Annotated in this window: 112 protein-coding genes and 5 tRNA genes (2 of these 117 only partly in view); 26 read left to right on the forward strand and 91 right to left on the reverse strand. The window is 67.2% G+C overall.

Features of this window, described 5'->3' with window-relative positions; all coding sequences use genetic code 11:
* The 4 genes from Q0653_RS02775 to Q0653_RS02790 form a co-directional block, all read right to left on the reverse strand.
* Window positions 1-39: the beginning of an RNA polymerase-binding protein RbpA gene (locus Q0653_RS02775; protein ID WP_298742439.1), read on the reverse strand. 333 nt of this gene lie to the left of the window's left edge; only the first 39 of its 372 coding nucleotides appear in the window; its start codon is at window positions 37-39; its stop codon lies beyond the left edge, outside the window.
* Window positions 40-163: 124 nt separating this feature from the next.
* Window positions 164-937, reverse strand: coding sequence for a glycerophosphodiester phosphodiesterase family protein (locus tag Q0653_RS02780; RefSeq protein WP_298942404.1), 774 nt, complete (start codon window positions 935-937; stop codon window positions 164-166).
* Complete coding sequence (locus Q0653_RS02785) at window positions 934-1986, reverse strand: SPFH domain-containing protein (protein ID WP_298742437.1); 1053 nt, start codon at window positions 1984-1986, stop codon at window positions 934-936. The genes Q0653_RS02780 and Q0653_RS02785 overlap by 4 nt, the downstream gene beginning before the upstream one ends.
* A complete protein-coding gene (locus Q0653_RS02790; RefSeq protein ID WP_298742436.1) occupies window positions 1983-2468 on the reverse strand; it encodes an NfeD family protein in 486 nt (161 codons plus the stop codon). The genes Q0653_RS02785 and Q0653_RS02790 overlap by 4 nt, the downstream gene beginning before the upstream one ends.
* Before the next feature lie 156 nt (window positions 2469-2624).
* Here Q0653_RS02790 and Q0653_RS02795 point away from each other — a divergent pair, with 156 nt between their 5' ends.
* Window positions 2625-3389 carry an SDR family oxidoreductase gene (locus tag Q0653_RS02795; RefSeq protein WP_298942407.1) on the forward strand — a complete coding sequence of 255 codons (765 nt, stop codon included), beginning with the start codon at window positions 2625-2627 and terminating at the stop codon, window positions 3387-3389.
* 54 nt (window positions 3390-3443) lie between these two features.
* Here the strand turns inward: Q0653_RS02795 and Q0653_RS02800 are convergent, their stop codons facing one another.
* Window positions 3444-3998 carry a DUF308 domain-containing protein gene (locus Q0653_RS02800; RefSeq protein WP_298942408.1) on the reverse strand — a complete coding sequence of 185 codons (555 nt, stop codon included), beginning with the start codon at window positions 3996-3998 and terminating at the stop codon, window positions 3444-3446.
* A gap of 101 nt (window positions 3999-4099) precedes the next feature.
* A complete protein-coding gene (locus Q0653_RS02805) occupies window positions 4100-5020 on the reverse strand; it encodes an AEC family transporter (protein ID WP_298942409.1) in 921 nt (306 codons plus the stop codon).
* A 93-nt stretch (window positions 5021-5113) separates the two neighbouring features.
* On the opposite strand from Q0653_RS02805, the gene chrA reads away from it, so the two are divergent.
* The 3 genes from chrA to Q0653_RS02820 all read left to right on the forward strand — a co-directional run bounded on the left by chrA (window position 5114) and on the right by Q0653_RS02820 (window position 7674).
* Window positions 5114-6319, forward strand: a complete 1206-nt coding sequence (chrA, locus tag Q0653_RS02810) for a chromate efflux transporter (RefSeq protein WP_298942410.1) — start codon at window positions 5114-5116, stop codon at window positions 6317-6319.
* A 159-nt stretch (window positions 6320-6478) separates the two neighbouring features.
* Window positions 6479-7078: a hypothetical protein gene (locus Q0653_RS02815; RefSeq protein WP_298942411.1), complete on the forward strand. Its 600-nt coding sequence runs from the start codon at window positions 6479-6481 to the stop codon at window positions 7076-7078.
* 89 nt (window positions 7079-7167) lie between these two features.
* Complete coding sequence (locus tag Q0653_RS02820; RefSeq protein ID WP_298942412.1) at window positions 7168-7674, forward strand: hypothetical protein; 507 nt, start codon at window positions 7168-7170, stop codon at window positions 7672-7674.
* A 25-nt stretch (window positions 7675-7699) separates the two neighbouring features.
* On the opposite strand, the gene Q0653_RS02825 is transcribed toward Q0653_RS02820, so the two are convergent.
* The gene (locus Q0653_RS02825) at window positions 7700-9028 is read right to left on the reverse strand and encodes a WGR domain-containing protein (RefSeq protein ID WP_298942413.1); all 1329 of its coding nucleotides are present in this window, start codon (window positions 9026-9028) and stop codon (window positions 7700-7702) included.
* 160 nt (window positions 9029-9188) lie between these two features.
* Between Q0653_RS02825 and Q0653_RS02830 the strand changes: the two genes are divergently transcribed.
* From Q0653_RS02830 to Q0653_RS02855, 7 genes are all read left to right on the forward strand, one after another.
* Window positions 9189-9467 (forward strand): hypothetical protein, encoded by a 279-nt coding sequence (locus Q0653_RS02830; protein WP_298942414.1) that lies wholly within the window; start codon window positions 9189-9191, stop codon window positions 9465-9467.
* 72 nt (window positions 9468-9539) lie between these two features.
* Complete coding sequence (locus Q0653_RS02835) at window positions 9540-10070, forward strand: hypothetical protein (RefSeq protein WP_298942415.1); 531 nt, start codon at window positions 9540-9542, stop codon at window positions 10068-10070.
* 599 nt (window positions 10071-10669) lie between these two features.
* Window positions 10670-12823, forward strand: coding sequence for a VWA domain-containing protein (locus Q0653_RS02840; RefSeq protein WP_298942416.1), 2154 nt, complete (start codon window positions 10670-10672; stop codon window positions 12821-12823).
* Between the two features lie 556 nt (window positions 12824-13379).
* Window positions 13380-13652, forward strand: a complete 273-nt coding sequence (locus tag Q0653_RS14035) for a CPBP family intramembrane glutamic endopeptidase (protein ID WP_366521951.1) — start codon at window positions 13380-13382, stop codon at window positions 13650-13652.
* Window positions 13653-13656: 4 nt separating this feature from the next.
* Window positions 13657-14040, forward strand: coding sequence for a hypothetical protein (locus Q0653_RS02845; RefSeq protein WP_298942418.1), 384 nt, complete (start codon window positions 13657-13659; stop codon window positions 14038-14040).
* Between the two features lie 245 nt (window positions 14041-14285).
* A complete protein-coding gene (locus Q0653_RS02850) occupies window positions 14286-15131 on the forward strand; it encodes a hypothetical protein (protein WP_298942419.1) in 846 nt (281 codons plus the stop codon).
* A complete protein-coding gene (locus tag Q0653_RS02855) occupies window positions 15128-15619 on the forward strand; it encodes a hypothetical protein (protein WP_298942420.1) in 492 nt (163 codons plus the stop codon). The genes Q0653_RS02850 and Q0653_RS02855 overlap by 4 nt, the downstream gene beginning before the upstream one ends.
* 116 nt (window positions 15620-15735) lie before the next feature.
* Here Q0653_RS02855 and Q0653_RS02860 read toward each other — a convergent pair whose 3' ends face one another.
* Window positions 15736-16188 (reverse strand): hypothetical protein, encoded by a 453-nt coding sequence (locus tag Q0653_RS02860; RefSeq protein ID WP_298942422.1) that lies wholly within the window; start codon window positions 16186-16188, stop codon window positions 15736-15738.
* A 227-nt stretch (window positions 16189-16415) separates the two neighbouring features.
* Here Q0653_RS02860 and Q0653_RS02865 point away from each other — a divergent pair, with 227 nt between their 5' ends.
* Window positions 16416-16619, forward strand: coding sequence for a hypothetical protein (locus Q0653_RS02865; protein WP_298942423.1), 204 nt, complete (start codon window positions 16416-16418; stop codon window positions 16617-16619).
* On the opposite strand, the gene Q0653_RS02870 is transcribed toward Q0653_RS02865, so the two are convergent.
* A complete protein-coding gene (locus Q0653_RS02870; protein WP_298942425.1) occupies window positions 16590-17060 on the reverse strand; it encodes an SRPBCC domain-containing protein in 471 nt (156 codons plus the stop codon). The two genes, Q0653_RS02865 and Q0653_RS02870, sit on opposite strands and share 30 nt — an antisense overlap.
* A gap of 31 nt (window positions 17061-17091) precedes the next feature.
* Entirely contained in the window at window positions 17092-17835 is a 744-nt protein-coding gene (locus tag Q0653_RS02875) for an SUMF1/EgtB/PvdO family nonheme iron enzyme (RefSeq protein WP_298942427.1), read from the reverse strand.
* Between the two features lie 134 nt (window positions 17836-17969).
* On the opposite strand from Q0653_RS02875, the gene Q0653_RS02880 reads away from it, so the two are divergent.
* Window positions 17970-19226, forward strand: a complete 1257-nt coding sequence (locus Q0653_RS02880; protein WP_298742493.1) for an MFS transporter — start codon at window positions 17970-17972, stop codon at window positions 19224-19226.
* A 30-nt stretch (window positions 19227-19256) separates the two neighbouring features.
* On the opposite strand, the gene Q0653_RS02885 is transcribed toward Q0653_RS02880, so the two are convergent.
* The 6 genes from Q0653_RS02885 to polA all read right to left on the reverse strand — a co-directional run bounded on the left by Q0653_RS02885 (window position 19257) and on the right by polA (window position 27255).
* Window positions 19257-19514 (reverse strand): DUF6458 family protein, encoded by a 258-nt coding sequence (locus Q0653_RS02885; protein ID WP_298942429.1) that lies wholly within the window; start codon window positions 19512-19514, stop codon window positions 19257-19259.
* 102 nt (window positions 19515-19616) lie between these two features.
* Complete coding sequence (locus Q0653_RS02890) at window positions 19617-20378, reverse strand: SGNH/GDSL hydrolase family protein (RefSeq protein ID WP_298942431.1); 762 nt, start codon at window positions 20376-20378, stop codon at window positions 19617-19619.
* A gap of 15 nt (window positions 20379-20393) precedes the next feature.
* Window positions 20394-21740, reverse strand: coding sequence for an MFS transporter (locus Q0653_RS02895; protein ID WP_298942433.1), 1347 nt, complete (start codon window positions 21738-21740; stop codon window positions 20394-20396).
* A 43-nt stretch (window positions 21741-21783) separates the two neighbouring features.
* Window positions 21784-22821: an LLM class flavin-dependent oxidoreductase gene (locus tag Q0653_RS02900; protein ID WP_298942436.1), complete on the reverse strand. Its 1038-nt coding sequence runs from the start codon at window positions 22819-22821 to the stop codon at window positions 21784-21786.
* A gap of 60 nt (window positions 22822-22881) precedes the next feature.
* Complete coding sequence (locus Q0653_RS02905) at window positions 22882-24558, reverse strand: DUF885 domain-containing protein (protein ID WP_298942438.1); 1677 nt, start codon at window positions 24556-24558, stop codon at window positions 22882-22884.
* 57 nt (window positions 24559-24615) lie between these two features.
* Window positions 24616-27255, reverse strand: a complete 2640-nt coding sequence (gene polA / locus Q0653_RS02910) for a DNA polymerase I (protein ID WP_298942440.1) — start codon at window positions 27253-27255, stop codon at window positions 24616-24618.
* 65 nt (window positions 27256-27320) lie between these two features.
* On the opposite strand from polA, the gene Q0653_RS02915 reads away from it, so the two are divergent.
* Window positions 27321-27755: a hotdog fold thioesterase gene (locus Q0653_RS02915; RefSeq protein ID WP_298942442.1), complete on the forward strand. Its 435-nt coding sequence runs from the start codon at window positions 27321-27323 to the stop codon at window positions 27753-27755.
* Between the two features lie 44 nt (window positions 27756-27799).
* Here the strand turns inward: Q0653_RS02915 and Q0653_RS02920 are convergent, their stop codons facing one another.
* Window positions 27800-28420: a response regulator gene (locus Q0653_RS02920; protein WP_298742422.1), complete on the reverse strand. Its 621-nt coding sequence runs from the start codon at window positions 28418-28420 to the stop codon at window positions 27800-27802.
* 34 nt (window positions 28421-28454) lie between these two features.
* Here Q0653_RS02920 and Q0653_RS02925 point away from each other — a divergent pair.
* A tRNA-Leu gene (locus Q0653_RS02925) sits at window positions 28455-28537 on the forward strand.
* Window positions 28538-28599: 62 nt separating this feature from the next.
* On the opposite strand, the gene pyk is transcribed toward Q0653_RS02925, so the two are convergent.
* The 13 genes from pyk to Q0653_RS02990 form a co-directional block, all read right to left on the reverse strand.
* Window positions 28600-30048 (reverse strand): pyruvate kinase, encoded by a 1449-nt coding sequence (pyk, locus tag Q0653_RS02930; protein WP_298742421.1) that lies wholly within the window; start codon window positions 30046-30048, stop codon window positions 28600-28602.
* A 50-nt stretch (window positions 30049-30098) separates the two neighbouring features.
* Window positions 30099-31565, reverse strand: coding sequence for a glutamate synthase subunit beta (locus Q0653_RS02935; RefSeq protein ID WP_298942445.1), 1467 nt, complete (start codon window positions 31563-31565; stop codon window positions 30099-30101).
* Window positions 31558-36141 carry a glutamate synthase large subunit gene (gltB, locus tag Q0653_RS02940; protein ID WP_298942446.1) on the reverse strand — a complete coding sequence of 1528 codons (4584 nt, stop codon included), beginning with the start codon at window positions 36139-36141 and terminating at the stop codon, window positions 31558-31560. The genes Q0653_RS02935 and gltB overlap by 8 nt, the downstream gene beginning before the upstream one ends.
* A 52-nt stretch (window positions 36142-36193) precedes the next feature.
* On the reverse strand, window positions 36194-37162 hold the full coding sequence (gene lgt, locus Q0653_RS02945; protein ID WP_298742419.1) for a prolipoprotein diacylglyceryl transferase: 969 nt from the start codon (window positions 37160-37162) through the stop codon (window positions 36194-36196).
* Between the two features lie 241 nt (window positions 37163-37403).
* Window positions 37404-38189 (reverse strand): tryptophan synthase subunit alpha, encoded by a 786-nt coding sequence (gene trpA, locus Q0653_RS02950; protein ID WP_298942449.1) that lies wholly within the window; start codon window positions 38187-38189, stop codon window positions 37404-37406.
* Window positions 38186-39445, reverse strand: a complete 1260-nt coding sequence (gene trpB, locus Q0653_RS02955; RefSeq protein WP_298942451.1) for a tryptophan synthase subunit beta — start codon at window positions 39443-39445, stop codon at window positions 38186-38188. The genes trpA and trpB overlap by 4 nt, the downstream gene beginning before the upstream one ends.
* Window positions 39442-40218 carry an indole-3-glycerol phosphate synthase TrpC gene (gene trpC, locus Q0653_RS02960; protein ID WP_298942453.1) on the reverse strand — a complete coding sequence of 259 codons (777 nt, stop codon included), beginning with the start codon at window positions 40216-40218 and terminating at the stop codon, window positions 39442-39444. Before trpC ends, trpB begins: the two co-directional genes overlap by 4 nt.
* 1 nt (window position 40219) lies before the next feature.
* The gene (locus tag Q0653_RS02965) at window positions 40220-40450 is read right to left on the reverse strand and encodes a DUF6704 family protein (RefSeq protein ID WP_298942455.1); all 231 of its coding nucleotides are present in this window, start codon (window positions 40448-40450) and stop codon (window positions 40220-40222) included.
* A gap of 37 nt (window positions 40451-40487) precedes the next feature.
* A complete protein-coding gene (locus tag Q0653_RS02970; RefSeq protein WP_298942457.1) occupies window positions 40488-41075 on the reverse strand; it encodes a Trp biosynthesis-associated membrane protein in 588 nt (195 codons plus the stop codon).
* The gene (gene hisI / locus Q0653_RS02975; RefSeq protein ID WP_298943108.1) at window positions 41072-41410 is read right to left on the reverse strand and encodes a phosphoribosyl-AMP cyclohydrolase; all 339 of its coding nucleotides are present in this window, start codon (window positions 41408-41410) and stop codon (window positions 41072-41074) included. The genes Q0653_RS02970 and hisI overlap by 4 nt, the downstream gene beginning before the upstream one ends.
* 5 nt (window positions 41411-41415) lie before the next feature.
* Window positions 41416-42180 (reverse strand): imidazole glycerol phosphate synthase subunit HisF, encoded by a 765-nt coding sequence (gene hisF / locus Q0653_RS02980; RefSeq protein WP_298742413.1) that lies wholly within the window; start codon window positions 42178-42180, stop codon window positions 41416-41418.
* Window positions 42180-43022 (reverse strand): ATP phosphoribosyltransferase, encoded by an 843-nt coding sequence (hisG, locus tag Q0653_RS02985; RefSeq protein WP_298742412.1) that lies wholly within the window; start codon window positions 43020-43022, stop codon window positions 42180-42182. Before hisG ends, hisF begins: the two co-directional genes overlap by 1 nt.
* Before the next feature lie 43 nt (window positions 43023-43065).
* On the reverse strand, window positions 43066-43329 hold the full coding sequence (locus Q0653_RS02990; protein WP_298942459.1) for a phosphoribosyl-ATP diphosphatase: 264 nt from the start codon (window positions 43327-43329) through the stop codon (window positions 43066-43068).
* A 191-nt stretch (window positions 43330-43520) separates the two neighbouring features.
* On the opposite strand from Q0653_RS02990, the gene Q0653_RS02995 reads away from it, so the two are divergent.
* Window positions 43521-43610: a hypothetical protein gene (locus Q0653_RS02995; RefSeq protein WP_298943111.1), complete on the forward strand. Its 90-nt coding sequence runs from the start codon at window positions 43521-43523 to the stop codon at window positions 43608-43610.
* Window positions 43611-43706: 96 nt separating this feature from the next.
* On the opposite strand, the gene rpe is transcribed toward Q0653_RS02995, so the two are convergent.
* From rpe to Q0653_RS03090, 19 genes are all read right to left on the reverse strand, one after another.
* On the reverse strand, window positions 43707-44378 hold the full coding sequence (rpe, locus tag Q0653_RS03000) for a ribulose-phosphate 3-epimerase (protein ID WP_298942461.1): 672 nt from the start codon (window positions 44376-44378) through the stop codon (window positions 43707-43709).
* Window positions 44379-44564: 186 nt separating this feature from the next.
* Window positions 44565-45926: a transcription antitermination factor NusB gene (locus tag Q0653_RS03005; protein WP_298942463.1), complete on the reverse strand. Its 1362-nt coding sequence runs from the start codon at window positions 45924-45926 to the stop codon at window positions 44565-44567.
* The gene (locus Q0653_RS03010) at window positions 45923-46858 is read right to left on the reverse strand and encodes a methionyl-tRNA formyltransferase (protein WP_298942465.1); all 936 of its coding nucleotides are present in this window, start codon (window positions 46856-46858) and stop codon (window positions 45923-45925) included. The genes Q0653_RS03005 and Q0653_RS03010 overlap by 4 nt, the downstream gene beginning before the upstream one ends.
* Before the next feature lie 9 nt (window positions 46859-46867).
* Window positions 46868-48826: a primosomal protein N' gene (locus tag Q0653_RS03015; RefSeq protein WP_298942467.1), complete on the reverse strand. Its 1959-nt coding sequence runs from the start codon at window positions 48824-48826 to the stop codon at window positions 46868-46870.
* Window positions 48827-48832: 6 nt separating this feature from the next.
* Window positions 48833-50026 carry a methionine adenosyltransferase gene (gene metK / locus Q0653_RS03020; RefSeq protein WP_298742405.1) on the reverse strand — a complete coding sequence of 398 codons (1194 nt, stop codon included), beginning with the start codon at window positions 50024-50026 and terminating at the stop codon, window positions 48833-48835.
* 95 nt (window positions 50027-50121) lie between these two features.
* Window positions 50122-50376 carry a DNA-directed RNA polymerase subunit omega gene (rpoZ, locus tag Q0653_RS03025; protein WP_203190174.1) on the reverse strand — a complete coding sequence of 85 codons (255 nt, stop codon included), beginning with the start codon at window positions 50374-50376 and terminating at the stop codon, window positions 50122-50124.
* Window positions 50377-50494: 118 nt separating this feature from the next.
* Window positions 50495-51391: a guanylate kinase gene (gmk, locus tag Q0653_RS03030; protein ID WP_298942470.1), complete on the reverse strand. Its 897-nt coding sequence runs from the start codon at window positions 51389-51391 to the stop codon at window positions 50495-50497.
* Window positions 51384-52223, reverse strand: a complete 840-nt coding sequence (pyrF, locus tag Q0653_RS03035; RefSeq protein ID WP_298942472.1) for an orotidine-5'-phosphate decarboxylase — start codon at window positions 52221-52223, stop codon at window positions 51384-51386. Before pyrF ends, gmk begins: the two co-directional genes overlap by 8 nt.
* On the reverse strand, window positions 52220-55507 hold the full coding sequence (gene carB, locus Q0653_RS03040; protein ID WP_298942474.1) for a carbamoyl-phosphate synthase large subunit: 3288 nt from the start codon (window positions 55505-55507) through the stop codon (window positions 52220-52222). Before carB ends, pyrF begins: the two co-directional genes overlap by 4 nt.
* Window positions 55507-56667: a glutamine-hydrolyzing carbamoyl-phosphate synthase small subunit gene (gene carA / locus Q0653_RS03045; protein WP_298942476.1), complete on the reverse strand. Its 1161-nt coding sequence runs from the start codon at window positions 56665-56667 to the stop codon at window positions 55507-55509. Before carA ends, carB begins: the two co-directional genes overlap by 1 nt.
* Window positions 56664-57194 carry a hypothetical protein gene (locus Q0653_RS03050; RefSeq protein ID WP_298942478.1) on the reverse strand — a complete coding sequence of 177 codons (531 nt, stop codon included), beginning with the start codon at window positions 57192-57194 and terminating at the stop codon, window positions 56664-56666. Before Q0653_RS03050 ends, carA begins: the two co-directional genes overlap by 4 nt.
* A complete protein-coding gene (locus Q0653_RS03055; protein ID WP_298942480.1) occupies window positions 57191-58489 on the reverse strand; it encodes a dihydroorotase in 1299 nt (432 codons plus the stop codon). Before Q0653_RS03055 ends, Q0653_RS03050 begins: the two co-directional genes overlap by 4 nt.
* Entirely contained in the window at window positions 58486-59457 is a 972-nt protein-coding gene (locus Q0653_RS03060; RefSeq protein ID WP_298942482.1) for an aspartate carbamoyltransferase catalytic subunit, read from the reverse strand. Before Q0653_RS03060 ends, Q0653_RS03055 begins: the two co-directional genes overlap by 4 nt.
* On the reverse strand, window positions 59454-59996 hold the full coding sequence (gene pyrR, locus Q0653_RS03065) for a bifunctional pyr operon transcriptional regulator/uracil phosphoribosyltransferase PyrR (RefSeq protein ID WP_298942484.1): 543 nt from the start codon (window positions 59994-59996) through the stop codon (window positions 59454-59456). The genes Q0653_RS03060 and pyrR overlap by 4 nt, the downstream gene beginning before the upstream one ends.
* Window positions 59997-60109: 113 nt before the next feature.
* The gene (locus Q0653_RS03070; protein WP_298942486.1) at window positions 60110-63229 is read right to left on the reverse strand and encodes a type I restriction endonuclease; all 3120 of its coding nucleotides are present in this window, start codon (window positions 63227-63229) and stop codon (window positions 60110-60112) included.
* A gap of 95 nt (window positions 63230-63324) precedes the next feature.
* Window positions 63325-63681, reverse strand: coding sequence for a HepT-like ribonuclease domain-containing protein (locus Q0653_RS03075; RefSeq protein WP_298942488.1), 357 nt, complete (start codon window positions 63679-63681; stop codon window positions 63325-63327).
* Window positions 63671-63976 (reverse strand): nucleotidyltransferase domain-containing protein, encoded by a 306-nt coding sequence (locus Q0653_RS03080; protein WP_298742393.1) that lies wholly within the window; start codon window positions 63974-63976, stop codon window positions 63671-63673. Before Q0653_RS03080 ends, Q0653_RS03075 begins: the two co-directional genes overlap by 11 nt.
* Before the next feature lie 38 nt (window positions 63977-64014).
* A complete protein-coding gene (locus tag Q0653_RS03085) occupies window positions 64015-65418 on the reverse strand; it encodes a restriction endonuclease subunit S (RefSeq protein WP_298942490.1) in 1404 nt (467 codons plus the stop codon).
* Window positions 65415-67376 carry a class I SAM-dependent DNA methyltransferase gene (locus tag Q0653_RS03090; protein WP_298942491.1) on the reverse strand — a complete coding sequence of 654 codons (1962 nt, stop codon included), beginning with the start codon at window positions 67374-67376 and terminating at the stop codon, window positions 65415-65417. The genes Q0653_RS03085 and Q0653_RS03090 overlap by 4 nt, the downstream gene beginning before the upstream one ends.
* A gap of 157 nt (window positions 67377-67533) precedes the next feature.
* On the opposite strand from Q0653_RS03090, the gene Q0653_RS03095 reads away from it, so the two are divergent.
* Window positions 67534-68946, forward strand: coding sequence for an HNH endonuclease signature motif containing protein (locus tag Q0653_RS03095; RefSeq protein WP_298942493.1), 1413 nt, complete (start codon window positions 67534-67536; stop codon window positions 68944-68946).
* 259 nt (window positions 68947-69205) lie between these two features.
* Here Q0653_RS03095 and Q0653_RS03100 read toward each other — a convergent pair whose 3' ends face one another.
* From Q0653_RS03100 to Q0653_RS03190, 19 genes are all read right to left on the reverse strand, one after another.
* Window positions 69206-70768 carry a Rieske 2Fe-2S domain-containing protein gene (locus Q0653_RS03100; protein WP_298942495.1) on the reverse strand — a complete coding sequence of 521 codons (1563 nt, stop codon included), beginning with the start codon at window positions 70766-70768 and terminating at the stop codon, window positions 69206-69208.
* A gap of 85 nt (window positions 70769-70853) precedes the next feature.
* Entirely contained in the window at window positions 70854-74159 is a 3306-nt protein-coding gene (locus Q0653_RS03105) for a DEAD/DEAH box helicase (protein ID WP_298942497.1), read from the reverse strand.
* 37 nt (window positions 74160-74196) lie between these two features.
* Window positions 74197-74607: a transcription antitermination factor NusB gene (gene nusB / locus Q0653_RS03110; RefSeq protein ID WP_261605392.1), complete on the reverse strand. Its 411-nt coding sequence runs from the start codon at window positions 74605-74607 to the stop codon at window positions 74197-74199.
* A gap of 1 nt (window position 74608) precedes the next feature.
* Window positions 74609-75169 (reverse strand): elongation factor P, encoded by a 561-nt coding sequence (gene efp, locus Q0653_RS03115; protein WP_298742386.1) that lies wholly within the window; start codon window positions 75167-75169, stop codon window positions 74609-74611.
* A gap of 213 nt (window positions 75170-75382) precedes the next feature.
* Window positions 75383-75841, reverse strand: a complete 459-nt coding sequence (locus Q0653_RS03120) for a type II 3-dehydroquinate dehydratase (RefSeq protein ID WP_298942499.1) — start codon at window positions 75839-75841, stop codon at window positions 75383-75385.
* A gap of 1 nt (window position 75842) precedes the next feature.
* On the reverse strand, window positions 75843-76382 hold the full coding sequence (locus Q0653_RS03125; protein WP_298942501.1) for a GNAT family N-acetyltransferase: 540 nt from the start codon (window positions 76380-76382) through the stop codon (window positions 75843-75845).
* Complete coding sequence (aroB, locus tag Q0653_RS03130; protein ID WP_298742383.1) at window positions 76379-77461, reverse strand: 3-dehydroquinate synthase; 1083 nt, start codon at window positions 77459-77461, stop codon at window positions 76379-76381. The genes Q0653_RS03125 and aroB overlap by 4 nt, the downstream gene beginning before the upstream one ends.
* Complete coding sequence (locus Q0653_RS03135; protein ID WP_298742382.1) at window positions 77458-77991, reverse strand: shikimate kinase; 534 nt, start codon at window positions 77989-77991, stop codon at window positions 77458-77460. The genes aroB and Q0653_RS03135 overlap by 4 nt, the downstream gene beginning before the upstream one ends.
* Entirely contained in the window at window positions 77988-79199 is a 1212-nt protein-coding gene (gene aroC, locus Q0653_RS03140) for a chorismate synthase (protein ID WP_298942504.1), read from the reverse strand. Before aroC ends, Q0653_RS03135 begins: the two co-directional genes overlap by 4 nt.
* A 4-nt stretch (window positions 79200-79203) precedes the next feature.
* Complete coding sequence (locus tag Q0653_RS03145; protein WP_298942506.1) at window positions 79204-80031, reverse strand: shikimate dehydrogenase; 828 nt, start codon at window positions 80029-80031, stop codon at window positions 79204-79206.
* 4 nt (window positions 80032-80035) lie between these two features.
* Complete coding sequence (gene mltG / locus Q0653_RS03150) at window positions 80036-81391, reverse strand: endolytic transglycosylase MltG (RefSeq protein WP_298942508.1); 1356 nt, start codon at window positions 81389-81391, stop codon at window positions 80036-80038.
* Window positions 81391-81864: a Holliday junction resolvase RuvX gene (gene ruvX, locus Q0653_RS03155; protein WP_298942510.1), complete on the reverse strand. Its 474-nt coding sequence runs from the start codon at window positions 81862-81864 to the stop codon at window positions 81391-81393. The genes mltG and ruvX overlap by 1 nt, the downstream gene beginning before the upstream one ends.
* Complete coding sequence (gene alaS / locus Q0653_RS03160; protein ID WP_298942512.1) at window positions 81861-84527, reverse strand: alanine--tRNA ligase; 2667 nt, start codon at window positions 84525-84527, stop codon at window positions 81861-81863. Before alaS ends, ruvX begins: the two co-directional genes overlap by 4 nt.
* A 60-nt stretch (window positions 84528-84587) precedes the next feature.
* The gene (locus Q0653_RS03165; protein WP_298742377.1) at window positions 84588-84905 is read right to left on the reverse strand and encodes an ATPase; all 318 of its coding nucleotides are present in this window, start codon (window positions 84903-84905) and stop codon (window positions 84588-84590) included.
* A 155-nt stretch (window positions 84906-85060) separates the two neighbouring features.
* Entirely contained in the window at window positions 85061-85690 is a 630-nt protein-coding gene (gene rpsD, locus Q0653_RS03170; RefSeq protein WP_298742376.1) for a 30S ribosomal protein S4, read from the reverse strand.
* 181 nt (window positions 85691-85871) lie between these two features.
* Entirely contained in the window at window positions 85872-86240 is a 369-nt protein-coding gene (locus Q0653_RS03175) for a hypothetical protein (RefSeq protein ID WP_298942515.1), read from the reverse strand.
* The gene (locus tag Q0653_RS03180; RefSeq protein ID WP_298742374.1) at window positions 86231-86530 is read right to left on the reverse strand and encodes a hypothetical protein; all 300 of its coding nucleotides are present in this window, start codon (window positions 86528-86530) and stop codon (window positions 86231-86233) included. The genes Q0653_RS03175 and Q0653_RS03180 overlap by 10 nt, the downstream gene beginning before the upstream one ends.
* Window positions 86527-87066: a PadR family transcriptional regulator gene (locus Q0653_RS03185; protein ID WP_298942517.1), complete on the reverse strand. Its 540-nt coding sequence runs from the start codon at window positions 87064-87066 to the stop codon at window positions 86527-86529. Before Q0653_RS03185 ends, Q0653_RS03180 begins: the two co-directional genes overlap by 4 nt.
* A 44-nt stretch (window positions 87067-87110) precedes the next feature.
* Window positions 87111-88454, reverse strand: coding sequence for a replication-associated recombination protein A (locus Q0653_RS03190; RefSeq protein WP_298942520.1), 1344 nt, complete (start codon window positions 88452-88454; stop codon window positions 87111-87113).
* A gap of 117 nt (window positions 88455-88571) precedes the next feature.
* On the opposite strand from Q0653_RS03190, the gene Q0653_RS03195 reads away from it, so the two are divergent.
* The 3 genes from Q0653_RS03195 (at window position 88572) to Q0653_RS03205 (ending at window position 91184) form a co-directional block, all read left to right on the forward strand.
* The gene (locus Q0653_RS03195; protein ID WP_298942522.1) at window positions 88572-88847 is read left to right on the forward strand and encodes a dioxygenase; all 276 of its coding nucleotides are present in this window, start codon (window positions 88572-88574) and stop codon (window positions 88845-88847) included.
* A gap of 71 nt (window positions 88848-88918) precedes the next feature.
* Window positions 88919-90520 carry a DUF349 domain-containing protein gene (locus Q0653_RS03200; RefSeq protein ID WP_298942524.1) on the forward strand — a complete coding sequence of 534 codons (1602 nt, stop codon included), beginning with the start codon at window positions 88919-88921 and terminating at the stop codon, window positions 90518-90520.
* 91 nt (window positions 90521-90611) lie between these two features.
* A complete protein-coding gene (locus Q0653_RS03205) occupies window positions 90612-91184 on the forward strand; it encodes an SAM-dependent methyltransferase (RefSeq protein ID WP_298942526.1) in 573 nt (190 codons plus the stop codon).
* On the opposite strand, the gene Q0653_RS03210 is transcribed toward Q0653_RS03205, so the two are convergent.
* The 10 genes from Q0653_RS03210 to pdxS all read right to left on the reverse strand — a co-directional run bounded on the left by Q0653_RS03210 (window position 91163) and on the right by pdxS (window position 101495).
* Window positions 91163-93430 carry a bifunctional (p)ppGpp synthetase/guanosine-3',5'-bis(diphosphate) 3'-pyrophosphohydrolase gene (locus Q0653_RS03210; protein WP_298942528.1) on the reverse strand — a complete coding sequence of 756 codons (2268 nt, stop codon included), beginning with the start codon at window positions 93428-93430 and terminating at the stop codon, window positions 91163-91165. The genes Q0653_RS03205 and Q0653_RS03210 overlap by 22 nt on opposite strands.
* A gap of 59 nt (window positions 93431-93489) precedes the next feature.
* A complete protein-coding gene (secF, locus tag Q0653_RS03215) occupies window positions 93490-94479 on the reverse strand; it encodes a protein translocase subunit SecF (RefSeq protein ID WP_298942530.1) in 990 nt (329 codons plus the stop codon).
* Window positions 94479-96194 (reverse strand): protein translocase subunit SecD, encoded by a 1716-nt coding sequence (gene secD / locus Q0653_RS03220; protein ID WP_298942532.1) that lies wholly within the window; start codon window positions 96192-96194, stop codon window positions 94479-94481. Before secD ends, secF begins: the two co-directional genes overlap by 1 nt.
* Before the next feature lie 49 nt (window positions 96195-96243).
* Window positions 96244-96651 (reverse strand): preprotein translocase subunit YajC, encoded by a 408-nt coding sequence (locus tag Q0653_RS03225; protein WP_298942534.1) that lies wholly within the window; start codon window positions 96649-96651, stop codon window positions 96244-96246.
* 75 nt (window positions 96652-96726) lie between these two features.
* The gene (gene ruvB, locus Q0653_RS03230; RefSeq protein WP_298942535.1) at window positions 96727-97782 is read right to left on the reverse strand and encodes a Holliday junction branch migration DNA helicase RuvB; all 1056 of its coding nucleotides are present in this window, start codon (window positions 97780-97782) and stop codon (window positions 96727-96729) included.
* Entirely contained in the window at window positions 97775-98392 is a 618-nt protein-coding gene (gene ruvA, locus Q0653_RS03235) for a Holliday junction branch migration protein RuvA (RefSeq protein WP_298942536.1), read from the reverse strand. The genes ruvB and ruvA overlap by 8 nt, the downstream gene beginning before the upstream one ends.
* A 60-nt stretch (window positions 98393-98452) precedes the next feature.
* Window positions 98453-99019, reverse strand: a complete 567-nt coding sequence (gene ruvC / locus Q0653_RS03240) for a crossover junction endodeoxyribonuclease RuvC (protein ID WP_298942537.1) — start codon at window positions 99017-99019, stop codon at window positions 98453-98455.
* A gap of 48 nt (window positions 99020-99067) precedes the next feature.
* Window positions 99068-99826 carry a YebC/PmpR family DNA-binding transcriptional regulator gene (locus Q0653_RS03245; RefSeq protein WP_298742361.1) on the reverse strand — a complete coding sequence of 253 codons (759 nt, stop codon included), beginning with the start codon at window positions 99824-99826 and terminating at the stop codon, window positions 99068-99070.
* Between the two features lie 45 nt (window positions 99827-99871).
* Complete coding sequence (pdxT, locus tag Q0653_RS03250) at window positions 99872-100510, reverse strand: pyridoxal 5'-phosphate synthase glutaminase subunit PdxT (protein ID WP_298942538.1); 639 nt, start codon at window positions 100508-100510, stop codon at window positions 99872-99874.
* Window positions 100511-100604: 94 nt separating this feature from the next.
* Window positions 100605-101495, reverse strand: a complete 891-nt coding sequence (gene pdxS / locus Q0653_RS03255; RefSeq protein WP_298942539.1) for a pyridoxal 5'-phosphate synthase lyase subunit PdxS — start codon at window positions 101493-101495, stop codon at window positions 100605-100607.
* A gap of 89 nt (window positions 101496-101584) precedes the next feature.
* Here pdxS and Q0653_RS03260 point away from each other — a divergent pair, with 89 nt between their 5' ends.
* Window positions 101585-102946 carry an aminotransferase class I/II-fold pyridoxal phosphate-dependent enzyme gene (locus tag Q0653_RS03260; protein WP_298942540.1) on the forward strand — a complete coding sequence of 454 codons (1362 nt, stop codon included), beginning with the start codon at window positions 101585-101587 and terminating at the stop codon, window positions 102944-102946.
* Window positions 102943-103794 carry a pyridoxal kinase PdxY gene (pdxY, locus tag Q0653_RS03265; protein ID WP_298742357.1) on the forward strand — a complete coding sequence of 284 codons (852 nt, stop codon included), beginning with the start codon at window positions 102943-102945 and terminating at the stop codon, window positions 103792-103794. Before Q0653_RS03260 ends, pdxY begins: the two co-directional genes overlap by 4 nt.
* On the opposite strand, the gene Q0653_RS03270 is transcribed toward pdxY, so the two are convergent.
* From Q0653_RS03270 to thrS, 3 genes are all read right to left on the reverse strand, one after another.
* The gene (locus Q0653_RS03270; protein ID WP_298942541.1) at window positions 103791-104348 is read right to left on the reverse strand and encodes a hypothetical protein; all 558 of its coding nucleotides are present in this window, start codon (window positions 104346-104348) and stop codon (window positions 103791-103793) included. The two genes, pdxY and Q0653_RS03270, sit on opposite strands and share 4 nt — an antisense overlap.
* An 83-nt stretch (window positions 104349-104431) precedes the next feature.
* Complete coding sequence (locus Q0653_RS03275; protein WP_298942542.1) at window positions 104432-104995, reverse strand: HIT domain-containing protein; 564 nt, start codon at window positions 104993-104995, stop codon at window positions 104432-104434.
* Between the two features lie 13 nt (window positions 104996-105008).
* The gene (gene thrS, locus Q0653_RS03280) at window positions 105009-107027 is read right to left on the reverse strand and encodes a threonine--tRNA ligase (protein ID WP_298942543.1); all 2019 of its coding nucleotides are present in this window, start codon (window positions 107025-107027) and stop codon (window positions 105009-105011) included.
* A 272-nt stretch (window positions 107028-107299) separates the two neighbouring features.
* Here thrS and Q0653_RS03285 point away from each other — a divergent pair, with 272 nt between their 5' ends.
* Window positions 107300-107422 carry a hypothetical protein gene (locus Q0653_RS03285; RefSeq protein WP_298942544.1) on the forward strand — a complete coding sequence of 41 codons (123 nt, stop codon included), beginning with the start codon at window positions 107300-107302 and terminating at the stop codon, window positions 107420-107422.
* A 6-nt stretch (window positions 107423-107428) separates the two neighbouring features.
* Here the strand turns inward: Q0653_RS03285 and Q0653_RS03290 are convergent, their stop codons facing one another.
* The 5 genes from Q0653_RS03290 to Q0653_RS03310 form a co-directional block, all read right to left on the reverse strand.
* Window positions 107429-108097, reverse strand: coding sequence for a DNA alkylation repair protein (locus Q0653_RS03290; protein WP_298942545.1), 669 nt, complete (start codon window positions 108095-108097; stop codon window positions 107429-107431).
* Window positions 108098-108111: 14 nt separating this feature from the next.
* Window positions 108112-108621 carry an ACT domain-containing protein gene (locus tag Q0653_RS03295; protein ID WP_298942546.1) on the reverse strand — a complete coding sequence of 170 codons (510 nt, stop codon included), beginning with the start codon at window positions 108619-108621 and terminating at the stop codon, window positions 108112-108114.
* A gap of 76 nt (window positions 108622-108697) precedes the next feature.
* Window positions 108698-108769, reverse strand: a tRNA-Val gene (locus tag Q0653_RS03300).
* Between the two features lie 22 nt (window positions 108770-108791).
* Window positions 108792-108865: transfer RNA gene (locus Q0653_RS03305), tRNA-Cys, on the reverse strand.
* Between the two features lie 55 nt (window positions 108866-108920).
* Window positions 108921-108992 (reverse strand) — tRNA-Gly (locus tag Q0653_RS03310).
* A 149-nt stretch (window positions 108993-109141) separates the two neighbouring features.
* Here Q0653_RS03310 and Q0653_RS03315 point away from each other — a divergent pair.
* Both Q0653_RS03315 and Q0653_RS03320 read left to right on the forward strand, forming a co-directional pair.
* A tRNA-Val gene (locus Q0653_RS03315) sits at window positions 109142-109217 on the forward strand.
* An 85-nt stretch (window positions 109218-109302) separates the two neighbouring features.
* Window positions 109303-109653: a YnfA family protein gene (locus Q0653_RS03320; protein WP_298742351.1), complete on the forward strand. Its 351-nt coding sequence runs from the start codon at window positions 109303-109305 to the stop codon at window positions 109651-109653.
* A gap of 9 nt (window positions 109654-109662) precedes the next feature.
* On the opposite strand, the gene Q0653_RS03325 is transcribed toward Q0653_RS03320, so the two are convergent.
* The 5 genes from Q0653_RS03325 to Q0653_RS03345 form a co-directional block, all read right to left on the reverse strand.
* Complete coding sequence (locus Q0653_RS03325; protein WP_298742350.1) at window positions 109663-110376, reverse strand: type II toxin-antitoxin system PemK/MazF family toxin; 714 nt, start codon at window positions 110374-110376, stop codon at window positions 109663-109665.
* Complete coding sequence (locus Q0653_RS03330; RefSeq protein WP_298942547.1) at window positions 110369-110920, reverse strand: type II toxin-antitoxin system PemK/MazF family toxin; 552 nt, start codon at window positions 110918-110920, stop codon at window positions 110369-110371. The genes Q0653_RS03325 and Q0653_RS03330 overlap by 8 nt, the downstream gene beginning before the upstream one ends.
* Window positions 110921-110994: 74 nt before the next feature.
* Window positions 110995-112233, reverse strand: a complete 1239-nt coding sequence (locus Q0653_RS03335; RefSeq protein ID WP_298742348.1) for an ammonium transporter — start codon at window positions 112231-112233, stop codon at window positions 110995-110997.
* Window positions 112234-112428: 195 nt separating this feature from the next.
* Complete coding sequence (gene zapE, locus Q0653_RS03340) at window positions 112429-113454, reverse strand: cell division protein ZapE (protein WP_298942548.1); 1026 nt, start codon at window positions 113452-113454, stop codon at window positions 112429-112431.
* The gene (locus tag Q0653_RS03345) at window positions 113454-114683 is read right to left on the reverse strand and encodes an alpha/beta fold hydrolase (RefSeq protein ID WP_298942549.1); all 1230 of its coding nucleotides are present in this window, start codon (window positions 114681-114683) and stop codon (window positions 113454-113456) included. The genes zapE and Q0653_RS03345 overlap by 1 nt, the downstream gene beginning before the upstream one ends.
* Before the next feature lie 91 nt (window positions 114684-114774).
* On the opposite strand from Q0653_RS03345, the gene Q0653_RS03350 reads away from it, so the two are divergent.
* A protein-coding gene (locus tag Q0653_RS03350; RefSeq protein ID WP_298742490.1) for a DUF3000 domain-containing protein crosses the window boundary here: on the forward strand, window positions 114775-115010 show its start. It continues 307 nt past the right edge of the window; the window shows 236 of its 543 coding nt (coding positions 1-236); the start codon lies at window positions 114775-114777; its stop codon lies off the right edge, out of view.

Genomic DNA, 115010 nt, shown 5'->3' on the forward strand with positions numbered 1-115010 from the left:
AGCGCCGAGTCGGATGCCGCGCAGGCTGCGATCTGCCATTGTGTGGTCCTCTCGTCGTTGTCAGGTATAACGAACTCACCTGTGCGCATCATCCGAACGAACCATCCTGAGCCTGCTTTCACAGGGGATCCCCAGCCCCGAAGACGGTGCGCGTGAATGCGTCTCAGGCGCGTCCTGCGACCGTTCGAACCGCCACCTCGGCGCGGTCGGTGACCAGCCCGTCGACACCCAGATCGAGCAATCTCGTCATGTCCGCCGGATCGTTGACCGTCCAGACGTGGACCTCGACCCCGGCTGCGTGAGCGGCATCCAGCAGGCGCCGTGTGACGATCCGCATCCGGCCGTGACGTTCCGGGACCTGCAGGGCGTCGATTCCCACCAGCGCACGTCGGACAAGAGCCGACGAACCGGTCGTGACCGCCGCGAGTGTGCGCGCGATGCTCGTTCTGCCCGCCGACGTTGCGGGCTCGCCGCCGCGCGTGCGAGCGGCGGCGAGGGCCCGCCGCCGTCGGTCGTCGGAGAAGCTCGTCAGGAGGACCCGATCGGCGTGCGGCGCGACGATCCGTCCGACGCGCTCCGCGGCGGCTGCCACTTTCACATCGAGGTTGAACCGCAGGGTGGGAAAGGCCGCCATCGCGTCGGCCACCGTCAGCAGCCCTCCGCGACGGGCCATGAGCCGGTGCAACTCATCGTGGGTCACCGCAGCGACCGGTCGTGGGTCGTTGGCAACACGACGCAGGTCATCGTCGTGGAAGAGGACGACCACCCCATCGGACGTCACCTGGCAATCCGACTCGACGTAGCGCGCGCCAGTCCCGTGCGCGGCGGCGACCGCGGCGATCGAGTTCTCCACGATGCCCTCGGCATCCGGCGGCACGAAGCCGCGATGAGCCAGCACCCGCGGGGCTGCCGATGCGGCGAACCACGGATGTGTCACGACGAGGGAAGAGGCCCGCCGGGCAGCGTCTGGGCGGCAGAGGTGATCTTCTCCGCCTCGGATGCTGCTGCCTCCGCCGCTGCCGATGCTTCCGCTGCAGCGTCGCTCACACCCTCGGTGTCGTCACGGCGCGGGCGGGGAGACGGATCGGTGGCACGACCGCCGAAGGCGTTGCCGATTCCCTGCAATGCTTCGGTCAGCTCACTGGGGATGATCCACAACTTGCTCGAGGAGCTCTCCGCGATCTTCGGCAGAGTCTGGAGGTACTGGTACGCCAGGAGTTTCTCATCGGGCTGCCCGCGATGGATCGCATCGAAGACCATCTTGATCGCCTCCGATTCGCCCTGTGCGCGCAGGACGGCGGCTTGCTTCTCGCCCTCTGCGCGGAGAATGTCTGCCTGCCGGCGGCCCTCCGCCTCGAGGATCTGGGACTGCTTGGATCCTTCGGCGGTGAGGATCACCGCGCGGCGGTCTCGCTCGGCTCGCATCTGCTTCTCCATCGAGTCCTGGATGGAGTGTGGCGGGTCGATCGCCTTCAGCTCGACACGCGAGACTCGGATGCCCCATTTTCCGGTCGCCTCATCCAGCACGACCCGAAGCTGTCCGTTGATCTCGTCGCGACTCGTGAGCGCTTCCTCGAGGTTGAGACCACCGACGACATTGCGCAGTGTGGTGGTGGTCAACTGCTCGACAGCGCCGAGATAGTTCGCGATCTCGTAGGTCGCGGCGCGCGCATCCGTCACCTGGAAGTAGACGACGGTATCGATGGAGACGACCAGGTTGTCTTCCGTGATCACCGGCTGCGGAGGGAAGGAGACGACCGTCTCGCGCATATCCACGAGGGGGCGGAGTCGATCGATGAACGGCACCAGCAAGTTGAGACCGGGGGAGAGGGTCCGTTGGTAGCGGCCCAGCCGTTCGACCACTCCGGTATAAGCCTGCGGGATGATTCGCACCGACCGGAAGATCACGACGATCACGAAGATCGCGATGACGACGAGCAGGACGATGATGAAGATCTGTCCGGCGAAAGCTCCGATGTCGATCATTCGTCGACACTCCTTTCGGTGCGAGCGGCTTCCGGTGCGACCTCGACGGTCGCACCGCGGACCGCGGTGACCGTCGTGCGCGTGCCCACGGGCAGCTCGGTTTCACTGTCGGCAACGTGAGCGGTCCACTGCTCGCCATTGTCGAGACGAACCGATCCTTGGCCATTGACGAACGGGGCGACCACGCGGGCGCCCATGCCGTAGAGGGCATCGACGTTCGTGGGGTGGAGCACGCTCGATCGGTGGAGTACCCGCAGCAGCAACGGTCGGATGGTGAACAACAGCAGCGCGGAGACGATCGCGGCAGCCAGCACCTGCAACCACCAGGGCCCGCCCAGCAGGTTCACACCGAGGCCCCCGATCGCGGTCCCTGCCGCAAGCATGAGAAACGTGAACTCGAGGGTCAACAGCTCGATGATCACGAAAAGCAGGGCCAGGACGAGCCAGGCGATCCAGAGGTACTGCGAGAGGTCGGGCAGCATCCGTGCGCTCCCATCTTCGGTCTTGTTCGAACCCTAACACTCGGACGGTCGGATGCCGTGGGCCCCGCCCGGCGCGGCTAGGGGGGCGATTGGTAGTGTCGAAGAGATCTGGCGAGACCGCCGGTATCCCTTCACCGTCATCGCAGGAGCGTCCCTATGTCCCAGCCCATCCCCGCCGGAACCCTCAGCGGTCGGACGGCCCTCGTCACCGGGTCGTCGCGTGGAATTGGAGCGGATACCGCTCGCTACCTCGCTGAAGCCGGGGCGAACGTCGTCATCAACTACCGCAACAAGGCACCGCGCGCGCAGAAGTTGGCCACCGAATTGGGCGAGCTGGGCGTCGAGACGCTCGTCGTCGGAGCCGACCTCACCGACGAAGGATCGGTCGCGGCGATGATGGCCGCGATCGGAGAGACATTCGGCACCCTCGACATCCTCGTGCTGAATGCGTCCGGCGGCATGGAATCGGGAATGGGGGAGGACTACGCGCTGGTGCTCAACCGCGACGCTCAGCTCGGCGTCCTCTCGGCCGCTCTCCCGTGGATGCACGACGGTTCCCGTGTTGTGTTCGTCACGAGCCACCAGGCGCACTTCATCCGCACCACTCCCACGATGCCCGAGTACGAGGCTGTCGCTCTGTCTAAGCGCGCGGGTGAGGATGCTCTTCGCGCACGCATCCCTGAGCTCGCCGAGCGCGGCATCGAGTTCGTCGTCGTCTCCGGAGACATGATCGAAGGGACGATCACCGCGACCCTCCTCGAGCGGGCCAACCCTGGCGCGCTCGCGTCGCGGCGCGAGTCGGCCGGCAAGCTCTACAACGTCTCCGAGTTCGCCGCTGAGATCGCGTTGGCCGTCGTCGAGCCGATTGCGGCCGACAACACGCGGCTCGTCGGCGACGTGGGCTCCTTCGGCGGCGAGTGATCGCATGCACAACGCCCCGGGGATTAATCCCCGGGGCGTTGTGCGTGGTGCGGCTTACTTCTTGCCGAACGAGAACGCCCGGAAGATCTGGATGATGCCCAGCACGATCGCCGAGATGCCCAGCAGCCACCACAGCACGACCGCGCCCCACAGGGGCGAGAAGAGCAGGGTGATACCGGCGATCAGCGAGACGATCGCGAAGAAGATCGTCCAGCCCTTCGAGGGTGCGTTGCCGAGGGTCGAGAGCGAGACGACGCCCTCGATGATCCACATGATGCCGACCAGGATGCCCAGGAAGGCCGCGAGCCAGACCGTCGTCGCACCAAGGTTCATGAACGCGATGATGCCGGCGATGATGAACAGCACGCCGAGCGCGATGTGACCGATGCGTGACCAGCCGCCCTTGCCGGCGGAGAAGAAGCCGAGCCCGGCGTAGACCAGGCCGGCGACGATGGCATAGATCGCGATGATCGCGGCGACGACCATGGCGGTCTTCCCGGGCCAGACGAGGATCAAGATGCCGAGGATGACCGACAGCACGCCACCGAGGCCGAGCGCCGTGCGGATTCCGTTTGTTGCCGACTTTTCGAGTGAGGTTTGAGTAGTCATCGGTGTCCCTTTCTGGGAGAGTCCTGTGAAGGATGACACCTCACCATAGCGCCGGACGGGGATTGCGCACCGCATCGACGCGTGACCGATGGGGGAGTGAGTCACCCCAGCAGCACGGTGATGAGGAGCAGGATCGGAACGCATCCGACCGTGGTGAGAAAGACGGTGTCACGGGCAATCGTCTCGCCCACGTCGAACCGTTGCGCGTAGTTGAACACGTTCTGCGCGGTCGGGAGTGCCGCGAGAACCGTGACGATGAGGACGTCCTGCGCGCTGAGGTGGAAGACGAAGACGGCAACGGCCCATGCGATCACCGGCATGACGATGAGCTTGAGCGCGGACGCGAGGAGGATGTCGCGTCGGCGTCCGGAGGCACCCAGCACTCGTTGGCCGTGCAGCGAGATGCCGTAACTGATGAGCAGGATCGGCACGCACGCGTCGGCGATGAGCTGCGCGGGATCGAGCACCATCGGCGGCAGCCGGGCACCGGAGACCGACACCAGCACCCCGAGCACGGAGCCGATGACGATCGGGTTCGTGAACGTCCGACGGATGATCGGGAACGCACGCCGCTGTCCGTTCGACGTCGCCTCGAAGATCGCCATCGTGATCGGAGTGAAGACGAGCAGCTGCAGCAGGATCACCGGTGCCGGAAAGGCCGCGCTGCCGAGCAGGTACAGAGAGAGCGGAATTCCGATGTTGTTGGAGTTGACTTGACCGGCCGACAGCGTGCCGACGAGGGTTTCGCCGACGTTTCGACGCCAGACGAAGCGGGCGATCACCGCGTGGATGACGAAGATGACCACCGCGGCGATCGCCGACACCGGCAGGAGCGCGGAGAACAGAGTGCGCACGTCCGCCTGGGCCAGCACAACAAAGAGCAGGAACGGTGACAGGACGAAAAAGGTGAGCCGACTGAGGACATGGCGGGCATGAGGGCCCAGGAGGTCGATGCGCCCGAGGACCCAGCCGAGGGTGATCGCCATGCCCACGACGACGAAGCCGGTGAGCGTGTCGAACATTCTTCGAGACTATGCGCTCACGCGTCGTCGCTGGGATGCTGGTTACCCCGTGGCAGTAGGGTGACCGGCATCCCCCTTGACACAGGACGACGCATGCATCGAGAAACCGCGCCCCCCGCCTCCCGCGTGGCGGAGGTTTTCCGCGTGTTCCTGGGGCTCGGACTCACCTCGTTCGGGGGCCCGATCGCGCACCTGGGCTACTTCCGTACCGCGTTCGTCGAACGCCGCGGGTGGATGACCGACCGCGAATACGCGGACCTGGTCGCTCTGTCGCAATTCCTGCCCGGACCGGCCTCGAGTCAAGTGGGATTCGGCGTCGGGTTACTCCGCGCCGGCGGTTGGGGCGCGATCGCGGCCTTCGTGGCCTTCACGCTGCCCTCGGCCGTGCTGATGGTCGCGGTCGCTTTCGGCGCAACCTTGCTGGCGGGGCCGATCGGCGCCGGACTCGTGGCGGGCCTGAAAGTCGTCGCGGTCGCCGTCGTTGCGCAGGCCGTGTGGGGGATGGCTCGCACCCTGACACCCGACGCGCGCAGAGCGGGTATCGCTGCGGCAGCGCTCGTGTGTGCGGCGCTCGTCTCAGGATCGCTCGGGCAGATCCTGGCCATCGTCGTGGGGGTCATCGGCGGGCTCATTCTGTGCCGGGGCGCGACGCCGCAATCCGGCGACCTCCTGCGCGTTGCGGTGTCGCACCGCGTCGGGGTCGCAAGCCTGATCCTTTTGGCTCTGATTCTGATCGGCGGACCGATCCTCGTGCTGGCGACCGGCAACGGGGGAGTTGCGCTCTTCGACATCTTCGTGCGGGCGGGGGCGCTCGTCTTCGGTGGCGGCCATGTGGTCTTGCCACTCCTGCAGGCGGGACTCGTCGAACCCGGGTGGATGACGGATGCCGACTTCTTGGCGGGATATGCCGCTGCGCAGGCCCTGCCCGGACCGCTGTTCAGTGTCGCCGGCTATCTCGGGGCGATCGCCGACATCGGGCCCGGCGGCGTAGCGGGCGGGACGATCGCACTCATCGGCATCTTCTTGCCCGGTTTTCTCCTGCTCCTCGGCGTCCTGCCGTTCTGGAACTCGTTCCGCCGGCACGCATGGGCTCACGCCGCGATGCGCGGCGCGAATGCCGCCGTCGTGGGAATCCTGGCGGCCGCGCTGTACTCGCCGGTCTTCACCTCGGCGATCACCGGCGTCGCAGAGTTCTGCCTCGCCGCTGTGTGCTTCGTGCTCCTCGTGGCGTTCCGATTCCCACCCTGGGTCGTCGTCATTGCCGGCGCCACCGGTGGCGTCCTGGTCGCGCTCCTCTGAGATCGGCACAATCCGGGTTCGCCGATAATAGATCTTATGTCAACTCGGGCGGATTTCGCCGGTTTTTTGCCGCGACTTTGCACTCCCCGTCAGGGGCCGCTGAGTCAGGCTCCTTTGATTCCGGGGCAGCGCCTCCGCTCGCCCGCGTACATCAGTGACATGGACCTCAACAACGCCGAACGCGAGCGTAACCGCCGCAACAATGGTGAGTTCGGCGCGCGTGACCACACCGCACCCGAGGCTGAGCTCGTCACCGCACCGCCACGTGTTTCTGCCGCTGAAAGACGTCGCGCTGCACGCCGTGAGCGCGCCGGCGATGGGCCGTTCGCCGAAGCCATCTACGACATCGACGGTGCCCCTGTCACCATACCCACCCGTGCGGCCGGCCGCACGATCGTCGGCGCCTCTGCGATCCAGGGGGTGATGGACGGTCCGATGGACGGTTACCGGGTTGTCGTGTACGCCGATGGCACCACCGGTCAGGTCCCCGAATCAGAGCTTGAGCGCGACCTGCCCCCGCTCCCCGGACCGCGTGACGAGAACGTTGCGGTGGTCCAGACGAAAGCGACCCAGCTGCAGCCGGGCGACATCGTCGTCGGCATCAGCGATGATGGGCCCACGTACCGGCAGGTTCTCACCAGCTGCGACCACATCGCGATCAACGACGGTTTCCGCAGGCGGGTCGACGTCGTCTTCGCCGACTCCCCCGACGCGTTCGCCACGTACCAGAACGTTGACGTGGAGATTGTCGAGCGCTGACTCAGGCTCCGCGCGAAGCTCACGCAGTGGGACGGTTAGGCCGGTCGATATGCTCGGCTCACACCCCTGAACCAGCAAAGAGGCGCTTCATGACCCGCACAATCGCAACAGCCGTTTTGCCCGTGGCTCTCATCACGATGCTCGCCCTCAGCGGGTGCGCGGGAGGAAGCGACCCAGCGCCGACAACTCCCCCTCCTGCCGCAGAGGTATCGACACCCGCCGAGTCGAGTACCCCCACCGAGGCTGAGACCCCCACCGCACCGGTGTCGGACATTGAGGCATCTGTGGCGGCCTTCACCGCGGCACTCGACGAGCTCGGCATCGAGCACAGTGAACCGGTCCGAGCAGAAGTCGGCTTGTCAGGAGCGAAAGCGCGCTTCGATATCACCGTCAACGGATACGACGCTGGAATCAACGTCTTCCCCGACGAGGAGACGCTTAGCACCTGGGGTGAGGCCAGCGACTCGTTCGGAGGAATCTACGTGTCGTACGGGAACGCGGTCCTGACACTGAACTCAAGTGAAGGCATCGCCAACTCTGCAGAGATCGCACCGCAGATCGCAGCCGCGGTCGGCGGAGAAGCGCACGGCGTTTAGACGCAGGCGATGACGCTGCGGCGGGTTAGAACTCCACGAGCCAGGACAGTGACACCTGCATCGGGTCTTCGACGATCGCTTCGTGGTTGCGGAGACCGGAGACGAGTTCCGGGAGCGCGTTCGTCGAGTTGAACGCCTTGCCGTTCTCATCGGCGAGAGGCCGACGGTACCCGTAGCCGATGTTGCCCTTCGGGCGGTACTCGTACCCCATCGCTGTCTCGGTCAGGAACATGAACGTCGACGCCGACCGTCCGCCTCCCCACAGGCCCGCACTGTACCGGAGGGACTTCGAGGCGCTCCTGCTGAGGTAGACGCCGTCGCCGAACATCCTGCCAGCGATATGGATGGACGTCCCACGGGTAGGAGGGACATACAGTCCCTTCTGCAGAATGGACAGGACGTTCGCCGCTCCCGTGCCGTGCCACAGCTTCTGAACGTTGCGGACCCGCGCGCGAGCCGCGTCAACCTCCGCGCCGTGGCGGCGGTCCTCGAGGCGGTAGACGTACTTCGGTGCGTAGGTGCTGACATCCCGGTGAACGCTTTGCTTCGTGGTGTGGAAGCGGCCGACGACCATCTCGTACTCGTCCGTCCCCTCTTCGAGGCGGTGAACCCGGTAGCGGAAGAAGTCCTCGTCAACGGAGGTATCCCCCGTCTCCGCGGCAACTGCTGCCCGGCGAGCGGCATCCGCGTACGATGCAGAGGATTCGAGAGCGTCAAGAAGCTCCTGTTGCTGCTCGAGGGAGGTGCTACGGGTCAGCCACCCCGCAGCCCATCCCCTCCCCTCGGAGACGGGGATGGCGTGCGGGACAAGCCGCAGGTACTGCTCGGTCAGCGGCGCGCGCCCGGGCCCTTCCGGCTCCCTTGCGATACGGGCAAGGAGCACCCGTGCGTCGGCGACCGCGGTCGGTGTGATGACGCCCAGCGCGGTGCGGGCCTGGCCGGACGTGTCGACGGAGATCATTCCACCGGTGGATGCCATCAGATTGTGCTTGTTCGCCGCGACAAGACGGTCTACGAGGGTAGTGACGACCTTGTCGGTGCTGCCGCCGGCGAGAGATGCGGCAGCGGTGTCGCGGAGCTGTGTCTGGGTGGCGGCTGCGGAGTTGGTGCCCGTAGTGTCGGCAACCTGGACGCGGGTGTAGCCCTTCTTCGTCTTGTCGGCGAAGATCTTGTCGAACCGGCTCCTGCCGCCCTGCTCAACCTGGGTCTGACCGGTGAGCCCAGCGCCGTCTCGAACGCGGCCCCACAGCTTGTGCACGGAACCGTCCGCGTGAAGCCGGAGACGGTAGAACTTGTTGCTGTTCGCGCCCGATTCCACGTAGACGAGGAGGGCTTCATCCACGACATTCGACATAACTCTTCTATGCGCAGCCGGCCTGTGTTTGTGCGACAGAAATGGGGTGTCAGCGGCAGTAACCGCACGGTGTTTCCCGCACGGGCTAAATCGAGATTCGGCTCCACGCCGCGCATGGAGGAGATGCGCGATCCCATTCGGCAGCGCAGAAGGAGCACCCATGTCCCTCGCCTATGTCCACGAGCGCCTCGACGAGATGTGCGCACGCGTGCAGCGTGAGGCCAATTCGCACGCGGACCGCATCATCTTGTCGATGGATGAGTATGCCGAAATATCTCTGAGCGAGCAGGGCGCCTTCTACCGTCGTCACGGGGAGTGGGGCCCGGCCCAGCACCCCTACTCCCGGTGGGAGATGAGCCGGATCGTCTTCCCCCGCATGATGGCGGACCTCGACGCCCTCGGCACGTCGCGTAATCATGCCGACCCCTGCGGTGGCTAGGATTCACATACGCGACCGCGCATACAGATGAGAGGCCGGTTGGCCGAACCCCTACCTGTTTGGAGCTCGACCTTGAAAAAACTGACCCTCGCGACTGTCGCGGTCGCCGCTGTCCTGGCCCTCGCCGGCTGCTCGTCAGGCGCGCCGGACGCCGCCCCGACCGAGACCAAGGCCGCGGCCGAAGCCACGGAGGCATCCACCCCGACCGCTGAGCCGACCGTCGATGCTGCACCGGTCGTGGACCCGCCCGCATGCTGGACCTACCCGCTCCCCGATGTTCCCATCAACGCTGTCACCGACCAGTCCGGCAGTGAGGTGCCCACCTGCACTGTCATCACTCACAACAGTCAGCCGGTCGCTGAGGGTGACGCGTGGATCGACGCCCTCGTCGCTCAGGGATGGACCGCCGGTGAGCAGTTCGTGAACGGGACAGACATCAAGCGCATCGCCGTCGACCCGAACGCCACGATCGACGCGACCACAGGTGGTGTTACCGCATCTGGCGACTTCCAGATGGCTACCTACACCATCATCAAGGGCACGGGCGATCAGATGTCGTGGGCCCTGTTCGACGTGTCCAAGACTTCCCTCGGCAACGGGTAACTGGCGTTGCAGAAGAGGAGTGCTGGTAGACATTTTTGTGCTCGTCTCAGTGAGGAGCGCCGGGGTTGGGCTCGCCGAACACCCTGCGGCCAGTCTCATGTCACAGAAGAGGATGCGGGCCACTCATGAGGGCACGCCGTTCTTTGCTGGAAGGTCGGCCATTATGAACACCGGCCTCACAAGATTTACGATCGGGAAACCCACAGTCGCTATGCTCTGGAAAGTCGCATTTCGAACTGAGGCCTTTGGCCGCCACTGGGGAGTTGGATTCAATGCGTTTGTTTGCTGGGGTTCGCGTAGGCGTGACGATGTTCGCCGCTGCATTGCTTGTCGGGGGCGTCTCTCTCATGTCGCCTACGCCGGCAGCCGCTGCCGAGACGGGGGAGTGCGTACCAGTTGCGGTACTAACTTTCCGTGGGTCGGGAGAGAAGAACGTCAAGGAGGATGCGACGACACACGCCGGCTCCAGGCAGACATACGGGTCCGGTGCTCTCGTCACAAATGGTTGGGAGGGGAACACCCTCAGGAAGTTGTTGCACGCGTTCTCAGTGACAACGAACTCCTCCTGGCCGGCGGGTTTCTCACCCGAGAAGGTCCCCGTGATTGGTATTGGGTACGACGGGTCGACCGGCTACCCCGCGATCAATATTGATGACAACCTCGGTACGGACATCTTCAAGAAGCTCATCGCTTCGTCCCTTGCAGGCGCTGAATATGCCGAGACCGCTATCGACAAGTTCGAGAAGTCGCAGCCCAAGGGCTGCGACACCAAGTACATCGCGGCTGGGTACTCTCAGGGCGCAATGGCAGCACGCAGCATCGCCGACATGAACAATGACGTTATCGGCGTCATCGACTTCGGCGACCCCTATCAGATGCCTGGTGCACCGGCCATTGAAGGCGATACCGAAGGTGAAGGGATCGTTCGCAGTTTTCTCACGGGCGACGGTAAGGACATTGTCGACGCCTTCTACTCCTCCGTCGACCATCAGACAACAATCTGCCACGACCAGGATCCGATCTGCTCGTACAGCTGGCTGTGGGGCATCGGTGGTTTGATCGCCAACATCGACCCGCACCTGACCTACATGAGTGTCGGCGACGAAGCTACCCGCAAAGGGAAAGAGCTCGCGGATCTAGCAGCCGAGCAGTGGGCGCGCGGAACAACACCCACGCCCGCACCACGCAAGGCGATGGATGTCGTCTTCGCCATCGACACCACCGGGTCCATGGGTAGCTATATCGATCAGGCGAGGATGACGGCACGAACCGCCGCGAGCAAAGTGTTCGGCTCAGCGCGAGATGGACGAGTAGGCCTGGTCGAGTACCGCGACTACGGCGACGATTTCATCGCACAGACGGTCGTGCCTTTGACAAGTGACACGGAGCAGTTCTACGCGGGCCTGGATGGGCTATATCCCGCCGGGGGAGGGGACTGGGAAGAAGCGGTTGTCTCCGGCGTCTTCGAGGCAGTGCGCGCAGACTGGAACGAGTCTGCGTCACGGAGCATCATCGTTATTGGCGATGCGCCCGGACACGATCCAGAAGTCGGCACCGAGTACACCTTCTCTCAGATGGCCGACGTTCTGTCCGGCGCTGCACCCGTCCCTGGACCGTGGTCACCGATGCTGCGACGTAGCTCTCCGGATATGGGAGAAAGCCGCGATCAGGCACCTGGATATCGTCCAGAGGGCACCGGCTCCCTGGGTAGCGAGATGAGCATGCTCAGCGCACGGCAACTCCCTGCTGTGGCAGCTGCCGCGGCAGGGAGCAGCATCTCCATCTATGGGCTCTCCTCGGTGCCGGAGCTCTCCGCGCAGCTTGAACCCATTGTCACCGCTACGGGGGGTCAGCTTCTCCCGATTGAATCCTCTGACGCGGTGGGCGATCTGATCCTTGCTGCCATCGACGACGCCTCCGCGGCGCCGGAGGCGTCTCTCGACTTCGCGGGAGTGCCGATCACCGGGTTCCCCGTTGTGTTCAGCGCACGCGGGAGCAATGTAGCTGAACTACCTACGACCTATGAGTTCGACTTTGACGGCGACGCGATTTTCGAGGTGATCAGCGCTGAGGCCGTTGTTGAGCATGTGTATCCGCTCGCGGGTACCTATGAACCGTCCGTCCGCGTCACCGACGGCCGTGGCCGAACCTCGACCGCAGCCGTGACCATCAACGTCCTTCCGGAGGGGACCGCGACCGTTCAGGTGCCAGATCCGTCTAACACGGCGACGGCACTCGAGTACGCCACCTTGTCGTCACCTTCGATGACAGTCGGGGCGCCCGCTCTCTTGACTGTTGCCGACCCTCTTTCAGAAGGCGAGCGAGTCGGCGCAAGGCTGGTGCTGGCAGGAGAACAGGACCCGTGGATGGAACCTGCCGTCACCGCATTTGAGGTGCCCACCACTGGAACCTCGGCCGCCGCTACGATCCCGCCCGGAGTCTCCCCGGGGTCATACGACTTGCTCGTGTTCACTGACCGTGGACGACACGCCGTTCTACCGCTTGTCGTAGAGGAGGCCGCACCGGCTGGTGGCGGGTCATCTCCTTCGCCGACCCAGCCAGCCCCGTTGCCGCAGGCCGGAGGAGTCCCTGAACCTGCTGCCGTCTCCGTCCAGCCGGCGTCTGCCCGCACCCTGTCAGCCACAGGAGGTTCGGCCGACTGGTTGCCTCACCTGGTCGCCGGCGGCGGGCTGCTCGTTCTCTTCGGTGCCGTTCTGATTGCCCGTGTTCGTCGTCACCCGAGTAAGGGGTAAAGCACGAACACCAGCAGCATCGCGACGAGATACCCTGCGAACCCAATCGCGAGTACCGCCACGACGCGAAGGATGTGGCTGGCGACCGAGGCCTTTACCCGAGGGCTTCCGGGCGCGCGCCACAGGAAGTATGCACAGGTCGCCATAAGCGCGAGCGGCACGGACCACAGGAAGACAAAGACTCCGATGTCGCCCAATGAGCCAAACGTGAGCGAACCAATTCTGAGAGGCGCTGAAAGATGACCGCCTGTAGCTGTCGAAAGAGCGGACAAAAGCGGCCACCCCAGTAGTGCCAGGCACCATACAAGGATAAGTAGGACAAAAACGCTACGTGACGCTCTCGCAGTTTGTCTAGACACCGATGCTCCCCGGGTTTTCTCAGTCCTACCTGTTACGCATCTATGCGCTTACAGTGCGCTGAGACAGCTTTTCGTGGCTAGCGTAACGGTTTAGGCCCGTCAGATTTTTCTGCGACCGGGGAGGAATACTGAGTGTTCACGTTAGGTGAAACTCGGGCTAGTAAAACGCCGATAATGCACATTATGTCAGAACCGCTGTGTGGGAAGAAGCGCTCTGGCGAGGCGCCCTTCTGGCTCGATTGCGTGGAGCGTATGGCGCGACCGGCGCCGTGCTCATCTCGTCAGTGGGTTTCGCGGCTGTGCACTTCTATGCGATTCCGGATGGGTGGGCCGGCGTGGCCCTGACAGGGCTCTTTGCTGTCGGCGCGGCCACCTTGTCGTTGTACCTGCGAGGGCGAATCTGGGCTGGTGTCGGGGCGCACATCGTCGCAGACTTCGTTCTACTCGGGTATCTACTGAGACTATGGTGACCACATGAATCAACAGTTCGACGAGATCGTGCAATACCTTCGCGTGCAGCTAGCGGGTAGAGGAGACGTGATCGTGGGAGATAAACAAGTTGCTCTCGTCCCCCGTGGGGAGGGTCTGGTTATCGCCCTCAGCGCGTGTGACGAAGACAGCTTGTTAATTCAGACTGGCTCTGGTCTTCGAATCGGCGTCGGCATCGACCACCCTACGAGCGCTGATGCTTTGGCCGCACCCATCATCGCGATTGTAGATGGACGGCTCGTCGAGCACCTGCCGCCGACCTTCACTCTAGACATCGGTGGGGGCGCTTCGCTCAGCACACGTCAGCCAGACGACGCCACTGCCGTTCCTCAACCCGCGTGGGGCCGATCATCATCGCTTCGGGCGTGAGCTCAATGCCGCGCTGTCTGTCAGGACACTGACGCGTGTCCGACGAAGGGTGCGTCGGTGCGGTGAACTCAACGGTAGTATCGCCGTCTCACTTATCGGGTCGACTGATAGGTGAAGGCTGGTCGCTGCTGTTGCCTTCCGTGGGTGTCGCGGGATCGGCGGCGTGTTCAACGGTCGGTCCCGTCAACGGCCCCTCGTTCCCGTTGGGTGTGACTCCCGTCGACATTCGGCTCGGTAGGCTCCCCGTGGTTTGGCCCGCCGCCGTAGCCCACGCGCTCGGAAGCGACGGCCATATCTATACCTGGGGCAGTAATTCGGGCGGGGCACTCGGTCGCTCGAACGGCGAGGAGCACCCGGAGCCGACCGCCGTGGACTCCAGGGTCTACGTGGACTTCGACATTTACGACGGATCGACTCTTGCCGTCGATGACTCAGGTGACGTCTGGGCCTGGGGGAACTGGTCCTCGACCGGTGCTCCCACTTCTGGACTCGACACCCCCACGCTCGCACTCGACGGCGCCGATTCCGTAGCGGTCGAAGGCCGCCTCGTGCTCGACGAAGAGGGGGCACTGACCGAGCTACGCACCTGGTACGACGAAGACACGTACGAGGAGGTGGTCGACTGGGTGGACGTCACCCCTGTCGGCGTGAGTTTCTCCAAGATCCTGTACGCCGACTGGAGTTATTACGCTCTCGACACAGCAGGCGATGTCTGGGCATGGGGATACGGCTATAGCCCGATCACCGAAGGGTACGATCCTGAAACAGGCACGTCTCCAACCTACCCAGCCAAGATCGTGAGCACCCACACGTACGACGACATCACTGCGGGCCCGAACGGCGTCATCTATACGACAACCGCAGGAGAATCGATCTCGGACGTGCCCGGCGGGTCATTCCTCGACGATGGCGTGGTGTTGCCCGCCCCGCCGAACCCACTCAACGCCGACGGGTTCGACCTCTGGGGCGAGAAGTGGATGCTCGACTGGGACGTAGCTGAGGAGGAGTACTCCTTGCAGCGCCTATCCCCCCCACCATCAAGGTTGCTCAGTGCCGCCGACTCTCCACTGCGATGCTGGTTCGACGTATGACCGCGAACGGGGGGCGACGCGGGCACGGCACTGTGGCGCTCGCGCTTGTCGTCATGGTTGGGGCGGCCAGTCTGACCGGATGCCGGCCTCAAGGAGTCGACATCCCGAAAGGATGGGAGAATCTCCAGCCGTGCCCCCAGCGGGAGATCCGCGTGGAGGACCTCCCACAGATCGGTAAGCCGGGCTGTGACCTCGCGTTCTCCACAGTGGTCTTCGAGGGGGATTACGCCGATTACGCCTTCGCGTGGGAGGCCGGAGGGGGCTGGCCTGTCGTCGAGATAATCTCGGTCGGTTACGTCACCGCGCCGACGAAGGTGGTCGATGGCAAAACGAGGGAAGTGCTTGTCGTCAACTGGGGTGTCCCCGGCGTCGGGGTGGCGTCCATCGAGGACGGGAAGCTGAGGGCCATCTGGGCGACCAGCCCCGAGGCCGAAGACCTCCAGTATCGGCAGCTCGAAGTCGGAGGCATCGTCGTCGACGTCGACTGACCACAACCGACGCGACGAAGCCCGACCGGATCCTTGACCGTAAAGGGCGCGTCTGACGATCGCAAGGGTGCCGACGGTAAGGCACCGGAGGCGTCGCGATCCCCGTGAGTCCGACGTCAGGTCTCGTCGACGGCCCCTGACCACACCCAGCATCGATGCTCTCGATCTCCGACGGTGAACGTGATACCGACGGCATCGGGCGTCCACCTGGCGGCGATCGCATCGAGCCGAACGGGAATGTTCCCGAACCGGAACCACCCACGAACCTTCCGCCGCGGCCGCGGGTCGATCGTCAGCGGCACCTCGTCCAGCCGCAGCTCCATCGGCGCGTCGGTGATCTCGAGCTCGAAGAACTCGCTGTCATTCTCCTCGGCTGCCAGGTCGCGCGCGAGCCGGGCACGCACGGAGCGGACCGGGAGCGGTGTCCGGTCGTGGTCGTCGAGGATCGCGACGAGCGGCAGGTCGCTCCCGAAGGCGTTGTCAGGAGCGTAGGAGTTCACGCCCCATTCATCGATGAGCGCGAGCGTCCGGATCGCATGGGCGGAGAGCGGGCGCTGCCTGCTACTCATGCGCGCCGCCGCTGAGGACCGGGAGATCGTCGCTACGACCGGGCGTTCCATCCACGGGATATCAATTCCGTAGCCGCACCCGCGGCATCGATAGCCGCCATCGACGGTGTACATCACGGTCCCACACGCTCCGCATCGCGGCTCGGCGCCGATGTCGAGTTCGCCATCCATGGGTAAAGGCCTTTCGACACACTTCTTGTTGCTCCGCCTGAAGGGCGGAGGCTCCCATGACAACCCCGCAGAACACGCCACCGCAGACTGCCGTGTGGTTCTTCGTCTTCGACGACGCGCCGCCGTGGGTGCGCTGGGTGACGCTGACCGTCGGGCTCCTCGTCGTCGTCGCCGGCGGCGTTCAACTCGGCCGCGAAGTCACCCAACGCCGGTCGGTGCGAGAACAGCGTTCATCCGAAGAGCCGCCCGACGCCCTCTGACCGAGCGACCTCGACAGCGCCGCGGAGCTGATCCAGGATGGTTGTCCATTCCACCCGGTATCGCTCCCCCGGCTCCGCATCGCTCCAGGGGCCGGTGTGGTCCAGAGAGACGCGGCATCCGCTCGCGAGTGCCGTCACCACGAGGGTGCACGACTCCCCGACCGACACCCCGTTGCTGTCAGACCACACCCACTGGAACGCCAGCCGGCCCGACACGCGATCCACCTCCGTGTACGTGCCCGCGACAACGATGCCTTCCGACGCGGCTTCGATCCGGTACGTGCCGCCGGCGCGGGCATCGACCGCGACACGCACGTCCTCCCACTCCGCCCACCACCATGCGCGAAGGCCGTAGGTCGTAGTCAGTGCCGTCCAAACCCGGCTCACCGGCGCGGCAAGATCGACCTCGAGGTGCAGCGCGTGCGCCATGTCATCCGTCACCCGTCGAGTCAACCACGGGTCGACCGACATCTCAGCGCAGCGGCGTCCACCCGAGCGGCAACGGGCCGTCGCCCTCGGCCCGCTCCCGATCGACGTCAGCCGACCAGCCCTGCGCCGCGCCATCACCATCGAACCCACCCCGGGCGAAGCGCACACCGACGTCATCGTGGTGCATGCGGGGCGCTCCCCCACGCCGCGTCGATGCGCGGACGCTCCACGCGTCGTCGGCGAATCCGCCACCGCGGAACACGCGATAGTCCCGATAGCGGGCGGGGTCCAGCAGATCCCAGCACCACTCCCAGGTGTTGCCGAGCGTGTCGAAGAGCCCGTGGAGATTCGGCACCTTGCCGCCGACGTTCTGCGGATGGTTGAGCCCGTCCCCCGCGGTCCATGCGACATCGGGCAGCGGACCGTAGTGGGCCCCCGTCGATCCCGCACGACACGCGTACCCCCACTCCGCCTCGGTCGGGAGGCGATACCCGTCGGCGTCAAGATGCCAGGTGACGTCCTCGCCCTCGAAGGTGTAGGCCGCATCCCAGCCCTCCCATTCGGAGGCCGCGTTGCACAGCCGCACGGCCCGCAGCCAGCTCACGTCGACCGCGGGGCGGCGTGGATGCGGCGCGGGTTCACCGAGCAACTCGGCGACCTGCTCTTGTGTCACGGCGTACACACCGATGTCGAACGGCTCGAGATCCACCGTGCGTCGGAGCTTTCGGCGCGCGTCGTGAAGCGTCACGCTTCCCGCATCCATCCGCGCCATCTCGAAATCGACCACGCAGGAACTCTAAGCCGTGCGGGCAGGTCCGTGGGCCGGAGTAGCGTGGACGGGTGCCCTCCCCCCTCCGCGACCGTCTCGCCGGGCCGGATGCGCGAGCCTGGCTGATCTGGAGCGTCGGGGTCGCGGCCTACATGCTCGCCGTCGTGAACCGCAGCTCATTGTCGGCAGTCGGTGTCGATGCCGCCGACCGCTTCCAGGCCGACGCCGCGACGCTGTCGATGTTCGCCGTCGTGCAACTGGCTGTCTACGGTGGCATGCAGATCCCCATCGGACTCTTGCTCGACCGCTACGGTGCGCGCCCGATCATGACGATCGGCATGCTCTTGATGGCCGTTGGACAGCTCACCATGGCCCTCTCCCCCAGTGTGGGCGTGGCGATCTTCGCCCGGGCGCTGTTGGGCGCAGGGGATGCCGCGATCTTCCCGGGCGTGCTCCGCCTCGTCGCGACGTGGTTCCCGGCTCAGCGCGGACCGCTCATGAGCCAGCTCACCGGCCTCGTCGGTCAGGGCGGACAGCTCCTCGCCCTGGCGCCGTTGGCGGCGCTCCTCCACGCGACAACGTGGACGATCACGTTCGGAAGTATCGCCGGACTGTGCGTCGTGTTCGCGATCCTGGTGGCCCTGCTGATCCGCAATCATCCGCCCGATCGTGTCGCGGATGTCTCCGTGAACACCGACACCGGGACGATTCAGGTGGTCCGCTCATCGGTCGATACGGGGGTCGGCATCCGGGCCGCCTGGGCACATCCCGGTACACGGCTCGCCTTCTGGTCGCACTTCACGACCCCGTTCGCCGGCACGGCGTTCATTCTGCTGTGGGGCGTGCCCTTCCTCATGGCGGGCGAGGGCCTCACCCGAGCTCAGGCGACCGGTGTCACGTCCGTCTACGTCGCCGTCGGAATGCTGCTCGGTCCGGTGATGGGCGAGATCTCCCGCCGTATCCCCCATCTGCGTTCGCGCGCGCTGGTTCTTCCGGCAGTCGCGACGCAGATGATCGTCTGGACGATCGTGATCGCCTGGTCGGGACCCGCTCCGCTCTGGCTGCTCTACGTTCTGGCATTCGGCCTCGCGATGGGCGGACCGGCATCCATGATCGCGTTCGACCATGCCCGCACACACAATCCCGCGCATCGGTTGAGCACGGCCACCGGCATCACCAACGTCGGCGGATTCCTCGCGGCCCTCATCGCCATCTTCGCGATCGGTCTGGCCCTCGATCTTCAGGGAGCCGGCACTCCCGAGACCTACCGATTGGATGCCTTCCGGCTCGCGTTCCTCACGCAGTATCCGCTGTGGATCCTCGGCTGGACGTTCATTGTGATCGAGCGGCGACGGACGCGCATTCTCCTCGGCATGGATCCGCCGCGCCCGCCGCGCCCGACACGCTGAGGCGACAGGTGCGCCGCCTCAGCACGGGGGTCAGACGGTCGGGTCGCCGCTTGTACGAGATTCCGTCTGGGTCACTCGCTCACCGCCGACCGGGTCGACCGTCCGCGTGGTCTGCGCCGTTGAACGGCGACGGAACATGAAGAGGAGGCCGAGCAGAAAGATGAGCGCGCCGGCACCCATCAGGATGTAACCGATCATGTCGAGGTTGACATACGTGACGTCGACGTCGACCGCGAAGACGAGAATCGCGCCGATGACGAAGAGGGCAATGCCTGCACCAATACTCATGAGAACTCCTTCGGGTGGGGACAATCCCTCATATTCCCGAGCGTTCGCGCCCCGCGCCAGGCCCTTGACACTGAACAGCCGCCTGTGGCATGCGGGGCCTCATCACGACGGTGCGACGTCGACCCAGCTCCCGCCGAACTTCGGCTCGCGGCCATCTCCGGATGAGGTCCCCGTCAGACGCCGACGAAACCAGGGGCCGAGGTGCTCGCGGAAGTACTCGCCTCGCGCCAAGCGTGCCGCCTCAGGAAGCTCGGGCAGAGACCACCACCCGTTCGGCACGTGCTCCCCCAGGGCCTCCAGGACACGCGCGGCGACGCGGTGGTGGCCCCGGCTGTTCATGTGCAGCCGGTCCTCCGACCAGAACGAGGGATCACTCAGCGCCGCATCCGGCCAGTTGAGTGCCTGGATCACGTCTGAACGACCCTCCATGCGTTGGACGACCGCCGCCGACATCAGGTCGCCGCGTCGTTGGATGAGCGTGCTCATGGGCAGCTGCGCGGACGGGTTCGCGCCAGACAGAAGGATCAGACGCACACCTTCTTCGTCGCAACGACGCAACACATGGGTGAACGCGTCGGCGATCGAGTCGATCGAGGTGCGGGGGCGGAGCATGTCGTTGCCTCCGCCGTTGAACGACAGGTGCGTCGGCTTCAGGGCGAGAGCGGGCTCGAGCTGCTCTTCGACAATCGGCCACACGAGCTTCCCGCGGATCGCGAGATTGGCGTAGTCGATCGCGTGACCACGGGATGCCGCCCATCCCTGAGCGACGAGATCGGCCCACCCGCGCACAGTCCCGTCCGCGCGCTCATCACCGACGCCCTCGGTGAAGGAGTCGCCGATCGCGACGAAACGGACAGCATCCATCACCTCAGCCTATGCTCAGCGATCGTCGAGAGCCTCGCCCCGCACATCGACGAGACCCCACGCTGCTCCGGCGGCAACGATGAAGAAGGCCGCGAACACGACGAAGAGGAGCGGAGCGCCGCCCAGCCCCAGGAGCATGGGCACGGTCAGAGGCGCCACGATCGACGCGATACGTCCGACACCGGCCGCCCACCCTGAGCCCGTCGCGCGAAGAGAGGTCGGATACATTTCCGGTGTCACGGCGTAGAGGGCGCCCCACGCTCCGAGGTTGAAGAACGACAGAGCCATGCCGGCCGCGATGATGGCGACTTCCGTGCCCGCCGTACCGAAGAACACCGCGGCGACGGCCGAACCTGCAAGGAACACCGACAGGGTCACGCGCCTCCCCCACACCTCGATCAACCACGCGGCGACGGCGTAGCCGGGGAGCTGGGCCAACGTGATGATCAGCGTGAATCCGAAAGACTTGACGAGGTCGTATCCCTGCGAGAACAGGATGGTCGGAATCCAGATGAACGCGCCGTAGTACGCGAAGTTGACACAGAACCAGACGATCCAGAGGGACCCGGTGCGCACCCGGAACTCCGCCGACCACAGCGCCCGCAACCGCGATCCGCCCGTCATGACCGTCACGGGCGACGCGGGACGGGCCGTGCGGCGCCGTGTGTCCGAACCGAGCGCGGCGGACTGTTCGAATCGTGTGACGACGGCATCCGCGTCGGCGTACCGGCCCTGTCGCTCGAGCCAGCGGGCCGATTCGGGGAGCCCCCACCGGACCACGAGCGCGTAGACGGCGGGAATCGCGCCGAGCGCGAACGCCCATCGCCAGCCTTGGTCGACGTTGGGGATGACGAAGAATCCGATGAGTGCGGCAGCTGTCCAGCCGACTGCCCAGAACGCCTCCAGGATCACGATCAGACGTCCGCGCATACGTGCGGGCGCGAACTCGCTGACGTACGTGCTGGCGACGGGAAGCTCGGCGCCGAGCCCCAGACCGACGACAACGCGGAGGATCAGGAGCGCCACGATTCCCCCGGCCAAGGCGCTCGCCCCCGTCGCGACCCCGTACACCAAGAGAGTGATCGCGAACACCGAGCGCCGGCCGAAGCGGTCGGCGAGGAGCCCGCCGAGGCTCGCGCCCACCGCCATCCCGAGGAACCCCGCGGAGGCGATCCACGAGGCCTGCTCACCGGTCAGCGACCATTCGGCGACGAGAGCGGCCAAGATGAAGGACACGAGGCCGACGTCCATCGCATCCAGCGCCCATCCCAGGCCCGAACCGGTGAGCACCTTGAGGTGCGCGCGCGTGAAGGGCAGGGCGTCCAGACGCCCGGCAACCGAGGCCTCAGCGGTATCCGTCATGAGTGAATGCTACGGATATGGCGCCTGCGCCGTCGCCATCGACCTACCGTGCGGTGAGCATGTCGACGACGAGCGGCGCGACACGCGTGCCGTACAGCTCGATCGATCGCATCATCTTCGCGTGCGACAGCGTGCCGTTCGAGTACTTGAGGTCGAACCGGTCGGCGTCCAGCACCGACACCGTCGCCGCGATCTTCCGGGCAACGGTCTCCGGAGACCCGGCGTAGATCGCGCCGTCCGGACCCACATCGTGCTGGAACTGCATCCGACTGTAGGGGGGCCATCCTCGTTCCGCGCCGATCGCGTTGCGATTCGCCTCCATCGCGGGGTACAGCTCTTCCCACGCCTGCTCGTCGGTGTCCGCGATGTGGCCTGGAGAGTGCACCCCCACCGGCAAGCCGTGACGGCCGAACTGCTCGAGCGACCGGTGGAAGAGATCGACGTACGGCCGGAACCGCGCGGGGGATCCCCCGATGATCGCCAGGAGCAGACCGTATCCGTACCGCGCGGTGCGGACGACGGATTCCGGCGATCCGCCGACGCCGACCCAGGCGGTGAGGCCGTTCTCCGTCTTGGGGAAGACGTCGGCTTCGTGCAGGCCGGCGCGCGTCGTGCCCTGCCAGGTGACCGGCTTCTCCTGCATCATGCGCGAGAAAAGGTCGAGCTTCTCTTCGAACAGCACCTCGTAGTCGGCGAGGTCGTAGCCGAAGAGCGGGAAAGACTCGGTGAACGAGCCGCGGCCGAGAATCACCTCTGCGCGGCCGTGGGAGACAGCATCCAACGTCGCGAACCGCTCGTACAGGCGGACCGGATCATCGCTGGAGAGCACGGTGACGGCCGTGCCGAGGCGGATGCTGTCCGTCCGCGCAGCGGCAGCCGCCAGGACGATTTCGGGACTAGAGATCGCAAACTCGTGGCGGTGGTGCTCCCCCACTCCGAAGAAGTGCAACCCGACCTGATCCGCGAGCACGGCCTGATCGACCGTGTCGCGGATCGCCCGCGCGTCACTGACGCGCTGACCGTTCTCGTCGATCGTGATGTCACCGAAAGTGTCGAGTCCCAGCTGCAGCGAAAAAGTCACCGGCCGCCCTTTCTATCCAAATGAATGTAACGGACGGCCGGTGAGAGTATTCCCGAGCGATCAGGAGCCCGAGAGTGCCATCCGCAAGGTGTCGAGGCCGACCCCGCCGACGGCCAGTGCCTTCCGGTGGAACGTCTTGATGTCGAAGGCGATACCGGCCCGCTCGGCGGCATCGTCACGGATCTGTTCCCAGATACGCTGTCCGACTTTGTAGGACGGCGCCTGCCCGGGCCAGCCGAGGTAGCGGTTCACCTCGAACTGGATGAACTCGTCCGACATGTTCACGTTCCGGCGCATGAAGGCGAGTGCGTACTCGGCGTCCCAGATTCCGTTGCCGTCGAGGCGGGGCTTCTCGAGGTGCACGCCGATGTCGAGCACGACACGGGCCGCGCGCATCCGCTGACCGTCGAGCATGCCGAGCCGGTCGGCTGGGTCGTCCAGGTAGCCCAGTTGTTCCATCAGGCGCTCGGCGTACAGCGCCCATCCTTCGGCGTGGCCGCTGGAGCCCGCGAGGAGTCGGCGCCAGGAGTTCAGCTCGGCGCGGTTGTAGACCGCCTGCGCGATCTGCAAGTGGTGTCCGGGGACGCCTTCGTGATAGACGGTGGTGAGTTCACGCCACGTGTCGAACGAGTTCACACCCTCCGGTACCGACCACCACATGCGACCGGGGCGCGAGAAGTCGTCCGTAGGACCGGTGTAGTAGATGCCGCCCTCGTGGGTCGGCGCGATCATGCATTCGAGCGTCCGGATCGGTTCTGGAATATCGAAGTGGGTTTTGCCGAGCTCGGCCACCGCGCGATCACTCGTGGCCTGCATCCACTCCTGCAGCGCCTGTGTGCCGCGCAGTTTCCGTGATTCATCGGCCTCGAGGAAGGCCACCGCCTCCTCGACACTCGATCCGGGCAGGATCTCGCCCGCGACCGACTCCTGTTCGGCGACCATGCGCGCGAGCTCTTCGATGCCCCATTCATAGGTCTCATCGAGGTCGATGGTCGCGCCGAGGAAGCGCCGCGAGTGGAGGGCGTACAGCTCGCGCCCGACCGCATCCTTCTCGGTCGCCGCCGGCGCCAATTCGGCACCGAAGAACGCCGCGAGCTGGTCATAGGCCACGCGTGCCGCATTGGCATTGTCGGCGAGGTCGCGGGCGAGGGAGGCCGGCAGCTGGCCCTCGGCGGGTGCCGCTTCGCCGGCGAACTCGGCAAAGAAGCCGGTGTCCGCGGTGTATCGCGCGATTTGAGTTGCCACTTCGCTCACCTGCCGGCGTGCCGGCACGACACCGGATGCGATCCCTTGCCGCAGCGTCTCGACATAGCCATGCAGCGACTCAGGGACGGCCTTCAATCGCGCCGAGATGACCGACCAGTCCTCCACCGTGTCGGTGGGCATGAGGTCGAAGACGCTCCGGAGATCCTGCGCGGGCGAGGCGATCACGTTCACATCGCGCAGGTGGGCGCCCACGTCGTGCAGGGCGATATCCAGTTCAAGATCGGACTCGAGGTCGGCCTTCGTGACCCGATCGACGTCGTCGAGCGGCTCGGCCGCCTGCAGTGCGTTCAAGGTCGCGCGCGTTGCGGCGAGACGCGCCTCTGTCCCGGCCGGTGATAGGTCGTCGAGGCGATCGTTGAACTCGAAGCGGCCGATGTAGGTCGCAAGTCCTGGGGAGAGCTCGGCAACGGTGTCGACCCAGGCGTCGGCGATCGCATCGATCGGCGTAGAGGTACGCGGTGCATCAGTCATGCGTACGAGCCTACGACGACCGGCACGAGCCCGCGGGGTGGTCAGTGCGGTCCCCGGTCAGTGTCCTGCGATGTCCCAATTCGCGCCGCGGCCGATCTGCACGTCGAGCGGCACCGTCAGTTCGGCGGCATCGCCCATGCGGTCATGGACGATGCGTTCGACCTCATCCCACTCCCCCGGTGCGATCTCGACCACGAGCTCATCGTGAATCTGCAACAGCACTCGCGAGGCGAGGTCGTTCGCGCGCAACTCGTCGTGGATACGGAAGAGAGCGATCTTCATGATGTCGGCGGCGCTCCCCTGAATCGGAGCGTTCAGCGCCGCGCGCTCGGCATTCTCGCGCAGCACCCGATTCGGGCTGGCAAGATCGGGGAACGGGCGCCGGCGGCCGAAAATCGTCTCGGTGTAGCCGTCGATCCGCGCCTGCTCGACCGAGGATCGCAAGTAGTCGCGGACGGCGCCGAATCGCGCGAAGTACTCCGTCATGAGCCGCTTCGCCTCAGCCTGTTCGATGCGTAGCTGCTTGGAGAGCCCGAACGCACTAAGCCCGTACACGAGGCCATACGACATCGCCTTCACCTTGGTGCGCATGGCGGGCGTGACATCGGCCGGCTCCACGCCGAAGACGCGGGCGCCCACGAATCGGTGGAGGTCTTCCCCCGAGTTGAACGCCTCCACGAGCCCCACGTCGCCGGACAGATGCGCCATGATGCGCATCTCGATCTGCGAGTAGTCCGCCGTCAGCAGGGTCTCGAAGCCGTCCCCGACCTCGAACGCGGCGCGGATGCGGCGGGACTCTTCGTTGCGGATCGGGATGTTCTGGAGGTTCGGGTCGGTACTCGACAGCCGGCCCGTCTGGCTGCCGGTCTGCACATAGGTCGTGTGCACCCGGGCATCGGGTCCGATCGCGGCATCGAGCGATTCGATGATCTGGCGGAGCTTGGTCGCCTCACGGTGCTGCAGAAGAAGATCCAGGAACGGATGCGGGTTCGTTTCCTGCAGGTCGGCGAGGACGGCAGCATCCGTCGAGTAGCCGGTTTTCGTCTTGCGAGTCTTGGGGAGCTCGAGTTGCTCGAACAGCACCTCCTGCAGCTGTTTGGGCGAGCCGAGATTGACCTCGCGTCCGATCTCGGCGTATGCCAACTGGGCGACTGCCTCAGATCGCGCCCCGAGCTCTGCGGAGAATGAGGACAGCTTCTCGTGGGACACCGCGACCCCGGCGAGCTCCATATCTGCCAGCGCCTCGAGAGTGGGCAACTCGATGTCGCTGAGCACGGTCGCCACCGAGTCCGGGAGCTCGTCACGCACGGCCTCCGCGACGCGCAGGCAGTACCAGGAGAGCTGTCCGGCGGTCGCGCCCTCGGTCTCGGGAACCAACTGCGTGGGATCGGCTTCGGGCAGCTTCTCGTCGAGGTAGCGATCGACGAGATCAGCCAGCCCCTTGTCGGGGAAGCTCGGGCGCAACAGCCACCCGGCCAGCACCGGATCGAACGCGAGCCCGCCCAGTCTCACCCCTGCCCGGCGGAGCGCCTTGACCTGCGACTTGGCGTCCGCGATGACCTTGGGCGCGGTCCCGGTGAGCCATTCCGTCAGAGCTGCGGCCACGGCATCCGACCACGTCGCCTCGGCGACCGCGTCGGCGGTGGCGAGACCGATACGGGCGGGCAACCCGCCGACGGTCGTGAGCGTCAGAGCGATCTCGCCCGCGCTACCCGCAACCCATGCTGCGAGGGCGGGGGCGTCGAGCTCGGTCGGTGTCGGGGCGACGACTGCCGGTGGCGCGGAGGCGGCGACCGCCTCAGCATCTGCACCGATCGCGTCGAACACGCGCGGGAGAAGAGTCTTGAACTCGAGCCGGGCGAAGATGTCGCGGACGGCTTGCGCATCGACCGGCTGCACGGCGAGGTCGCCAGGGGTCACCGGCAGCTCGACATCGCGCAGGAGCGCGTTCAGCGAGCGGTTGCGCCGCACATCGTCGAGATGCTCGCGCAGGTTGCCGCCGACCACACCGGTGATCTTCTCGGCGTTTTCGATCAGTGCGTCGAGCGTGCCCCACTGGGTCAGCCATTTGACAGCAGTCTTCTCGCCCACCTTCGGCACCCCGGGCAGGTTGTCGCTCGTCTCCCCCACGAGCGCCGCGATGTCCGGATAATTCGCGGGTGGCAGCCCGTACTTTTCGACCACGGCATCCGGCGTGTAGCGCTTGAGCTGCGAGACGCCCTGCACACTCGGGTAGAGGAGCGTGACGTCGTCTGTGACCAGCTGAATCGTGTCGCGGTCGCCCGAGCAGACGAGCACGTCGAAGCCCTGCTCGGCGCCCTGCGTCGCGAGCGTCGCGAGGATGTCGTCTGCCTCGATCCCCTCCTTCGTGAGGACGGTGACGTTCATCGCCTGAAGGCACTCCTGCAGGAGAGGGATTTGACCCTTGAACTCGGACGGAGATTCAGAGCGGGTGGCCTTGTACTCGGGGTAGACGTCGGTGCGGAACGAGTGTCGGGACGTGTCGAACGCCACCGCGAGATGAGTGGGCTTCTCTGCTGTGACGAGGTTCACGAACATCGACAGGAACCCGTAGATCCCGTTGGTGTGCTGGCCGTCCTTCGTCGTGAAATTGTCGACCGGGAGGGCGAAGAACGCACGATATGCCAGCGAGTGGCCGTCGACAACGAGGAGGGTAGGCTTTCCGGAGTCCGTCACCTAAGCAACTCTAGACGCGGGTGCCGACACCGGAAATCCCGCACAGACGCGCCCGAAGGTGAACGATGAGCTCCGAACACTCCCCCACAGACACCGACGGCATCGCCTGGGCCACCCGGCGCGGAATGGGTGCCCTCGCCGAGAAGATGGGCATCCAGTTCACCGAATTCTCTGTCGAGCGCGCGGTGGCGACCATGCCCGTCGAGGGCAATACGCAACCCGTCGGCCTCCTGCACGGTGGGGCATACGTCGTGCTCGGCGAATCGCTCGGATCGATGGCGGCGAACCTGCACGCCGGCCCCGCGCGACTGGCCGTCGGTGTCGACATCAACGCGACCCATACGCGGTCGGCGACGAGTGGCATCGTGACCGGTGTCTGCACACCGATCCACCTCGGCCGCACCATGACCGTGCACGAGATCGTCGTCTCCGACGATCAGGGCCGGCGCTGCTCGACGATCCGCATCACGAACATGATCAAGGATCTCCCCCGCGCGTAGCTCCCGCGGCATCCCTCATCACCGCTGGTGGGCGAGGAGCGGACTCAGCCCTTCTTCGGGGAGAGCTGCTCGATGATCGCTTTCGCGACGTCCTGCATCGTGAGGCGGCGGTCCATCGAGGCCTTCTGAATCCAGCGGAACGCCTCCGGCTCGCTGAGGCCCATCTTCTCGTTCAGGAGGCCCTTGGCCCGATCGACGAGCTTGCGGGTCTCGAAGCGCTCGACCATGTCGGCGACCTCGGCCTCGAGCGTGATGATCTGCTCGTAGCGCGCCAGGGCGATCTCGATCGCCGGCAGCAGGTCGTTCGGGGTGAAGGGCTTGACGACGTACGCCAGGGCTCCCGCTTCACTCGCCCGCTCGACGAGCTCCTTCTGGCTGAACGCGGTGAGCAACACGACCGGAGCGACGTGGTTCTTCGAGAGCTTCTCGGCGGCGCTGATGCCGTCGAGGATCGGCATCTTCACATCCATGATCACGAGGTCCGGACGAAGCTCGGTTGCCAGCTGTACAGCGGTCTCTCCGTCACCCGCCTCACCGACGACATCGAAGCCGTTGTCGCGGAGGATTTCGACGATATCCAGGCGGATCAGCGATTCGTCCTCGGCGACGACGACGCGGCGCGGGGCGGTTGCCGAGGGCGGCGGGGTCAGTTCCTGCTCAGTCACCTTTGAATCCTACGGTATCGTCGATCAGGCACAGGCCGGTGTGGCGGAATGGCAGACGCGACCGACTCAAACTCGGTTGACCGAAAGGTCGTGTGGGTTCGACTCCCACCACCGGCACGAAGAGAAGGGCGGATGCCCGGGTCTCCCCCGGCATCCGCCCTTCTCATGTGTATCGCGCGTCAGGCCTCGGCCTTGTAGATCGGCGCCTTGCCGTGCACGGCATCACCGATCCGGTGGATACGGATGTCGTTGGTCGTTCCTTCGATTCCTGGAGGGGATCCGGAGATCACGACGACCTTGTCGCCCTCGGCCGCAAGGCCGTTGCCGAGGAAGAAGTCGTCCACCTGCAGGAACATCAGGTCGGTGTGGGCGACGTGCTCGACGAGGGTGGACTGCACACCCCACGTGAGCGTCATACGACGACGGATCGCCGGGTCGGCGGCGAAGGCCATCATCGGGATGCCGGGGCGCAGGCGCGACATGCGACGCGCCGTGTCGCCCGACTCGGTGAAGATGCAGATGTACTTCGCCTCGACGAACTCGGCCACTTCATTCGCGGCGAGCGTGATGATGCCACCCTGGGTGCGCGGACGCGCGGTGACCTTCGCGATGCGGTCGAGACCGTGCTCCTCTGTGGAGGCGACGATCCGCGCCATGGTCTCGACGACGCCGACGGGGTACTTTCCGACGCTGGTCTCGCCGGACAGCATGACCGCGTCCGCGCCGTCGAGGACGGCGTTGGCGACGTCGCTCGTCTCGGCGCGGGTGGGGACCGGGTTCTCGATCATCGTCTCGAGCATCTGCGTCGCGACGATGACGGGCTTCGCCATACGACGGCAGAGCTCGACGGCGCGCTTCTGGACGATCGGCACGGCCTCCAGGGGAAGCTCGACACCGAGGTCGCCACGGGCGACCATGATGCCGTCGAAGGCGTCGATGATCTCCTCGAGGTTGTCGACAGCCTGCGGCTTTTCGATCTTGGCGATGACCGGAACCTTGCGGCCCTCTTCCGCCATGATCTCGTGCACGCGGGTGACGTCGGCGGCGTTGCGCACGAACGACAGTGCGACCAGGTCGCATCCGTGTTGCAGACCCCACCGGAGGTCCGACTCGTCCTTGTCCGACAGCGCGGGAACGCTCACGGCAACTCCGGGCAGGTTGATTCCCTTGTTGTTCGAGACGGCACCGGCCACGAGGACCTTCGTCGTCACGACGGGGCCGTCCACAGCCGTGACCTCGACGCGGACCTTGCCGTCATCGATGAGCAGCTGGTCACCGGGAGTCACGTCGCCGGGCAGCCCCTTGAAGGTCGTCGAGACGATTTCCTTCGTGCCGATGATGTCTTCTGTCGTGATCTTGAAGACATCGCCGACGGCCAGATCGTGCGGGCCGGCCGCGAACTTTCCGAGGCGGATCTTGGGGCCCTGCAGGTCGACGAGGATGGCGACAGCGCGCCCCGCATCGTCTGCGGCCTTGCGCACGTTGGCCCAGCGGGCATCGTGCTCGGCGTAGTCGCCGTGGCTGAGGTTGAATCGTGTCACGTCGACACCCGCGTCGATGATGGCGCGAACCATCTCGTACGAGGATGTGGCGGGACCGAGGGTGGCGACGATCTTCGCGCGTCTCACTTCACTGACTCCGGTCGGTCGTTCTTCGGTTTATCGGGGATGGTTTCAGCCTACGCGGGGAGGAGGCCGATGGCCACGTCGCGCGGAGCGACGGGCGACGGCAGGGTCGTGCGCCCCATGAGGTATTCGTCCACGGCAGCGGCGGCCGCACGGCCCTCCGCGATCGCCCAGACGATCAAGGATTGGCCACGGCCGGCGTCGCCGGCCACGAACACGCCGGGGGCGGTCGACTGGTAGTCGTCGCCGCGATCAACGTTGCCGCGGCCCGTGAACACGATACCGAGTTGATCGTCCAGGGTGCCGCGCTCCGGGCCGGTGAAACCCATCGCGATCAGAACCAGGTCGGCGGGTATTTCGTGCTCGGTGCCGCTCTTGGGGACGCGACGGCCGTCGACGAACTCGGTCTCGGCCACGCGCACGGCCCGAACTTCGCCGGCGTCGTTGGAGAGGAACTCGACGGTGGAGGCGAGATACGTTCGCTTACCGCCCTCCTCGTGCGCGGAGGACACCTCGAACACGTGCGGGTCCATCGGCCACGGCTGGTGCCCCGGACGCTCGGCCGGCGGTTGCTGTCCGATCGCGAGGTTCGTCACGCTCAACGCGCCCTGACGGTGCGCGGTACCGATGCAGTCGGCACCGGTGTCGCCGCCGCCGATCACGACGACATGCTTGCCTTCTGCGTGGATCTGGTGCGGCACCTGGTCGCCCGCGACGGCCTTGTTGGACTCGACGAGATATTCCATCGCGAAGTGCACGCCGGCAAGATCGCGCCCGGGGATCGCGAGCTCCCGCGGCAGTGTGGATCCGGTGGCGATCACCACGGCGTCGTAACGGGCCCGCAGGTCGTCCCACGTGATGTCGACGCCGATCTCGACACCCGCGCGGAAGCGGGTGCCCTCATCCTGCATCTGACGCAGGCGCGTCTCGATGTGACGCTTCTCCATCTTGAAATCGGGGATCCCGTAACGCAGCAGTCCGCCGATGCGGTCGTCGCGCTCGTACACCGCGACCGTGTGGCCGGCGCGTGTGAGTTGCTGCGCGGCGGCCAACCCGGCGGGGCCCGAACCGACCACCGCGATCGTCTTGCCGGTGAGGCGCCCCGGAGGCTCCGCCTCGACCCAGCCGTTCGCGAACGCCTCGTCGATCGTGGAGACCTCGATCTGCTTGATCGTGACCGCGGGCTGGTTGATCCCCAACACACACGAGCTCTCGCACGGCGCCGGGCACAGGCGTCCGGTGAACTCGGGGAAGTTGTTCGTCGAATGCAGACGCTCAATGGCCGCGCGGCCCTCGCCGCGCCACATGAGGTCGTTCCACTCGGGGATCAGGTTCCCGAGGGGGCAGCCCTTGTGGCAGAACGGGATACCGCAGTCCATACAGCGCCCTGCCTGGCGGCGCAGAACCGCAGTGTCGCCCGGTTCGTACACCTCTTTCCAGTCCATGATGCGGACAGGAACAGGCCGACGCGCGGGAAGTTCGCGCTCGGTGACTTTCAGGAAGCCTTTGGGATCAGCCACCGGTCACCTCCATGATGCGGGTCCAGACGACGTCGCCGTCGGGGTCGAGCCCCTCCGCGACCGCGTCTTGACGGGTCTGCAGGACCGCGGCGTAATCGCGCGGCAGGACACGGACGAAGTTCGCGGCCTCGGCCTCGAAATCATCCAGGATGCCGGCGGCCAGCGCCGACTCGGTCTCGGCGACGTGCTGTTCGAGCAGGTCGCGGAGAATCTCGACGTCACCGGAGCCGAGCTCGAGAAGCTCGAGCTCGCCCGTCGTGAGTGCTTCGCGGTTGACGAGCGTGCGGTCGAGCTTGTGGATGTACGCCGTCCCTCCCGACATCCCGGCGCCGAGGTTGCGACCCGTCGCGCCGAGGATGATCGCGAGGCCACCGGTCATGTACTCGAGCGCGTGGTCGCCCACGCCCTCGACGACCGCCGTGGCTCCCGAGTTTCGGACCAGGAACCGCTCACCCACGACACCGCGGAGGAACATGCTCCCCTGCGTCGCGCCGTAGCCGATGACGTTTCCGGCGATGACGTTCTGCGCGGCGTTGAAGGATGCTTGCCGCGGCGGACGGACGACGATGCGCCCCCCGGAGAGACCCTTGCCGACATAGTCGTTCGAGTCACCCTCCAGGCGCAGGGTGATTCCCGGCGGCAGGAAAGCCCCGAAGGACTGGCCGGCTGAACCCGTGAGGTTCACTTCGATCGAGCCGGTGGGCAGGCCGTTGACGCCGTGTGCCAACGTGACACGATTGCCCAGCATGGTACCGACGGCGCGCTCGGTGTTGCGGATCGGCAGCGAGACCTCGAAGTGACCGCCGTGGGCGATGACGTCCTGGGCCTGCTCGATCAGCGGCACATCGAAGTGCTGCTCGAGTTCGTGATCCTGATGACGCGTGTTCCGCCGTGGCACGTCCGAGGCGAAAGCCGGTCCTTCCAGGATCGGGGTGAGGTCCATGCCACTGGCCTTCCAGTGCTCGATCGCACCGTTCACGTCGAGCAGTTCGTTGCGCCCAACCGCCTCGTCGAGGCTGCGGAAGCCGAGTTCAGCGAGGTATTCGCGGACCTCTTGCGCAATGAACTCCATGAAGTTCACGACGAACTCGGGCTTGCCCGAGAACCGGGATCGCAGCACCGGGTTCTGCGTCGCGACACCCACGGGGCAGGTGTCGAGATGGCAGACGCGCATCATGATGCATCCCTCGACGACGAGCGCGGTCGTGGCGAACCCGAACTCTTCCGCGCCCAGGAGCGCGGCGATGATGACGTCCCGGCCGGTCTTGAGCTGGCCATCGGCCTGCACGACGACGCGGTCCCGCATGTCGTTGAGCATGAGGGTCTGCTGGGTCTCGGCGAGGCCGAGCTCCCACGGCGTGCCCGCGTGCTTGAGCGAGTTGAGCGGGCTCGCGCCGGTGCCTCCGTCATGCCCGGACACGAGGATCACGTCGGCGAGGGCCTTCGCCGTGCCCGCCGCAACCGCGCCGATCCCGGACTGGCTCACGAGCTTCACGTGGACACGCGCGGCGGGGTTCGCCCGCTTGAGGTCGAAGATCAGCTGCTTGAGGTCTTCGATCGAATAGATGTCGTGGTGCGGCGGGGGCGAGATGAGTCCGACACCCGGTGTCCCGCCACGGGTGCGCGCGATCCACGGGTACACCTTCGCCGGCGGCAGCTGCCCGCCTTCGCCAGGCTTGGCACCCTGCGCGAGTTTGATCTGGATGTCGTCGGCGTGGGTGAGGTACATGCTGGTGACGCCGAAGCGTCCGGATGCCACCTGCTTGATCGCGCTGCGACGCTCGGGGTCGAGGAGCCGGTCGACGTCTTCGCCACCCTCACCGGTGTTCGACTTGCCGCCGATGCGGTTCATCGCGATCGCGAGCGTCTCGTGCGCCTCTTTCGAGATCGAGCCGTAACTCATCGCGCCCGTCGAGAAGCGCTTGACGATCGAGGACACCGGCTCGACTTCATCGATCGGCACGGGCTGGCGCCCCGCGGTCTTGAGCCCGAACATGCCGCGGAGCGTCTTCAGCTCGGCGGCTTGGTCATCGACCAGCTTCGTGTACTCCCGGAAGACGTCGTAGCGGCGCTCCCGCGTCGAATGCTGCAGGCGGAACACCGTGTCGGGTGTGAACAGGTGCGGAGCGCCGTCACGGCGCCACTGGTATTCGCCGCCGGTCCAGAGGCGCTCGTGTGCGCGCGCCGCGCCATCCTCGGGATACGCGTACGCGTGACGCGCTTCGTTCTCGATCGCGATCTCGGCGATACCGACGCCGCCGAGCTTGGTCTCGGTGCCGGTGAAGTACTGGGCGATGAATTCCTTCGACAGCCCCACGGCTTCGAACGCCTGGGCACCGGCATACGACGAGACGGTGGAGATCCCCATCTTCGACATGATCTTCAAGACGCCCTTGCCCAGGGCGTAGATGAGGTTCTTGACAGCCTTCGCCGGCGAGATCCCCGTGATGAATCCGGCGCGGACGAGGTACTCCACGGTCTCCATCGCGAGGTACGGGTTGACAGCCGAGGCGCCGTACCCGATCAGAGTCGCGACATGGTGAACCTCGCGGACGTCGCCCGCCTCGACCACCAGTCCGACCTTCATCCGGTTCTCCCGCCGGATCAGGTGGTGGTGCACTGCCGACACCATCAGCAAAGACGGGATCGGGACGAACTCCTGGTTCGAGTCACGGTCACTCAGGACGATGAACTCGACGCCGTCCTCGATGGCGGCATCCACCTCGGCGCACATCTCTTCCAGACGGCTCTGGAGGGACTGCGGGTCCTGATCAGCGCGGTACAGACCGCGGATCGTCACCGAGCGACGCTCGGGCAGAGCCTTGTCGATGTTCTGGAGTTTCGCGAGCTCATCGTTGTCGATCACCGGGAAATCGAGCGTGATCGTACGCGTGTGCTCGGGTCCCCACGACAGGAGGTTGCGCTCCGGGCCGAGGCCGAGAGCGAGCGAAGTGACGACCTCTTCGCGAATCGAGTCCAGTGGCGGGTTGGTCACCTGGGCGAACTGCTGCGTGAAGTAATCGAACAACAGGCGCGGACGCTCGCTCAACACCGCGATCGGGGCATCCGATCCCATGGCGCCCAGCGGCTCGGCGCCGTTCTGGCCCATCGGGGTGAGGAGGATGCGCACTTCCTCCTCGGTGTAGCCGAACGTGCGCTGGCGGCGGGTGATCGAGGCGATGGGGTGGACGATGTGCTCGCGTTCCGGAAGGTCCTTCAGGCGAACGCGTCCGGCATCCAGCCACTCCTGCCACGGTTCCTGCGCGGCAAGCTGCGCCTTGATCTCGTGGTCTTCGATGATGCGCTGGGCGGCGGTGTCGACGAGGAACATGCGGCCGGGGCGGAGGCGGCCGCGCCGCTTGATTCGCGACGGTTCGAAATCGAGCACGCCGGTTTCGCTGCCGATGACGACGAGTCCATCGGTGGTTTCGGTCCAGCGCCCGGGACGGAGTCCGTTGCGGTCCAGCGTCGCACCGACGAGCGTGCCGTCGGTGAAGATGAGCGCGGCGGGCCCATCCCACGGTTCCATCTGCATGGAGTGGTACTCGTAGAAGGCGCGCAATTCGGGCGTGATGTCGGCCTGCTTCTCGTAGGCCTCCGGCACCATCATCATGATGGCGTGCGGAAGACTGCGACCGGTCAGCGTGAGCAGTTCGAGTACCTCGTCGAACGAGGCCGAGTCGCTCGCGCCGACCGTGCAGATCGGCAGGAGCGGGCGGACGTCACCGATCAGCTCGGACTCGAGCTGCGACTGGCGGGCACGCATCCAGTTGCGGTTGCCGCCGACGGTGTTGATCTCACCGTTGTGCGCCAGCATCCGTAGCGGCTGCGCGAGCGGCCAGGACGGGAACGTGTTCGTGGAGTAGCGGGAGTGGACGACGGCCAGTTCGCTCTGGAAGCGTTCGTCCTGCAGATCCGGGTAGAACGGCTCGAGCTGCAGTGTCGTGACCATGCCTTTGTAGCCCAGCGTCCGAGCCGACAGCGAGACGAAGTAGGCGTCGTGCTCGTGGCGTGCGCGCTTGCGAAGGCGGTACACCCGACGGTCGAGCTCGATCCCGCTGAGGGCGGGCGCGTCACCCACCGGCGGGCGCGAGACGAAGAGCTGCTCGAAAGCGGGACGAGCGGCGTGCGCGAGCTTTCCGAGGTGTTCCTGCTCGGTCGGCACCTCGCGCCACCCCAACACCGTCAAGCCTTCGGAAAGGGCGATCTCCTCGACGCCGGCCTTGATCTCAGAGCGCGCGTCATCGTCGAGCGGCAGGAAGGCCATCCCGGCGGCATACTCGCCGACCGGAGGCAGGTCGAAGTCGACGACCTCGCGAAGGAACGCGTCGGGCATCTGCGTGAGGATGCCCGCGCCGTCGCCGGTACCGGCATCCGACCCGATTGCACCGCGGTGCTCGAGGTTGCGAAGGGCTTCCAGCGCGAGCTGAACGATGTCGTGACCCGCGTGACCGCGGAGCGTGGCGACCATGGCCAGCCCGCAGGCGTCCTTTTCAAACGCCGGGTTGTACATGCCCTGCGCCTCGGGGAATGATCCACCGGAGGTACCGACACTGTGGCGGGGGCTCGCTTGCATGGCAACCGTCCTCACTTTTGATTCAAGGTGGGACGACGTCGGCCCTGATGCGTTACTTGGCGGCGGTGGCGCTTGTGGCGGTGCCTGCGGTGACTTCGGACGAGGGGGGTGCGCTCACGTCCACGAAGTCATCGATGTTCTGTGAGTGTACAGCCCCGTCGGCGGACCATTCGCGTCCACGCTGGTACGGCGACGGCTCGAGGCCCGGGTGGCGCCGCTTCTGGACGAAGAAGATGACGAGCCCGACGACGACACCGAAGATCGCTGCCCAGACGTTCGTGCGCAGTCCGAAGAAGATCTCGCTGGGATCAATGCGGATCGACTCCCACACGATACGTCCCGCGCTGTACCAGACCAGGTAGAGGGCGAACAGACGGCCCCACTGCAGGCGGAACTGCCTGCCCACCCAGAGCAGCACGAGCACACCGAGCGCGTTCCAGATCACTTCGTAGAGAAAGGTCGGGTGAAACAGCGTCCCCTCCGGCAGACCCGCGGGCCACGCCGGGTTCGGATAGTCGATCTGCAAGCCCCACGGCAGGTCGGTCGGAAGACCGAACAGCTCCTGGTTGAACCAGTTTCCGAACCGGCCCATCGCCTGCGCGAGGAGAAGCCCCGGGGCGAGAGCATCCGCGAAACTCCAGAACCGGATGCCGGTCCACCGGCATCCGAGCCAGGCTCCGATCGCGCCACCGATGAGCGCACCGAATATCGCGATCCCGCCTTCCCAGATGAAGAAGATCGCCCAGATGTTCTTCCCCTCGCCGAAGTAGAAGTCCGGGTGGGTCAGGACGTGGAAGATCCGTGCGCCGATGATGGCCAGCGGTACGGCCAGCAGGCAGATGTCGATGACGACCCACGGCTCTGCGCCGCGCTTGGTCAAACGACGGTTGGTCATGATCGCGGCGACGACAATGCCCGCAAGAATGCACAGGGCATAGAAGTAGATGGTGAACGGTCCGAGCGCGAAGGAGCTGATGCTCGGGCTCGGGAGGGAAGTCACGACGGCGGCGGAGGAAAGCACGAAGGAAGTCTACTTCGCTCCGCGAATGCGCCCCGCCGCGCGACGTGTCCGCGGCATCCCGCTCGCCTTCAGTGGGACCGAGAGCCGTCGACGCCGCGCTCACACCGCACGATGTCCGCAGAATGTTGCGATGTCCGCACCGGATGCCGGAAATCGGTGCGGAGTTGGTGACATTCTGCGGAGTTCGTCGCCGGCAGAGCCGAAGAGCGACGGGGAGCGCCCGCCGGGCGGGATCCTCGGGTCAGGAGCGGGCGGTACCGGTGGCGAGGGCGCGCGCTTCGGCCGCCAGGCCCTCGATGCCACCGTCGCGGAGTGCACGCACGAGCGCCGTGCCCACGATCGCGCCATCGGCATAGCCGACGACCCCGGCGACCTGCTCCGGGGTGGAGATTCCGATGCCCACGCACGCGTGCTCGACGCCGTGGGAGCGGAGCCGCCCGACGAGCGCGCGGGCCGCGGCATCCAACTCGGCGCGCTCTCCCGTGATGCCCATCGTGGACACCGTGTAGACGAAGCCGGTGGACGCCCTCGCGATCATGTCGAGGCGCTCATCGGTCGAGGTCGGCGCTGCCAGGAAGACGCGGTCGAGACCGGTGCGTTCCGACGCGGCGACCCACTCGGCGGCTGAATCGGGTGTGATGTCGGGTGTGATGAGGCCCGCGCCTCCGGCAGCGAGCAGCTCGTCCGCGTACCGATCGACGCCGTACTGCATGACGGGGTTCCAGTACGTCATCACGAGCACGGGCACGTCCACGCGCGCCGTGATCTCCCGGACGGCCGTGAACGTATCCCGCATGCGGAATCCGCCCGCGAGGGCTGCCACGGTTGCCTCTTGGATGACGGTGCCGTCCATCACCGGATCAGAATACGGCGGGCCCAGCTCGAGGATGTCAGCGCCGCTCTCCGCAAGTGTGACAGCGGCATCGATGCTGGTCTGCAGATCGGGGTACCCGAGCGGGAGGTAGCCGATGAAGGCGCCCCGGCCCTCGGCGCGGGCGGCGTCGATCGCCGCAGCGACGCGGCTCATAGCTCGATCCCTTCACCGGTCGCGGCGTCGGCGGACGGGCCCGCCTCGACCGGGCCTGTCTCATCGTCGTACAGGCCGAACCACCTCGCGGCCGTATCCATGTCCTTGTCGCCGCGGCCGGAGAGGTTCACGGCGATGACCGCGTCGGGGCCGAGCTCCCGGCCGAGGCGCAGCGCTCCGGCAAGGGCGTGTGCCGACTCGATCGCCGGAATGATGCCTTCGGTACAGCTGAGAAGTCGCAATGCGTCCATCGCCTCGGTATCCGTCGCCGGAATGTAGGTCGCACGTCCGATGTCGGACAACCACGCATGCTGCGGTCCGACGCCGGGGTAATCCAGTCCGGCGGAGATCGAGTGTGACTCGACCGTCTGACCGTCCTCGTCCTGGAGGACATAGGTCTTCGCGCCGTGCAGCACACCCGGTCGCCCGCGTTCGATGGATGCCGCGTGCTGCGGAGTGTCGACGCCGTCACCGGCAGCCTCGACACCGTAGAGGCGCACATTCTCATCGTCGAGGAACGCGTCGAACATGCCGATCGCGTTGGATCCTCCGCCCACGCAGGCCACAACGGCATCGGGCAGACGGCCTGTCTCGGCCAGGAGCTGCTCGCGGGCTTCTTCACTGATGATCTTCTGGAAGTCGCGGACCATTGCGGGGAACGGGTGCGGACCGGCGGCGGTGCCGAAGATGTAGTTGGTCGTCTCGACAGAGGCAACCCAGTCGCGATACGCCTCGTTGATCGCGTCTTTCAGCGTGCGCGATCCGGTCGTGACCGGAATCACCTCGGCGCCGAGCAGCCGCATCCGTGCGACGTTCAACGCCTGCCGTTCGGTGTCGACCTCACCCATGTACACGGTGCAGTCGAAGCCGAACAGCGCCGCCGCTGTCGCGGTCGCCACACCGTGTTGACCGGCTCCCGTCTCGGCGATCACGCGGGTCTTGCCCAGCCGCTTCGTCAACAGAGCTTGACCGAGAACGTTGTTGATCTTGTGCGATCCGGTGTGATTGAGGTCCTCGCGCTTGAGGAAGATGCGGGCTCCCCCGGCGTGCTGGGCGAATCGCGGCACCTCGGTGAGCGCCGAGGGACGCCCCGCGTAGGAGTGCAGCAGCGACGTCAACTCGGCTGCGAACTCCGGGTCGCCCTTGGTCGCCTCATAGACCGCGGTCAGTTCGTCGATCGCCGCGATGAGGGATTCCGGCATGTAGCGTCCGCCGAACTCACCGAAAAACGGTCCGTGCTGGTCACGCAGGCTCATGCGCCGGCCTCCAAAAATGCCGTCAGGGTCGTGACGGGGTCGTTCGTGACAAGGGCTTCGCCGACCAGGACGACATCGGCGCCCGCAGCGCGGTAGTGCTGGACGTCCGCGGGCGTGAGGACTGCCGACTCGGCAATCTTGACGGCATCCGCTGGGAAATGTTCGGCCAGCGAGCCGAACAGATCGCGGTCCATCTCGAAGGTCGACAGGTTCCGTGCATTCACGCCGATGAGCTTTGCGCCCAGATCGCTCGCGCGGCTCACCTCGTCGCGGGAGTGCGTCTCCACCAGCGGGGTCATGCCGAGCTCGAGGACGAGAGTGTGCAGCTCCGCGAGGAGCGGCTGTTCGAGCGCCGCGACGATCAGGAGCACCAGGTCGGCGCCGGATGCCCGCGCTTCGAGCACCTGATAGGGCGTGGCGATGAAGTCTTTGCGCAGGACCGGGAGCGACACCCGTGCCTTGACGGCCTCGAGATCGGCAAGCGAGCCCTTGAACTTCCGGCCTTCGGTGAGCACGGAGATCGCCGACGCGCCGCCCTGCTCGTACAAGGATGCCTGCCACGCCGGATCGGGAATCTCAGCAAGGTCGCCGCGAGACGGGCTCGCACGCTTCACCTCGGCGATGATCTTCACACGCTCGGCCGGGCTGAGCGCCGTCAGTGCGTCGCGAGCGGGGGGCTGGGCCAGGGCGGTCTTCTCCACGACCTGGAGAGGTCGCGTCGCTGCACGAGCCTCCGCGTCCGCGACCGCGCCGGCCGTCAGGCCGTCGAGCACGTCAGTGCTGCTTCGGCGTGTACTTGTCGCCGTGGGCGCCATAGCCCGCGCGGGCCATGGCCCAGCCGACGATGGCGCCGATCGCGAGGAGTCCGGCGGAGGCCCACACGAGCGCGGGAATGTCGAGGAAGAAGAACAGCGTGCCGAGCGTGACCGCGATGAGCATGATCACGACGGCGGTCCAGGCAGCCGGCGAATGTCCGTGGCCGGGGTCTTCGATCGAGTCGCCCATGGTTCTCCTTCGGTGGCGCGTATGTCTGCGTAGAAGTCTAGCGGGAGGTCGGATCGTCGCCGCGCGAGAGGTCATCCCACGAGTCGATCGCGTCGTGCGGGCGGGATGCCGGTGCGGACCCGCCCGTCGCCTGGTAGCGGCGTCCGCCGGAGGCCCAACGGTGCCCCGTAGCCAGGGTCAGGAAGCCGCCGAGAGCGATCACGATGCCGGCGATCCCGGTGAGGTAGGGCCAGATCGTCGCCGTGATGGATATGACGAGCCCGGCGACCGCGTCGTTGCCGGTGAGGCCGGTGGTGGTGGTGACCGTGGCCGCGATCGCGTCGATGGGCAGGGCGAAACCGACGCGGAGCGCCTGTACACACAGGGCGACACCGATGAACACCGCGGTTCCGCCGAACGCGTACCGCAGCGCCCGTCCGACGACCGTCATCGCCAGTCCGAGGGCGAGAGCGGCGAGGCTGAGTGGTGCGAGCAACGTCACCGCCGCGGCTCCCGGGACGGGGATGGGTTCGGTCGCGCCCGCGCGGAGCGTGACGTCCATCCACGTCTGGGTCGACGAAATGATCGCAATCGCACCGCCGGCGACGATCGCGAGCACCGCCCACACGCGTTCGCGCCGAGTCACCGCGCGCCGATCACGGGGTGGAGGGCATCGGCGTCGAAACACGTCCGATCGCCGGTGTGACACGCCGCGCCCACCTGATCGACCTCGATGAGAAGCGTGTCACCGTCGCAGTCGAGGCGGGCATCCTTGACGAACTGCGCGTGGCCGGACGTGTCACCCTTGCGCCAGTACTCCTGGCGCGAGCGGGACCAGAAGGTCACGCGACCTTCGGTCAGGGTGCGGCGGAGGGCCTCGGCATCCATCCACCCGAGCATGAGGACCTCGCGCGTGTCGTGCTGCTGGATGACCGCCGGAACCAGCCCGTCCGCGGTGAAGCGGACCCGATCGATTCGCACGTCACTCACCGGCGTACCTCGATTCCGTCGTCGGCGAGCTGGTTCTTCACATCGCCGATCGACAGCAGACCGGAGTGGAAGACGGATGCCGCGAGCACCGCATCGGCCCCGGCGCGGACGGCGGGGGCGAAGTCGGCGACGTTGCCGGCGCCGCCCGAGGCAATCACCGGAACGCTCGACACCTCGCGCATGAGGGCCACGAGCTCGAGGTCGAAGCCGTCGCGCGTCCCGTCGGCATCGATCGAGTTGACCAGGAGTTCACCGGCTCCGCGTTCAATCGCCTCGCGCGCCCACTCGAGCGCGTCCAGGGTCGTGGCGGTGCGGCCGCCGTGCGTGGTCACGACGAAACCCGAGCGGGTCGCATCCGACCGCTTGACATCAAGGCTGAGGACGAGCACCTGTGCGCCGAAGCGGTCGGCGATCTCGCCAATGAGGGCGGGGCGGGCGATGGCGGCGGAGTTGACCCCCACCTTGTCGGCCCCGACGCCGAGGAGGCGGGCGACATCCTCCGCGGAGCGCACTCCCCCGCCGACGGTCAACGGGATGAAGACTTCTTCGGCGGTGCGTCTCACGACGTCGTACGTCGTCGAGCGGTCATCGACCGTCGCCGTCACATCGAGGAAGGTCAGCTCATCGGCGCCCTGGGCGTAATACAGGGCCGCGAGTTCGACGGGGTCGCCCATATCGCGCAGGTTCTCGAAATTCACACCCTTGACGACACGGCCGGCCGCGACATCGAGGCAGGGAATGACCCGGCACGCGAGGGTCATCAGAGTCTCGCGTTGTGGATGGCCGTGACCAGGATCGCCCGCGCCCCGATCGCGTAGAGCGCGTCCATGACCTGATTGACGCTCGATCGCGGGCTCATCACCCGAACCGCCACCCAGGCCGGATCGCGCAACGGCGAGATCGTGGGCGATTCGACACCGGGCGCCAGCGCGACGGCGGCGTCGACGAGGTCGGCCGGCAAGTCGTAGTCGATGAGGACGAACCGGCGCGCGACGAGCACCCCGCGCAGGCGACGCAGCAGCGTCTCGGTCCCCGGAGCTTCCTCGGGTGCGCCGATCAGAACCGCCTCGGACTGCAGGACCACGGGCCCGAAGATCTCCAGCCCCGCCTGCTTGAGGCTGGTCCCGGTGGAGACCACGTCGGCGACCGCATCCGCGACGCCGAGTTGCACCGCCGACTCGACCGCGCCATCCAGGGGCACGAGATCCACCGCAACACCCTGTTCGTCCAGGAACCCGTCGACGAGCCCGGGATAGGCCGTGGCAACCCGCAGCCCCTCGAGGTCGCTGATTTCGGAGAACGACCCGGGAGGGCCCGCGAAACGGAAGGTCGAGGCGCCGAAGCCCAGAGCTTCGATCTCGCGGGCGCCCGGCATCCGCGCATCGAGCAACAGATCACGGCCGGTGATTCCGACATCCAGCGCGCCGGACCCGACATAAGTCGCGATGTCTTTGGGGCGCAGGTAGAAGAACTCGACCTCGTTGACCGGGTCGATCACGTGCAGGTCTTTCGGGTCGCGACGGCCGGTGTATCCGGCCTCCGCGAGCATTTCGGCGGCGGTCTCGGCGAGCGAGCCCTTGTTCGGCACGGCAATTCGCAGCATGTTGCGGGGCTTTCGGGTCGTGAGCGGCAGGTGAGGGGCGCGCTCAGAGATGTCGGCCGACGTCCTCGAGGGTGAGGCCCTTCGAGATCATCAGCACCTGCAGGTGGTAGAGGAGCTGCGAGATCTCCTCGGCCGTCTCGTCATCCGACTGGTACTCGGCCGCCATCCAGACTTCGGCAGCCTCTTCGACGATCTTCTTGCCGATCGCGTGGACACCACGATCGAGTTGGGCCACCGTGCCGGAACCTTTGGGACGCTGCGCGGCGATCGCGGTGAGCTCCGCGAAGAGGGCATCGAAAGTCTTCACCCTGACAGGTTACCGGCAATGATGACCTGTCCGCCGCCGATAGGGTCGCCCCGTGGACCCGATCCACGCCATGCTCGCCGGTGTCCTCGACGACGTCCGTGAGCAGGATGCCGGCGACCTCGCCGCATATATCCCCGAGTGGACGGTTGACGGCCGTCGGCGACGCGGACAGCAGCTTCACGATTCAGTTGATGTCGAAGCCGTTCGTCTTCGCCCTCGCCCTCGAAGCGCTCGGCCGGAACGAGGTGTTGCGCTTCGTCGGTCGTTCGTGGTCGACCTGAGCGCGCTGACACGGCTGCACCCGGCGGCACGCGCGGTGCTCCGCGAGGAGCTGGACACGGTCGGCGGACGCATCCACGTCGATGGGTGAGCCGTTCTCAGTGCCGGTGGTGACGTACGGCCTCACTGCGAAGGGCTGCGATCGCACGGTCTGGGTCGTCGGCGCCGAACACGGCTGAACCGGCCACGAACGTGTCGGCTCCCGCCTCGGCGGCCTGCGCGATCGTCGATTCCGCGATCCCCCCGTCGACCTGGAGCCAGACCTGCGACCCGCGCCGACGCGCTTCGGCACGTAAGTGGGCGAGCTTGGGCATTTGGTCGGCCATGAAGCTCTGGCCCCCGAATCCGGGCTCGACGGTCATCACGAGGATCTGATCGAACTCGTCGAGGACGTCGAGCAGCCCATCGATCGGCGTCGCGGGCTTCACCGCGACTCCCGCACGGGCACCGATCTCGCGCAAGCGACGTGCGAGCGGGATCGGATCGGTCGCCGCTTCCAGATGGAACGTCACCGAGGCCGCGCCGAGTTCGGCATATTGCGGAGCCCACCGTTCGGGGTCGCTGATCATGAGATGCACGTCGAGCGGCACCGGGCTCGTCGCCTGGATGCGCTCGACCATCTGGGGCCCGAACGTGAGGTTCGGCACGAAATGGTTGTCCATGACGTCGACGTGCACGAAGTCAGCGCCGGAGATGCGGGCGAGCTCGGCCTGCATGTTCACGAAGTCGGCGGCCAGGATGCTGGGATTGATGCGAACGCTGTCGGACACGGCATCCACCCTACTTGCGGGCTTGCGCCGGCGCGGGTTCAGGGGCAGGTGTGGTCGCTTCCCCGGGCGGATGCGGCAACACCTGCCCCGCGAACGCCCCGCGACGCGGCCACGCGCGGGTTCAGGGGGCAGGTGTGGTCGCTTCCGCGGACGGATGCGGCAGCACCTGCCCCGCGAAGGATCCCCTCAGCGGCGCCGCAGGAGCGAGATGGACATCGCGTCCGTGCCGTGGCGGTGGGGCCAGAGCTGTGCGCGCCCGGAGCCGTCGAGCTGCGCGGGCAGGTCGATGTCGGTGTCCGACACGGATGCCAGGACGGCGCGCGCATCGAGTTCTTCGATCGCATCGCCGAACCGCCGCCGCGCCTCGGCGACCACACCCGACGTCTCGGCCAAATGCGGCGAACAGGTGACGTACGCCACGATCCCGCCCGGGACCACAGCCTCGATCGCGGCTGTGAGCAGGCCGCCCTGAAGCTCGGTGAGGTCGGGGACATCGACGGGGCTCTTCCGCCAACGGGCCTCGGGGCGGCGGCGCAGCGCGCCGAGCCCGGTGCACGGCGCATCGACGAGGATGCGGTCGTACCGGCCGCGCGCCGCGCGCGTGCGGCCGTCTTCCTCCGACACCGGCACCTCGAGGGGAACCCCGGCGACGGAGTCGCGCACGAGCTTGGCTCGGATCGAGGAGAGTTCGTTCGCTTCGACGGAGGCGCCTGAGGCGAGAGCTTCGGCGGCGAGGACCGCGGTCTTCCCCCCGGGCGCCGCGCAGAGATCGAGCCAGCGCTCCCCGGACCGCACCGGGGTGGCCCGCGTCAGCGCGAGCGCGGCGAGCTGGGAGCCTTCGTCCTGCACGCGAATGCAGCCGTCGGCGGCCGCGATCACGGGCCCGGGATCTCCCCCGCCCAGGCGGAAGCCGATCGGGGAATACGGGGTTGAGGAGGCCTCCGCTGGCCTCGCGGCGAGCCCCGGCAGAGCGGCCATCGTCACCGCCGGTGCGTCGTTGTCGGCGGCGAGCAGCGCGTCGAGTTCGTCGGCGCGCCCTTCGGCGGCGAGAGCACGGCGGAACGCCCGGATCACCCAGACCGGATGTGCGTAGCGAAGGCCGAGACGTTCGTCGTCGGAGCGCGCGCCGCGCTCGAGGCGGGCAGCCCACTCCTCCGCGGTGCGCTCGGACACGCGGCGGAGGACGGCATTCGCAAACCCCGATGCGGATGCCCCGGCCGTGTGACGGACTTGGCGAACGGTCTCGTTCACCGCGGCATGGGTGGGCGTGCGCATCGCCAGAAGCTGATGCACGCCGAGGCGGAGGGCGTCGAGCACCGGCGGATCGATCTCGGCGGGCGGGCGACCCGCGGCATCCGCGATGATCGCGTCGTAGGTGCCTTGATGACGGAGGGTGCCGTAGGTCAATTCGGTCGCCCAGGCGGCGTCCGGGCCCGACATCCCGGCCCGGCGGAGTTCGCGCGGGAGCAGCAGGTTCGCGTAGGCGTCGGATTCGGTGACCGCGCGGAGCGTGTCGTAGGCGACCCAGCGCGGGGACGGAGCGCTCATGCGCGCACCTCCGGTGCGGTGTCGACGCGGGGATCATCGAGCCGCAGTCCGCGCCACCAGTCGTCGGCGGCCATCGGACCCTTACCCGCGGGCTGAACCGTCTGCAGGAGCACAGTACCGGCGGCGGTGCCCACGACCACGTCGCGCTCGATGAGCGAGAGTGCGCCCGGAGCGAGATCCGTGTCGGGACCCCGGTGCGCCGCGAGGATCTTCAGCCGCTGCCCGCCGACCGAGGTGTGCGCGCCGGGCTCGGGGGTCGTCCCGCGGAAGCGGTGGATCACCGTGTCGGCGGGGACACGGAAATCCAGCGCGCCGTCGGCGAGGGTGAGCTTGGGAGCGAGTGTGTATTCCCCCGACTGGGGACGTGCCACCGCGGTCCCCGCCGCGATCGCATCGACCACGTCGACGAGGAGTGCAGCGCCGACGTCCGCCAGTGCATCGAGGACGTCACCCGCCGTCGCGCCGCGGGGAACGCTGTAGCGGACCTCGCCGAAAACATCCCCGGCATCCAGTTCGGCGACCAGGCGGAAGACGCTCGCCCCGGTGACCGTGTCACCGGCGATCAGCGCGTGCTGCACGGGTGCGGCGCCGCGCCAGCGCGGAAGAAGCGAGAAGTGCAGGTTGATCCACCCGTGACGCGGAGTCGCGAGCAGCGGCTCACGCACAAGCCCGCCGTAGGCGACGATGACGCCGAGATCCGGAGCGAGGTCGGTCACCGCGTGCGTCGCGTGAGCATCGAGCCGGTCGGTCTTGATCGTCGTCACCCCGAGTTCGGCGGCGAGAGCGGCAACCGGCGACGGCGTCAGAATGCGTTTGCGGCCGAGCGGCGCGTCCGTGCGCGTGACGACGCCGACGAGGTCGTGGCGGGATGCCGCAATCGCGCGGAGCGAGGGGACAGCGGGCAGGGGTGTCCCCGCGAAGACAATGCGCATGGGGGTTCCTCACAGATCAAGCTCGGGCACGTCGAGCCGCACCTTGAGTGTAGTTCGCGGGCCACGGTCCTTCGCGGCGCGACGAGCGCGTAGCGCGTCGGCGACGACTGCCGCGCGCAGATACTCGGCGACCGCCGCGCCCTGGGCGTAGTCGAAGCGGACGAGCGCGCGCACTCCCCCACTCTCCAGCGGCACGGGGCCGAGAAGCGCGGTCGGACCGAGGCCGTATACCGCCTGACGGAGCCCGTCGAGCGTCGCCGACACGGTGCTCGAGGCACCTTCGACGGCAGCCACACGCACCGTGGGTGGCATCGAGAGCGGGCCGCGGTCGGCCAGCTCCGCGCGCGCATAGGCAGGTTGCGTCCAGGTGGCGAGCGCCCGGGCGACGGGCCCCGACACCCCCACCAGGTGGACGGGCGCGCCCGGCGCCGCCAGCGCCGCAGCGTCCGACCACCAGCGCAGACACGATTCTCCGATCCGCAGTTGTTCGGCCATCAACATCCGGTCGCCGTCCAGCAGGATGATCGCGCGGAAGCCCCCGGCCGCGTGCGGCTCGGCGCCGCGCGTGGCGATCACGAGGGCAGGCCGATCATCCACCTGGGTGATCGGGTGCGCACCGTCGGCGACGATGATCCGGATGCCGGGGAACGCCCGGCCGAGCTCGTCCGCCGTGCGCTCGCTTCCGGACGAAGCCATACGGAGCTTCGTGGACTGGCAGTTCGCGCACGACCATGTGGGCGCCGAGCGGCCGCACCATCCGCAGTCCGGCGTTGCGCCGGCGCGCGTCGCGCGCAGCGGCCCCGCGCAGTGTGCGCACCGGGCCGGAGTGCGGCAATCGGCGCAGACGAGCACGGGCGAGTAACCGGGCCGGGCGACCTGGACGAGGACCGGCCCGTGCTGAAGAGCCTCCCGGGCTGCCGCGAAGGCGGCGGACGGAACGCGCGCACCGCGAGACTCGCCCTCGCGCGTCGCCGACAGGATGACGGTCGGGCTCTCCCGGCGCTCGGCGGGAAGATCGCGGACCCAGCCGAGCTGAACGAGACGTTCGACATCCGTCGTGCGGGTATGCCCCGCGAAGACGAGCGCGCTCCCCTCGAGCTCCTGACGCACAAGCGCGGCGTCGCGGGCATGCACGCCGGGGCTCAGCGGTTCGGCGAGGAGAGGATCGCCGTCATCCCAGATGACGACACAGCCGACGTCATGGGCCGGGGCGTACACGGTCGAACGGTTGCCGACGACGATCACCGGCACCGGTGCGAGGATCCGAAGATAGCTCGCGTAACGTTCTGGACCGGACCTTCGGGCATCGTCCCGGAGCACCGATTCTTCGGGAGCACGCTCCGCCAGCGCGGCGAGGACCTGGTCTTGATCGCGCTGGTCCGGGACGACGAGCAGCGCACTGCGCCCGGCCGCAAGCGTGTGCACGGCGAGCGCCGCGAGGAGATCCGCCCATGCGCCTCCGACGCGATCGCGGCTCGGTCGCGGCGGCGCGTCGAGCGCGAGCCGCGCACCGGAGGCGACGGCATCCGTCACCCCCGCAAAGGGCGCCAGGATGCCGGAAGCCCAGTCGGTCGCATCTGCGCTGACCAGGGGCATGTCGGGCGGTGCTGAGCCGAGCCAGGTCTTCTCGGCCCGCACCATACGCTTCGGGACAACGAGCCGCAGGACGTCGCCGGCGCCACCCGCGGCGCGATCGGCGACGCGTCGGGCCAGCGCGTACAACGCGGGCGGCAAGACGCAAACGGAGGAGATCACGCTGTCGAGCTCCGACAGCGGGCGTACCGAAGGTTCGGCCTCACCGATCTCGACGAGATACCCCTCGACGACCCGCCCCGCGGTACGCAACGGCACTTTCACGCGGACTCCGGGCACCGCATCCGCGGCGAGCTCCGCCGGGATGGCGTAGTCGAACAGGCGGTCGAGCTGCGGCAGCGGGGAGTCGATCAGCACCCGCGCGACGGTGGTCACGGCCGGTCAGAGGCCGGCGGCCGCGCGCAGTTCCTCGACGCGAGTCGTCTGCTCCCACGTGAACTCGGGCACCTCTCGGCCGAAGTGACCGTAAGCCGCGGTCTGGGCGTAAATCGGACGCAGCAGGTCGAGCTCGTCGATGATCGCCTGCGGGCGCAGGTCGAAGACGTCGCGGATCGCGCGAGTGATGACCTCGTCGGCGACATGGCCCGAACCGAATGTCTCGACGTAAAGCCCGACGGGAGCCGCGCGGCCGATGGCATAGGCGACCTGAACTTCCAGTCGGTCGGCGAGGCCCGCCGCGACGGCGTTCTTGGCGACCCATCGCATGGCGTACGCGGCGGAGCGGTCGACCTTGGACGGGTCCTTTCCGCTGAACGCACCGCCGCCGTGGCGGGCGGCGCCACCGTACGTGTCGATGATGATCTTGCGTCCCGTGAGTCCGGCGTCGCCCTTCGGGCCACCCGTCACGAACGGGCCGGCCGGGTTGATGACGTACTGCACGTCGGAGAGATCCAGGCCCGTCTGCGCGAGGACGGGATCGATCACTTCGGCCTGTACCGCCGCGCGGAGCGCCGGAATCGAGATGTCGAGGTTGTGTTGCGTCGACAGCACCACGGTCTCGACCGAGCGTGGAACGGCGCCGTCGTAGCCGAGCGTGACCTGCGTCTTGCCGTCCGGGCGCAGGAACCCCAGCGCCCCCGAGCGCCGCGCCTCGGTCAGCCGCTCGGCCAGCCGGTGTGCCGTCCAGATCGCCATCGGCATGAGCTGGGGGGTCTCATTCGTCGCGTACCCGAACATGATCCCCTGATCGCCCGCGCCGAGCGCGTCGATCGGATCGCTCGATCCGCCTTCGCGGTGCTCGATGGCATTGTCCACGCCCGCGGCGATGTCGCTGGACTGCTCGCCGATCGATACCGTCACGCCACACGAGTCGCCGTCGAAGCCGGTCTCACTCGAGGTGTATCCGATGTGATTGACGACACGGCGGACGATCCCCGGAATGTCGACGTAGCCTTCACTGCGCACTTCTCCGGCGACGTGCACGAGACCCGTGGTCACCAGGGTTTCCACCGCCACACGGCTGCCCGGGTCGACCTCGATCAGTGCATCGAGGATCGAGTCCGAGATCTGATCGCAGATCTTGTCCGGGTGACCTTCGGTCACGGACTCGGATGTGAACAGACGCAGGGCGCTCATCGATGCTCCAGGTTCTCGGGGGTACACACCATCATGCCCGCGGTCTCCGACAAACGGAGAACGCGGGCATGGAGACGCCCTACGGCGTCATGACCTCACTCGGCGGCGCGAAGGCGCAGCTTGTCCTCGTGGATCTCGTGCATCGCGATCGTCAGCGGCTTGTCCTCGACGTGCGAATCGACGAGCGGGCCGACGTTGTCGAAGAGGTTTCCCTCGTGCAGGTCGGAGTAGTAGTCGTTGATCTGACGGGCACGCTTGGATGCGTAGATCACGAGCTGGTACTTCGAGTCGACCTTCTCGAGGAGCGAGTCGATGGGCGGGTCGATGATGCCCTGGTCACGTGCAGCCACGGGGAACCTCCTGGGATCTGGCGGCGGGGAAGACTGTCGCGCGGCGACGAAGCCGCGGCATCCGACCATTCTACCTCGTATCGTGTGCCCGGCACGCAGACTTCCGGCCGGCGGCGCGTCAGCGGGTGAGCGAGACCACTTCAGCGGCGGCGCGCGCGACGTCGTCGTTGACGACGTGGAAGTCGAACTCGCCCTGCGAGGCCAACTCCACTTTGGCGGTCTTGAGACGCCGTTCGCGCTCTTCGGCGTCTTCCGTGCCGCGTCCGATGAGCCGGTGCACCAACTCGTCCCAGCTCGGCGGAAGGAGGAACACCAGCGTCGCGTCCGGAGCCGCTGCACGGACTTGCCGCGCACCCTGCAGGTCGATCTCCAACAACACGGTGCGCCCGTCCGCGAGCGCGCGGTCGATCGGGGCCTTGGGTGTGCCGTAGCGGAAGCGGTTGTGCACGGTCGCGTGCTCGAGCAACTCCCCCGTAGCGATCAGGCGGTCGAACTCGGCGTCATCGACGAAGAAGTAGTGCTCGCCGTCGACTTCACCAGGACGCGGGCTGCGGGTCGTCGCCGATACCGACAGCAACAGTTCGGGATGGTGCTCTTTGACGTGCGCGGCGACAGTACCCTTGCCGACCGCGGTGGGACCAGCCAAGACGATGAGGCGACTGCGCCCAGCCCGCGGCTGCGGCTCCGGCCACCGCTCGTCGAGGAACGCGGCGAGCACCACGCGCTGGCGCGCGCCGAGGCCACCGAGCCGCTTGACCGGAGAGATGCCGAGCGACGCGAGGATGCGGTCACGCTTTCCCGCGCCGATCGCCGGAATCGCGGTGAGGAACTCGGTGACCCGCATCGCACCCGCGGGCGACTCGGGGTCGGACTGCGCGCGCCGGAGGAGCTCCTGCGGTGTGATGACGCGAGTGGTCACATCGCGTTTGAGCGCGGCGCGCTCACGGCGGGCGGCGACAGCGCGCCGCGATGCGGCCGCGCGATCGACCTCGGGAGGAGTGCGGGAATCAGCCATGGGATTCTCCACGGTACAGGGCGGCACGCGCATCGATGCGGCCCGCGAGGTCATCAGGTCCCGCCGACAGGATGCTCCGGCTCTCGCTCGCGATCACGGCGGGCGCGAGGGGTCCGAAGATGCGCGACAGGTCGGCTGGCTCGGCGCCCTGAGCACCGAAACCGGGCGCGAGGAGCGGGAGCGCGCGGTCGAACGGCACGTCGAGCCCGCGCGCCGCGAGATCGACCGTCGCGCCGACCACGAGCCCGAGGGAGGACCACTCGCCCGCGTCGGCGTCACTGTCGTAGGCCGCGACGTCCGCGGCGATCGAGCGCGCAACCGAGCCGTGCGCGGTCCGCGCCGACTGGATGCCGCTCCCCTCGGGATTGCTCGTGGCAGCCAGGACGAACACGCCCTTGCCCTGGGCGAGCGCCAGGTCGAACGTCCCGGACAGGGCGCCGACGCCGAGGTACGGGTTCACCGTGAGAGCGTCCGCCTCCAGCGGCGAGCCCGCCGTGAGCCACGCGGCTGCGTATGCATCCATCGTGGTGCCGATATCGCCGCGCTTGGCGTCGGCGATCACCAGGAGCTCTGCGGCACGCGCGGCCGCCAAGACCTCCTCCAGCGCGGCGAATCCAGCCGCACCGAAGCGTTCGAAGAACGACACCTGGGGCTTCACGACCGCGACCCGACCGGCGGCCGCATCGACGACCCGGAGCCCGAACTCACGGACTCCGGACGCATCGACCGGCAGCCCCCATGCCCGCAGCAGCGCTTCGTGTGGATCGATGCCCACGCACAAGGCCCCTCGCGCGGCCAGTCCGGCGCGCAGTCGTGCCCCGAACGTCGTCACCGACGCGCCTCCCGGTCGATCGCGTACTCCTGCAGGCTCTTCACGGAGAAGCCTTCCCGCAGCACCGGAAGCGCACTGACGGCGGCGCCGAGGACGGCCATCGTGGTGAAGAGGGCCTTGTCGGCGGCGACGGCAGCCGCGCGGATCTCATAGCCGTCGGCGCGGGCGATGCCACCGGAGGGAGTGTTCACGACGATGTCGATCTCACCCGCGTTGATGAGGTCGACGATGTTGACCTCACCGGTGTCGTGCGTCTCGGAGTACTTGTTCACGATCTCGACGCGGATGCCGTTGCGCGCGAGGATCTCGGCGGTACCCTCCGTCGCGGTCAGACGGAACCCGAGCTCCTGCAGGCGGTGAGCCGGCAGGATGACGGCGCGCTTGTCGTCGTCGGCGACCGAGAGGAACACGGTACCGGAGGTCGGCATGCCGCCGTAGGCGGCGGCCTGGCTCTTCGCGAACGCGGTCGGGAAATCCCGGTCGATGCCCATGACCTCGCCGGTGGAGCGCATCTCGGGGCCGAGGACGGAGTCGACCGTGTGACCGTCTGCGGTGCGGAACCGCTTGAACGGGAGCACCGCTTCCTTCACGGCGACCGGCGAGTCGAGCGGCACGCGCGAGCCATCCTGCTCCGGCAGCAGTCCTTCGGTCTTGAGATCGGCGATCGTGGCGCCCGCCATGATGCGCGCGGCGGCCTTCGCCAGCGGAATACCGAGTGCCTTCGAGACGAACGGCACGGTGCGCGACGCGCGCGGGTTGGCCTCGATGACATAGAGCACGCCCGCCGAGACGGCGAACTGCACGTTGAGCAGCCCGCGCACTCCCACGCCCTCGGCGATCGCCAGGGTCGCGGTGCGCACCCGGTCGATTTCGGTACGGCCGAGCGAGACAGGCGGCAGCGTGCAGGACGAGTCACCCGAATGGATGCCGGCTTCTTCGAGGTGTTCCATGACACCGCCGATGTAGAGCTCGTTCCCGTCGTAGAGCGCATCGACGTCGAGCTCGATCGCGTCATCCAGGAAGCGGTCTACCAGGAGCGGCTTGCCCTCTTCGATGACGACCTCGCCGGCGGTACGCACGAAGTAGTCGCGCAGGCTCTCGGTGTCGTAGACGATCTCCATGCCGCGTCCGCCGAGCACGAAGCTCGGACGCACGAGCACCGGGTAGCCGATCTCCTCGGCGATCGCGACGGCTTCCGCCTCGTTCACCGCGGTGCCGTGACGCGGCGCGATCAGACCCGCTCGGTCCAGGAGCTGTGAGAAGAGCTCGCGTTCCTCGGCGATGTCGATCGCGGCGGGCGAGGTGCCGAGGATCGTGTATCCAGCATCCTCGATGCCCTTGGCGAGGCCGAGCGGCGTCTGGCCACCCAGCTGACAGACGACGCCCAGGATCGTGCCGGACTGTTCTTCGGCGTGCAGAACCTCGAGCACGTCCTCAAGCGTCAGTGGCTCGAAGTAGAGGCGATCGCTCGTGTCGTAGTCGGTCGAGACGGTCTCGGGGTTGCAGTTGACCATGATGGTCTCGAATCCGGCATCCGACAGCGCGAACGACGCGTGCACGCACGAGTAGTCGAATTCGACGCCCTGACCGATGCGGTTGGGACCCGAGCCGATGATGACGACCTTGGTGCGCTCCGACGGTGTCACCTCGGTCTCGCGGTCGTAGCTGGAGTAGTGGTACGGCGTGAGCGCCGGGAATTCTCCCGCGCACGTGTCGACCGTCTTGTAGACCGGGCGGACGCCGAGCGTCCACCGGAGACCGCGGATCTCGGCCTCGGAGACACCGCGGAGCTGCGCGAGCTGCACGTCACTGAAGCCGTGCTCCTTCGCGATACGCAGCGTCGCGGCGTCGAGCTCGGGGGCCGCCTGCAGGAACTCGGCGACCTCGTTGATGAGGGCGATCTGGTCGAGGAACCAGGGATCGATCTTCGTCGCCTCGAACGCCTGCTCGGTTGTCGCGCCCCGGCGCATCGCCTGCTGGAGCACCACGATGCGGCCGTCGGTGGGCTTGGTCGCGATCTCGAGCAACTCCTCGGCGGAACGCTCTTCGTCGCCCCAGTGGAAGCTCGACCCGCGCTTCTCCAGCGACCGCAGCGCCTTCTGCAGCGCCGTCGTGTAGTTGCGGCCGATCGCCATCGCCTCGCCGACTGACTTCATGGTGGTCGTCAAGGTCGTGTCGGCGTTCGGGAACTTCTCGAAGTTGAAGCGCGGCACTTTCACGACGACGTAATCAAGCGTCGGCTCGAAGCTCGCCGGCGTCGCCCCGGTGATGTCGTTGGGCACTTCGTCGAGCCGGTACCCGATCGCGAGCTTCGCGGCGAGCTTCGCGATCGGGAATCCGGTGGCCTTGGAGGCGAGGGCCGAGGAGCGCGAAACGCGCGGGTTCATCTCGATCACGATGATGCGGCCGGTGGCCGGGTCGATGGCGAACTGGATGTTGCAGCCGCCCGTATCGACGCCGACGGCGCGGATGATGTCGATGCCGATGTCGCGGAGCTTCTGGTATTCGCGATCGGTGAGGGTGAGAGCGGGCGCGACGGTGATCGAGTCGCCCGTATGCACGCCGACGGGGTCGACGTTCTCGATCGAGCAGACGACGACCGTGTTGTCGGCGGTGTCACGCATGAGTTCGAGCTCGTACTCCTTCCAGCCGAGGATCGACTCCTCCAGGAGCACCTCGGTGGTGGGCGAGTCGCGGAGGCCGGCACCGGCGATCCTCCGGAGATCGTCTACGTTGTAGGCGAATCCGGAGCCGAGGCCCCCCATCGTGAACGAGGGGCGGACGACCAGCGGGTAGCCGAGTTCCGCCGCGCCGGCGAGCACCTCGTCCATCGTGTGGCAGATGCGGCTGTCCGCGACATCCGCGCCCGAATCGAGGACCAGCTGCTTGAAGATCTGCCGGTCCTCGCCCTTGTTGATGGCTTCGAAGTTCGCGCCGATGAGCTCGACGTCGTACTTCTCGAGGATGCCGTGGTTGTGCAGGTCGATCGCGGCGTTCAGCGCGGTCTGCCCACCGAGGGTCGGCAGGATCGCGTCGGGCTTCTCCTTGGCGATGATCGTCTCGATCACCTGCCAGGTGATGGGCTCGATGTAGGTCGCGTCGGCGAAGTCGGGATCGGTCATGATGGTCGCCGGGTTGGAGTTGACGAGGATGACGCGGACGCCCTCTTCGCGAAGCACTCGGCACGCCTGGGTACCGGAGTAGTCGAACTCACACGCTTGCCCGATCACGATCGGGCCGGAGCCGATGACGAGGACGGAGTTGATGTCGGTGCGCTTGGGCATTAGTTCTTGTTCTCCAGGGTGGTGCGCACGAGGTCGGCGAAGCGGTCGAAAAGATAGTTGGCGTCGTGCGGACCGGCGGCGGCCTCGGGGTGGTACTGCACACTGAACGCGGGGATGTCGAGGGCGCGGAGGCCCTCGACGACGTTGTCGTTCAGACCGATGTGGCTCACTTCGACGCGGCCGTAACCGTTCGGGCTCAGGGTCTCGCCTTCGAGCGGCGCGTCGACGGCGAAGCCGTGGTTGTGCGCCGTGATCTCCACCCGCCCGGTCTGCTTGTCGAGCACGGGCTGGTTGATGCCTCGGTGACCGAACGGCAGTTTGTACGTGTCGAAGCCGAGCGCGCGGCCGAGCAGCTGATTGCCGAAACAGATCCCGAAGAACGGCAGCGTGTCGTCGAGCACCTCGCGCAGGAGCGCGACGTGATCACCGGATGCTGCGGGGTCCCCGGGACCGTTGGAGTAGAAGACTCCGACCGGGTCGATCGCACGGATCTCGTCGATCGTGACATTCTGCGGCAGCACATGCACGTCGAAGCCGCGCGCGGCGAGGTTGTCGATCGTGGCTTTTTTGACACCGAGATCGAGCACGGCCAGGTTGCCGATGCGTTCGCCGGTCGCGGGGGTCACCTCGGCCGCCGCCACCGACACCTGGGCCGAAAGGTTCTGGCCGGCCATCTGGGGGGCCTCCCGGACGATGCGCAGCTGCTCGTCGGGGGCGAGCTCGGCCGCGTCACCGGAGAACACTCCCCCGCGCATCGACCCGGCCGAGCGCAGCACGCGCGTGATCGCGCGCGTGTCGACACCGGAGATCCCGACGATGCCGTCGCGCACGAGCGCGTCGTCGAGCGACTCGTCGGCGCGCCAGTTCGACACGACGCGCGAGGGGTCTCGCACGATGTAGCCGGCGACCCAGATCTGGCGGGACTCGGGGTCTTGCGCGTTCATGCCGGTGTTGCCGATGTGCGGAGCGGTCTGCAGAACGATCTGCCCGGCGTACGACGGGTCGGTGAGGGTCTCCTGGTACCCGGTCATGCCGGTAGAGAAGACGACCTCGCCGAGGGTCGTGCCGCGCGCGCCATAGGCACGTCCGGGGTGGCGGCTGCCGTCTTCGAGCACGAGGACGGCGGGGTCGAGGGTCAAGGAGAAAGCGGAGGGGGTCATGCGTCGGTTCCCGTCGGGATCGTCGGAGTGGCAGGGTCGAGGGGGCGAGGAAGGATGCCGGTGATCGCGTCAGTGAGCGCGCGTGAGCCGGCATCCTGCGCTCGCAGGAAGGTGTCGACAGTCACGTCGCCGATGCGCCAGGAGAGTCGGACGAGCCCGCCTGGCTCGACGACGCGGTCGATCGCGACGGTTGCCCGGTCGACACCCTCGATGTCGGCGAGGGGCACGAACATCCGGGGCTGGCCGGTGAGGTCGAGCGCGACACCGGCATCCATCACGGTGATTGCGGCACGTGAACGGAAGCCCAGGCCACGGATCGCGAGGCGCTCGAGCGGAGCGTCGTGCGCGGTCGTGGCGACGTAGAACCCGTCGAAGCGGCCCGTGACCACCGCATCCGCGGGGGCTTCGCCGATCGGCGCGGCCAGGGCGCTGTCGCGTTGTGTGCGACGCTTCCAGGCCCACACGCCGAGCGCCACGAGGACGACGGCAAGGGCGATCATGATCGCGATGACCATCTCCCGCGTCATGCGCCGACCTCGGGCCGGAGGACGCCGTCGGCGACCGTGGGGAGGCCCCGGAAGAAGGTCCAGCGCACCTCGCCGGGAAGCTCTCGGCCGAGGTAGGGCGAGTTGCTGCTGCGTCCGCGGAGGTCCTCGCGGGAGAAGGTCCGTACGGGGGCGGGATCGTAGAGCGTGAACGAGGCGGCCGATCCGGCGGCCAACGTGCCGGCGTCGACCCGACCGATCCGTGCGGGGGCGCTCGACATGACGCGGGCAACGTCCCCCCACGACAGCAGGCCGGTGTCGACCATCGCCTGCTGCACGACGCGGAGCGCCGACTCGAGCCCGACCATGCCGTTCGCGGCGGCCTGCCACTCGCACGACTTGCTCTCGGCGGGGTGCGGCGCATGATCGGTCGCGACGATGTCGATCGTGCCGTCGGCCAGGCCCTCGCGGACCGCACGCACGTCCTCATCGCGCCGCAGCGGCGGGTTGACCTTGAACCGCGCGTCGTAGCCGCGGACGAGTTCTTCCGTCAGCAGCAGGTGGTGCGGGGTGACCTCGGCCGTCACGTTCACACCGCGCTTCTTGGCCCAGCGGATGATGTCGACCGATCCGGCGGTGGAGAGGTGGCAGACGTGCAGGCGCGAGCCCACGTGCTCGGCCAGCAGCACGTCGCGGGCGATGATCGACTCCTCCGCGACGGCGGGCCAGCCGGCGAGACCCAGCTCGGCCGACACGGTGCCCTCGTTCATCTGGGCACCTTCGGTCAGGCGGGGGTCCTGCGCGTGCTGCGCGATCACGCCGTCGAACGCCTTCACGTACTCGAGAGCGCGACGCATGATCAGGGGATCGAAGACGCAGAACCCGTCGTCGCTGAAGACCCGCACCTGCGCGCGGGACGACGCCATGGCGCCGAGTTCGGCGAGCCGCTCCCCCTTCTGGCCGACGGTGACCGCGCCGATCGGCTGCACGTGGACGTAGCCGGCGGCTTCGCCGAGAGCGAGTTCCTGCTCGACGACACCGGCCGTGTCGGCCACAGGCGAGGTGTTCGGCATCGCGAACACTGTCGTGTAGCCGCCGGAGGCCGCCGCGCGGGAGCCGCTGAGGATCGTCTCGGACGCTTCGTAGCCGGGCTCCCGCAGATGGGTGTGCAGGTCGACGAGGCCGGGCAGGGCGATCAGGCCCGCCGCGTCGACGACGTCGGCGCCGGCTCGGCTGAGACCCGACCCGATCTCGGCGATGCGGCCGTCCTCGACGATCAGGTCGACGCTCTCACCCGAGTGCAGTTCTGCCCCGCGGATCACAGTGGTGGTGGTCATCGGGCATCCTCTTCTGCGTGCGTCGTCTCGCGCTCCCCCGCCAGCAGCAGGTATAGCGCCGCCATGCGCACCGACACCCCGTTGGCGACCTGTTCCAGCACAGTCGAACGCGGTGAATCGGCGGCGTCGGCGGAAATCTCCAGGCCCCGGTTCATCGGCCCCGGGTGCATGACAATGCTACCTTCCGGCAGTCGCTGAAGGCGTGCGGCATCCAACCCCCACCGACGCGAATACTCCCGTTCAGTGGGGAAATATGCGGCGTTCATGCGTTCGAGTTGGATGCGGAGCATCATGATCGCGTCGGGGGCGCCGTCGATCGCCTCGTCGAGGTCGTAGACGATGCGCACCGGCCACGCCGAGACGTCCTGCGGCACGAGCGTCGGCGGGGCGACGAGCGTCACCTCGGCGCCGAGCGTCGAGAGCAACCACACGTTCGAGCGGGCGACGCGCGAGTGCAGCACGTCACCGACGATCGTGACTTTCAGGCCCGCAAGGTCGCGCCCGCGACTGTCGTCGCCGAAGAAGCGCTTCCGGATCGTGAAGGCGTCCAGCAGCGCCTGCGTCGGATGCTCGTGTGTGCCGTCGCCGGCGTTGACGACCCCGGCCGAGATCCACCCGCTCGTGGCCAGCGTCTGCGGCGCGCCGGAGGCACCGTGGCGGATGACGACGGCATCCGCCCCCATGGCCTGCAGCGTCTGCGCGGTGTCCTGCAGCGACTCGCCCTTGGAGACCGACGAGCCCTTCGCGGAGAAGTTGATGACGTCGGCCGAGAGGCGCTTCGCGGCGGCTTCGAACGAAATGCGGGTGCGGGTCGAGTCTTCGAAGAAGAGGTTCACGACCGTCTTGCCGCGCAGGGTCGGGAGCTTGCGGATCTCCCGCGATTGCGTGTCGCGCATGTCCTCGGCGACATCGAGCACCCGCAGGGCATCTGCGCGCGCGAGGGTGCGGGTGTCCAGAAGATGTCTCATGAGGAGATCGTCACCTCATCGACCCCGTCGACTTCGACGAGGCGCACCTGGACGCGCTCCTGGCGGGCGCTCGGGAGATTCTTCCCCACGAAGTCGGGGCGGATGGGAAGTTCACGGTGTCCGCGGTCGACGAGAATTGCCAGTCGGACGGCAGCCGGGCGTCCGATGTCGCTCAGTGCGTCGAGGGCGGCGCGGATCGAGCGACCCGAGAAGAGCACGTCGTCGGTGAGGATCACGGTCTTGCCGTCGATCCCGCCCGCGGGAATTTGCGTCGGATGCGGCGTACGCGTGGGATTGCGGTGCAGATCGTCGCGGTACATCGTGACGTCGAGGGCACCCACCGGAACAGCGTGCCCGGAGATGTCGGCCAGCTGCGCGCCGATCCGTTCCGCGAGCGTGACGCCACGGGTCGGGATGCCGAGGACGATGAGATCGTCGGGGCCCTTGTTGGACTCCAGGATCTCGTGGGAGATCCGAGTCAAAGCCCGCGTGATATCGGCTTGCTGAAGCACGGTGCGCGTGTTGTCGCTGATGCTCATCCGCCGCTCCCTTCTCCGCCTCTCTGGACGGTGTTAAAGGTTGCTGTGGTTCCGCGCTCCAGCCTAGCGGACGCCAGGCGTCGCGGCCCAGGTGACCCGCTGAAAGCCGGTCGTCATCCGGCGGCCCGGTCGCGTAGGCGTTCGTACAGCCCGAAGTCCATCGCCAGCTGCACGAGCTGACGCCCATCGAGCGTGCGGATCGCCGCGAGCACCTCGGCGCTGGCGGTCTCGTGCGTCCAGACGGCGTCTTCGAGCACGACCTGCAGTGCGGGTGAGTTGACGAAGTCGACTTTCGTGTTGTTGCGGGCCTGCTCGGCGAGTCCCGCATCGCGCACCGCTTCGACCAGCAGCCCTTCGATCGCGCCGACCTTGTGCTCATCGGCCGCATCGAGGTTGCCGAGGTAGACGTTCACCTTCTCGATGAGCTCCGTGGTCGACGCCCGCTCTTTCTCGCGCAGTGCCGCCATGCCGGCTTCGGTGATGCCGCGCAGGCCCGCCGCATCGCCGGACGCGAGGCCGAGGTCTTCGTCTTTGAGCTTCTCGAGCTTGTAGTGGGTCAGCACGACATCGGAGACGTCGACGATCTCGCCGCCTCCCCCACTGTCGAGCGCGCGCAGGCGGCGAGCGAGCAGGTCGGCGAAAACCGAGAGCTTCTCGTAGCGCGGGTCGCCGAAGTGCAGCACTTGCGAGAAGAAGGCGTACAGCGTCGCGTACTGAGCGAGGGTCGCGCGGAAGTCGAGGAGCCGCTCGCGCTCCTCGTCGTCTTCGGCCGCGAGCCACCGTGCCGAATATCGGTCGACCGCCGGGTCGAGGTGCGCAGACAGCGCGTTGTGGGCCGCGCCGGGCGCACCCGCGAGCGAGGTCCAGTCGGTCCACACCTGGTCGACCTCCGCCCAGGTGAAGATGCCGACGGCGTCGAGTTTGTTGACGATGTTCAGCACCAGGTCGGGGTCGGATGCCGTCTCGATGCGGGCCTCTTCGTAGTACTCCTGGAACGCGGCCTGGATGATCGCGGGCTCGTTGACGAAGTCGAGCACGTATGTCTCGGTCTTTCCCGGAGTCGTGCGGTTCAGGCGCGAGAGCGTCTGCACGGCGGCGATGCCCGACAGCTGCTTGTCGACGTACATCGCCACGAGAAGCGGCTGGTCGAAACCGGTCTGGTACTTGTTCGCGACGATCAGCACGTGGTGGTCGGGCTGGGCGAAGACATCGGCGAGGTCGCGTCCCTTGAGGGTCGGGTTCATGGATGCTTCGGTGACGACGGGCTGGGTGACCCCCGGCAGCGCGGCAACCTCTGGGTCGGGCACCTCCCCCGAGAACGCCACGAGGGCACGCACCGGGATGTCGCGTTCGGCCGCGAGCTTTTCGAAGGCGCGCGCGTAGGTCACCGCCGCGGCGCGCGACGACGTCACGATCATCGCCTTCGCCCGCCCGCCGAGCTGCGGCTGGACGACCTCGCGGAAGTGCGTGAGGATCTCCGAGACCTTCGAGGCGATGTTGGTCGGATGCAGCTCGACGAGGCCGATGAGGGCGCGGGTGCCCTTCCGTACGTCGATCTCCTCGGTCCCTGAACCTGCCGAAGGGTCGATCTCGTCTGACCCCACGGCCGCGCGCTTCGCGATGCGCGCCGCCATGTCGTACGTCGTGTAGTTGCGCAGCACGTCGAGGATGAAGCCCTCGTCGATGGCCTGCTTCATCGAGTACAGGTCGAAGGGGCGCGGAACGCCGTCGGAGCCGTGCGTCCCGAAGAGCTCGAGCGTCTTTGCCTTGGGTGTCGCCGTGAACGCGAAATAGCTGAGGCGCGCGTCGGTGTCGGCGTGCGCTGCCATCGCGACGAGGGCGTCTTGATCGGCGCCCGGTTCTTCGTCGTCGAAGGCGACCGGCTCACCGAGGTAGAGCACCTCGCGCACCGCAGCCGCGGCAGAGCCCGATTGCGACGAGTGCGCTTCGTCGGCGATGACGGCGAACTTCTTGCTGGCGAGCGGGCTACCCGCCTCCTTCATCTGCTTCAGCACGTGCGGGAAGGTCTGCAGCGTGACGCCGATGATCGGCGCGCCACCGGCCAGCGCCTCGACGAGCTGCTTCGTCTTCGACCCCTCCGATCCGCGCGTGATGGCCTGGAAGGTGCCCGTGACGGTCACGAGTTGGTCGACGGCATCCTGCAGCTGCCGGTCGAGCACTTGACGGTCGGCGATCACGATGACCGAGTCGAAGACCTTGTCGCCCGCGGGTGTGTGGAGCGAGGCGAGCCGGTGGGCGGTCCAGGCGATCGAGTCGGTCTTGCCTGAACCGGCGGAGTGTTGGATGAGGTACTTCTCGCCCGGGCCGTCGGCGCGCGCGGCGGCTGTGAGGGCCGTCACGGCCCGCCACTGGTGGAATCGGGGGAAGCGAATCTGCGAGCGTGTCGTCACTTTTCCGGTGAGCGGGTCGGTCTGCTTCTCGTGGTTCGTGTAGACGAACTTCGTGACGATCTGCAGCCACGCGTCGCGATCGAGCACGTCTTCCCAGAAGTACGCCGTGCGCGGCTTGTCTGCGTTCGGGGCGTTGCCCGCACCGCCGTCGTGACCGCGGTTGAACGGCAGGAACCGGGTCGCCTCTCCTTGCAGCTTCGTGGTCATCGCGATCTCGTCCTGGGTGAGCGCGAAGTGCACGAGCGCCCCGCGACCGGGCGTGAGCAGCGGTTCGCCCTGTGGGTGCCGATCGTGCTTGTACTGCGCGATCGCCGCGCCGAGGCTCTGCGCGAAGTTCGTCTTCATCTCGACCGTCGCCACCGGGATGCCGTTGACGAAGAACGCGAGGTCGAGACGGTCGTCCTTCTTCATTGAGTAGCGCAGCTCGGGCACGACCCGGAGGATGTTGCGCTCGTACAGAGCTGTCATCGCGGGGTTGCGATCGTCGGCAGGGGGCTGCTGGATCATGCGGAAGCGCTTGGCGCCGACGACGTCGAACCCCTTGCGGAGCACAGTGAGCGTGCCTCCGCCGTGCTGCTCGTCGGTGGCGAGCGACGCCGCCAACCGGTCGAGCACGCGGGTGCGTCCCTTCGCATCGGCATCCGACGCGACGATCTTGCGGAGGTTCTTCTCGTCGTCGAGCGCGAGCCACGCGAGCACATCGTCGGGGTAGAGGGCGCGCTCACGGTCGTAGTTCGCGCTGGCGCCGATCTCCCAACCGTTACTCGCGAGGTGCGCGACGATGAGCTTCTGAAACTCGGTCTCGGCGTACTGCGTGCTCACGGCTCCCCTTGCGTGCTTGCCCGAGCCCCGTCGACGGCGCTCGTCTTTCGATCACGCTATCGGAATCGGTCGGCCACGCCGCGCGCTGCCGTCTCTCAGATTGTGGGCGGCCCGAACTCAGCGAGGAGGGATTCCAGCACCGGAATGAGGGTCGGAATGTCCTGGTTGAGCATCGCCCACACGCGAACGTGGTCGACATCGTCGTAGCGGTGGACGATCACGTTCCTGGTGGCGATGATCGCGTGGATATCGGGAATGCGCGCGGCCGTCGCGGGATCGTCACGTCGAATGCGTCCGAGTGCCTCGCCGACGATCTCCAACTGGCGCTCGACCGCGGACTGCCGGATCCAGTCGGCAAGATAATCGTCGAGATTCAGACCGTCGATGACTGCGCGGGTCTTCTTCGCGGCTTCGCGGGCGTCCCAGAGGTGTGCGGGCGTTTCAGGCCGCATAGACATCTTTGGCAGTGGCGAAGATGTCGCCGGCGATGTACGGGTTGCGCACCGTGCGCACATCGAGAAGGTCGACCGGCCTGCCGACGATCTGCGTCAGTTCGTCGCGGAGAGCAAAGAGCGCGGGGAAGGTGCGTTCAGCCTCGGGCTTGTAGTCCACGAGAAAGTCGACATCGCTGTGCGCAGGATCGAAGCGCTCGGTCAACGCCGAGCCGAACACTCGCAGTCGTGCGACTCCGTACTTCTCGCAGGCGCGCGCAATCGCCGTGCGGTCGAGAAGGGTCGCGGCGATCATGGCCTCATTCTCGCATCTGCGCCCCCACGCAGTCGAGGTCAGCGGGATTCGTCGATAGCGGTCTGGATGCTGTCGCTTCCCGGTGGTTGAGTAGCGCGCACAGCGCTGACGCCCGCTGGTTGAATAGCGCGCGCAGCGCTGACGCCCGCTGGCTGAGTAGCGCGCGCACCGCTGATCCCCGGTGGTTGAGTAGCGCGCGTAGCGCTGACGCCCGCTGGTTGAGTAGCGCGCGTAGCGCGCGTACCGAAACCACTCACGTCGATCTGTCCGGTGACGGCGGCGGTGATGAGCGCAGCGCGGCGCTCCTTCGCGAGGGCGATCGCGGCGTCGATGTCCGCGATCTGCCGGTCTCGAGACTCCTGCGCGCTGTCGACTTCGGCGGCGACGCGCTTCTGGACTTCAATCGATGGAAGTGGCACACGCAGTTCACGTACGTCAGCCAGGCTGAGCTGGATCTTGGTTCCGCCATAAGACTTCTCAGCGATCTGAGCTTTTGTCGACGGCGTGAGCAGAGCGTGAGCCAGGAACCTCGGCTCACAGAGAGCACGACTTGGCCGGATCAGCGCCACATGCTGACTCGTGTAGCCGCCCGCGACGTCGGTCCCGGCCACACCAACCGACCCGAGATCGGCGGTGATGGACATGAGGACATCGCCAATCTCGATGCGAGCCCGCGCACCTTCCGTTCGCTCGACTCCGTTCACTCGCTTCAGATCGCTCGTCTGAATGGCCAGAGAGTCCCGTGCGATGTTCGTGATGCGAATAAACGGATCGCCTTCCTCGCCGAGGAGGTCGCTCCAGCCGCGAGACCCGCTGGTAACGTACTCGACGAATCTCCGCAACTGAGGTGTCGCTCCATCTATCTCCGACATCACTGCGGCCCGCATCGCCGTGAACCGTTCTGTCGTGATCGCCCGCCCGATCGTGAGGTCGGCGATGAAGGCGTCGATCTCGGCGGTCTCGTGGTCGAGGTAGTCCGCGATCTGCCGCTGCTCGGTCGGTGTCGGCAGCGGCATATGAATGCGGGCGACATCGCTGGCGTTGATCGCTGGGTAGCTGACACCGACCGATTGAGCGACCACTGCTTCTACGAAGTCAGCGCTGAGCAGGGCGTATCCCAGATAGCGGGACTCAACTGCTTTCGGGCGCAACACGGCAAAGCCGGTTGATGCGACAGCGTTGTCGGGCGAGTCCTCCACTCTCGCGACAGCGCGAAGATAGGTCCGGACGGTAGAAACGACGATGTCGCCGTCGCGTGCGAGACGGCGCGCTCGACTCGGCAATTGCTCGAACGGGCGCGGTTCCTGCCATTGAATGGGGAGTCCGTAAGCAACGTCCGATATCTCGGCGTAGGAGTACTCCGCATCTGCCGGCGTGTCCTCGCCAAGCGTTTCCGGATTCAGGTCCGCGACAGCCTTGATTGGCGCAGTCGAGAAGCTCACGCCTTGACCGCTTCCAACCGCGCGCGGATCCGCCCGAGCACCTCGTCGAGGTCGCGGTCGATTTCCTCCAGCGGGCGCGGTGGGACGTATTCGTAGAAGTGGCGCGTGAAGGGGATCTCGGCGCCCTCCTTCGTCTTCGACTCGTCGATCCAGGCGTCCGGGACGAAGGGCTTCACCTCGCGCTCGAGGTACTCGTGGATGTCTTCGTCCCATGGCACGTTCTCGGTGTCGCGGCGGGACGCATCCGATACCGGCTTGCCCGCGACCGTCACGAGTTCACCCTCGTCGTCGGGCTCGCCGAGTTCGGAGATGAGGGTCTTGAGCTGAGCGGGGGTGAGGGTGATGTCGGCTTCCGTCAGGAGCTCGGTGAGGGCGCTCGTGAAGGCGGCTCGCGTGGTCTCGGTACGCTCGCTGCGCGAGCTACTCGACCACCGGTGAAGGGAGTCGCGAAGGGACGTGTCCCACTTTTGGATCGCGCGCGAAGCGAGCGCTTTCTCGAGGCGCTCGGGGGTCAGGGCGTAGTTCAGGCGCAGGGGGCGCTCGACCGTGATCGTGCGGTAGAAGAAGTCGGTCGTGCGGAAGGTCTTCGAGTGCTTCGACTCTTCGAAGGTGGTGAACAGGCGCGTGATCTCAGTGATGTGGTCGGGTGACAGCATCCGTCGTTTCGAACCGATCGACTTGCGCATCTTGTCGTACATGCCGGTCGCATCGATGAGCTGCACCAGACCACGCCGATGCGCGGGCTTGTCTTTGTTGAGCACCCACACGTAGGTCGCGATGCCGGTGTTGTAGAACATGTCGGTCGGCAGCCCCACGATGGCCTCGAGGTAGTCCGACTCGAGAATCCACTTGCGGATGTTCGACTCGCCCGACCCGGCGCCGCCGGTGAACAGCGGCGAGCCGTTCAGCACGATGGCCCCGCGCCCTGCAACCGCGTTCACGTCGCCCGGCTTCGGCTCGCGCAGCTTCGAGACGAGGTGCATGAGGAAGAGCAGCGACCCATCGCTCACGCGCGGAAGCCCGGGACCGAACCGGCCCGCAAACCCCGCGACGGTGTGCTCGGTGTCGATCTGTGTGCGGAACTGCTTCCAGTCCACCCCGAACGGCGGGTTCGACAGGCCGTAGTGGAACGTGCGCCCCTCGAACGCCGGATCGGTGAGGGTGTTGCCGAGCACGATGTTCTCGATCGGCTGACCCTTCACGACCATGTCGGCCTTGCAGATCGCGTACGAAGCCGGGTTGATCTCCTGACCCAGCAGATTCACCTGCGCCTTGGCATTGTGCGCGTGGATGCGGTCGGCGGCGACCGACAGCATCCCACCCGTCCCGGCCGTCGGGTCATACACCTCGCGCACGATGCCCGGCGTCATGAGGCTCTCGTCGCTGTCGACGAGGAGCGACACCATGAGCTCGATCACTTCGCGCGGGGTGAAGTGCTCACCCGCGGTCTCATTGCTCGCCTCGGCGAACTTGCGGATGAGCTCCTCGAAGATGTGACCCATCTGCTCGTTGCTCACGGCATCGGGATGCAGGTTCGCCTTCGCGAAGTGCTGCAGCACCTGCAGGAGCAGATCGTTCGCACCCAGATCGATGATCGCGTCGTCGAACTTGTACCGCTCGAAGATGTCGCGCACGTTCGGCGAGAACGCGCGCACATAGTCGCGCAGATTCTGCTCGAGGTTGTCGGGGTCGCCCTGCAACGACTTCAGATCGTGCTGCGAACGGTTCCAGAACGAATACGGATGCCCCGCTTTCGCACGCAGCATCGCCTGCGGCGGCTCATCGTCGGGCCCGTACCCCTCGGATGCCGCGAGCACCGCCTTCTTCGTCGGCGCGAGCACGGCATCGAGGCGAGCAAGCACGGTGAACGGCAGAATCACGTCTCCGTACTGGTGCTGCTTGTACGTACCGCGGAGGATGTCGGCGGCGTTCCAGATGAACGTGGCGTGATTGAGCACAGAGGGCCTTCGGAGAGAGCGCGGCAGAGACTGATCTCACTCTATGTGAGAGGGTCCGACACAGATGAGAAGACTCTCATTCTTGGGTGGCTTTTTCCAGGCTTGATCTGTGCTTTTCCGGCTCTCAATGTCGGACCCCCCGAGGATGATGATCGGTATGGACCTCCTCACTCCGCCCCTCGAAAGCCTGCAGTCGCAGGTCGCGGCGTTGGTGGCGGAGTGCTCGTCGGCGCGGCCCTTCCAGCGGGCCACAGAGCACGAGCTCGCGTCGCAGCTCGGGGCGATCGCGACGGTCCACCGGCTCGTCGAGGCGATGCTGATCGACGCGACGGGCGAGGTCATGCGCAGGTCTGAGACCGGTGACCGCGACGAGCGGATGACATCGCACCTGGGCTGCCGCGACGTCACCGACCTGGTCGAGCAGATCACCCGCGTGAGCGCGCAGACCGCGGCTCGCCTGCAGCGGGCGGCGCGGGCGACGCGCCCGGCGATCTCCGACATCTCCGGCGAACTCCTCGAGGCGCCGTTCCCGTCGGTGCGCGACGCGATGGTAGACGGGGTTATCGGTGTCGACGGCATTCTGTCGATCACCGATCCCCTGCAGCAGACCGCACCGCGGGTCACGCACGATGCGCGCCGGCAGGCGGCCGACGTCGTGGTCGCCGAAGCGCGCGGCGAAGGTCCCGATGGGGCTCCGCCCGCCTGCGCCGCATTGCTCAAGATCCACGCGCAGACTTGGTCGATCGCGCTCGATCAAGATGGCGCAGAGCCGCGCGAGCGGGCAGCGATCCGGAAGCGGGCTCTGGTGCTCGGCGTCGCGACGCCGACGGGCGTCCCGATCCGAGGGATGCTGCTCCCCGAAGTCGCCGCGCAGTTGCAGACAATCTTCGACGCACAGCTGTCGCCGAAAGTGAGCTTCGACGACCCGGCCGCGGCAGACGCGAACGGTGAACTACTCCCCCTCGCCGGGGCCGACGATCGCACGCGCGCCCAGAAGCAGCACGACGCATTCGCCGCCGCGCTCGGGGTCGCGGCATCCAGCGGGCTGTTGCCGACCCTCGGCGGGTACGCGCCGACGCTCGTGGTGTCGGTGACAGCCGAAGACCTCGCCGCAGACACCGGGTACGCGCACGCGCAAGGATGCGCTGAGGCGATCTCGACCACCGTCGCCCGGCACATCGCGTGCGCCGGACGGATTCAGCGGATCACAACACGGAAAGACGGGAAGATCGTCGAGATCGGGACGGAAGAACGCGTCTTCAACCGCCACCAGCGCCGCGCGATCGCCCTCCGCGACGGCGGATGCGTGATTCCCGGATGCGGGACGCCCGCGGCGTGGTGCGAGATCCACCACGTCACCGAATATGCGCAGGGCGGCAAAACCCACACCGACAACGGGGTTCTCTTGTGCTGGTTCCACCATCGGTTCCTCGACCGGATCGGGTGGCAGATCCGGATGAACGCGGGGGTCCCCGAAGTGAAAGCGCCACCCTGGCTCGGAACCGATCACCGCTGGCGCGCGGTCACGACGTCTCCTGTGCGGCTGAAGCGACGCCTGCAACGCACGTGAGTCGGCGCGGGGTGATCTCGGTACACCGCGGCTGCGCCGCGGCACTCGATCACCGGGGATAGCGCTGCGCCGTGGCACTCGATCACCGGGGACAGCGCTGCGCCGCGGTGTATCGAGATCACCGGGGATAGCGCTGCGCCGCGGCACTCGATCACCGGGGACAGCGCTGCGCCGCGGTACTCGATCACCGGGGACAGCGCTGCGCCGCGGCACTCGATCACCGGAGATAGCGCTGCGCCGCGGTGTGCCGAGCGGGAGATCAGGTGGTCGGGGCCGACGCCGTCTCGATGATGCGCGATGCGCGGATCGGGTGTCCCTGCGTCGACAGGCACTTGCCGGTCTCCAGGTCCCACTTCCAGTCGTGCAGCGAGCAGGTGAGCACGCCGTCTTCGATCTTCGCCGTTTTGGTGAGATCGGCGCGCAGGTGCGGGCACCGGCGCTGCACGGTCCATTCGCCGATCTCGGCATCCTCGGTCTGGTCCGACTGCTCCGCATACCAGTTCTCGACGTACTCGATGCGGTCACGGGAGAGGCACTTGAGGAACGTCGTCAAGAACTCGTTGAACTTGCCGGAGCGACCGACCTCGAACTGCATCGACAGGAAGATCGAGTTCGACCAGTCGATCTCGTGATCGGCGATGTTGGTCGAGACGAGGTCGGCGGGAATCGTGTACCAGTAGATGCACTCCTCCCCCGCGTACTCCCGCACCTTCGCCTTCGGGAAGTCGACGACCATGTCGAGGTCGCCGATGCGGAAGCGCACGTTGCCGCCGACACCGTTGCGGATCGTGCGCGCCCGGCGCAGGAGCGGCTCCCACCATTCCTTGAGCGCCGCCAACATCTCGTCGGGCGGCAGGATCGGCGCGCGCGATGCGATCTCGGCCGCGACCTCGGCCTGTCGCGTGTCGCGCTGCTGAGCGAGGTAGTTCCACTTGTCGTGGAACACGCGCTCGATCTCGGCATCCGTATACAGCGTCTGGCTGATCTCGGCCGCGCTGCCGGCGAGGTCGACCTGCGTCCCCGGCACGAACAGGTGGCCCTGCTGGTCGGGCCGCAACTCGGCCATGTGGGCAAGGAACTGCGCCTGGTCGGTGAAGATCGAGTCATCCTCGCTCCCCCACCCGTTGTAGCGGAAGAGGTCTTCGCGCAGGAACATGGGCGGACCCGCCATCGGGAAGACGTGCGGGGCATCGACCTTCTCGATGTAGTACATCGCGCGCTTGTTCTGGGCCTCACGCTTCAGATGCGCGAAGTTCTGCTTCGCATCCTGCGGCAAGTCGTAGACCATCGGCCACCAGATCGCACCCGACGTCTGGGTGAAGTACGCATCCGGTGTGCCGAAGCTCAGTAGCTTGTCGAGATCGAGCGGGTGCGAATCGTTCTGGTTCAGGATGCTGGCGGTGCCGTCGTCGACCGACAGCGATGAGTCGCCGATCGGGCCATCGCTCGGTGCGCGCAGCGGCGTGATCATGATCTTCAGGTCGCCGTACTGCAGCGGTACACCCGCCTGCGTGTAGACGATGTTGTCGAAGCCGAGGGCGCGGAGGTCGCTCTCGAGGTCGTCCGTCGGATAATCCGGCAACAGCACCGGAATGTCGCGGCGTACGTAGCGCTGCAGCAGCGCCGGGTCGAAATGATCGCGGTGCCGGTGCGAGATGTAGAGGAAGTCCGCGGCGGCGAAGCGTTCCCAGTCGAGCCCTCGATTGTCGGGGAACGGAAACCACGAGCCGAAGAAGCTCGGGCCGACGACGGGGTCGCAGAGGATGCTGCCACCGGTCGTCTCGATGAACATTCCGGCGTGGCCGAGTCCTGTGATGCGCATGGGGAAAACCTCCTGGTCGAGCGACGTCGAGTCTACGCGGGCGTGCCCGCGGCATCGGCTCGACGGGCCGTGGAAAGACCGGCCATCACGCGTCGAAGAGACCCCGGATGTCCTCTGCTGTCAGCGATCGCGCCAGCAGATCATCGTCACCCATGACCGATTGGAACAGGCGTGCTTTGCGCTGCTGCAGCGCGAGCACCTTCTCTTCGATCGTGCCGCTCGCAATGAGTCGGTAGACGTTCACGGGCCGCGTCTGCCCGATTCGGTGGGTGCGGTCGACCGCTTGCGCTTCGGCGGCAGGGTTCCACCACGGGTCGAGGAGGAACACGTAATCGGCTTCCGTGAGAGTGAGCCCGAATCCGCCGGCCTTGAGGCTGATGAGGAACACCGGCGCATCACCCGTGCGGAACGCCTCGACGACCTCCGTCCGGCGTCGCGTCGACCCGTCGAGGTACTCGTAGCGGATGCCGTGCGCATCCAGATCCTGGCGGACGAGATCGAGGTACGACGTGAACTGGCTGAACACGAGTGCCCGGTGCCCCTCGGCCACGAGCTCGTCGAGAAGCTCCCGGAGCGAGTCGAGTTTGCTCGAGCGGACCCCGGCATCCCCCGCATCGACGAGCGCCGGCGCGAGCGCGAGTCGGCGCAGCAAGGTCAAAGAGCGGAAGACGGTGAACCTGTTGCGGTCGAGATCGGCCAGCAGACCCAGCACTTTCCGCCGTTCACGCTGCAAGGCGAGGTCGTAGATCGCGCGGTGAGCGGGGCTCAGTTCGACGTGCAGCTCCTGCTCCTGCCGCGCCGGGAGTTCGGGCGCGACAAGATCTTTGGTGCGTCGCAGCAGGAACGGGCGGATGCGGGCACGCAGCCGCCGCAGGCGATCTTCGCGGGCGGGCGCCCCCTCCCGGTTCTCGGGCACCTTGCCTTGTTCGATCGGGCGCACGTACTCCTCGCGGAACCGGCGCGCGGAGGGGAACAGGCCGGGGCACGCGAGCGCCAGCAGTGCCCAAAGTTCGACGAGCGAGTTCTCCAGTGGGGTGCCCGTCACCGCCAGCACCATGTCGGACTGCAGGCGCTCGACGGCGCGATAGAGCCGGGTGCGCGGATTCTTCACGAACTGCGCCTCGTCGAGGATCACACCCGCCCAGCGCGCGTCCGCGTAGGTGTCTTCGTCGAGCCGAAGCAGCGTGTAGGAGGTGACGACGACGTCCGCGTCCGCGGCATCCGGCGCCACCCCACTCTTGGCCACGGTCGACTCGGCGACGTGGACGCGCAGCCCCGGGGCGAAGCGCGCAGCTTCCGCGCGCCAGGTACCGAGCACCGACGTCGGGGCCACGACGAGGAACGGCCGGCGCTCCCCCGTCTCGCGCGCGTGGAGCATGAGCGCGAGCACCTGCAAGGTTTTGCCGAGCCCCATGTCATCGGCGAGCACGCCGCCGAGACGGTGACGCCACCAGAGCGCCAACCGCTGGAAACCCTCCTGCTGGTACGGCCGCAACTGCGCGTCGAGCCCCGCGGGCGCGGGAACGGGATGCGCGTCGGCGTTGCGGAATGCGTCGACGGCCGCGCGCCAGCCGACCGCGGGGACTGCTTCATCGGCGAGATCCTCGAAGTCGTCCCAGAGCGGCAGCTGATACCGGCTGATCTTCGGGCCCGACTCCCACTCCGGAAGCTCGGCCGCCTCGGCGATCAGATCCCGCAGGCGGTCGAGCGCGGGGTGCGCCACCGAGAAGTAGTGGCCGTCGGAGAGGAGCAGCTTCTTCCGGCCCGTCGCGAGCGCGGAAAAAAGCGGGCGGAACGGAATGCGGTGCCCGTCGATCTCCACGAGCACGCCGAGATCGAACCAATCCGCGTCGTCGCTCTCGACGGTCTTCACCGTGATCCGCGGGTCTCCCGTGAGCTCCCGGAACACACGCCTGCGTCCGCGCACCTCCACGCGCACGCCGTCGATGGCCTCCAACACGGGCAGGACGTGCTCGGTGAACTCGGCGGCATCCACATCGGCGAGGGTCGCGCCGGCGACGAAGGCGAGTCCACGATCGGTCCACGTGCGGGCGATCGCGACGCGGAGCTCCGATTCGCCCGCCGACCCGTCGGTCGTGTCGAAGGCCGCGCGGCCGAACCCCGGACGGTGCCACTCCAGCGCGTAGCGCACGGTCGCGGAGGGACCGAAGGTCACCGTCATGACCGCGCTCGTCTGTTCGGGAGCGGGAAGGCTGACGCCCGCGCCGGCGATCACGTCGGATTCTCGCGCGATGCGCGGGTACGCCTCGCGGAGGAACTCCGCCGCGTCGGCGGCCGGCACCTCCACCCGGTCGCGCGCCATCAGGAGAGCGTGCTGCGCGTCACCGAGAAGCACCGGCGCGAGCCTCAGGCGGACGCCCGGTTCGCCGGCTTCGAGCGAATAGACGCCGATGTGTCCGACCGGGCGCACCATCCCCGGATCGGGGGTGGCGTCACCGATCGTCACCACCGACGACAGCGTCAACCCGCCGGCAGGCCCTCGGTCGAGGGCCACGGTGACCTCGCCCGCCTCCGCGATCACCACGGTCTGGCTCTTCGCGGCCGGGACGATCGGGATGCCGAGAGCCTCCGCACCGCGCAGATGCGGCCAGAAGAGCGCTGATTCGACGCTATCGAGAGTCAGCCAGGCCGAGTCGTCTCGGGCGGCCCCGCCGAGCAGGCGCGCATCGTGCACGATCCCGTGGAGCTCCGCGAACCACCGCGCCTGAGCGCGAGGATACGGGTGGCTCGATGCCTGATGCGCGCTGCGGCGCACGATATCCCACGAGACGCCCGCCCGCACCCACGCGCCGGTCCCGGTGCTGCGGGCCAGCGGGCGAAGACTCACCGAGATGTCCTCGGCGCGGCCGCGCGCGAGCGCCTCCTGGAGCGCGCGCGGCGTCGCGGTCTGCACGCGACGCGTTCCCCAGTGCGCCGATTCCCGCGATTCGCGCAGGCGCACCTCGACGCCGAGCGCCAGAGGCCGGACGATGCCCGTGGGCTCTTCTCGCGCGAGCAGAGACCGCCAGTCGGGCGTGCGCGGAGCGGGTGCGGGCATCGCAGCGAGGGCACCGGCATCCGTGTGCACACCGGCCCCCGCGCCCGCATTGCTGCGCAGCAGAGTCGCCACGGCGTGCTTGCACCGTTCACCCACCGGGCACGAGCACCGCGCGCTCATCACCCGCGGTGCCGCACCGGTCACATCAAGCTGGATCGCGCAGCGGTAGAGCGCAGACCCGCTGCCCGCGATCACCCCGCGAAGCGTTGCGTCCGCGTCATCCCAGGTGATCCGGCGGACGGCTCCGCGCCGCGCGTAATCGAGCCCGCGCTCGTACGGGCCGGGGCCCGCCACACGACGGATCTCGGCGTCGGAAACGAGCGGCGCGGGCACGGTGCGTCCCCTCCTCGCGATGTCGGCGAAGGAACGGTCAGTTGGCCCGCGTGATGCGAGCGAGCACACCGTGGATGAACGAGCCGGAGTCGTCGGTCGAGAACTCCTTCGCGAGCTCCACTGCTTCGTCGATCGCGACCGCGGCGGGAACCTCGTCGTTGTGGAGCAGTTCCCACACCGCGATGCGGAGGATCGCGCGGTCGACGGCCGGCATCCGCTCGATCTTCCAGTCGCGTGCGTGCGTGATGATCTGTTCGTCGATGTCGTCGTGGTTGTCGAGCACCCCGTCGACGATCTCGCGGGCATAGAGCCACGACGCTTCACGCGCCGGCTCACTGGCCGCGCGTTTCGCCTCGACCGCGAGGGTCAGGGCGAGATCGTCGCCGCGGACATCGGACTGATAGAGGATGTCGAGGGCGCGCTTGCGCGCCTTGCTGCGGGCGCTCAACTCAGTTGACGCGGCCGAGGTAGTCACCCGTACGGGTGTCGACCTTGACCTTGGTGCCCTGCTCGACGAAGAGCGGCACCTGGATCTCGTACCCGGTCTCGACCGTGGCAGGCTTCGTGCCCGCCGACGAGCGGTCGCCCTGCAGGCCCGGCTCGGTGTAAGTGATCTCCAGGACGACGGATGGCGGAAGCTCGACGTAGAGCGGGTTGTCGTTGTTCAGCGCGATCTGGACCTGCTGGTTCTCCAGCATGAAGTTCTTCGCGTCGCCGACGGTCGCGGCGCCCACGGTGAGCTGATCGTAGTTGTCGACGTCCATGAACACGAAGCTGTCGCCGTCGTTGTAGAGGTAGGTGAAGTCGCGGCGGTCGACGTTCTCGATGTCGATCTTCGCGCCGGCGTTGTACGTACGGTCGACGACCTTGCCGCTCATGACGTTCTTGAGCTTGGTGCGCACGAACGCACCGCCCTTGCCGGGCTTGACGTGCTGGAACTCGATCACGTTCCACAGCTGTCCGTCGATCGAGAGGACGACGCCGTTCTTGATGTCTGCGGTGGATGCCATGAGCGTTCTTCCGTTCTGAAGGGTGCGGGGGCGCTGCGCCTGCGGGAGTCGCGGGCGGGCCGACAGTCGATTCTACGGGATTGGCGGCGCCTGCACCGGAATCGGGCAATGTCATCAGAATCGGATGCCGCGGTCCCCTGCATCCGAATCCGGTGACAATGCCCGAATCTGCGGCATCCGATGGCGAGGTCCGCCGTGCTGTCCCGGCGGGAATCAGCCGTCGGCGCGGCCGGTGATCGTCTCGATCAGGAGCCGGGTGGCGCGGGCGTAGCCGGCAACCCCCTCTCCCACGACGTGCACGGCGGCGACATCGTGGATGTAGGAAAAGTGGCGGAACTCCTCGCGCGCGAAGATATCGGAAATGTGGATCTCCGCCACGGGTAGCGCGACGCCCGAGAGCGCATCGCGGAGGGCGACCGAGGTGTGCGTGAGGCCACCGGGATTGATCAGGATGCCGGCACAGTCCTCGCGCGCGGCGTGGATCGCGTCGATCAGCACGCCCTCGTGATTGGACTGGATGGCCCGCACCTCGAAGCCGAAGCCAGAAGCGGCGTCGTGAGTCAGCCGTTCGACGTCGGCGAGGGTTTCGGTCCCGTACACCTCCGGCTCTCGCGTGCCGAGGAGATTGAGGTTCGGCCCGTTGACGAGCAGGAGGCGGCGCGGAGTGGACACGTCAGAACCCTATCGGGCGGCGCATCTCGATCTCCGCTCCGATCACACTGGTGAACGTGACGCCGGTGGGGAGAAAACCGTTCTTCCGATAGGCGGCTTGTGCGCGGGAGTTGTCCGCGTGGACGTCGAGGAACAGGTCGTTCGCCCCGTGCGCTGTCGCCCATCCGACTGCCGCATCGAACAGTTTCGCCAGGATGCCCGTGCCCCGATGATGGGGAGCGACGAACACGCCGACGACGTCGATACGTCGGTCGGCGACGATCCGGTCGAGGTGATCGCGGGCGCCGGCGTCGCGCAGGAGCACGGTTGCAGACGCGACCCACTCCTCGTCCACCTCCGCAACGAACTGCGCAGCCTCATCGCTGAGCGCAGCCCCGGCGGTGCGCTCACGCCAGAATGCCTCGTCGCGGGCGAGTTCCTCCGCGCGCGACGTGAGAAAGGCGATCGCCGCGTCCGGATCGCTCACCGCCTCGATCCGGAGGTCTCGCACCTCGCGCCACTCGTGGAGCCGGACGCGCCGCACACGGACGGCAGCCGTCACCCCGCGACTTCTTGGTATGCCGCGAACAGTAGCGACTCGTCGGGTGCCTGCAGAACGGTCGGCTTGCCGATGTCGTCCAGCACGATGAAGCGCAGCATCGCGCCGCGTGTCTTCTTGTCGCGCTGCATCGTCGCGAGCAACTGCGGGAACGCGCCGGCACGGTAGGAGGTCGGAAGGCCCAAGAGCTCGAGGATGTCACGGTGCCGCTGGGCGGCGGCATCCGACAACCTGCCCGCCAGTCGCGAGAGCTCGGCGGCGAACAGCATGCCGACCGAGACGGCGGCCCCGTGCCGCCATCGGTACCGCTCGGCGTGTTCGATCGCGTGGCCGAGTGTGTGCCCGTAGTTGAGGACTTCACGCAGTCCCGCTTCGCGCAGGTCCTCACCGACGACGCGCGCCTTCATCTCGATCGCCAACTCGATGCACCGGCGGAAAGCGTCGCTGCGCGGGTCGACGGCGGCAGTCGGATCGGCCTCGATGAGGTCGAGGATCTCGGGGTACCAGATGAACCCCGCCTTGACGACCTCGGCGAAACCGGCAACGCGCTCGTTGTCGCTCAGAGTGTCGAGGAGATCGAGGTCGCAGATCACCGCGCGCGGAGTCCAGAATGCGCCCACGAGGTTCTTACCTTCGGCCGTGTTGATGCCGGTCTTGCCCCCGACGGCCGCGTCGACCATCCCGAGCACGGTCGTCGGAACCTGCACGAGCTGCACGCCGCGCAACCAGGTCGCCGCGACGAACCCGGCGAGATCGGTGACCGCTCCCCCGCCGAACCCGACGACCGCGTCGGTGCGGGTAAAGTCAGCCTGCCCCAGAACCTGCCAGCAGAAGGCCGCGACCTCGACCCGCTTGCCCTGCTCCGCGTCGGGGATCTCCGCGAGCAGCACCTGGCGCTCGCCCGAGGCCTGCAGGAGCTCACGCAGGCGACCGGCAGCTTCGGTCAAGGTCGGCGGGTGGACGATCAGCACCTTGCGCACGTCCGGCGCGAGCGCATCCGCGACGTCGGCCAGGATGCCGCGCCCGATCCGGATGTCGTATTCGCTGTCGCCGCCCACGTGGATGGTCGTGGTCTCGGTCATGCGTCCTCCTCGATGCGGGCGTGCCGGTCGTGCTCGTGTACCCAGTCGACGATCCCCGTCACGATGTCGGCCAGCGGACCGCTCGACGTGTCGAACGTGACGTCGGCGATGGCCTCGTAGGTCGATCGACGCGCGTCGTAGATGCGTGTCCACTGTGCGACAGGGTCCTCGCCGGCAAGCAGCGGGCGCGCGTCGCCGCCGATCCGGCCCGCCACCACGTGCGGCTGGACGGTCAGCAGCACGACGCGGTGCGCGGCCAGCGCCGCGCGCGTGGCGGCATCCATCACCGCACCTCCGCCGAGCGCCACGACCCCTCCGTCCGAGAGCGCCTGGGCGACTGCCGCACGTTCCAGAGCGCGAAAGTGTGCTTCACCGTGGGTCGCGAACAGCTCCGGGATCGGACCGTGGTCGCGGACGACGATCTTGTCGGTGTCGGCGAAGGGAACCTCCAGCGCCCGAGCGACACGTCGACCGATGCTCGTCTTCCCGGCGCCCATCGGGCCGACGAGGACGACGGCGGGGCCGGTCATCCGAGCGTGTCGTCGCTGTCGGTGGCGCTCTGCAATCCCTCCGGGATCGCGGCGAGGTAGGACTGCAGGTTCCGACGGGTCTCGGACACCGAGTCGCCGCCGAACTTCTCCAGCACCACTTCTGCCAGCACGATCGCGACCATCGCCTCGGCGACGACGCCGGCTGCCGGTACAGCGCAGACATCGGAGCGCTGATGGTGGGCGGTCGCGGCCTCGCCGGTGGTGACATCGACGGTACGAAGGGCATGCGGCACGGTGGCAATCGGCTTCATGCCGGCGCGAACCCGCAGGACGGTTCCGGTCGACATGCCGCCCTCGGTTCCTCCCGCCTTGTCGGACGATCGAGTGATCCCCGATCCCGTGCCGAACAGCTCGTCGTGCGCGGCCGAGCCGCGGCGACGCGTCGTCTCGAAGCCGTCGCCGACCTCGACTCCCTTGATCGCCTGGATGCTCATGATCGCCTGCGCGAGTTTGCTGTCGAGTCGTCGGTCCCACTGGACGTGCGATCCGAGTCCCGGCGGCAGACCGTACGCGAGCACCTCGACGATGCCGCCGAGCGTGTCGCCGTCGCGGCGCGCGGCGTCGACCTCCTCGACCATGGCAGCCGACGTCGCAGCATCGAAGCAACGCAGCGGGTCGGCGTCCAGAGCCTCGACATCCTCCGGCATGGGCAGAGCGCTGCCGGACGGCACCTGAACCGGGCCGATCGACAGCGTGTGACTGACGAGTCGGATGCCGAGTTCGCCGAGGAAGGCGCGCGCGACGGCACCCAGGGCGACCCGCGCCGCCGTCTCCCGCGCGCTCGCGCGCTCGAGGATGGGACGTGCCTCGTCGAAGCCGTACTTCTGCATGCCGACAAGATCGGCGTGCCCGGGGCGCGGGCGGGTGAGCGCGGCACTGCGACCGCGCGAGCGATCGGTCAGTTCGACCGGCTCGGCGCTCATGACCTCGCTCCACTTGGGCCATTCGGTATTGCCGATGCGCAGCGCGATGGGACTTCCCATGCTCAGGCCGTGGCGGATGCCGGAGGAGATCGTGAGTTCGTCTTCCTCGAACTTCATCCGCGACCCCCGGCCGTAGCCGAGTTTGCGGCGGGCGAGGTCGGCTTGGATCGCCGCACGGGAAATCGGGACGCCGGCCGGCAGTCCCTCCATGAGGGCGACGAGTTCTGGGCCGTGCGATTCGCCGGCCGTGAGCACGCGGAGCATCCGTCTAGTCTCCCATGAGCGCGCGGCGCATGACGGCCACAACCGACGGTTCGTCCGGGAGGGGCTCGTCCGGGTTGCCGGTCGCGAAGATGCGAATCTGCAGCACCGCCTGGTGGAGCAACATGCCGAGACCGTTGATCGCGGTGTGCCCCACCCGTTCCCACGCCGCCGCGAGGGCGGTCGGCCAGTGACCGTAGACCACGTCGTAGAGGATGCCACCTCCCGCCGCGAGCACATCCGAGAGCGTATCGGGCAGGGTCGCGCCGCCGGGAAGCGTGGAGATCGTGAGCGGGTGGGCGGGGTAGGCACCCGCATCCATCGACACGGGGGTGACCGTGAGTCCCAGCCGGGTTCCGAGCGCGCGCAGGGGCTCGGCGGCGTCCGGACGCCGCGCGACGACGTCGATGTGCGTTGTCCCGAGCTCGGCGAGGGCCACCACCGCCGACGTCGCGGTCGCCCCGGCACCGATGAGTCGTGCGGTCTCCGGACTCGTCACACCGTGGGCGCGGAGGTCTGCCACGATGCCGCCGACATCCGTGTTGAACCCGGCCGGACCATCGCCGCCGGGACGCAGAAGCAGGGTGTTGACGGCCCCGGTGAGCTCCGAGCGCCGATCACGGACCGCCGCAGCCGTCCACGCCGCGCTCTTGAGCGGGAAGGTGACCGAGACCCCATGAAGCTCGGCACCCCTCAGCGCCGGGGTGAAGTCTGCCGTGCCCACCTGGCGCCGGTCGTATTCCCAGTCCCAGCCGAGCTGCGCATACGCCGCACGATGGAGGGCCGGCGACAGGCTGTGATCGATCGGGTCGCCCCAGACCTCACAGCGGGTCACGCCGTCAACACCCACGGTTGTCGTTGTCGGCGCACCACTGATCCCACTGAGCGATGCCCTGTTCGTGCTCGGCATAGGTGGCGGAGAAAATCGTCTCGCCGGTGTCCATGTTCCAGGTGACGAAGTACAGCCAGTCGCCCTCCGCCGGATGCATCGCCGCGTCGATCGCGGTGTCGCCCGGATTCGAGATCGGTCCCGCCGGGAGACCGTCGACGACGTACGTGTTCCACGGGTTCGGATCTTCGAGCGCCTCCGCCGAGGAGCTGGCCGTGCCGTCGTGCAGCTCATTGAAGCCGAACTGGGCAGACGAGTCCATCTGCAGCTTCATGCCGTCAGCCAGACGATTCGCGATCACTCGCGAGACCTTGTAGAAGTCTTCGTCCAAGCGCGCTTCCCGCTGGATGATGGAGGCGGTCGTCAGAATTCGCTGCCGATCGGCTTCCGGAACGCCGGCGGCATCCAACGACGCGACCGAACGATCAACGAGTGTCTGGATCACCTGAGGGGCCGTCGCGCCGGGATCGAACGTATAGGTCGCGGGAAAGAGCCAGCCTTCCAGCGACGAGGCCGCGACTCCGTACGCGGCAGGATCCACGACGGCCGCTTGCAGATCTGCCAGGGGCAGGCCGATGCCGTCCGCGAGGAGCGGCAGACTCTGCTCGACGGTCAAGCCTTCGCGCAGCTGCGCCGTGTACTCCTGCTTGTTCGCCGGGTTCAGGAGCGCCTCGAGCGCAGCCGCCGACGTCATCTGCTGCTGCATCGAGTAGACCCCCGGCTGGAAGGTCGGATTCTGCGCGGTCGCAATCAGGTGGTCGTAGAACGCATCGGCCGTCTTCGTCACCCCCGAGTCGAAGAGCGTCTGTGAAATGGAGGCACCGTTGTCGCCGCTCACAATCGTCACCGACACCTCGCCGGTCGCCATTCCGGCTTCGTAATCCTTGGGCTCTTCCCAGCCCATGAACGCGCGGATCTTGTCTTCGTACGTATTCCAGACATAAAACCCGCCTGCGGTCAGGCCGCCGAGAAGCGCCAGGACGACGCCGAACACCACCCACCCGGCGATGCGGCTCTTGCGCCGGTCACGCCGCAGGCGGGCGACGTGTTCCCGCTCGCTCACGTCGTCGACGAACAGGGCATCAAGCGGTGCGCTCTCCGGGACGCGATCGGCCACAGGCTGATCGGCCGACGCGGCGATCGTCTCCGGCGGGGTGGCGGATCCGTCCCCACGTTGGGCTGCGGCGCGCGCTTCTCGCCGACTCGGCGGGGATGCGGACGCGTCGCCCCCTCCCCGCTGATTCGGGTCGGGCAGCTTGCTGAACAGATCCGCGAACTGATCGTCGTTCGGCGGGGATTCGGGCATCAGGCGGACTCCTGCGTATCGGGGAGCAACTCTCCGGTCGGGGTACCGGTGCTCTTCTCGACGTCGATCGCCTGCTGGAGCAGGACGACCGCGGCGACCTGGTCGACAATGCTACGAGACGAACGCTGGGAGCGCCCAGAAGATCGCAAAGCGGCGTGCGCGGACACCGTGCTCAGTCGTTCGTCGACCAGGCGCACCGGCCGGCCGGCCACCTGCTGTATCTCGCGGCCGAAGTCGCGCGCATCCGCCGTCGATGCCGTCTCGTGTCCCGAGAGCCCGATCGGCAATCCGACGAGAATCTCGAGTGCGTCGTACTCGTCCGCGAGCGCGGCAATGCGCGCCGACGCCGCATCCGTCCGCGGAACCGTCTCGACCGGAACGGCCAGCATGCCGTCCGGGTCGCACCGGGCGACTCCGACGCGTGCCTTGCCGACATCCACGCCCAGTCGCACTCCGCGACGGAATCCGCTCACGCGGCCGACGCCTCGAGGCTCCGAACGATCGCGGCAAAGGCATCCGGCAGAGCCGCTGCATCCGCGCCACCGCCCTGGGCGACGTCATCACGGCCGCCCCCACCACCGCCGAGAACGGATGCCGCGGTCTTCGCGAGCACCCCGGCCTTCGCTCCCGCAGCGCGGGCGGCGTCGTTGGTCGCGACGATCACGACCGGACGGTCGCCGACGATTGCGCCGAGCGCGACGACACCCGCCTGGGCACCGAGGCGGTCCCGCGCCTGCAAAGCGACCGTCCGCACGTCATCCGCCGAAGCGGCGGCGCCGATCGACTGCGCGATGACACGGAACGCACCGACGGGCTGCGCTGCCTCGACGAGCTGCGGAAGCCGATCGCCGAGCGCTTTCGCCTCGAACTGCGCGATCTTCTTCTCCGCCGCTTTCAGGCTCGCGGTCAGCTCGGCGATGCGAGTCGCCAACTGGTCTTTCGGCGTCTTGAGCGAGGTGGTCAGCTGAGAGACCAGTGCGCGCTCGGCGGCGAGTTCGCGGAAAGCGTCGAGCCCGACGAGCGCCTCCACGCGACGGTTCGATGCCCCGACCGATGCCTCCCCCACGAGGCTGATCAGACTGATCTCTGCGCTGGAGGCCACGTGCGTGCCTCCGCAGAGCTCGCGCGACCACGGTCCGCCGATGTCGACCATGCGCACCGTCTCGCCGTATTTCTCGCCGAACAGAGCCATCGCGCCGAGGTTCTTCGCCTCGTCGAGCGAGAGAACCCGCGTGGTGACCTGGAGGTTGTCGCGCACGGCGTTGTTGGCGATCTCTTCGATCTCGGTCTTCGTCGCGTCGGACAGCGCCTGACCCCACGAGAAATCGAAGCGCAGATACCCGGCGCGGTTCAGCGAACCGGTCTGCGTGGCGGAGCCCCCGAGCGTGTCGCGGAGCGCGGCATGGATGAGGTGGGTCGCCGAGTGCGCTTGCTGCGCCGCACGTCGGTTGACGGCATCCACGACGCTCGTCGCCGGCTGATCGACCCCGACCTCACCCGAGACGACCTCGACGGTGTGGCTGATGAGGCCCGGCACGGGCTTTTGGACGTCGATCACGTCGAGTTCGAAGCCGGGGCCGACGATGACGCCGCGATCGGCGACCTGACCACCGGATTCGGCGTAGAGGGCGGTCTCGGCGAGGATCACTTCGGCGATCTGCCCCTGCGAGGCACGCTGGACGGGCTGCCCGTCCACCAGCAATCCGAGCACACGAGAGTCGGTCTCGAGTTCGGTGAAGCCCGTGAACACGGTCTCACCCGGCGCCCGGAACGTGCGATAGACGCTCGTATCGGCCAGCTGACGCTTGCGTGAACGCGCATCGGCCTTGGCGCGCGTGCGCTGCTCGTGCATGAGCGCATCGAAGGCCGCGCGGTCGACCGAGAGGCCGGCTTCCTCAGCGATCTCCAGTGTCAGGTCGATCGGGAACCCGTAGGTGTCGTGCAGCAGGAACGCTTGCGAACCCGACAGCTGCGCTTCGCCGGCCGTCTTCGTCTGGCTCAGCGACTCGTCGAGAAGCTCGGAGCCGGCGGCGAGTGTGCGCAGGAACGTCGCTTCTTCCGCGAGGGCGTACTGCTCGAAGCGCGCGTACTCCGTCTCAACGATCGGGTAGGCCTCTTTCATCGCGTCGCGGGATGCCGCGAACAAGACACCGAAGGTCGGCCCGTCCACACCGAGCAAGCGCATCGCGCGGATCGCGCGGCGCATGAGACGGCGCAGGATGTATCCGCGGCCCTCGTTGGAGGGGGTCACACCGTCGGAGAGCAGCATGAGCGACGAGCGCACGTGGTCGGCGATCACGCGGAAGCGCACATCGTCGTCGTGGACCTCGCCGTAGGTCTTACCGGAGAGCGCGACCGCGGCATCCAGCACCGGACGCACCTGGTCGGTCTCGTACATGTTGTCGACGCCCTGCTTGATGAACGCGATGCGCTCCAGGCCCATGCCGGTGTCGATGTTCTTCGCGGGAAGTTCGCCGACGACGTCGAAGTCGTACTTCGAGCGGACATTCGTGATCTGGTACTGCATGAACACGAGGTTCCAGATCTCGACGTAGCGGTCGTCGTCGGTGGCAGGTCCACCGTCGATGCCGTAGGCCGGACCGCGGTCGTAGAAGATCTCGGAGCAGGGACCGGCCGGCCCCGGCAGACCGGTCGACCAGTAGTTCGTGTCTTTGCCGAGGCGCTGGATGCGCTCCTCGGGGAGATCGGTCAGCGTCAGCCAGAGGTCGTGTGCTTCGTCGTCTTCCTCGTAGACGGTGACCCAGAGGTCCTTGGGGTCGAATCCGAGCCCGCCGTCCTCTTCGGCGCCGGTCAGCAGTTCCCACGCGAATCCGATCGCGCCTTCCTTGAAGTAGTCGCCGAACGACCAGTTGCCGAGCATCTGGAAGAACGTGCCATGGCGCGGAGTCTTGCCGACCTCTTCGATGTCGAGCGTGCGGATGCACTTCTGGTTGTCGGCGGCACGACGATACGGCGCCGGGACATCCCCGCTCAGATACGGGATGAACGGGACCATGCCGGCCACCGTGAACAACAACGCCGGGTCATCGGTCACGAGCGAGGCCGACGGCACGATCGTGTGCCCGTTCTTCTCGAAGTAGGTGAGGTAGCGCTGGGCGATTTCGGCGGTCTTCATGTGTTCCTCGGGCGTGCGTGCGGCACCGGACGCCCGCAGCGGGCGCCCAGATGCGCGTGATCAGTCGGTGAGCTTGGCGGCCGTGTCGCGGACGGCGTCGGTGGCCGCGGCAACCGTGTCGTCGACGGCATCCTTCGCATCGGCGGCCACGCTCTGTGCGGAATCGATCGCGCCGGCCGCAACGTCCTTGACGTCGGCGACGAGACCGTCGATTTTCGCCTCCTGAGCGCGATACGCGTCACCGATGCGATCGGTGAACTCGCTGATGCGAGCGTCGACATCGGCCAGCACTTCGTGGCCGCGGGGGTCCTTGTTGACCAAATGGGCGGCGACGAAACCACCGGCGATGCCCAGCACGAACCACGCGAATCTCTGCATGGCTCCATGCTATGCGGAAACGCCGAAGGGCGCCGGGGTGAACCGGCGCCCTTCGGGTTGCTGCAGTGACGAAACGTCAGCGAGCTGCGGGTTTCGATACGCTCGCTGCGCGAGCTACTCAACCACCGACTACGCAGCACGCTGCCGACGAAACGTCAGCGAGCTGCGTAGTACTCCACGACGAGCTGCACGTCGCAGGTCACGGGGACCTCCGCACGCTTCGGGCGACGCTCGAGGCGCGCCTGCAGCTTGTCGAGCTCGACCGAGAGGTACGAGGGAACCGGGGGCAGAACCTCGGCGTGACCGCCGGCGGCTGCGACCTGGAACGGCTCGGTGCCTTCGCTCTTGGCCTTGACGTGGATGAGCTGACCCGGCTTCACGCGGAACGACGGGCGGTCGACGAGCTGGCCGTCGACGAGGATGTGACGGTGCACGACGAGCTGGCGAGCCTGCGCGGTGGTGCGGGCGAAGCCGGCACGCAGCACGAGGGCGTCCAGACGCATTTCGAGCAGCTCGACCAGGTTCTCACCGGTCAGGCCGTCCTTGCGGCGCGCCTCGTTGAAGGTGTTCCGCATCTGCTTCTCGCGGATGCCGTACTGCTCGCGCAGACGCTGCTTCTCACGGAGACGGACGGCGTAGTCGCTGTCCTGCTTGCGCTTCGAGCGGCCGTGCTCACCGGGAGCGTACGGGCGCTTCTCGAGGTACTTGGCTGCCTTGGGGGTCAGCGCGATGCCGAGGGCTCGCGACAGACGCACCTTGCGGCGGTCCTGGGACTTCGTAGCCACGAAGTATTCCTTCCTTCACGCGGCCGTGACTGTCACGGCCTGCGGACGTATCTCCCGCTCCTCGCCCTGCTCGAAACTGCACGCCGGGGCACGCCGAGAGGTCTGTGTCAGAGAAGGGGGATGCCCGAAAACTTGGTTTCGAGCCGTTCTAGCCTATCAGAGGCGCCACGAGGGGTCGGCTTCACTGCAGGGCGATGACAAGAGTCGCCGAGGCCAGCACGACACAGGAACTCGCCATCGTCCAGCGTTCCGCGCGCGAACGCGAGGCGAGATTCATCACGATGCCCACGCAGAAGTACCCGAAGAGCACCCACACGACGATCCTCGCGACGTCACTGGGCGCAGCGCTCGCACGGTCGACGAGCGCCCACGCGAAACCGGCGTACAGGAGCACCGAGGCCGCACTTGCCGCACGCAGCCGCGCCGGCAAGACCCGATGCGCCCCGCCCCAGACGAGTTCTCCGAACGGGGCTCCGCACGCCACGGCGATCTGGAGAAGCGCGAGCGCCCCGAGGATCGTCAGCGCAACCGCCAGTGCGGTCAGTTCCATAGGAACACCGCGAAGAGAAAGATCGCGTAGGTCACGCCACCGGCGACCGCCAGAGCCTGAGAGACCCCCGACCATCGTCCACGAGCGGCGGCGACCGCGAAGGCGCCGCCCAGGAGCGCCCACACCAGCTGATGTCCCACGTCGAGCACGACGCGACGGAATCCGGTGGCATCCGGAACCTCCACGCCGTCCCCCACCGTGGCGAACAGGATCGCCACGGCACTCGCGCCGAGCGCGGCGGCGAGGTACCAGCGCCGCCGCCCGCGGGGCGCGGACGTGTCGGCGGTCATGAGAAGGCCTCCTCGAGTTCGACCAGCCAGGCGAGCAAGGTGTCGTGTGCCCGCACCCCGTAGTCGAGTGTCGCTCGTTGCGGAACGTAGAGGCGGCGTGCCGCCGCATCCAGCTCCGCAGCCTGCATGTCCACCGCGCGCGCGACGCTCAGCAGAGTCTCGCGCGACGCTTCCACTTCGGCGCGGATCCCGGTGAGCACGTCGCGCTGCTCCCCGGAACTCTCGAGTCGACCGAGCAGGAAGACTTTCGCCAAAGCCGTGGTCTCGGCATCCGACCCGCTCGGGGTCGGCGCATGCATCCACTCGCGCCACGCGATCCGGCCCGCGTCGGTGATCCGGTAGAGCTTGCGCCCCCGGGCACTCCCGGGTTCGGCGTGGATGCTCGCATCACCGGCCTCGACGATGCGTCGGAGCGCCCGCTCGATGCTCCCCGAGCTCGCACTGTAGAAGTGCGACAAGCCCGAACTGAAGCGCTTCTGCACGTCGTAGAGCGAGAGGGGCCCCGACAGCAGGAGTCCGAGGATGACGGGATGCATACGCCGAATATATCCCTCAGGGGGATATCAGCGCCACCCTTCCGTCAGTCCCCCAGAATTTTGCGAATCTTCTCGACCCTCGCTGCGATGTCGCGCTCGACTCCGCGCCCGGTCGGCTCGTAATAGCGACGGCCGCGGAGCTCGTCGGGCAGATACTGTTGCGTCGCGACACCCACCTCCAGGTCATGCGGGTAGATGTAGCCCTTACCGTGGCCGAGACGCTTCGCACCGGGATAGTGCGCGTCGCGCAGGTGCGGCGGAACCCGCCCGAACCCGCCGGCGCGCACGTCGGCGATCGCGGCGTTGATCGCCGCATAGGCCGCATTCGACTTCGCCGTCGTCGCGAGATAGGCCGTCGCTTCGGCCAGCGGAATGCGCCCCTCGGGCATGCCGATGAAGGCGACCGCGTCGGCAGCGGCCACCGCGATCTGCAGCGCCTGTGGGTCGGCGAGACCGATGTCTTCGGCGGCGGAGATCACCAGGCGCCGGGCGATGAACCGCGGGTCTTCGCCCGCTTCGATCATCCGAGCGAGATAGTGCATCGCCGCGTCGACGTCGGACCCGCGGATCGACTTGATGAACGCACTGATGACGTCGTAGTGCTCGTCGCCCTGCCGGTCGTACCGCAGCAGCGCACGATCAACCGCTTGCGCGACGTGCTCGGCGGTGATGGTCACACCGGCCGCCTGCGCGTCTTCCTCATCGCCAGCGGTGGGGAGGACCATGGATGCCGCCGCCTCGAGCGACGTGAGTGCGCGACGGGCGTCGCCCGACGCGAGTTGCACGAGTGCTGCGCGCGCGTCGGGCGACAAGACAACGCGGCCGTCGAGTCCTCGCGGGTCGGCCACGGCGCGGTCGATCAGCACCCCGAGGTCGTCATCGGTCAAGGGCTGAAGAGTCAGAAGAAGAGAGCGGGACAGCAACGGCGAGATGATCGAGAAAGACGGATTCTCGGTCGTGGCCGCGATCAGGATCACCCAACCGTTTTCGACTCCGGGTAGCAACGCATCCTGCTGAGCCTTCGTGAAGCGGTGGATCTCATCGAGGAACAAAATCGTCGATGCCCCATACAGATCGCGCTGTGTCATCGCATCCTGCATGACCTCGCGGACGTCCTTGACCCCCGCAGTCACCGCCGACAGTTCAACGAACCGACGACCTGAGGTGCGCGCGATCGCCTGCGCGAGCGTCGTCTTGCCCGTCCCCGGCGGGCCCCACAGGATCACGGAGACGGCCGTGCGCGCGGCGCCGGCCGGATCGGCGAGGGCGACCAGCGGTGAACCCGGGCGCAACAGATGGGCTTGACCGGCCACCTCATCGAGGGAGACGGGTCTCATCCGCACCGCCAAGGGGGTCTGGCCCTGGAAGAGAGCGGATGTCGATGCCACCCGACCAGGCTAGTCGCGACCACCGACAGCGCGGCGTTTTGTCGCGTGCGCGCACGGCCACGTAGGCTTCGGGTAGGCGTTGTGCAGCCCCGGATCTCCGGGAATGAGGGAGGTCCCGTGGCGACGGGTGCAGGAAAGAACCAATCGCGTGTCGCGAAGGAGCGGACGCGGCTGTATCAGGCACGTCACGAGTTCCATGACGGACTCCTCCGCCGCCGACGTCGGGACAACCTCATCGCGGGCGTCGCCGGCGGCGCGATCATCCTCGCCGTCATCGGCGGACAAATCGCGTACTACACCGTCGGCCCCGGCACTCCGGTACCGGAGCCGACCACATCGCCGAGCCCTACCGCGACACCCCTCGCGACACCCACCCCCACTCCCACCCCCTGAAATCGGCCGCCGTACTAGGCTGTGACCCGACCAAACCCCCATGCGGCGTGCGCCGCGACGAGGTGCTATCCGTGACTAACGTCCCCACTCCCGAATCCGCCGAGACCGAGCCGGTCGTCGAGGATCTGCCCGACGCGAGCTCCGCCGACGTCGTCGAGGAGATCCCCACACCCGCTGACACGGATGCCTCCGCCGACGCTGCAGTCGAGACCCCTGCTGACGCGGATGCCGCCGCGGAGACCCCGGTCGAGGTCGATACTGCGGTCGAGACCCCCGCTGACGCGGATGACACCACCGCGGCGCCCGCTGACGCGGATACCTCCGCAGAGCCCCCCGCGCCTGCCACCCCGAAGCCGCGCGCCGTCCCGGGTAAGCCGAAATCGGCGATCCGCCCGATCGCTCCCGCCGCTCCCACGGTGTCGGCGGCGTCAGCGGCCGACGCCCTGGCCGCAGCATCCTTCGGTCGCGTCGAGATCGACGGCACCGTGTCGGTGCGTGACGGGGACGGCTGGCGCGAGGTCGGACAGTACCCCGACGGCACGCCCGAAGAAGCACTGGCCTACTTCGTGCGCAAGTTCCTCGACCTCGCCGGCGAAGTGACCCTGCTCGAGGCGCGCAACCGTCGCGACGGGGCATCGGCATCAGAACTGCGCACGACGCTGCAGACCGTGCGCGAGCGCGTCTCCGGCGCCTCCGCCGTCGGCGATTTCGCCGCACTCGAGACGCGACTGACGCGTCTGGATGCGGCGCTCAGCAAGGCGTCGGCAGAACAGAGCAAGGCGCAGCGCGCAGCCGTCGATGCCGCGATCGCAGAACGCACCGTGTACGTCGAGCGCATCGAAGCCCTCGCCGCGCGCGACCCGAAATCGATCCAGTGGAAGCAGACGTCCGCAGAGGTCACCGAGCTGTTCGAGCAGTGGCAGAAGCACCAGGCCACCGGCCCACGCCTCCCCAAGACGGTCGGGCAGCAGCTGTGGAAGCGATTCCGTGATGCACGCGCGACGCTCGACAAGCACCGCCGGGAGTTCTACTCCGGTCTCGACGAACAGCACAAATCGGCTCGCGACAGCAAGGCGAAGCTCGCGGAGCGCGCAGAGGCTCTCGTCAGCAAGGGTGAGGACGGCATCGCCGACTATCGTGCGCTCCTGGATCAGTGGAAGAGCTCCGGTCGCGCCGGGAAGAAGGCCGACGATGCACTGTGGGCACGCTTCAAGGCTGCCGGTGACGCTCTCTACGCGGCCCGCGCGGGTCGCGAAGAAGCCGACGCCGAGGCATCCAAAGAGAAGATCGAAGCCAAGCGCGCCCTGCTGATCGAGGCCGCGGCCGTTCCGAAGGAGAAGGACACCGCGAAGGCGCGCCAGCTCCTCACCTCGATCCAGCGCCGCTGGGACGAGATCGGTCGCGTCTTCCCGCGCGAGGCGGAACGTGGCCTGGATGATGACCTGCGCAAGATCGAGCAGGGCCTCAAGCAGCGCGAAGAAACCGACTGGAAGAGCAACAACCCCGAGACGAAGGCACGTCAGAACGACATGACGCAGCAGCTCCGCGACGCGATCGCCGGACTCGAGGCCGATCTCGAGGCGGCGAAAGCGAAGAAGGACAAGGGCGCCATCACACGGGCGACCGAAGCCCTCGACGCACGCAAAGCGTGGCTCAAGGCGCTCGGCGGCTGACTTCCCCTCCCCCGCGCGCGATCTTCGCGGGTTCTCCACAATCGGGCGCGAACCGGGACGCTCGCCGCGGAGGTTCGGGCACACTGCCAGCATGAGTTGGCCGTTCCTGTACTTCTCCGGCGACGGGTTGTCGCTTGCCGAACTGACGGCGGCGCGACTCGACGGCGACCTCATCGACGTCGGCGAGGCGTTCATGCCGACGGATGCCGTGGAGACCCGCGCCTTGCGCGCAGCGTCACTGCGGAGACTGATCCCGACGACGGTGGCTCTGACCCACGCGTCGGCCGCGTGGATTCACGGTGCCGTCTCCACTCCGCCTGCCCGTCACACGGTGCAGCGTCTGTCCCAGGTGCGTATGCACGTACGCGATCCGCGTCTCATCTATCGTGACCACGCGGTATCCAGCACCGATGTGGTCGAGATCGGAGGAATCTCCGTCACCTCCCCCGCCCGGACTCTTGCCGATCTCGTCCGCGAGTTCTGCGGGGGCGTGCACTCCGCGCGACCGCTGGCCGAGTCGATGGCACGCTGGCGACCCGACCTGCCCGCCGAGACCCTGGGGTGGCTGGAGCACGCACCGCCGATGCACTTCAAACGCCCGGCGCGCACGTTTCTCCGGCACCTCGCGGAGCGCGCAGCCGCTCAGGAAGAGGTGACCCGATAGACGTCGTACACCGCGTCGATCCGGCGAACGGCGTTCAGCACACGGTCGAGGTGGACGATGTCGCCCATCTCGAAGACGAATCGGCTGATCGCCAGCCGGTCGTTCGTGGTCGACACCGACGCCGACAGGATGTTCACGTGGTGCTCGCTCAGCACGCGGGTGACATCGCTCAGCAGGCCCGAACGGTCCAACGCCTCAACCTGGATCTGCACGAGGAAGATGCTCTTCGTCGTCGGTGCCCACGTCACATCGATCAGCCGCTCGGCGTCAGCCTTCAACGCCTTCACATTGGTGCAGTCGCCGCGGTGCACCGAGACGCCGCTGCCGCGCGTGACGAACCCGACGATCTCATCGCCGGGCACCGGAGTGCAACATTTCGCGAGTTTCACGAGAATGTCAGGCGCCCCGCGAACGAGCACGCCAGAGTCGCCGGAGCGCGGCGCCTTCGACCGGCCGACGTGCGGGATCTCGATCGTTCCGGTTGAGGTGTCCTCGTTGGCCCCGACCTGCGCGGTGACCTTTTCGATGACCGACTGCGTGGAGACGTGCCCTTCACCAACCGCGGCATACAGCGCCGTGACGTCCTCGTACTTCAGCTGGTGGGCGACCTCGGTGAAGGAGTCCTGGTTCATCAACCGCTGCAGCGGGAGATTTTGCCGTCTCATGGCGCGAGCGATGGCATCCTTGCCTTGCTCGACAGCTTCTTCCCGGCGTTCCTTCGTGAACCAGCCGCGGATCTTGCTGCGGGCACGCGTGCTCGAGACGAACGCCAACCAGTCCTGGCTGGGCCCGGCATCCGGATTCTTCGACGTGAAGACCTCGACGACATCGCCGCTGCTGAGGGAGGATTCGAGTGGCACGAGGCGCCCGTTGACCTTCGCCCCCATCGTCCGGTGGCCGACTTCGGTGTGCACGGCATAGGCGAAGTCCACGGGCGTCGCGCCGGCGGGCAACCCGATGACGCGTCCCTTCGGCGTGAAGACGTACACCTCTTTCGCGCCGATCTCGAATCGCAGCGAATCGAGGAACTCCCCCGGGTCGACTGTTTCGGCCTGCCAGTCCGAGATGTGCGCGAGCCAGGCCATGTCGGTATCGAGCGACTTCGCCTCGGCCTTGCCGCTATTCATCCGCTCTTTGTACTTCCAGTGCGCCGCGACACCGTACTCGGCCTGTTGGTGCATCTCGTTCGTGCGGATCTGGATCTCGACGGTGCGTCCACCCGGGCCGATGACCGTTGTGTGCAGCGACTGATACAGGTTGAACTTGGGCGTGGCGATGTAGTCCTTGAACCGGCCCGGCAGGGGCGTCCACCGTGCGTGGATCGAGCCGAGCACGGCGTAGCAATCGCGGACCGTTCCGACCAACACGCGGATGCCGATGAGGTCGTAGATGTCGTCGAACTCGCGCCCGCGGACGACCATCTTCTGATAGACGGAGTACAACTGCTTCGGGCGGCCCATGATGCGCCCGCGAATGCGCAGGTCGCGGAGGTCCTCCTCGACCGAGGTGATCACGTTCTGCACGTATTGCTCGCGCTGCGGTGTGCGCTGCTTCACGAGGCTGTCGATCTCGGCATAGAGCTTGGGGTGCAACACGGCGAACGAGAGATCTTCCAGTTCGCCCTTGATCGCCTGGATGCCGAGGCGATTGGCCAGCGGCGCGTAGATCTCGAGGGTCTCCGTCGCCTTCTTGGCCGCTTTCTCCGGAGGGACGAAACCCCAGGTGCGCGCGTTGTGCAGCCGGTCGGCGAGTTTGATGAGCAGCACACGGATGTCCTTCGACATCGCCACGATCATCTTGCGGACGGTTTCGGCCTGAGCGGCGTCGCCGTACTTGACCTTGTCGAGCTTGGTGACGCCGTCGACGAGCATCGCCACTTCATCGCCGAAATCGTTCGTGAGCTGGTCGAGGCTGTAGTCGGTGTCTTCGACCGTGTCGTGCAGCAGGGCCGCGGCGATCGCCCGCGGGCCGAGCCCGAGATCGGCGAGGATGTGCGCCACCGCGAGCGGGTGCGTGATGTACGGCTCGCCGCTCTGGCGCTTCTGCGGCGCGTGCGCGCGGGCAGCCACTTGATAGGCGCGCTCGATCACGGCCACGTCACCCTTGGGGTGATGCGTGCGCACCGTACGGATCAAGTGTTCGACCCCGTCGCGCGCGGGCGCCCGAGAGAAGATCCGGGGAACCAACCGCCGCAATGACGAACTCTGCGGCGGATTCTGGGCGGACGCCGGCGACGTTTCGGTCACCCGATCACCTCCGCCTCGTGGAACCTTGCAATTCTATGCCCGCGCCGACGCACGATCGTTCAGACGCTGACCGTCGCCGCCTCACGCGCCGCGAGGATGCGCGCATCGCGTGACTTGAGTGCCGGCTCGTTCTCTCGCAGCAGCGAGTACAGCGGTGCGGCGACGAAGAGGGTCGAGTAGGCCGCGACGATCGTTCCGACGAAGATCGACAGCGAGATGTCGGTCAGGGTCTGAGCCCCGAGCCACAGCGCACCGATGAAGAGGATCGCGCCGGTCGGAATCGCCGCGACGACCGTCGTGTTGATCGATCGGATCAGGGTCTGGTTGACGGCAAGGTTGACGGACTCGGCGAACGTGCGCGGCGACCCCTCGCCGTCCTCGTGCGTGTTCTCGCGAATCTTGTCGAAGACGACCGTCGTGTCGTACAGCGAATACGACAGGATCGTGAGGAATCCGATGACGGCGGCCGGCGAGATTTCGAACCCGAAGAGCGCATAGACGCCGACCGTGATCACGAGCACGTCGACCAGACCGATGATCGCGGCGACCGACATCTTCCACGTGCGGAAGTAGATCGCGAGAATCAAGAATGTCAGCGCGAGGAAAATCGCCAGACCCCACAGCGACTGCCGGGTGACATCCTGTCCCCAGCTGGGACCGATGAAGGACGAGCTGACCTCGTCGGTCGTGACCCCGAACTCCTCGGCGAGGGCCGCCGTGACATCGCGGGTTTCGGTCTCGGTCATCTGGTCGGTCTGCACGCGGATCGCGTCGGATCCGATCGTGGTGACCTTCGTCGTGGCGCCGGGCACGACCGACTGCACCGCGGCGGTGGCCGCAGCCTGGTCGGGGCTGCTGACCTCGTTCACGGTGAACTGGGATCCGCCCGTGAACTCGATCGAGAACTGGATGGGGCGGAAGAGCGGCACGAGCGCCGCGCCGATCACGAGCACCGCGGCGATGATGAACCACAGCCGACGGCGTCCGACGAAGGGGAAAGACGTCTTGCCGGTATAGAGGTCGTTGCCGAGCTCATTCATGGAGCGCATCAGTCGTCCCCCTCCGTTGTGGAGCGGCTACTGGCCGCGCTCTCGGCCTGCTTGCGCTCGGCGATGGTCTGGCGACGTTCTGCCTCGCCGCGCGAGCGCCCGGCACGGCGCGCCGCGGCCCCCTTCGCGGCCGTCGCCCCCACGGGAGTACGGAACTGCGCGCGCCCACGGTAGACCGCACCGAGCGCTTCGGGATCAAGGCCCGAGAGCGGGTGCCCGCCGCCGAAGAACTTGGTGCGCGCGAGAAGTTGGAGCACGGGGTGGGTGAACAAGATGAAGATGAGGATGTCGATGACCGTCGTGAGGCCCAGCGTGAAAGCGAAGCCCTTCACCGTGGCGTCGGCAAGGATGTACAGAACGACGGCGGCGAGGATGTTGATCGACTTCGAGATGTAGATCGTGCGCTTCGCGCGTCCCCAGCCGTCTTCCACCGCGCCGGTGATCGATTTGCCGTCACGCAGTTCGTCGCGGATGCGTTCGAAGTAGACGATGAACGAGTCGGCCGTGAAGCCGATCGTGACGATCAACCCGGCCACACCGGCCAGCGACAGGCGGAAGCCCATGCGCCACGCCAGGATGCAGAGCGTGATGTAGGTGAGCACACCCATCACGAGCAGCGATGCGATGATCACGAAGCCGAGGGCACGGTAAACGATCAGGGAGTACAGCGCCACGAGCGCGAGGCCGATGAGGCCGGCGATCAGACCGATCTGCAGCTGTTGCGAACCGAGAGTCGCCGAAATCGCATTCGTGCTCTGGACCTCGAAGCTGAGGGGCAGCGCGCCGTACTTCAACTGGTCGGCGAGGACCTTCGCCGTCTCCTGCGTGAAGCTGCCGGTGATCTGCGGCTTTCCGTCGAGGATCACCCCGTTCATCGACGGCGCCGAGATGACCTCGCCGTCCAGCACGAAGGCGAACTGGTTCTGCGGCGAGGTCAGCACGAACAGGCGCTGGCTGATCTCACCGAACGTCTCGGTGCCCGCGCTGTCGAAGACGAGGTTGACCGCCCACTGGTTGTTCTGCGTGTTGAGACCGAATGTGGCGTCCGAGATCGACGATCCGTCAAGCTCGACGGGACCGAGAAGGTACTTGGCCGCGTTGCCCTCACACGTGATCAGTGGCTGATCGGCCGGAGCATTGGCGGGATCGTTCGCCGGGTCCGCGCAGTCGTAGGCGAGGAACTCCGCCTGCAACGCCGGCGTGATCCAGGTGATGTCGCTACCGTCGGTCGGCGCCGCGGTGGGCGTGGCCTCGAGAGTCGGATCGGGCGTCGGATACGGCGTCGGGTTGCCGTCTTCGCCGACGAATTGGTTGCTCGCCGCTCCCGTGTAGAGCACTGCGCGCAGCTGCATCTGTGCGGAGGAGGCGATGCGGTCGCGCGTCTCATCGTCGGCCGGACCCGGAATCTGCACCACGATCTGGTTGCCGGACTGCGTCGTGATGTCGGTTTCACCGACGCCGGATGCGTCCACACGCTGCCGGATGATCGACGCCGCCTGATCCATCTGATCGGGAGTCGGCGCAGACCCGTCCGGAGTCTTCGCCTGCAGAATGATCTGCGTTCCGCCCTGCAGGTCGAGAGCGAGCTCCGGAGTCCAGGAGCTCTTCCCGAAGGCGTACACGCCCAGCGCATTCACTCCGAACAGCAGAGCGGTGATGATCAGGAGACCGGTCAGTGCACGCCAGGCATGGCGAACAGGGGTGGGTGTGGCCACGGAGGGTCAGCTTTCTGAGAGGAATCCGCGAACGCGGACGATGCGTGTGTCAGGCCTTGGGCTTGTCGTCGCCGTCAGCGACGGGGCGACCCTCGACCGGGGTGATGATTCCCTCGGCGACGTCGGCCTGGTACTCGGCCTGATCTTCCTGAGCCTCGTCGAACTCCTCGTCGGAGATCTCCTCAGCCTCGGGCTCGACGACGCGCAGGATCGCCTGGCTGTGCACCTCGACGACCGCACCGGGCGCGAGTTCGACCTCGGCCGACTTCGAAAGGTCGTCCGGGTCGTACGAGACGAGCGTGCCGTACAGGCCGCCCTGAAGGAGCACCTTCACGCCGGGCACCATCTGCCGAGCCTTGGTCTCCTGCTCCGTCTTCAGGCGGGCTGCCCGTCGGCGCGAGCTCCAGAACATGAAGCCGAGCAGAGCCGCCATGGCGACGAGCAGAATCCAATCCATACGGATGACACCTTTCGGGAGTGCGCTCGGTGAGGGTGGCGATGAGCGCGAGAATGGCCCTAAAGCCTTCAGCGATTATAGGTCATCGATTCGGAGAGCCCCGTCCGGCTCCGGCACGCGAAGATGGGCGTAGGCCTCGGGTGTGGCGATGCGACCCCGCGGCGTGCGTCCCAAGAATCCGATGCGCACCAGGTAAGGCTCCACGACCGACTCGATCGTCTCCGACTCTTCGCCGACCGTGACCGCAAGGGTATTGAGTCCGACCGGTCCTCCTCGGAACCGCCGGACGACGGCATCGAGCACCGCCCGGTCGAGCCGGTCGAGACCGATCGCATCGACGTCGTAGAGCTCGAGCGCGGCGTGCACATCGCTTTCCGTGGCTGCTCCCCCGCGCCCCGGACCTGCGGCGCCGTGCACGATGACGTAGTCGCGGACGCGGCGCAGCAGTCGGTTCGCGATGCGCGGGGTCCCGCGCGAGCGCCGCGCGATCTCGGCGCGTGCCACGGGCGGCAGACCGACATCGAGCACGGCGGCCGAACGGGCGATGACTTCCTCGAGCTCGCTCGGTTCGTAATACTCCAAATGGGCGGTGAAGCCGAAGCGATCACGCAGCGGATTGGGCAGCATCCCCGACCGCGTCGTCGCGCCGACGAGCGTGAACGGGGCGAGGTCGAGCGGGATGCTGGTGGCCCCCGCGCCCTTGCCGACCATGATGTCGATGCGGAAGTCCTCCATCGCGAGGTACAGCATCTCTTCGGCCGAGCGGGCCATGCGGTGGATCTCGTCGATGAAGAGCACTTCACCCGGGACCAGGCTCGACAGGAGCGCGGCGAGGTCGCCGGCATGCTGGATCGCCGGTCCGCTGGAAAGTCGCAGCGGACGTTCGCTTTCGTGGGCGACGATCATCGCGAGCGTCGTCTTCCCCAGACCGGGCGGGCCGGAGAGCAGGATGTGATCGGCGGGGCGCTGCTGGATGCGAGCCGCATCGAGCAGGAGTTGCAGTTGTCCGCGCACCTTGTGCTGGCCGACGAACTCCGCGAGCGATGCCGGGCGCAGGGCACCTTCGACGGCGAGCTCAACCTCGTCTTCGGGGAGCGAGGGGTCGAGCGGCTCCGAGAGCGAATCAGGCACCGGTGCGCTCCGTCCGCGCGGGACCGAGGTGCGCCAGCGCCGACCTCAGCAGCGCCGGCACCGAACCCTGTTCCGTCGGGGAAGCCGCAGCGACGACGTCGGCGGCGATCTGCGCACTGGTGCGCTCGTTCCAGCCGAGAGCCACGAGAGCGGCAGCAACCTGGGCCGTGATCGACGCCGATACCGGCGCCCCCGGCGCCGGGCTGACCGCGGCTGCCAGTTTGCCGGCCAACTGGACGACGATCAGCTTCGCGGTCTTGGGGCCGATCCCCGAGACGCGGCGGAATGGTGCATCGTCTTCGGCGTTCACCGCGGCGGCGATCTGCGGCACCGAGAGCGCCGCCAGGACACCGAGCGCCGACTTCGGACCCACGCCGGACACGCTGAGCAACTGGGTGAAGACCGTGAGTTCCTCGCGCTCGCGGAACCCGAAGAGCGACAGCGCGTCTTCGCGCACGATGAGGGTCGTGTGCAGCACGATTTCCTCGCCCAGGTGAAATCCACGCACCACTTCGGGGGTCACGGCGACGGAGAAACCGACACCGCCGACCTCGAGGATCAGGTGGTCGCTGTCCAGATGCAGGACCCGGCCGCGGAGGGAAGAGATCATGAAGCGAGCCTAAGGAAGGATTCGCAGGTTTGTTCGAGCGACACGCGCCCGGTGGCGCGATCAGCGCCGCGCGGCACGCTCGGCATCGGCCCAGGCGCGTTGCGCCGGGGTCATTCCACCGGCGCCGGTCGTGGCCACTGCCGGACCTCGTCGCCACGCGTGACAGAGGGCCAGGGCGAGGGCGTCGGCGGCGTCGGCGGGTTGCGGCAGAGCATCCAGCCGCAAGACCCGGGCGACCATGGTTTGCACCTGGAGCTTGTCCGCGGCCCCGTAGCCTGTGATAGCAGCCTTGACCTCGGAGGGCGTGTGGGTCGCGGCAGGGACCCCGTGCTCAGCGGCGAGCAGGAGTGCGATTCCGCTGGCCTGCGCGGTGCCCATCACGGTGCTGCGGTTGTGCTGTGCGAAAACCCGCTCGACCGCGACCACGTGGGGCTGATGGTCGACAAGGACGGCCCGGATGCCTGCGGCGATCGTGGCGAGTCGCTCCTCGATCGGTGCTCCCGCGTCCGATCGGACGACACCCACGTGCACGAGGGTGGCGGAGCGGTCGCGAGCGACATCCACCACACCGACGCCGCACCGGGTAAGGCCCGGGTCGATCCCGAGAACGCGAAGAGCGGATGCCACACCCCCACGCTACGCGGGGAACTCGCGGCATCCGCTCGGAAACGCGGGTTACTCGTCTTCTTCGAGTTCGGCCTGCACCTCGGCGGTGAGATCGAAGTTGCTGAAGACGTTCTGTACGTCCTCACTGTCTTCGAGGGCATCGATCAGACGGAAGACTTTGCGTGCGGTGTCCGCGTCGATCTCGACCTTCAGGTTCGGCACGAACTCGACATCGGCCGATTCGTACTCGATCCCGGCGTCCTGGAGTGCCGTGCGGACGGTGACGAGGTCCGTCGCTTCCGTGATGACGCCGAATCCGTCGCCGTGCGGCTCGACTTCTTCCGCACCGGCGTCGAGCACGGCCAGCATCACGTCGTCTTCCGTGGTGGTCTCACCGGAGACGACGATCACGCCCTTGCGCGTGAAGTTGTAGGCCACCGACCCCGGGTCGGCGAGCGTGCCCCCGTTGCGGCTGAGTGCCGTGCGGACTTCCGCCGCGGCGCGGTTCTTGTTGTCGGTCAGACACTCGATCATGAGCGCGACGCCGTTGGGGCCGTATCCCTCGTACATGATCGAGGTGTACTCGACCGCGTCGCCGCCGATGCCGGCACCGCGCTTGACGGCACGGTCGATGTTGTCCTTCGGCACCGACATCTTCTTCGCCTTCAGAACGGCGTCGAACAGCGTCGGGTTTCCCGCCATGTCGGCTCCGCCGAGCTTCGCGGCGACTTCGATGTTCTTGATGAGCTTGGCCCACGACTTCGCACGGCGCGAGTCGATGATCGCCTTCTTGTGCTTGGTGGTGGCCCATTTGGAGTGTCCGGACATGCGGACAAGTCTATTCCGATGCGATTCGCGCGCGTGATACCGCGATCAGGCGGCGCGTACCGCAGCGAGGAACAGCTCGTGGAAGCGGGTCTCGCCCGACACCTCGGGGTGGAAGGCGGTTCCGAGCAGCGGCCCCTGGCGTACGGCGACGATGCGTCCGTCATCCAGTGCCGCGAGCGTCTCCACGCCCGCCCCGGTCTCGAGCACGAGGGGCGCACGGATGAACACCGCGTGCACCGGCGGGGTGCCGAGTGCGGTCACGACGAGGTCTGTTTCGAACGAATCGACCTGACTGCCGAAGGCGTTGCGTTGCACGGTGACGTCGAGCCCCCCGAACGTCTGCTGTCCGACGATCCCGTCGGTGACACGGTCGGCGAGCAGGATCAGGCCCGCGCAGGTGCCGTACACGGGCATCCCTGCGGCAATCGCCGCGCGGAGAGGCCCCGCCATCCCGAACGAGCGCGCAAGTTTGTCTATCACGCTCGATTCACCCCCCGGCAGCACCAGCCCGCGTACTCCGGCGAGCTCGTCGGGTCTGCGCACCAGCACGACGTCCGCCCCGAGCGACGTCAGCACGCGCGCGTGCTCCCGCACGTCACCCTGCAGCGCGAGGACCCCGACCTTCACCGGCACGCCCTCCCTCCCCCATCCCACCCTCGCCGTGTCCCACTTTCGGCAGCGCATGTCCCACTCCGCGCACCCCATGTCCCACTTCCGGTCGGATTTGGCGCGTCCGAACGACCACAAGTGGGACAGAGGTGCTGCGCGTGGAGAGCCGTCACCATCCGCGCTCGGCGAGACGGTGCGGCGCGGGGAGATCGGACACGTTGATGCCGACCATCGCTTCGCCGAGTCCACGAGAGACCTCCGCCACGATCTTCGGGTCATCGAAGAACGTCGTGGCCTTGACGATCGCGGCGGCACGCTCGGCCGGGTTGCCGCTCTTGAAGATGCCAGAGCCCACGAAGACGCCATCGGCGCCGAGCTGCATCATCATCGCGGCGTCGGCCGGAGTCGCAACCCCACCGGCGACGAACAGGACGACGGGGAGTGCGCCGGTCTCGGCGATTTCCGCGACGAGGTCGTACGGCGCCTGCAGCTCCTTCGCCGCGACGTAGAGCTCATCCTTCGAGAGCGCCGCCAGACCGGCGATTTCGCCGCGGATCTTGCGGATGTGCTTCATCGCCTCGGAGATGTCACCGGTGCCGGCTTCACCCTTCGAGCGAATCATCGCCGCGCCTTCCGTGATGCGACGCAGGGCCTCGCCGAGGTTCGTCGCACCGCAGACGAACGGCACCGTGTAACCCCACTTATCGATGTGGTTGACGTAGTCGGCCGGCGAGAGGACTTCAGACTCGTCGATGTAATCGACGCCGAGCTCCTGCAGCACCTGCGCCTCGACGAAGTGTCCGATGCGGGCTTTGGCCATCACCGGGATCGAGACAGCATCGATGATCGAATCGATCATGTCGGGATCGCTCATCCGCGACACGCCCCCCTGCGCGCGGATGTCGGCGGGCACACGCTCGAGCGCCATGACCGCGACAGCACCGGCGTCTTCGGCGACCTTGGCCTGCTCAGCCGTGACGACGTCCATGATGACACCGCCCTTCAGCATCTCGGCGAGGCCGCGCTTGACACGCGAAGATCCGGTGGCGGGAGTGGACATGGAGGGCTCCTTCGGGCGCGAGCGCCGGGCGTCGGGATTGGCTTAGGCCAAAAACTAGCACGTACCAAGCCCATAGACTGGAGCGCGACATGAGTGCGGACGATCTGATCGACGAGGGCATCCGGGGCGCATCGGCCCTCGAGATCGCCGAGAGCCTGCGGGCGCTCATCGAGCGGGGCGGCGTCGGCGCAGGTTCGGCTCTGCCCTCGGTGCGGGCGCTCGCCGACCGACTCGCGGTCAATCGCAACACCGTCATGGCCGCTTATCGCCACCTCGCGCAGGCCGGACTCGTCGTCAGCCGAGGACGCGCGGGAACACTCGTCGCAGGTCCCGAACGCGTCGCACAAGAGGGCTACGCGACCGACAGTGTTCTGCGCGACATCGGGACGGGTAACCCGGATGCCGCCCTCATCCCGCCGCTGCACCCGGTGCTGCCGACGATCGGGAGCCGGCCCGTGCTGTACGGCGAACCGGTGATCGATCGTGACCTGGAAGCGTGGGCGACCGAGTGGGTGCGGGCCGATCTCGGGCCCGATCTCCCCCTTCGCCTCACGGTCACCAGCGGCGCGTCCGACGCGATCGAACGACTCTTGGCGCAGACGTTGACACGAGACGATGCGGTCGCGCTGGAAGACCCGTGCTTCCTCTCGAGTATGAACACCGTGCGGCTCGGCGGCTATCGCGCCGTGCCCGTTCCGGTCGATCGAGAGGGCATGACGGTCGACGGCCTTCGCGCCGCCCTCGCGGCCGGTGTCCGAGCCGTCGTCTGCACTCCTCGTGCGCAGAACCCGACCGGCGCGAGCCTGAGTGCGCAGCGCGCGACGGACCTCCGCGCGGTCCTCGCCGATCATCCGTACGTCCTCGTGATCGAAGACGACCATTTCTCTCTGCTGTCGTCCCAGCCCTTCACCTCGCTCATCGGTCCGTCACACCGGCGGTACGCCCTGATCAGGTCGGTGTCGAAGTTCCTCGGCCCCGATATGTGCCTCGCGGTGACCGCTTCCGATCCCGACACCGCAGACCGGTTGGCAATGCGGCTGAGTCCGGGGACGATCTGGGTCAGTCACCTGCTCCAGCGACTCACGCACGCGCTCGTCACCGACGAGGCGACGCGCGCGGGCATCCGCGCCGCCGCCACGCACTATGCCACTCGGAATATGGCCTTCGCGCAGCGGCTGGTCGGCCACGGAATCGATGCGGTTTCGGGAGACGGACTCAATCTGTGGGTGCGAGTGGCGGCACCGGCACGCGTCGTGGCTGAGCAGCTCATGCGCCGCGGATGGCTCGCACGCCCGGGCGACGAGTTCGTCCTCTCCGACGAGGCGGCAGCATTCCATCTGCGCCTCACCGTTCACGATCTCTCGGATGCCGATGCCGCCCGGCTGGCCTCCGACCTCTCCGCCGCCGTCGACGCGGCCGCTGCCAAAGAAAGTGGGATGATCCGCTCGTGAAGATTCTGTCCATCCAATCCGCCGTCGCGTACGGCCACGTCGGCAACTCCGCCGCCGTCTTCCCCCTGCAGCGCATCGGCGTGGAGGTCCTTCCCGTCTACACAGTGAACTTCTCCAACCACACCGGCTACGGTGCCTGGCGCGGTCCGCTCATCGCTCCGGATGACGTGCGCGAGGTCATCGCCGGTATCGAAGACCGTGGGGTGTTCGGGGACATCGACGTTGTCCTCTCCGGCTACCAGGGCGGTGAAGGGATCGGCGACGTGATCCTCGACACGGTGGCGCGGGTGAAAGCCGCGAATCCGTCCGCCGTCTACGCGTGCGATCCCGTCATGGGCAATGCGAAGAGCGGATGCTTCGTCGCGCCCGCCATCCCGATTCTGCTGCGCGAGCGGGTCGTTCCGGCCGCCGACATCATCACGCCGAATCAGTTCGAACTCGGCTTCCTCACCGGCACAGAACCGACCGACCTCGCCTCCACGCTCGCCTCGGCGGATGCGGCGCGCGCGCTCGGACCTCGGACCGTCCTGGTGACCTCCGTGGAGCGTCCCGACCGCCCGGAGGGCACGATCGAGATGCTCGCGGTGACCGACGCGGGCGCATGGATCGTCCAGACACCGCACATTCCGATGAAGGCCAACGGGTCCGGCGATGTGACCGCGGCGCTGTTCACCGCGCACTACACGCGCAGTGGAGATGCCGCCGATGCGCTCGCACGCACCGTCTCGAGTGTCTTCGATCTCCTGCAGAACACCTACGATTCAGGCGCGCGTGAGCTCCGCCTCGTCGAGTCGCAGGAATCGTACGCCCACCCGCGCATGCAGTTCGCGGTGACGCAGGTTCGCTAGCCGAAGACCTCGGTGTAGGCGGCCTCCCATTGCGGGGCGTCGGCCGGGCACAGGAAGCTCGTGCCGAACACCATGACAGAGGCAAGATTGGCGGTTGCCGCCGGCACCTGATCCTCCGCCACGCCGTCCACAAGGGTCGCGACGAGCGGCGACGTCTGCAGATGGGTCGTGAAGGTCGCCGCATTCAGGGCATGACCGTTCAGGATCGAGGTTTCGCAGGCATCCGCGGTGAGCGCGAGATAGACCGTCTCATACTCCGCCGACCACACCGCGCCGTGCGATTCGATGTACGCGCGTTGCTCGGCGATGAAATCCAGCTGTGCGGGCGTGACGGCGCTCAGGGTCGTGCTGCCGCGGACGAACTGTTGATCCCGGAAGAACTGCTCACGCTCCGCGAACGTGTCCTCCAGGCCAGGCTCGCCCGCCGCCGTCTCTGCAGATGATGGTGTCGACGCGCTCGGTGTCGATGGGACGGTCGCCGAGCCGGTACAGGCGGTCAGTGACAGTAGCGTGACGCCGAGCGCCGCGAGGGCGAGTGGTGTGCGCAGCGACATGCGGCATCCCTTCCTGGAAAGCCATCACCCTACTGAGGACGCGCATCGCACCGAGGCGGTTGTCCACACCCCGGGGGGCGAACTCAGCCGGCGGGCCAGGCGGATGCCACAGCTTCTCGCACGTCCCCCAGCAACTGCGGCAGAGCCTTGGTGCGCGCGATGATCGGGAAGAAGTTCGCGTCGGTCGACCACCGCGGCACGATGTGCTGATGGAGGTGCTCGTCGACTCCGGCGCCGGCGACCGCGCCCTGATTCATGCCGATGTTGAAGCCATCACACCGAGAAACCGTCCGAAGAACCCGCATCGCGGTCTGGGTGAACTCCGCGATCTCCGCAGTCTCTTCGGATGTCGCGAGATCGTACGTCGGTACATGCCGATAAGGGCATACGAGCAGGTGACCGGAATTGTAGGGGAAGAGATTCAGCAGGACGTAGGAGGTACGCCCCCGATGCACGATGAGGCCCTCGGGATCGGAGAGCTCAGGAGCGACGCAGAACGGGCACCCGCTCCCCCGGTTCACATCCGCGCCGGCGGTGATATACGCCATCCGATGCGGTGTCCACAACCGCTGGAATGCGTCGGGAACGCCGGCGAGTGTACTCGCATCGACAAGCGCCGACCCGAGGTCCTCACCGTGCGCGGTCACCGGCCGACGTCTCTCACGCGAGGTCCGCCGCCGTGTTGATCAGCGTGCGGTCGGCGATCGCGGTGCGAATCTTCTCGATCGCCTCGTCTACCGGGATGCCGTTGGTCTGCGACCCATCGCGGAATCGGAACGACACGGTGCCCGCCGAACGATCCTGCTCACCGGCAATGAGCTGCAGCGGCACCTTCTGCGTCGTGTGGGTGCGGATCTTCTTCTGCATGCGGTCGTCGGAGTGATCGACCTCAGCCCGCACACCCGTCGCGCGAAGCCGATCGACGATCTCATCCAGATAATCTCCGAACTGCTCGGCCACCGGGATCGCGACGACCTGAACTGGCGCAAGCCAGACCGGGAACGCCCCGGCATAGTGCTCGAGCAGGATCGCGAAGAAGCGTTCGATCGACCCGAAGAGGGCCCGGTGGATCATGATCGGGCGGTGCTTCTCGCCGTCCGGTCCGGTGTATTCCAGATCGAACCGCTCCGGAAGATTGACGTCGACCTGCACGGTCGACAGCTGCCACGTCCGACCGATCGCGTCGCGGGTCTTGAGGTCGATCTTCGGGCCGTAGAACGCGGCCTCGCCGGGGACTTCGGTGACCTTCAGGCCGCTCGACAGCGCGACCTGGCGGAGGGCATTCGTCGAGTACTCCCAGAACTCATCCGAACCGATCCACTTCGACTTCTCGTCGTCGCGCATCGAGAGTTCGAGCTCGAAGTCCTCGAGACCGAAGTCGCGGAGCATCGACAGCACGAACTCCAGCACGCGTGCGGTCTCGGTCTCGAGTTGGTCGGGGGTGACGAACAGGTGCGAATCGTCCTGGGTGAATCCGCGAACCCGGGTGAGCCCGTGGAGCGCCCCGGAGAGCTCGTTTCGATACACCGTGCCGTTTTCGGCGAGGCGCATCGGCAGGTCACGATAGCTGCGCCCACGCTCCTTGTAGATCAAGATGTGCATCGGGCAGTTCATGGGCTTCAGGTAGTAGTCCTGGCCCTTCTTGGTGACGGTGCCCTCGGCGTCGCGCTCCTCGTCCATCACGATCGGCGGGAACATGCCCTCGCGGTAGGTGACGAGGTGGTTCGAGGTGAGGAAGAGATCTTCCTTCGAGATGTGCGGCGTGTAGACGTAGGTGTAGCCGCCCTCCACATGCCGCCGCCGCGCGTGCTGCTCCATCTCACCGCGAATGATGCCGCCCTTGGGATGCCAGACCGACAGGCCGGAGCCGATCTCCTCCGGGAACGAGAAGAGGTCGAGTTCCTTGCCGAGTTTGCGGTGGTCGCGCTTCGCCGCCTCTTCGAGGCGCTGCTGGTAGGCGCGCAGTTCGTCCTTCGTGGGCCATGCGGTGCCGTAGATCCGCTGGAGCTGTGGATTCTTCTCGCTCCCGCGCCAATACGCCCCGGCGATGCGGGTGAGGTCCCAGCCGTTGCCGACGATGCGGGTTCCAGGGACGTGCGGGCCCCGGCAGAGGTCCTTCCAGACCGTCTCGCCGTCGCGGTTCACGTTGTCGTAGATCGTGAGGTCACCGGCGCCGATTTCGGCGGAGGCGCCCTCGGCGGCGTTCGCACCCGATCCGGGGCCGCCCGCGAGGTCGATCAGTTCGAGCTTGAACGGTTCGTTCGCCATCTCGGCGCGCGCGTCGTCTTCGGTGACCACGCGGCGGACGAACCGCTGGTTCTCCCGGACGATCCGTTCCATCTCCTTCTTGATCGCCTTGAGGTCTTCGGGCGTGAAGGGCTCATCGACCGCGAAGTCGTAATAGAAGCCGTCGGTGATCGGCGGCCCGATGCCGAGGTTCGCCTGCGGTTTGATGCGCTGGACGGCCTGGGCGAGGATGTGCGCCGTCGAGTGGCGCAGAATCGACAATCCGTCCGGGCTGTCCGCTGTGACGGGTTCGACCGTCTCGGAAGCGTCGACCGTGACGGCGAGGTCTCGGAGCTCGCCGTTGACGCGAAGAGCGACAACGGAGCGGTCGGGGAAGAGGGCGAATCCGTCGGCCGGGAAGGACACGTCCGGGGAGGGTGAGGCGACAGTCACGGGAAGGTCTCCAGAAGGTGGCTCGAAACCCCGAGTCTATCGTCGTGGCGCGTGCCCCGAGATGCAGAGTCCATGATGGATGCCGTGATCCTCGCCGTCGTCGGAGTGGTGCTGCTCCTCGCCGGAGGCGCAGCGGTGCTCACGGGCGCGTTGCCCGTGGCCGATGCTCTGATGATCGCCGACCGCGTCTGGCCGATGCTGCTGTTCGTCGTGGCGGTGACGATCGTCGCGGAACTGGCCGCCCTCGCCGGCGTGTTCGACGTCGTCGCCGCGTGGCTTGCTCGCCTCTCGCGCGGACGGGTGATCGTGATGTCCCCTGGCGCGGGTACATCCTCTGGGGCCTCGTGGCCGCACCGCTCGTCGTGGCGCTTGCCGTGGTGCCGCTGGCGTGGTGACTGCGCTCAGAGCCGCCGCAGCGCTTCGCGCGCACTGAGCGGGCTCAGCGGGTGCGCGGCCACGAAGGCGCGCACCCAGTCCGGATCCGTCCGCGCGGCGTCACGGAGTGCCCAGCCGATCGCCTTGCGGATGAAGAACTCGCAATCGCCGAGGTTCGGGACGATCACCTCTTCCAACAAGGCTCGATCGAGCGCGCCGCGACGACCGAGCTGCGCGATGATCGCGAGCCGCCGCATCCAGACGTCGTCGTCAGCGCTCCACGTCCGCACGAGGAACGACATCTCCGGCGCGTGTCCCGCCCACAGCTCAGCAACGCGATGCGCCACTTCGTCCGTGAAATCCCACCACTGCCCGGTGCGAACGACGTGTTCGATGATCGGCACGAGGGAGAGGTCGCCGCGCAGCGTGCGTACACCGAGCACGGCGAGTGCCGCGTAGCGCTCCTCACGGAAACCGGCATCGTCCCAGAGGCACTGCGCGACATCGAGGAGAACAGCCGAGTCACGCTCACCACGAACCCGTTCGCGGGCGAGCCTGCGCACCTCCGGCATGCGCACGCCGAGGAACGGCATCGCAGACTTCATGTAGGCCTGCTGCCCGGGCGCTCGCGCGGGATCGGCGGCATCGGTGAGGTCCTGACGGATGCCGGAGATCAGCTCGTACGCGTGATCCATCGCCGGGGCGCAGTTCAGGCGACGGAGAGGTCGACCTGGATCTCGCCGGCGAGTTCTTCCAGCGCGGCGATGATGGCGACGGCATCCGCTTCGCGCGGAACACTGACAGACACGGTCGCTTCGAAAAGCGTGCCACCGGCCATCGGCGCCTCGACCGTGCGACTGCGGAAGCTGTCGATGCTCAGTGCATGGGCGGTGATCGCGGCCGTGACGTCGCGGACGATCCCCGGCCGGTCGTTGCCGAGGACCGTGAACGAGAGCGGGCGCCCGGTCCGTTCGTGTTCCAGAGACGTGCCCGCGTGCGCTGTCACTCGGAGCAGGCCGTCGAGACCCGTGAGCGCGTCGCTCAGTTCGGCGACCCGCTCGTCCGGCACCGAGACCAGGACGATTCCCGCGAAGGCGCCCGCGAGTTCTGCGAGTTCGCTCTGCTCCCAGTTGCCGCCGTGGGCGGCGACTTCGTGGGCGAGGGCGCTGACGAGTCCGGAGCGGTCGTCGCCGACGACCGAGAGCACGAGGTGGGCCATGCGCCGAGCCTAGCTGTCGAGTCGCGATTGCGTCAGGCAAACGAAAAACCCCCGGCAAGCCGGGGGTTTTCTTGTGTGCGCGATACTGGGATCGAACCAGTGACCTCTTCCGTGTCAGGGAAGCGCGCTACCGCTGCGCCAATCGCGCCTTCGCAGGCTATTCAGTTGAGTGGAGGTGGCGACGGGATTCGAACCCGTGTAAACGGCTTTGCAGGCCGGTGCCTAGCCGCTCGGCCACGCCACCACGTGTGGTTTGATCCCACATGCCAAGATCCCTCCGAAGAGGGATCCAGCACTCGAGCGGATGACGAGATTCGAACTCGCGACCCTAACCTTGGCAAGGTTATGCGCTACCACTGCGCTACATCCGCATGTTCCCTGGTTGCCCCGGGCACTAGATCGACTTTAGTCCACGTTTCGCGAAGTGCAAAACCGGTGCCGCCCGCGCGTGTCCGAGCCGCGGATTCGTCCGAGACCGCCGCATCCGGTACGATCATCACTTGTGTCCTTCGGGACATTTGGGCGATTGGCGCAGTTGGTAGCGCGCTTCCTTCACACGGAAGAGGTCGTGGGTTCAAGTCCCGCATCGCCCACCACACCAGCCCCGTTCTCACGCTTCCGCCGCTGAGAGCGGGGCTTCTTCGCGCGTGCTCCATCGCAGCGACCTGCGAAACTGGGCGGATGACCACCGCGCGCATCATCATCCTGTTTCTCCTCGCGGCTGTGGCCGAGATCGGCGGCGCGTGGCTCATCTGGCAGGCCGTGCGCGAGAACAAGGGATGGGTCTTCGCGCTCGTCGGAATCATCGCCCTTGGCGCCTACGGATTCATCGCCGCACTGCAGCCGGATGCGAACTTCGGTCGTGTGCTCGCCGCGTACGGCGGTGTGTTCGTCGCCGGATCGCTCGCGTGGGGCATCGTGATCGACGGGTTCAAGCCCACCGTGTGGGACTACGTCGGCTCGGCGGTCGCGCTCCTCGGCGCGGCGATCATCATCTTCGCGCCGGCGTCGGTCACGACGTCGATCGAGTAGACGTCCCGTTCAGTCCGCGCGCACCCAGCCATAGCGCGTGACGAGCGCGTCAGAGACGCGACCGAACACATCACTCCCCACCGGGGCGGCTTCGCGCCGGATCCCGGCGCGGTGCACGCGATAAAGCTGCTCGATGTCGATCCAACTGGGACGCCCCTGAACGTCCCAGGGACCGGATCCGATCCCCAGGTGAGCACTGTCGCGTTCACGAGGTTTGCTGGTCAGCTTCAACGCCAGCATGTGTTGCGCATCGTGACGAGCGATGATGAGCAACGGTCGGTCCTTGCCCCGCGTGGGGTCCTCCTGGAAGGGCACCCATGCCCAGACGACCTCGCCGGCATCGGGCTGGCCGTTCCGGCTGGGCGCGTACTGAAGTCGCACACCGCCGCGTTCCGGAAGCGGCACCTCCACCGCCGTATGCGCACCTGTGCGCGGAACGGATCCGCCCGCGCGCGGCGGGGCCGTCCGCGACTCTCGGATGCGCGGTTGCCGCAGGGGACGGAACGCGCGGCCGATGCACCAGAGAGCCAAGACCGCCCAGAGCCCCCAGACGACGACCGTGCCCGCGTCACCGAGCGCCGGTCCGCTCGTGCAGACACTCAGGGCGGGGTCGACGGCGTCCTGACATCCCCCGACGGTCATGACGGTGAGCCACGCCGGGATGAGCGCGGCCAGGGCGGCGACAACGAGCCAGTGACCAGCGAAGCGCCGTCCCTTACGCACCCGCACTCCACCCATAGCGTGCCTGCAACGCCTGAGCCACGCGGGCGAACCGCGTGAGGTCGAGCACCGCGGCTTCCCGCCTCATCCCGCGGGTGTGGATGCTGTAGACCTGCTCGATGTCGACCCAGGACTCGCGTCCCTGTGAGTCCCACTCCCCCGAACCGATCGAGAGGAAATCCCGGTCACCGTCGTGGGACTTACTGGTGAGGCGCACGGCGTAGACGCGATCAGAATCCTGCCGCGCGATCACCAGGACGGGCCTGTCCTTCCCTCGTCCGTCGTTCTCGTCGTAAGGCACCCACGTCCAGATGACCTCACCGGCATCCGGATCGCCGTCGCGGTCGGGCGCGTACGTGATGCGGAGGCCCCCCGCCGCCGGCGGCATCACTTCCCGTGTCGCGGTGTCACCTCGCTGGCCCGGCGAGGTGCCAGCGTCCGTCGCGACGGCCACGGTCGACACATCACGGGCAGGAGAGCCGCTGAAGGCCGACACGACAGCCTTCAAGAACGCGGTGAGGGTGCTGTCTTTGCGCGCGGCGTTCATATCGAAACCGTAGCAAAACGCCGAAGGGCGCCGGACCGAAGTCCGACGCCCTGAAGCGTGCTGTGTGATGCAGATCAGTCGACGAGCGCGTAGCCCTCTTCGCCGTGGACGACCGTGTCGATGCCGGCGATCTCGTCTTCGTTCTTCACGCGGAAGCCGATCGTCTTCTCGATGATCGTGCCGAGGACATAGGCGACGACGAAGGAGTAGATGGCGACAGCAACCGAGGCGATGATCTGGAGGAGCAGCTGGCCGCCGTTGCCGCCGGTGAACAGACCGGTGTCGATGGCGAAGAAGCCGAGGTACCAGCAACCGATGAAGCCACCGACCATGTGGATGCCGACGACGTCGAGCGAGTCATCGTAGCCGAGCTTCCACTTGAGCTCGATCGCCAGGGCGCAGACCGCACCGGCGACGAGACCGAGGACGAGAGCCCAGATCGGGTCGAGGTTGGCGCACGCAGGAGTGATCGCGACGAGACCGGCGACAGCGCCCGACGCAGCGCCGACCGACGTGGCCTTGCCGTCCTTGAGCTTCTCCACCAGGATCCAGCCGAGGATGGCCGCAGCCGTCGCACCCAGCGTGTTGACCACGATGAGGCCCGCACCCGTGTTCTCTTCACCGAGGAGGCCGAAGGTGCCCTCCGCGCCGGCGTTGAATCCGAACCAACCGAACCACAGGATCGCCGCGCCGAGCATGACGAGCGGCACGTTGTGCGGCTTCTGGATGCCCTTCTGGAAACCGACACGCTTGCCGAGAACCAGGGCGAGCGCGAGAGCAGCGGCACCGGCGTTGATGTGGACCGCAGTTCCACCGGCGTAGTCGATCGTGCTGTAGTCGAAGCCGAACGCGGCACCGAGGTTGTAGATCCACCCGCCCGCGCCCCAGACCCACGCAGCGACGGGGAAGTAGACGACCGTGGCCCAGATACCGGCGAACAGCAGCCATGCGCCGAACTTCGCACGGTCTGCGATCGCACCGGAGATCAGAGCGACGGTGATGATGGCGAACGTGGCGCCGAACGTGGCGCCGACGAGCGTTGCGCTGTCATAGCCGGCCAGGGCGAAGTTCTCGGTGAACGGGTTACCGGAGAACTGGAAGCCCCAGGTTTCGGTTTCCGAGATGCCGGACATGTTGAATCCAAAGAGGACCCACAGGACCGCGACGAGGCCCATGGCCCCGAAGCTGAGCATCATCATGCTGACGACGCTCTTGGCCTTGACGAGCCCTCCGTAGAAGAACGCCACACCGGGCGTCATGAACAGCACCAAGGCCGTTGCGGTGATCGACCAAGCGAAATTGCCTGAATCCATGAGTGTTCCTCATTCGTGTGTCGTGTTACTCAAGACCCCGGAGGCCGCAAGCATTCGGGAGTGCGGCTCTTCGGGCACGGCCCAGTCTGTCCACGTGCCGTTTCCTGGGGCATGCGTGTCGTGTTTCCGGATGGTTACGCGAGCACCCTGTGCGTAAACATCACGTTTCGCGACCCCGAGGATCGGCTACGGATCTCAGCTGTGCGTGAGCGCCATCAGCCGCGAGAGGGCCCGCAGGTACTTCTTCCGGTACCCACCGGCGAGCATTTCTTCGGAGAACACCTGGTCGACCGGCGTGCCGGTGGCGCGGAGCGGAATCTGCGCATCGTAGGCGCGGTCGACGAAAGCGACGAAGCGCAGGGCGGCCGACTGGTCTTCCAGCGTCGTCACGTCCCGGAGTCCGATGGTGCGGACACCGTCGATCACGCGCAGATACCGCGAGGGGTGCACGCCGGCGAGATGGCGGATGAGGTCGGCGAACGAGTCGTCCGACGTCGTTCCGGATGCCGCCGCCGCCGCGATGGCGTCGGCGTACGCGGCATCGTCCAACCGAATCGCGTGTCCGTCGAGGGCACGCTGACGGTAGTCGGTGCCGTCAATGCGGATCGTCTGGAAGCTCGCCGACATCGCGTGGATCTCGCGCAGGAAATCCTGCGCGGCGAAACGTCCCTCGCCCAGCGCGTTGGGCGGGGTGTTCGACGTGGCCGCCAGTCGGGTGCCGGTCGGCACGAGCTCGCCCAGAAGCCTCGTCATCACCATGGTGTCGCCCGGATCGTCGAGCTCGAACTCGTCGATGCACAGCAGATCGGCCCCGCGGAAGAGTTCGACGGTCTTCTGATAACCGAGCGCCCCGACGAGCGCGGTGTATTCGATGAATGATCCGAAGTACTTCCGGCGCGCGGGCATGGCGTGGTAGATCGAGGCGAGCAGGTGGGTCTTGCCCACACCGAAGCCGCCGTCCACGTACACGCCCGGCTTCATCTCGGGGGCCTTCTTGGCCCGCCGGAACAGCCCGCCGCGCTCGGCGGGAGCTCCCCCGCGCGCGAAGTTCACAAGGAGGTCTTTCGCCTCCTGCTGCGACGGATACTGGGGGTCGACGCGGTAGGTCTCGAAGGTCGCGCCGTCGAATTGCGGCGGCGGCACAAGAGCGGCCACCATGTCGGTTCCGGTCACCTGTGGGTTCCGGTCGCTCAAGTGCACGATTCCGGGCGCGGCGCTCATCACTCGTCAACCCTAGACCGGGGCACCGTACCGCTGAGTTCGTGCCGGTCGAGCCACTCTTCGATCGCGAGCGTCCACCGGTCCTGGTCGTAGTTCCAGAGCTTCGTGTGTCGCGCCGTGTCGAAGACCTGCAGGTCGACGAGATCGGGACGGGCATCGGCGAGCTGGTGCGACGCATCCGAGGGCACGAACCCGTCGTCATCGCTGTGGAGGATGAGGAGAGGATGCCGGAGCTCCCCCGCGCGCGCCACGACATCGAGCCGGTCGAACGGGATCGCCGCACCTGCGCCGGTCGCCCCACTGGTCCAGTCGGCCCGCAGCGCACCGATGGTGAGATCTGCGACGGGAGCCGGGAGGCCGAGCAACCGCGCCTGGAAGGACAGGACGATCCGCCAGTCGACGACCGGCGAATCGAGCGCGACTCCCACGATCCTCTCCCGGTGAGCCGAGCCGAGCGCCGCCTGCAGCGCGATCGCCCCGCCCATCGACCACCCCATCAGGATGATGCGCGCAGCGCCGCGGCTTCGTGCCCAGGTGATGGCGGCATCGATGTCGCGCCACTCCGTCGCCCCCAGCGCGTAGGTACCGGTTCGCGACCTCGGAGCATCGCCGTCGTTGCGGTAGGACACGAGGAGCGAGGTGATTCCGCGGGCGTGGAAGAGCGGCACCGCGCGCAGGCACTCGGCGCGGGTCGTCCCCCGCCCGTGGATCTGGATCACCCACGTGTCGGCGTCGCCGTTCGCCGGGAACTCCCAGGCCGGACACGGCCCCAGCGCCGCGGGGATCTGCACGTCGTGGAACGGAAGGTGCAGCTCTTCAGGGCGTTGGTAGTACCACCCGCTGAACGCGGCCTCGGCGCCGAGCTGCGAACGGAGGTCCACGTGGGTCAACAGCTTCCGCTTGACCGTCGTGTCGGTCTCCGCAAGGACAGAGCCGAGTTTGAGGTAGTCGGCTGTGCCCGTCGTGAACAGCCCGTATCGGCCGGGGAGCGTCGTGTCGGGCGTGCGACCCAGAGTGATGGTCTGAGCGGCGACATCGACATCGACGATGCGGGTGTCGGGCCGGCGGCCGGCCGGCGTCACGACGCGCCGGGCCATCCTGAGTGAGACGAACGAGATCATCGCGAGCACGCCGACAAGAGCCGACGCGAGTGTGACCGTGAGGGTACGCAGAAGCGCGAACTCCCGGAGTGGTGCGCTCCCGGGAACGGCGCGCCTGGATGCCATCATCGCCCCACCAGCCTAGTCTGTCGACGTGGATGAATCCCGTCCGTCGGCCGGTTTCACGGCCTTCCCCGCAGTAGCCGACGCTCTGCGTGCCATGACGTTTCGGTCGGACTTCACCGTGCGCGAGATGCCCGCTCCGGCGTCACTGGCACCCGACGCCATCGCTCTGGCCGGTGACGTCCGCCAGGGCGCCCACGCAGTCGATTCCGAGTACGGGACCGGACGGTTCATTCTGCTGCACGACGTCGACGAGCCGGATGCGTGGGGTGGGCCGTGGCGGGTCGTCTGTTTTGCCCAGGCGCCGCTCGAACCGGAGATCGGCACCGACCC

It is taken from the genome of uncultured Microbacterium sp. (assembly GCF_947488465.1).
Lineage (GTDB): Bacteria > Actinomycetota > Actinomycetes > Actinomycetales > Microbacteriaceae > Microbacterium.

Coding starts and splice junctions, on each gene's coding strand:
- Q0653_RS03260 (WP_298942540.1), top strand. CDS start 101,585: ATGAGTGCGGACGATCTGATCGACGAGGGCATCCGGGGCGCATCGGCC.
- Q0653_RS03225 (WP_298942534.1), bottom strand. CDS start 96,651: ATGGATTGGATTCTGCTCGTCGCCATGGCGGCTCTGCTCGGCTTCATG.
- aroC (WP_298942504.1), bottom strand. CDS start 79,199: ATGCTCCGCGTGCTCACGGCCGGCGAATCGCACGGCCCAGAACTCGTC.
- chrA (WP_298942410.1), top strand. CDS start 5,114: ATGCATCGAGAAACCGCGCCCCCCGCCTCCCGCGTGGCGGAGGTTTTC.
- Q0653_RS02885 (WP_298942429.1), bottom strand. CDS start 19,514: ATGAGTATTGGTGCAGGCATTGCCCTCTTCGTCATCGGCGCGATTCTC.
- alaS (WP_298942512.1), bottom strand. CDS start 84,527: ATGAAGACCGCCGAAATCGCCCAGCGCTACCTCACCTACTTCGAGAAG.
- Q0653_RS02905 (WP_298942438.1), bottom strand. CDS start 24,558: ATGACTGATGCACCGCGTACCTCTACGCCGATCGATGCGATCGCCGAC.
- pdxT (WP_298942538.1), bottom strand. CDS start 100,510: ATGCGCTGCCGAAAGTGGGACACGGCGAGGGTGGGATGGGGGAGGGAG.
- efp (WP_298742386.1), bottom strand. CDS start 75,169: ATGGCATCCACCGCAGACATCAAGAACGGCGTCGTCCTCTCGATCGAC.
- Q0653_RS03165 (WP_298742377.1), bottom strand. CDS start 84,905: ATGCAGAGATTCGCGTGGTTCGTGCTGGGCATCGCCGGTGGTTTCGTC.
- gmk (WP_298942470.1), bottom strand. CDS start 51,391: ATGGCTGATTCCCGCACTCCTCCCGAGGTCGATCGCGCGGCCGCATCG.
- Q0653_RS03185 (WP_298942517.1), bottom strand. CDS start 87,066: ATGCATCCCGTCATCCTCGGACTCCTGCTGTCGGGGCCCCTCTCGCTC.
- Q0653_RS02915 (WP_298942442.1), top strand. CDS start 27,321: ATGAGCTCCGAACACTCCCCCACAGACACCGACGGCATCGCCTGGGCC.
- Q0653_RS03205 (WP_298942526.1), top strand. CDS start 90,612: ATGAGTTGGCCGTTCCTGTACTTCTCCGGCGACGGGTTGTCGCTTGCC.
- metK (WP_298742405.1), bottom strand. CDS start 50,026: ATGAGCGCCCTGCGTCTGTTCACATCCGAGTCCGTGACCGAAGGTCAC.
- Q0653_RS02795 (WP_298942407.1), top strand. CDS start 2,625: ATGTCCCAGCCCATCCCCGCCGGAACCCTCAGCGGTCGGACGGCCCTC.
- zapE (WP_298942548.1), bottom strand. CDS start 113,454: ATGAGCGCCGCGCCCGGAATCGTGCACTTGAGCGACCGGAACCCACAG.
- Q0653_RS03245 (WP_298742361.1), bottom strand. CDS start 99,826: ATGTCCGGACACTCCAAATGGGCCACCACCAAGCACAAGAAGGCGATC.
- Q0653_RS02860 (WP_298942422.1), bottom strand. CDS start 16,188: ATGAGTAGCAGGCAGCGCCCGCTCTCCGCCCATGCGATCCGGACGCTC.
- Q0653_RS02995 (WP_298943111.1), top strand. CDS start 43,521: ATGTCGAAGCCGTTCGTCTTCGCCCTCGCCCTCGAAGCGCTCGGCCGG.
- Q0653_RS02815 (WP_298942411.1), top strand. CDS start 6,479: ATGGACCTCAACAACGCCGAACGCGAGCGTAACCGCCGCAACAATGGT.
- Q0653_RS03010 (WP_298942465.1), bottom strand. CDS start 46,858: ATGCGCATTGTCTTCGCGGGGACACCCCTGCCCGCTGTCCCCTCGCTC.
- Q0653_RS03180 (WP_298742374.1), bottom strand. CDS start 86,530: ATGACCGCCGACACGTCCGCGCCCCGCGGGCGGCGGCGCTGGTACCTC.
- Q0653_RS02855 (WP_298942420.1), top strand. CDS start 15,128: ATGACCGCGAACGGGGGGCGACGCGGGCACGGCACTGTGGCGCTCGCG.
- trpB (WP_298942451.1), bottom strand. CDS start 39,445: ATGAGCCTGCGTGACCAGCACGGACCGTTTTTCGGTGAGTTCGGCGGA.
- Q0653_RS02805 (WP_298942409.1), bottom strand. CDS start 5,020: ATGTTCGACACGCTCACCGGCTTCGTCGTCGTGGGCATGGCGATCACC.
- Q0653_RS03295 (WP_298942546.1), bottom strand. CDS start 108,621: ATGGCCCACCTCGTGCTCTCGGTCGTCGGCGACGACCGCTCCGGACTC.
- Q0653_RS03050 (WP_298942478.1), bottom strand. CDS start 57,194: ATGACGCGGGAGATGGTCATCGCGATCATGATCGCCCTTGCCGTCGTC.
- Q0653_RS03095 (WP_298942493.1), top strand. CDS start 67,534: ATGGACCTCCTCACTCCGCCCCTCGAAAGCCTGCAGTCGCAGGTCGCG.
- Q0653_RS03075 (WP_298942488.1), bottom strand. CDS start 63,681: ATGCGGCCTGAAACGCCCGCACACCTCTGGGACGCCCGCGAAGCCGCG.
- Q0653_RS02880 (WP_298742493.1), top strand. CDS start 17,970: ATGCTCGCCGTCGTGAACCGCAGCTCATTGTCGGCAGTCGGTGTCGAT.
- Q0653_RS03335 (WP_298742348.1), bottom strand. CDS start 112,233: ATGGATTCAGGCAATTTCGCTTGGTCGATCACCGCAACGGCCTTGGTG.
- Q0653_RS03080 (WP_298742393.1), bottom strand. CDS start 63,976: ATGATCGCCGCGACCCTTCTCGACCGCACGGCGATTGCGCGCGCCTGC.
- pyrR (WP_298942484.1), bottom strand. CDS start 59,996: ATGAGCATCAGCGACAACACGCGCACCGTGCTTCAGCAAGCCGATATC.
- Q0653_RS02895 (WP_298942433.1), bottom strand. CDS start 21,740: ATGACGGATACCGCTGAGGCCTCGGTTGCCGGGCGTCTGGACGCCCTG.
- Q0653_RS02845 (WP_298942418.1), top strand. CDS start 13,657: ATGAATCAACAGTTCGACGAGATCGTGCAATACCTTCGCGTGCAGCTA.
- aroB (WP_298742383.1), bottom strand. CDS start 77,461: ATGACCGAGACCACGACCATCCACGTGGGCGGCGACAGCGAATACGAC.
- Q0653_RS03100 (WP_298942495.1), bottom strand. CDS start 70,768: ATGCGCATCACAGGACTCGGCCACGCCGGAATGTTCATCGAGACGACC.
- Q0653_RS03175 (WP_298942515.1), bottom strand. CDS start 86,240: ATGGAACTGACCGCACTGGCGGTTGCGCTGACGATCCTCGGGGCGCTC.
- Q0653_RS02820 (WP_298942412.1), top strand. CDS start 7,168: ATGACCCGCACAATCGCAACAGCCGTTTTGCCCGTGGCTCTCATCACG.
- mltG (WP_298942508.1), bottom strand. CDS start 81,391: ATGCCCGAATCCCCGCCGAACGACGATCAGTTCGCGGATCTGTTCAGC.
- hisG (WP_298742412.1), bottom strand. CDS start 43,022: ATGCTGCGAATTGCCGTGCCGAACAAGGGCTCGCTCGCCGAGACCGCC.
- Q0653_RS03055 (WP_298942480.1), bottom strand. CDS start 58,489: ATGACCACCACCACTGTGATCCGCGGGGCAGAACTGCACTCGGGTGAG.
- Q0653_RS03270 (WP_298942541.1), bottom strand. CDS start 104,348: ATGTCGCTGCGCACACCACTCGCCCTCGCGGCGCTCGGCGTCACGCTA.
- Q0653_RS03320 (WP_298742351.1), top strand. CDS start 109,303: ATGACCACCGCGCGCATCATCATCCTGTTTCTCCTCGCGGCTGTGGCC.
- Q0653_RS02800 (WP_298942408.1), bottom strand. CDS start 3,998: ATGACTACTCAAACCTCACTCGAAAAGTCGGCAACAAACGGAATCCGC.
- secF (WP_298942530.1), bottom strand. CDS start 94,479: ATGCGCTCCATGAATGAGCTCGGCAACGACCTCTATACCGGCAAGACG.
- Q0653_RS03290 (WP_298942545.1), bottom strand. CDS start 108,097: ATGGATCACGCGTACGAGCTGATCTCCGGCATCCGTCAGGACCTCACC.
- Q0653_RS03005 (WP_298942463.1), bottom strand. CDS start 45,926: ATGAGCGCTCCGTCCCCGCGCTGGGTCGCCTACGACACGCTCCGCGCG.
- Q0653_RS02785 (WP_298742437.1), bottom strand. CDS start 1,986: ATGATCGACATCGGAGCTTTCGCCGGACAGATCTTCATCATCGTCCTG.
- Q0653_RS02790 (WP_298742436.1), bottom strand. CDS start 2,468: ATGCTGCCCGACCTCTCGCAGTACCTCTGGATCGCCTGGCTCGTCCTG.
- carA (WP_298942476.1), bottom strand. CDS start 56,667: ATGACCCCCTCCGCTTTCTCCTTGACCCTCGACCCCGCCGTCCTCGTG.
- Q0653_RS03345 (WP_298942549.1), bottom strand. CDS start 114,683: ATGATGGCATCCAGGCGCGCCGTTCCCGGGAGCGCACCACTCCGGGAG.
- Q0653_RS02965 (WP_298942455.1), bottom strand. CDS start 40,450: ATGGGCGACTCGATCGAAGACCCCGGCCACGGACATTCGCCGGCTGCC.
- trpA (WP_298942449.1), bottom strand. CDS start 38,189: ATGAGCCGCGTCGCTGCGGCGATCGACGCCGCCCGCGCCGAGGGCCGG.
- Q0653_RS02865 (WP_298942423.1), top strand. CDS start 16,416: ATGACAACCCCGCAGAACACGCCACCGCAGACTGCCGTGTGGTTCTTC.
- Q0653_RS03330 (WP_298942547.1), bottom strand. CDS start 110,920: ATGAACGCCGCGCGCAAAGACAGCACCCTCACCGCGTTCTTGAAGGCT.
- pdxS (WP_298942539.1), bottom strand. CDS start 101,495: ATGTCCACTCCCGCCACCGGATCTTCGCGTGTCAAGCGCGGCCTCGCC.
- hisF (WP_298742413.1), bottom strand. CDS start 42,180: ATGACCCTCGCGTGCCGGGTCATTCCCTGCCTCGATGTCGCGGCCGGC.
- Q0653_RS03060 (WP_298942482.1), bottom strand. CDS start 59,457: ATGAGACATCTTCTGGACACCCGCACCCTCGCGCGCGCAGATGCCCTG.
- ruvA (WP_298942536.1), bottom strand. CDS start 98,392: ATGATCTCTTCCCTCCGCGGCCGGGTCCTGCATCTGGACAGCGACCAC.
- Q0653_RS02890 (WP_298942431.1), bottom strand. CDS start 20,378: ATGGATGCTGTCCGTTTCGTCGCGATCGGCGACTCCTTCACCGAGGGC.
- carB (WP_298942474.1), bottom strand. CDS start 55,507: ATGCCCAAGCGCACCGACATCAACTCCGTCCTCGTCATCGGCTCCGGC.
- Q0653_RS02825 (WP_298942413.1), bottom strand. CDS start 9,028: ATGTCGAATGTCGTGGATGAAGCCCTCCTCGTCTACGTGGAATCGGGC.
- gltB (WP_298942446.1), bottom strand. CDS start 36,141: ATGCAAGCGAGCCCCCGCCACAGTGTCGGTACCTCCGGTGGATCATTC.
- Q0653_RS03135 (WP_298742382.1), bottom strand. CDS start 77,991: ATGACCGGCCCCGCCGTCGTCCTCGTCGGCCCGATGGGCGCCGGGAAG.
- Q0653_RS02830 (WP_298942414.1), top strand. CDS start 9,189: ATGTCCCTCGCCTATGTCCACGAGCGCCTCGACGAGATGTGCGCACGC.